The sequence below is a fragment of the Magnetospirillum sulfuroxidans genome, from assembly GCF_018224925.1.
GTDB classification, from domain to species: domain Bacteria; phylum Pseudomonadota; class Alphaproteobacteria; order Rhodospirillales; family Magnetospirillaceae; genus Magnetospirillum; species Magnetospirillum sulfuroxidans.
Genome location: NZ_JAGTUF010000011.1, coordinates 1 through 112,755 on the forward strand (window position 1 = coordinate 1; position 112,755 = coordinate 112,755).

Genomic DNA, 112,755 nt, shown 5'->3' on the forward strand with positions numbered 1-112,755 from the left:
GTAACCCTCGTCGACGCCGCTGAACGCTTCGGACCGACGGGGAAAGGGGGCGCGAACACGCCTTTTTCCGCACCCTGCTAAAGGCGGTAAACCTCTCGCTTGGACACGGCCAGATGTCTATCGGCCACCTTACGTTCGACCAGCTTCTTGACGATGCTGCTGTAGATTCCGACACCAAGGAAAAAGCCGTTTGGATCGATATAGACAATGCATTTTCCAGCCCCGTCACGCGCTCCGATGATGCGGCGGAGTATGCTCCAACGCAAATCCTGGCAGAGCTATTCAGAAATGCTGGCTATGATGCGATCATCTATCGAAGCCAGTTTGGTGAAACGGGCTATAATATCGCTCTTTTTACCATTGAGGATGCCGCTCCAATCAACTGCGCGCCGTATGAAGTTACTGCGGTCGAAGTGGCCTTCAAGGAGGCTGGTAATAGGTGGTTCTCTATGGAGCGCCAGAAGCATCGGAAAATCACGTAGACAAAACATCTCGTGCATGGCTTAACCGAGACAAGGTTCGGTCAGCACGTCGATAACGGCCATGACCGCCAGCAGGGCATCGGGAAATACATCCGTGTTGGCCTCGATCCAGCGGTCACGCCGCCCTTGCCGTTCCAGCAGCATGAGGTCGAATGGGCCTGGATCATCGTCGATCCAATAGAAATCGGCCTGCATGCTGATGGCGGCAGCCTTGGACGTGTCCCACCGCAAGGGCGTTATCCGCAGTAATAGCGGCTCCAGCGCGTCATCCCAATTGGAGCATTCGCGGAACGCCCTAACGATCCCGGCATGTGATCCCGAGCGGTCACGTGTGGTCAGCCAGAACGGTGTGTGGCGGTCAATGGCCCAGCGCAGGAACGTCTCCGCGTGCGGGGCGATTTCCCATCCCGCGTTCCACACCGCGCCGGGCACGGCACTGCGCAGCAACGGGCCGTCGATATCAAGGTAGAGGACGGCCATCAGCAGGCCAATTCCCAGCCATCGACGTAATATGCGCCCTGCTCGTCGATCAGCACCGGCGGTTCGCTGATGTAGCAGACATTCGCGTGGGCGATCAGCATGTGGGTCTCCGTCAGCAGATCAAGCAGCGGGGCAACGCCTTCGGTCTCGGCCATCAGTCCAATGCGGCGGCGCAAGAACGACAGCGCGATGGTTCCTGGCGTCGCTGCCCCCGGCACGGCGTCACCGATGCCCTGATAACGCGGCGAAGCAGCCATAACCTCGGCAGCCTTGCAGGGCGTGTGCAGTGTGACCGTTCCGGCCACGCTGCCCTTGATCCAGGATGGCTGATCGGGGAACGGCAGATCGTCGCACGCCAACGCATCCCACAGGGCTTGTTCCCGTGGCTTGGTCGCGGCCAACACACCGCGCTCCAAATCTCCGCATAGCATCGCCAATTCGCCCTTTCCCACGCGGGCGGCAGTGCGTGCCCGCTGCATTGGCCCATGGACAAGCTGGTCCGTCACGTTTGGCCCCACCGGGTCATCGGCCACCAGCGGGAAGACCGACCGTGCCCACGCCATGGTCAAGGGCGAAGCGCACCAGATGATGTGCCGGGGATGCGGCAGTCCCGCCTCACGGTATGCGTCCTTGACCAGTTGCTCGACGCGGGGACGGTCGGGCCGATCCGTGAGGCCCAGCATGGTGGTCCAGACGTGGAGAAAACGGCGTGCCGCCGCCGTGGGGTTGTCAGTGATGGTGTTCATGGGAGTGCCTCAATATCCGCAGTGTTAATGACCACGGTATTTAGCGGCGCGCCCATTCAGAGGATTTCCACCGCCGCCCGCATCATGGCGTCGTTGACCTCAATATAGCGTTGCGTGGTGCTGAGGTGCCGGTGCCCGGCCAGCGTCATGATCACCTTGGCCGAGACGCCGCTGTGGGCGAGCCGGGTGATGAACCAACGTCGCCCGCTGTGGCTGCTGGCCCCGTCGATGCCCGCCGCTCCATAGAGGTTGGTGAACAACTGGCACAGGGTATTGGGCGAGAATGCCGTTTGCTTTTGCGTCAGCAGGAACGGGGTGTCGCCGGGGCGCTGGGCCACCTTCAGCGCGACCACATAGCGTTCCAGTTCCTTGCGCAGCTTGTCGCCCACGAACACCGCCCGTGCCTCGCCGGTCTTGGTGATGGCTCCACGTAGCAGGATTTGATCCTTGACCTGGCCGTCGCCGGTCAGCACGTCCTTGACGGTCAGGGCGGCGATCTCGCCCACGCGCATCCCGGCATAGAAACTGAGCATGAGGGCAGCGCGGTTGCGGGCCGCGTGCTTCCTGCTGGCGATGATGGCCAGCACGCGCTTCAGCTCGCTCTCGCTCAAAACCTTGGCCTGCTTCATAGCTGAAACCTTGAGAAATCAACGCGGACGCACAAAACGTTATAAGCGCCGATTGCCCAAAGTCGCAACGGCGTTGATCCGTGCGTTATTTCAACGATGTAGCCAAAATATAAGAAAATGTGCGTTTGTAAATAAGACAAAGCCGGGAGATCAGCAATGAATTCCAAGGCGATACCGCATGAGTTCTTTCCAGAACGTCTCGCGCGCTTTTTCTGCGGGACAGCGCCTCGCGTTGGCTGCCGCGCCTCTGGGCCAGAAAAACCTAATGAAACGCACAGAAGTACATATTCGTGCCCGGTCAAGCCGGATGCGATGGGCCACAGAAGATCGAGATGCAGCAAGAACCACCCTTCGTCGTCGCCGTTGTGGATGATGATGCCGGTTTCCGGGACGCGATTGGCTGGCTGCTCAAGGCCAACGGCTATGGGGTGCGCAGCTATGGCGACGCCCCATCCTTCCTCGCCGGTCACGATCCGGTGGCTATTGGCTGTGTGCTGCTTGATCTGCGCCTGGACGATTCTTGCGGTATCGACACGCTGGTTGAAGCTCGGCAGCGCGGCCTTGATGCGCCCGTGTTGATGATCTCAGGGCACGGCGACATTCCCACGGCTGTAAAGGCCGTGAAGCTTGGCGCGGCGGGTTTCATCGAAAAGCCCGTGGACAACGACAAGCTGCTCGCCACTGTGGAAGCGGCCTGCACGGCGCACCAGCAGCAATGCCGCCAGCATGGCCGGGCGATCAATGCCCTGAAAGGCTATGGGCAGTTGACCAACCGGGAGCGGCAGGTGTTCTGGGCCATCACCGATGGCCTGACCAACAAGGAAATCGGCACGACATTGGGCATCAGCATTCGGACGGCTGAAACCCACAGGGCGCGCGTTTTCGAGAAAATGAGTGCGGGCAGCGTCGGGGACCTGAATAGGGCGGCCCATTTCCTGCCTCGGCCACCGCTCGTCAATCCGTAGTTAGCCACAATTACGACACCCCTGCTCAGAGGTACACAGTACCTCTGTCAGCGCACGCGTGCGCATCGCTGTAAGAGACCACTCACTATCAGGGGGACAGAATGAAGAAGATCATGATGATCTTGGCCGCCACTATGTTCTTGGGGGCCGCCCATGCCGCCGAAAGCCAGACCTCTCAGCCCGACCGGGTGCATGACTGGCAGGCGATCCAGGAATACATCCAAACGGCCCAGGCTGGCCCGAACACTCTCCAGTGTATCGATCGCTGCCAAGCTAGCTACAACGCTTGCCAGCGGCAGGCGTATAGCCCGGACAAGGCGCAGCAATGCTACCGGGAACTGGAATCTTGTAATCGCCGCTGTGGCTACTGATTGCCGAGGGCTCCATGCTGTCTCTACTCCTTCTTGTCTCTATCATCTTCGCATCCATGTTCGCATTAGCCTTTTTTCTGGCATCGATATTTATCAGGAACCCTGATCCTGACGTAGAAACCCCGTCGAAGTTCTTTTTGGTCATTGCAGCCCTGTTTGCACTTTTTGCATTCTCGGCTTTCATTTGGCGCGGCCACGATGAGCGACAGGAACAGGCGGAAATTGCCGCTAAAAAGGAATTTAGCGAACTCGTACAGTCCCGATGCGCTGCCGCCAACCGACAGTACGAAGACGCCCTGATGACCCGCGAGAACTATGGGGCGCTATCGGCGACGCAACAGGCCCGAATGGGACGGGAATGGGGTGCTGATGGGAATTGGGTTCAGGGCCAAGTCAGCAATTCGCGGCGTGCCGTGGATGACTGCGAGCGTGGGCTCAGGGCTGACAAGGCCGCGATATACCGATCGCACGGCCTGAGCCTTGAGAAATGAACAAGAAAGGGGCACTTCGTCTAGCAATCGCGGCAGGCCTCATCGCCGCCGCGATCTGCCCCTTCCGAAGCGCCCACGCGACCAACGGCGAATGCGAAGAAATCCGGATGGCACTTAATCCGATCTATCAGCAACTGATCGCGGCGCTCGACCGTTATCTTTATAGCCGCGACGTCAACATGAAGATCGATGCCGAGACGGACACCTGGGCGCAGTTCCAGTTCCGGGACATGGCCGATCGGCACGACAAGCAGATCGTCAATCTCATTCGCGAGTACAACGATGGCGACCCGGTCGCAATTCGCAAGTGCAATGAGGTCGTTTACCAGGCCGACTGCGAGGCGTTCCAGGTCTATAAGGCCGCTGTGATCAACCTCCCCGGCATGGCCTCTCGGCGCAGCGATATTCTGGCCGAAGAAGCTAAGAGGTGCGCCCAGGCGCACGGCGACTAAAGGGAGCCCTTGTCGATGGTGTGCCCGCGTGCGCCCTGCCAGAACCGGGCAATAAACTCGTGCTTGTTGAGACGTCCGTTCTCGTAGCGCATGCCGGGATAGGTCTGCGCGAAATGCGCCTTGGCCTTGGCGTGAACCGCCTTGCGGGTTTCCATGTCATATAATGTGGACGAGCCTTCGTAGGCGGCGAACTCGCGCAAGGCGATGTTGTGGCATTGGAACGCACCCAGCCCTTGCTGGACGAACTGATACGCGAAATCGTCGTCCTCGCCGATCTGCATGTCATTGAACCAAATCGGCTGCGATGGCTTGCGGAGAAACCAGAAGCTGCCCTTGAGGTCAACGAGACGCTCGAACACCAGGAAGTCGGCGAAGAAATCGGGCTTGGCCTTCCAGGGATATCCCCGAATGGCCCCGTTGATCGGGCTGAAAATGTAGATGTTGTCGGCGATTTGCGGCAGCGCGCCGAAGATCGTGTGGCCGTCCATTTCGTCGATCAGGACGGAATCGTTGTCGGCCATGACGGTCCAGGTTTCGTCGCTGGCGTAAAAGTCCTCCAGCAGCGGATTGCGTGCCGGGCCAGGACGCAGGAGCGGCCCCTTATACCGGGCATAGGTGATGCGTGGATCGGCGCGATACCAGTTGCTTTGGTAGCCCTGGTCGAACACCAGGACATCAAGCCCGCGTTCCAACAGCCAATCGAGTTGGCGGTTGTGCCACGCGAGGCGCTTTTGCTGAAGCGCCCCGGTGTCGCCCATGTAGGAGATGATGCGTGCCTTCATGGCACTTGCTGCGGGGGCAGTGGGTTGCGGAATGGGCGTGTTTTATCTTGGACCGCCTTCACGATCTTGGTCCACTGGCACGGATCGCTCCATTCTTCGCGGATAGCATCGCTGAATACGATCTGGTCCAGCGCGATGGGGCCACCCATTTCGGGATCGAAGGCGTCGGCACGCCAGCATTGCGCATAGCCCGTGTCGGTTTCGTGGACGATGACGCTATCCAAGGTCACGCCCTGCTCGCCATTCCCGAACTTGGTCACGGCCAGCACGGTATCGACCAGAACGAAGAACACACGGCTGAGCTGTTCCGCGCTGGGGTTCACCGGCATGGACACCCACCGCTCGCTGTGCCGCTGGATGAAGGCGATGTACTCCGGGTCATCACGATCCCAGAAGCAGGCGGCATGGTCCCAGGAATCGATCAGTTCCTTGATCGCGCCCTTGAGCAGGCCAAAATCCAGGATCATCCCGGCATTGTCCAGCCGTGCGGCGGTCAGCAGCAATTCCACCCGGTAGCTGTGGCCGTGCAGGCTGAGGGCGCAACGGCGGGTCGAGCAGTTGCGCACCACATGGGCGTTCTCGAACCGGAACAGCTTACGGATGATCATAGTTTGTCGTTGAAGGATTTGTTTTCGTCGCGGATACGCTCAAGAACTTGGGCGTCAGTCTCTCCCGGCAGGCGCAGACCATAACGGTCCACGCTTTCCCAAAAGACCGATGTCACAGTCCCGGTGAGATCATTTCCCACGCAGCAGCTCGGGATCGGCTCTCCGTTCTTGACGCACCATGCGTCCACGACCCGCAAAACGTCGTTGGTCTCGACCGTCTCGCCATAGGGGGCCACTATCTCACGAGAGAACTTTGAAGTCGGATCGGCGACCAACGCCCGCTGAATTTCCACGAATTCGCGCTTTGTTGGCTGTTTGCCTTTCGGCATCTTCAACATATTCAGCACCTCTATAAAGGGGGGGGGGGGAATGCCGCCCTAGCGGCTTCGCAAGAAGCGGGGGATTGGCGTTACGGCAGCTTGATCTTCGCCAGATCGCTATCCGGCGTTTCGCTTTTGAGCGCCGCCGCCAGCTTGTCCACCAGATCGGCCTTCGCCTCGACGATCTTGGCGGACTGGCCGTAGACCTTGCGCAGGAACATTTCCTGGCTGATGAAGGTGAACAGCGCATAGCCCTCGGGCTTGAGGGTGCCGTAGAGGTGATAGAGGTTGGGATCGACCTCCAAATCCTTCTCTTCGGCTTCCTTCAGCGCGTCCCTGATCTTGGTTTCGCTCAGCGTGACCAAGTTCGTATAGGCCTCGAAGGAAAGATGTTCGGCGAGGCAACAGGTTCCCATGGCCCGCATGAAGTCGAGCTGACGGTCAAAGGCGCAAACGACACATTCCTTGGCGTCCGGATCAAAATGTTCGTCGCAGTCCCGACCACAGGTGGGCTGGAACCAGCGGGCATTCAGCACCTTGCGTTGGGCGACGCCCTCGGGGCCATCGGCGTAATACATCTGCTTGGTGCCGACCATGAGCCCAGCACTGGAGGCATCGCAGCTCACCGTGAAGCCATCATCATCGAGCACCCGGCGCAATGCCCGTTGGATCAAGGTGAACGAGGCAACCCGTTTTTCCGCCGCGACGCCAAGGATGTGTATCCAGCGGTGATTGCCGTCCTTACCCAGCAATCCGTCCTGGAGCATCCGCGCGATCACCCGCAGGGCCGTGGCGGTGTTCTGAGCGGCGAAGCCGCCGAACGACCAACCGTCAAAGGCGTTGTCACCCCATTTGCTGCGGTCGCAATAGCCCTTGATCTCGTCATACCAGCGCAGCGCGCCCTCGTGGCCTTCGGCCCGAAGTCCCTGCACGACGTTGAGCATGCGCGCCGCCTTGGGGTTACGGTTTTGCACCTGCCAATCGAAGTTGTCCTTGGTCAGCGTCAGGCATTCATCGAAGCTGTCGATGCAGATGGCCTTGCGGTTGCCGATGCTGCCGGTGGGAACGTCCATGGCGATGGCGATATCGCTGATCGCCTCCTGCCAGGACGTGATCTTCTCGCGCATCTCGTAATATTGCTTCGGAGCCAATATCCCGGTGGCGACCTGGAAGCCGCCGCTATCGCTCATCAACACCGTATCGGGGCGGCGATTCCAGATAGAGGGATTGATGGCCTTGGACTTCTGGATATCCAGTTCGGCGCCGCCACCGCTGAACAGGGCCGCGTCATAACGGAACAGCCCGCCCTCGCTGAGGTAATTGATGGCATCGAACGAAGAGAACCCCGCCTCCCTCAGCCCGGCAATCACGTCAGGCCGTGCGGAATAATTAATGAAACTGCTGTGAATGGCCGGGAACACCGACACATGGTCCTTGCGCCAATGCCGGTAATCCAGGCTGGGATCGATCTCTACGGCCATGACAACACCGCTCCGTTTTCGCCGTCTTCGCTGATATCGATTTCCACCCCGCGCCCTGGGTAGCGTTCGGCGATCCGCGCATAGAGTTCCTCGGCCATCATCTCGCAGCTACGCCCGTCGAGGCCGAGGGTGTGGGCGTCGTACAGCGATTCCAGCCAGTCCTGGAAAAGGTGGAATTCGATGTCGCGGTCGTTGTGGCGCACCTCGATGGACACCTTGAACCAGAAGGTGTGGCGGTGGGTGTGGGCCAGATAATCGACCTCGGCGGGGGCACCGGCATAGCGGTGCAGGCCGCGCTTGCGGAAGGTCACATAGATCATGCGCCGCGCCATCATGCCCCCACCAGATGCTGGTAAAGGGGCGTGGCGGTGAGATAGCGCGCTTTCAGCGCCTGCTCCTGCCGGGCGATTTCCGCCTGCATCCGGGGCGTGGCGCAATCATCCATCAGCGTGCGGATATAGGAGACCAGGAAGTCCTTGTTGGCTCGATAGGCTTCCCAATTGGCCGTCCAGTCGCTGGGGTACAGGAACGGCGCGCTGTACTGCTCGTTATAGGCCAGCCGCCGAAGCGACAACGGCATGGCCCCGGCGATGGTGGCCTCGGCCTGGGCAATGCCCAACGTCTCTTGCAGCGCGGCGCTGAACGACATTTTCGCCTGCCCCAGCAGCGCATGGTATTGCGGCTTCGTCAGGCCTTGTTCCTGGCACACAACCCAGTCGTATTGCGGCAGGGTGGCTGCCAAGTCCTTGAAGATGTCGAGCTGCTTTTCCGGGGCCTGCCGATGGGGGAACAGGATCAGATTGGCGCGTTGCTCGGGCGGCAGGCGGTGCGGCGGCAATTCGTCCCACAGATATTCGTTGGGATAGCCGCTATAGGCTGCATGGTCGCCCATCTCGTCGTCGTCGATCTTGAGGACGCGGGAGAACAGTCCCCAATGGAACGAGGTGGTGAAGAAATTGCGGTCGATGGCCCAGAACAGCGCCCGCTCGGCGGCGTAGGACCACCTTTTGTCAGCGATACTACGCCCCAGGAAGTCCCACGGGTCATAGGAGCCCGCATGCCAGATCGCCGAAATGTCCCAACTTACATCAAGTAAGTTCCGCATATAGGCGAGTTGCAGGATGCCGGGGTGCCACGCATCCGTGACCAGAACCTTGTCGCCATCGCGAACCAAGCCCGCCTCGATCATGCCGATGAAGCGGTTGACCTGCTGGTTCTTCCACAGATTGGTGGTGGCGAAGTTGAGGAACGCCCCGGTGCTGGCCCGCTGTGTGCCGCCATCACCCGGCACGTTGACGATGTTGAGCCCACCGCTGTTGATGGCTTCCTGGCCGAAACCCGCCGGGTCCATGTGAACCCGCACCGCGATCCCCTGGGCCTCGGCATAAGCGGCGATCTGCCGGGGAACGCCCGCGAACCACTGCGCCGTATAGCGCGTCTCGATGGGTTCCAGCGACAATATCCAGATTGTGTGCATGGTGGCGTGCCGCCCTGGTGGCAATTGCTTCGGGCGGGCACGCTATGCCGGTCGGGATAGGCCGGATATTGGGGGAGTTCCCCAATGGACATGGCAGGGCTTGGCGCCCCCATTTCCATCACAATCGGTCGCTTCACATTATGTCCTTATGATGTAGCGACCAACCTCATCACTATCATAGTGAAATCCGGCGGATTCATCGTCAACAAACAATTCCCATGGCTTTTTGTTAGGCCTTGCGTCAAGGCCAAGGAGCCTAACAACATCAGCAATGTCAAATAAATCCACCTTATATACACCAACTGTTGGCGTTTTTATATTTGTTTCGCTCTTTGCCGATTTCGTAAATCCACTGGCTGTTGTTATAACAATTCCTTTGCACTCCCCTTCCCGAAACAATACGCCATTAAGCTCCCTTACGGCAGAAACCCCTTCTTTCTTGCTCAAATCAGCTCTTCTCTTCACCTGAACAAGATATTTTTCAGACGAAGATGTGACCAATATGATATCAACTCCACCGTCCCCCGACCCTCCAACATGCCGGACTTCACAAGGGGAATAGGCATCTCTAAGGCATGCAGCCATTAATTTCTCGAACTTAGTTGGATTAACCCATGCCAAATCTTTTGGGTTTGATCTTAGGTGTGACCTCAACTCATCGAGCGGTATGGAAATAGATGATGTGTCGTAGCGACGCAGCTCTCCTACGGTTCTGCTTATAAATAAGCCCATGCTATCACTACCTGTGCTTTCATCAACCCTCCACCAACCGCATGACAAGCATTCATCAACGGAATAATTCGTTGGGTATTGCTGACCTATTACTGATTTTTTAGGCTTGCTACGAAAGGCCGCATGCATTTTTCCACAGCAATATTTGCACAAACTTGCACCTGTTTCGCTATCTAGCGCCGCCAGACCTCTCTCTTCGCGAAAAGCGTCATCATAACTAAAGCGGTATTCGGTGGCATATTTATATGATAAAACTTCAGTCATCTTCCGCCCCCCCCCGAAGCAGCTTGACGTCAAACTACATAAGCAAAACATTCTCTACATACACTATTTATGCAGAGCCATCGATTTACAAATAATTTCTGCAACGCTATTTGCGCGCATTTTCTTCAGAACGGCACTGCGATGTACTTCCGCCGTCTTGAGGTTGATGCCGAGGTCGGCGGCGACTTCCTTGGTCGCCTTGCCATTGACCAACAGCCAGAACACCTCCCGCTCACGCGCGGTCAGCAGGTCGTAAAGCCGCATCGCCTCGACCGCCCTACCATAGCGGGCGCAGAAATCACGATGATGAGCGCAGGCGCTGGCGACATCAACCAACAGCTTGGCATTGTCGATGGGCTTCTCGATGAAGCCCATCGCCCCTTGCTGCACCGCCTTGACGGCGGTGGGAATGTCGCCGTGGCCGGAAATCATGATCACCGGCATGTCATGGCCGTGCGCGCGTGAGCGCCGGAAGACCTCGATGCCGCAATCCTCGCCCAAGCGCAGATCGACCAGGGCGCAGCCGATGGCGCGGATGTCGTGCTGGGCGATGAAATTGTCGGCATCACCATAAGGGCGGGCGTCATAGCCGTTGGTCCGCAGCAGCCAGACAATGGCCTCGCGGAAGCTGGCATCGTCATCGACGACAGCCACGACAAAGGGCGCTTCGGTCATGACGCCACCGGCAACCAGCAGGTGACGCAGGCGCCGCCATCGTCGTTGTTGGCGATCTCCAGATCGCCGCCATGGGCGGTCAGGATGGCGCGGGCAATGGGCAGGCCAAAGCCGCTGCCGCCCGGCTTGGCCGAGGCGAACAGGGCGTGGCCGCTGCGCAAGGTCTCTTCCGCGAAGCCGAGGCCGCTGTCCCGCACGCGCAACACCGCCTTGCCGTTCTCTTCATTCAGCCCGACCACCAAGGTTCGCGGTGACGTGGCTGCCATGGCTTCGCAGGCATTGCGGACCAGATTGACCGCCAATTGCTGAAGGGTGGCGCGATCGCCCAAGATTTTGGCCGTGCATCCGTCCAACTCGAATTGGGTCGAGACGCCGCTGTCGTCGCAAATCTGGCGCAGCAGCGGCACCACATCGCCCATCACCGCCGCCAGCGGCAGTACTTCACGCCTGCCGGTGGCTTGGTCGAACTGCGCCTGGTTGGTGGCGATGATCTCGCGCACCCGCTGTACCTCGCGCTCCAGCCGCCCGGTGATTTCCGGCAGTTCCGCCGGATCGACGTTGCCGCGTTCCGCCATGGTGTGCAGCGCCTGGGCATAGGTGGAGGCCGAGGCCAGGGGCTGCCTGATCTCGTGCGCCAGCTTGGATGCCGTTTCGTGCGTGGTAAAGTGGCGGTATGCCTTATCCAAGGCCGTTTCGTGCGTGGTAAAGTGGCGGTATGCCTTATCCAAGGCCGTTTCCTGCTTGCGCAGCTTGCGCAATGCCCCTTCGCGATCCTCCACCGCCCCGGCGATGATCAGGCTGAGATAGCCGATGGACAGCATGAAATAGGGCGCACCGGCCAGGATGGCTTGGTCGGGCCGCAACAGGCTGGCCGCAGTGATCGACACATTGGCGAGCAAGGTGGACAAGGCCGCACCCAACACGCCGAAGGCCACCGCATTCCACGCCACCGGCAGCATGACGAAATAGGAGAAGCGGCCCTGGTCATGGCCCAGCAGCAGTTCCGCCACTTCCAGATAGAGGATCAAGGCGGTCGCCAGCAGGCCGAGGAACAGGACACGCCCATCCTTTTGCCGGAAATGGGAGCGCCATGGACGGTTCAGCAGCAACAGGGTTGGCGCGAGGGTGACAATGCCCAGCGCGTCACCAATGAAGAAGCGAGCGGCCAGCGGCCCGTATTCCGACCACGGGATCGCGCCATCGACACAGAAGTTGAGGACATTGATAGCCGCGACAGTGGCGGGCGTTGCCAGTGATGCGGCGATGAAACGGTGGATATGGGCCTGACGGCTGAGGTCCAACGGCCCGCCAAGCCAGCGCCGCAGCAGCGCAACACCAACCACATAGCCGGTTGGCGGGATCAGCCAGGACAGCCAAGCGCCAGGCGTGGTGACGGCATAGGGGCCAAGCAGGACCACAGTGCCGATGCCCGCATAGGCCAGCGGCCAAAACTTTGGAAAGCGAAGGAGAAAGGCGAAGGTCAGTCCAGCGGGCGGATACCAAACGCTGACGCCGGGACCAACATTCATCGCCACCGCCGCCTTATGGGCCAGAACCCAGATAACGGGGTAAAGCGCAATAATAACTGCCTTGCGCAGCCCATCGCGGTTCGACGGCGGCACCATGAACGACCTCTATGACTTTCCCGCCAAACCCCTGTCTGTGAACTTACATGCTTCAAGTCTGTCTGTCATGGGGCGGGCACCTCGGCAAAGACAGCAGCCATATCCTCCGATTGATGACGGCATACTGGCCCGGTACTGTCGTCGCCAACCGAAAGAGGGAAATCGTGTCCACCGGCATCGTCACCTTCACCGAACAGCAAGCCAATGCGCTGATCCATGACGAATGGGACGGCACCGGTCCCGTACGCCTGGACCAGACGGTGCCGCTGGCCGAGCTTCTGGCGAGCAGCGTGGTGCCGAACGCCCGCATGCTGATGGCGGAATTGGAGGGAGCCGGGGCCAAGCTGACAGCCAAGGGCAATCTCAACCGCAAACTGGTCGTATCCCTGGTGGACCGTTTCCAGTGGGTCGATTACGACCCGGCGCGCATTTGGGGGATGAACAAGGTCGTCAATGAGCCGGATTTCACCCCGCTGCATTACCTGCATATCGTCCTCAAGCTGGGCGGATTGGCGCGCACCGAGAAGGGGTTCCTGAAGCTGACCAAGAAGGGCAAGGCGATGCTTGCCGACGATGCCGCCGGGACGCTTCAGGTGCATTTGTTCCGCACCACCTATACCCGGTTCAATCCCGCCTATCTGGACCGCAACGGCCTCGAAGAATTCTTCGGTTGGCAAATGTCCTTGATCCTCTATCTGATCGGTCAGTTCGCGGACGATTGGCGCCCCGCCGATGCCCTGATGCGTAGCGTCACCTTGCCCAGCGAGGAGGCGTTGAAGTCCGAAATGCCCGACAGGCCGGTCTGGGCGTTCGAGTCTCGGGTGCTGCGCTATTTGCGTTGGTTTGGCCTGATGGAGCGCAAGGAGGCCGCCGCCAATGACGACTGGCGGCAGCCCAAGCTCTATCGCAAGACACCGCTTTATGACCGGATGCTGACCTTCGTTCTGTGATATCCGGCCCTACGTCAGGAACTCGGTATGGCCTGCATAGCGATGCCCATCCGAGGTGAAGGAAGGGATGAACACTTCGGCGACGCGGCCATCCGCCTCGCACCGAACACGCATGAATTTGTCGATCAGGGTGATGGTGGGGGTGCCGCCGCCGACCAATCCGGTGACGGCCTTCTTGGCGGCCAACAAATCGCCCCGGCCTTCGGTGAACTCCAATGGGCCGCCGTCGAAGGCAATCGCCGGATCAAAGGGATGGGCGTCCATATCCTCGTGCCCGGCCATCAGCACCCATTCCTTGGCGCCGATCCGGAACTTGGTCAGCTTGCCTCCGGTTCCACCAAACACGGCCTTGACCAGTTTGGCGTTCGCATCCTTCTTGCTGATCGCCAATGTCCGTTCCAGCCATGCGGCGAAGTCGCCCGCGACAGGCACTTCCGCCTTCCATTCATCAACAGGCTTCGCCACCGCCAATTTCTCGGTGGCTGAGCGGAAGGCGATGGTAGTGGAGGAACCATCGGGGCTGGAGGTGCGGCAGCGCCCATCACCATCGGGAATGGCGTCAAACCAGTCCCACGACACCACGCCCGCCTTCTGGTTATAGGCTTTAACCGCATCCTCATGCCCAGTGACGGTCACCTTCACCACCGCGATCTTGCCGTCCATCGCCATGGGGCCGGTGATGGTGAACTTGGCCCCGTGCGCACCTAGCTTGGCAAGGTGCTGCATGGCCTTGATGGCCTTGGCCCCGAACCAATAGGTGCCCTCGTGCAGGTAGTCCTGGCGAGACAGCACGGCGTGGACCATGCAGGTTTGCGCGCTGCCGTGGGATGACCATAGCTCGCAGCGCTCATTGCCGTTGATGAGTTTCACGTTGGCGTCGTTGGCATGCGCCACCTTGCCGACCGCGAGCAGCTTCAGCAGCTTGTCCAAGCCGTGTTCCCCAACCGGCACCGTCGTTTGCTCCTTGCCGGTGCTCGTCTTCTTCTCGGGAGCGGCATCCAACAGGAACTTCTCAAGCAGCGCCTTGCTTCCGTCGGTGACGGGCGGAAAGCCGAGGAGATGGGCAACGCCAGCATCGTCGAAATACAGGGCGGCAAGTGCGGTGCCGCCTTTCCTGGCGACATCCTGCGGCAACGTCTTCGCCATCGTTGCCTTCAGCGCGGCAAGCCCGGCACCAAGGTTCTGCTGCTTGGTGCGCTCGGCCTCCTGGGCTTTGGCCTGGGCTTCGTCGGTCTTTTTCTGAAGGCCGTTCCATTCGGCTTTGGTGGCCTCGACCCCGCCGTGTTTGGCGATGAAGGCGACGACATCCTTGGACCCGTCCTCGGACGAGGCAGCGAATTCCAGCACCTTGCTGTAGGTGCTGACGGTCTTCTGCCGTCGCGCCTTGTCAGCCTTTCCGGCCTCATCGGCGGGATCGAAGCTGTCGAGATTGGCGTCGAAGAACGCCTTGATGGTGGGAATGTAAGGGCTGGCGTTCTTGCCGCGCGGCTTGGCGTTGACCTTCCGCTGTTCCAGCAATTTCCCGAATTCGGGGCTGCCGTGCCATGTCCGGTGAAACTGAAAGGCCCTGTCGAGGGCGGCATACAAAGCCGCGTTCTTGGCCTTCTGGGAATTCTCCTCGTCACCTGCCGCCGTATTGAAGGCGATGACAACGCCCTCGGCCTCCTTCAGCGCATCCTCGAAACCCACCGTGACCGCACCGCCGTCCATCGAAGCCCCCTTGCGAGATAAACCGATGGCCGATCTTTGCCCCGGAAATCGCGGTCAGGCAACGAGCTTACTTCGAGTAAGTCCGGTTTCAGGGCGTTGAAATATATCCTTTTTCTCTTAATGGGCAGAAGTTGAGATTGGCGACAAAAGGATGGCTCACTTTCAAGCCCCCTTACGCTTCAAAGCCTGACACACCATGTCCGTAGCAGCGTCGATATCATGCACGATCAAGTTACCAGGCACGCGGATAGGCTCGACATCGATTGCCCGGAGACGCTCGTTGATTGAGGTGTCCTTATTGAGTTTTTTAGAGCCTCGATGGTGCCGGATTGAATCGCAAAAAATTGCCACCCTCTGGTCCGGAAAATACAAATCGGCCTCCGTGATCGCCCCCGAAACATGGCGAAATTCAACATCCCGCCACATATGATGAAGCGAGGCATAAACAGCCCCGCCATCACAGAACCAAACCTGCGGTGTTGGGCGCAGGCCGCGTAAAATGAGCGACTGAAAAAGGAATAACTCTATCGGCGACTGACTCCCCCAAACCCTCCTGGCCTCTAATTTTTTGAACGGTTTGAAAAATGTTTTGCGATGATTCTTATTGTATCTTTTCTCCATGTCAGGGTCCGTAAAGCCAATCGACGGATTCAATATATCTTCACAGTCATACTCGGTTGCGAGGAAATATGCGGCCACCACGAGGCCAAGCTCATCAATGAACCTGCTTGGCAGGGCACCACCAAACGTCTTGGTAGAGGCGTAAAATCCCCATGTGCCCAAGAAGGGATCATACCCTCCATAAAAAGGGAGGGATTTTCCCAAAATCGCCTCAAGATCTATTTTTTCAACATAATCGATGGGTAAAGCCTCAACTTTTCCTCGCTTGGAAGCCGGAATAAGTGAAAGGGAATAGGGAATGGCGTGCGATGCCTCGCCTTCGACAGTAAAGCCCGCCAAACTCAGGACGACCTGTACCATCTGGAACTTCGTTCCGGCCCTGCGGAAAAGCTCGACCTCCCCAGGAGATGGGAGGTCGAACAATGGGCCTGCCGCCGCATCAGACATGGCCTTTGTAACGGGTTGAATGCCTCCCAGCGGCCCCAAACTGGCACGAACGAGTTCGGGCACAGTCTCGAGGCTTACTGCTAGCGGGAGAGGAGGGATATGGCTGTATTCCGGACGGGCCAACAGTCCCTTTGGTCGATCTTTGATCATTGGTCACTCGCCGCCTCAATATTCGTCGGCTAGTATGATCGTCAGCACTCGAATAGTCACTGCTGAATTGGCCGGATCATCCGAGGCGAAGTTCAGGTCGGTGTCGTAATAGTCGATCTTCCAGATGATGCGGTGGCCGCCAACATTCATTACCGCGCAATCGTGCTCGGCATAGGGATCGTTGTCGGGGGTAAAATCGGAAAACGCTGCGACGGCAGTGAGCACATCCAGGATGGCTTGATGGCCGAGGGCCTGGATGCCCCTGGTGATGACCACCTTGCCGTAACTGTGGTCACGGCGAAGCTGGTCGTTGAGTGCGGCGATACGTTCCGTCCGGTCCATGCGGCCCTCGCTGTTGCGCGGGCACGTTTCCGGGATTGGGCTTTGCGCCCGGTGCTGCTGCTATAGCGGCGGAACGCGCGGGGCGTCTACGAGCTGTGCGCTCGCCCTGCCAGTACCCTGGGTGCTGGACATACGGCGACGAGCAGCGTGCGAGCACGGCAGGGCTGCGCAAGCGTTGTTGGTCCGTGTTTTGGGGCAAAACGTACACAGTTTGGCCGACTGTGTATTGGTGGGGACGGCGGGACTTGAACCCGCAAGGCCGAGGCCGGGCGATTTTAAGTCGCCAGAGTTTACCAATTTCTCCACGTCCCCGCACCGGCAGAGGTCGGCATTCTTTCGGTTGCGCCTTCGCCTGTCAATATTGATGCCGACCCGCGTCTCGGTTTATCGGGCCGAGACGCGGATAACACCGGCGTGGTCACAGCCCGAGATCGAAGACCAGGATTTCCGCATCGGCGTCGCCATGGATGTTCAAGACCTCCTCATCCCTGGCGGCCAAGCCGTCGCCGGCTTCCAGACGCAGGCCGTTGACGGTCACCGCGCCCCGTGCCACCTGAACCCAGGCGCCCCGATCCGGGGCCAGAGCGAATGCGACCGCGCTGCCGACGGGAAGAATTCCGGCATGGATCACCGCGTTCTGATGGATGCTTACCGCGCCGTCGCGGCCATCGGGGGAAGCGATGACATGCAGGCGGCCCGGCTGCTCCGCCACCTTCACCGGCTTTTGTTCGTAACCCGGCTCCAGCCCTTTGCGATCCGGCAAAATCCAGATTTGCAGCAGATGCACCTGCTCGCGGTCCGAAGCATTGTATTCGCTATGCCGGATACCCGTGCCGGCGGTCATGCGCTGGACCTCGCCCGGACGGATCACCGAGCGGCTGCCCAGTGAATCCTGGTGCTCCAACGCGCCTTCCAACACGTAGGTGACGATTTCCATGTCGCGGTGGGGATGGGTGTCAAAGCCCGTGCCCGGCGCCACCCAATCCTCGTTGATGACCCGCAACGAGGCGAATCCCATATAAGCAGGGTCGAAATATTCGCCGAAGGAAAAGCTGTGCCGGCTGTCGAGCCAGCCGAAATTGGCCTTGCCTCGTTCCGCCGACGGTCGTGCGATCAACATATCCATATCTCCTGTGCAAGCTGATTGCCTTGTCCAAGAGTGTGGCATCTCGCGATTTTTCCGGCAATTCAGCGAAACCAGGACATATCGTTGTCATTTATGGAACGATGCATCTGCGGCGGCGGCGAACGACGCCAAGGACGGACACGCGCACCGCCTCACATGGCTGATGCCCTGCTGTAGTTGCCGCTCCTCTTTCCCCCTGCTATCGTCCGCGCTACAGATAATTAAAGCCCCTGGGCTTGAACGGAAAGGATTGGTCATGAGCGAGGTCAAAGTCGCGATTTTGGGGGCCAGCGGTTATACCGGGGCCGAATTGGTCCGCATGCTGGCGAACCATCCCAGCTTCCGCATGACCGCGCTGACCGCCGACCGCAAGGCCGGCCAGGAAATGGCCTCGGTGTTTCCGCAATGCGCCGCCCTTGATCTGCCGCGTCTGGTCAGCATCGATCAGGTGGACTTCGCCGGCATCGACGCGGTATTCTGCGCCCTGCCGCACGGCACCACCCAAGAGGTGATCGCCGCCCTGCCCGCCCATGTGAAGATCGTCGATTTGTCGGCCGATTTCCGGCTGTACGACCTGGACGCTTATAACACCTGGTATGGTCACCCGCACAAGGCGCCGGCGCTGCAAACCCAAGCGGTTTATGGCCTGACCGAGTTGAAGCGCGCCGCCATCGCCACGGCCCGGCTGGTCGCCAATCCCGGTTGTTACCCGACCAGCGTGCAAATCCCGCTGGTGCCGCTGCTCAAGGCCGGGCTGATCGAAGCCGACGATATCATCATCGACGCCAAGTCAGGCACCTCGGGCGCCGGACGCGCCGCCAAGGAAAACATCCTTTATTGCGAGGTCACCGAAGGCTTGCATGCCTATGGCATCGCCAGCCATCGCCACGCCCCGGAAATCGAACAGGAATTGTCCGAAGCCGCGCGCAAGGACGTTGTCGTCAGCTTCACCCCGCACCTGATCCCCATGAGCCGGGGCATGCTGTCGACCATCAATGTCCGGCTGGCCGCTGGCGCCAAGGCCGCCGACCTGCGCGCCGCCTGGACCCAGGTCTATGGGGACGAGCCGTTCGTCAAGGTGCTGGCCGCTGGGGTCGCGCCGCAAACCCGGCATGTGCGCGGGTCCAATTACTGTTTTATCAACGCCTTTGACGACCGTCTGCCGGGGCGCGCGATCATCTGCTCGGTCATTGATAATTTGGTCAAGGGCGCCTCGGGCCAGGCGGTTCAGAACATGAACCTGATGTTCGGCCTGGCCGAAACCACCGGCACCAACCAACAGCCGCTGTTCCCGTAAGGAGTTTTTCATGTCCGGTCTGATCCTGCCGTTCAAGGGCGCCGCCCCGACCATCGACGACGCCTGCTTCATCGCCCCCAACGCCACGGTGATCGGTGACGTGGTCATCGGCGCCGGGACCAGCGTCTGGTTCGGCTGCGTCATCCGCGGCGACGTTCATGAGATCCGCATCGGCGAACGCACCAACATCCAAGACGGCACCATCGTCCACGTCACCGGGGGCAAGCTGGGCACCTATATCGGTTCCGACATCACCATCGGCCACGGTGCGGTGCTGCACGCCTGCACCTTGGAAGATGGCTGCTTCGTCGGCATGGGCGCGGTGGTTCTGGACGGCGTCGTCGTCGAATCCGGGGCGATGGTGGCCGCCGGCGCGGTGGTGACGCCGGGCAAGCGGGTCAAGGCCGGCGAATTGTGGGCCGGCAATCCGGCCAAGCCGATGCGCCAACTGAAAGATGAAGAGATCGCCTTCTTCCCCAAGTCAGCGGCGAATTACAAGACCTTGGCCGATACCTATCGCCAAAGTCTAGGCTCGTAGAATGAAGGCCCGGCGTTTACCGAAAGGCAAGGCTTTCGGTAAACAGTGGCGGGATCGGCCAGAATCGGCCCTGACGCCCGAACACGGAGCCACCATATGAGCGAGAAACGGTCGAGAAGCGGCCTGTTGTCACGCATCGCCGCCCCCATCGCCAAGGCCGCGCGCCGCATGGCCCGGCGCGACGGCATTGACGAGATGTCGGAAAGCGACGCCGAGCGCGAGATGGAGCTGGCCCGCAAGGCCGCCCGCCGCGTCGATTCCGATTCCTTGACCTCGGAAGATTTCCGCTTGGCCATGGAGCAGGTCCTGCGCGAGGACCAGGGGCGTTTCGGCACCAAATTGCACGTGGTCTCGCTGGTGGAATTCCGCGAAGCGGTGGGGGAACGTTGGGCCCGCGTTTCCGACAAGGTGATGATGATCGCCGAAGGCGTTATCACCAAGCATCTGGGGAGTGGAAACCTGTTCGCCCGTCAGGGCACTGACTTTTTCACCCTGGTCTTTCGCACTTGCAGCGCCGATGAAGGCCGCATCCGCGCCCACACCATCGCCCAGGAATTGGGGACCCGGCTGGTTGGCGACCAATTCCAAGGCATCGACCGGCCCCTGGCCCTGTCGGCTGAAATGGATATCGCCGACGCATTGCAGATCGACGGCACCTTGAATCACCCGGCCATCCAACGGGCGGTGGGGGAAAAGCGAGCGTTATTGGCCGGCACCGTCAGCGACGCCAATTCGAAATCCTGGGTCCCGCCGCAAACCATCCCGCAGCCGGCCAAGGTGGGGCTCGGCCAGCACCATATCCTGACCGAGCCGGTCGCCCGGAAAAAAAGCAACGATGACCTGCCCAACGCCATCACCACCGGCGACAGCGTGCAGCCGGCCAAGGATCCCGGCTGGGTCGCCATGGAGGCGCCCAAGCGGCAAAAAGAGGCTGATGCCGCCTGGATCATTTTAGATACCGGGCCGCAGCAACCTCAGACCGCTCCCAGCGCCCCGGCCATCATTCCCTCGGCCCCGCCTTTGCTCGACACCTCGCGCCTGACATTGCTGTGGCGGCCGACCTGGATGGCCAACCCGCAAACCATCGGGGCGTATGTGGCGCGCATCCAACGCCAGGATAAAACCGACACCATCGCGCTGGACGGAACCCTGGCCTATCCGCGGGCGGACGAATCCTCGATTCTGACGCTGGACCGCTATTGCATCGCCAATGCCATGCGCGATTTCCGCGCCTCGGAAAGCGCCGGAAACGGCTCCACCGTGGTGGTTCCCATCCATTGGACCACCCTGGCCGCCGAAAACCGCATGGAATATCTGACCCCCTTCGCCGATATCACCCAAGATGCCCGCGCCGCCCGCGTGGTCATCGACCTGTTCGGCATTCCCGATCAGGCCAGCGCCCGCCAGATGGGCGAAATCATCGCCATCGCCAAGGGGCTGTGCCGCGAGGTCATGGTGCGAACGCGACTGACCGACAGCCGGGCCAAACTGGCCGCCGATTGCGGCGCCACCATGATCGGCATCGACCTGTCACAATTGCCGCCGGCCGAACGGACCGACGATGCGGCGCTGCTGCTCAGCCTGCGGCGCTTCCTCGAACAGGCCAGCACCTTCGGCTTGGGCGCCTATCTCTGGGGCGCACGCCGCCGTGCCGCCGTGGTCGGCGCGGTCCAAGGCGGCTTTGCCATGGTCAATGGCCCGGCGCTGATGAAGGACATCACCAAGCCGGCAAAGGTCCTGCCCGCCCCCAAGGCGCGTTTTACCGCCATGACCGGCTAGGTTTTTCGGCAGGCTTATCTGCCCGAACATCATCTGAATGGATCAAAGCACCACATGCGGGCCACCATCGCCACCATCGCCCTTCTGAGTGTGGTTGTCGGCGCCATCGCCCAGCCCTTGGGCGGCGGCGCCGCCGCCGGTTTTGTCGCGGCCTGCGGCCTGATCGTCTATGTGTTGCTGGAAGGCTGGAGCTGCCAAGGTAACGGCCGCATCATCTTGCTGATGGCGGCGACCGCCGCCATCGTCACCGTGATCGGTCATCCCGCACCTTGGGCCGTGCTGTCCAAGGCCGCCATGGCGGCGGCGGCGATCATCGGCTTGTTCACCGCCCTGGGGTTTTTGCGAGAAGCGGCGGAAAGTTCGGCCCTGGTGCAATCCTGTGGCGAATTGATGGTCCGCCAACCGCCGGGACGGCGTTATCTGGCCCTGACCCTGGGCAGCCATTTGATTTCCCTGGTGCTGAATTTCGGCGTCCTGCCGCTGCTGGGCACCATGGTGGTCAAGGGCAACACCCTCGAGGCGGCCGGAGGCGATCCCCGTATCGTCGCCATCCGTTCCCAACGCATGTTGTCGGCCATGCTGCGCGGCTTCGCCGTGATGACCGCATGGTCGCCGCTATCGGTTTCGTTCGCCGTCACCGTGACGGTCATCCCCGGCCTGCCGTGGCAATCCCTGTTGCTGGTCCAGGCGCTGCTGGCCGCTCTGTTGCTGATCCTGGGGCTGATCCTTGACCGCCGGGCCTTTCCACCATCGGGACAGGCCCTGCCCGGCATCGGCGGCGCCACCGACTGGAAGCCGGCATGGCGAATGGCGGCGCTGGTGGCGGCCGTGGTCATCGGGGCCATCGCCGTGGCCGAACTGCTGTCGCTGCGTCTGGTCCATGGCGCCATGATCGTGGTTCCGCCCGCCGCCTTGATCTGGCTGTGGGTACAGCAGCGCGATGTGCTGAACGTGTTCTATGGGCTGGGGCCGAAACTGCGCGTCAGCATGCCCGCTTTCCGCGACGAAGTGGCCATGCTGGGGGGCGCCATGTTCGTCGGCACCGTCGCCTCGGCCTTCCTGTCGGCGGAAAGCCTGGGCCAGATTATCGAAGGACTGGGGTTGCCACCGTTATTTCTGGTCATCCTGCTGGCCTGGGCGGTGATGATCCTGGCTCAATTGGGCATCTCGCAGATTCTCAGCGTCACCTTGCTGGGCGGGGCCTTGGTCCATGTGGCGCCGCCCTTGCTGCTGGCCAGCGCCCTGATGGGGGCCTGGGCCTTATCCGCCTGTTCCACCCCGGTGGGGGCCGCGGTGCTGACCGTCGCCCGCATCGGCAACGTCCCCGTCCGCCGGGTCGCCAGCGACTGGAATGGCCGCTTTGTTCTGGCTGGCGCCGTGGTCTTGGCGTTCTGGCTGGTCGGATTGGATGGGCTGCTCTTCGCGTTTGGCTGATGCGGGGGGACACGGCCTCGGCTACACTGCGCCGCATCAAGGCGGGTGAAATGGGCATGACGCGGCGGACAAGAATCATAGGTTTGGTGGCGGTGGCCCTGGTGGTCGCCGGATTGGGGGTTTTGCTGACCCGCGACTGGCGCAGCGCCATCATCGGTCTTAGCGCCCAAGCCGAACGAGCCTCAGGGCTGGGAATCGCCATCGACGGCAAGGCCCGGCTGGCCCTGTTGCCACTGGCCTTAACGGCCGAACAGGTGCGGCTGCACCGTGACGGCGCCCCCTTGGTTTCGGCCCAGCGGCTCTCGCTGCACCTGTCCTTGCCCGCCTTCCTGACCGGGCGTTTACAGGTCAGCGGCATCGCCCTGGACGAGGTCAAGCTGGGGCCGGTCGATCTTGACACCATCGAAGCGCGCTTCGCCGACCAGCGGTTGGATGGCTTCACCAAGGCTGGCGGCCATACCGTCACCTTCTCCGGCAATATCGACGCCGAGCAGAAAGCTTTCTTCCGGCTGACGGTGCCGACCGTGGGTTTGGCCCTGCATTTCGACGGCATGCTGGAAAGCGATCATGGAAACCCTGCGTTTTCCGGCCATCTCAGCCTGAACAGCGGCAATCTGGCGGCGCTTCTGCCGGCCTTGCCGTTGCCGTCGGGTCTGCTGGTCCGCGCCGAAGCGGACCTTGAGGCCGGCGATGGCCAGATCTCGCTGGTCAACCTGACCCTCGAAGGCAATGGCAGCCGCGCCGCGGGTTCCCTGGTCGCCCTCAGCGGCAGCCCGGCCTTGCTGGAAGCCGATCTTGGGATCGACGCCTTGGACCTGGACGCTTGGCATGCCAGCAAATCCACCGCCTTATCAGCCTTGCTGCCGCCGGCCCTGACACCGCCAAGCGAACACAAAGCGGCGGCTGAGCGCACGGCGCCGCAACCAGCCCCCGCCCCCCCGGCCCTCAGCTTGCCGACAGACCTGTTCGCCAGCGTGCGTTTGAATATCGACGCGGTGTCCTGGCACGGCCAAACCGTGCGCGATGTGCAAATTCAAGCCGGATTAGAGCAAGGCGAGGTGATCTTGCGCCATGCCCAGGCCAATATCCGCCCCAATCTGCGCCTGAATGCCGATGGCGCCTTGGCCGGCGCCCACTTCAAGGGCCGGCTCCGCCTGAATGGCCCAGGACTTTCCGGCCGCGCCGACCTGACCGCCGCCTGGCCCCAACTGGAATTGGCGGATATCCGCCTCAATCATGACGGCATGTTCGCCACCGGCCGGCTGGCGGCGGAATGGCAGGACGCCCTCCTCGCCGATTGGAGCGGCAGCATCGGCACCTGGCGCGACACCGCCCTCAAGCTTCGTCTGCGTCCCGGCAACGCCGGCTTCGAGGCCAGCGATATCAGTCTGCGCATTGATTCCCTGGCGCTCCACGGCCAGGGCAGCGCCGACTTTTCCGCCCCCCGCCCCCGCATCACCGCGGCGTTGCGCGGCGATGACCTTGATTTGTCGACCCTGCCCGGATCGCCCATCCCACCAGCGGTGACGCCGCGCAAGACCCTTGGCAAAACCTCGGCCCGCCCCCAACGCGCCCCTCCGCCGCAAAAGTCGGCTCCGACCAAATCCTCGCCGTTTTCAACCGCGCCCTTGGACTGGTCGGGACTGGAAATCGCCGATGGCGCCCTTACCGTGGAAGCCCATTCCCTGCGCGGCGGCTTCGGCCGATTGGAACAGCCGGCTTTGACCGTCAGCCTCAATAACGGGACCGCCAAACTGGAAAGCCTGCGGGCCGGATGGTTGGGAGGAACTCTCAGCGCCAGCGGCGGCGTCAGCGGCGGCGCGGTTCCCAGTCTGCGACTTGACGCCACGCTGACCGGCCTGGATCTGGCCCAGGCCAAACCGGATTTGGCCGGGTTATCCCTGGAAAAAGGCCGCCTGAACGCGCAGCTGCGCCTGCACAGCTTTGGCAAAAGCAGCCGCGACATGGCCGCCAACGCCCAAGGAGAGGGCCAAGTGGACGGCGGCGCCGGCATCATCGGCGGTTTGGATTTGCCCGCTATCAACGGGCAATTGGCCCGGATCGAAAATATCGGCAATGTTCTGGCCTTGGTCCAAACCGGATTGGGCGGCGGACAGACCCCCTATACGCGATTGTCCGGCCGGGTGACGGTCAAGGACGGCATCGCCCGCAGCCCCGATTTCACCCTGACCGCCACCGGCGGGACGCTCGCCGCCGACAGCGCCGTCAATTTGACCGAATGGAGCACTCAAACCTCCGTGTCGCTGGCCTTGGCCGCCTTGCCGTCAACCCCGATCGTCGTGCACCTGTCCGGCCCCATGGGAAGCCCGCGCAAGGTCGTCGATGTCAACGCCCTGCAAAAGGCCCTGGTGCAAAGCGGCCTCGGCCGCGCCCTGGGCAAGGTCGAGGGCGGAAGTGAGGAAAAAGCCAACGGCGGCAAAATCCTAAAAGACCTGTTCCGTGCCTTTGGCGGCAAGAATTAGCCGCTTCCAATCATCGGGCTCTGATCGGAAACGGCGGCGCTGAACACTCCTATCCTCGCACCGTCGTCAGGAAGTGCCGCACCTCGCCCCGCAAACGGTCGGTCTGATCATTCAAGCTCTTGGATGAATCCGACACCTGGGCCGCGTGGGCTCCCACCTCTTCGGTAACGGTGACCAAGCGGGTGATGAATTGCGACACGTCCTGCGCCCCCGTCGCCGCCTGATTGACATTGCGGCTGATTTCCTTGGTCGCCGCCGATTGCTCTTCCACCGCCGCGGCGATGGCCGAGGCCACTTCCGACATGGAGCCGATGGTCTGGCCGATGGCGCGGATGGCATCGACGGCGTCATGGGTGGCCGATTGCACCGCTAAAATCTGATCGGTGATCTCGCTGGTCGCCTTGGCCGTCTGCGTCGCCAAGCTCTTGACCTCGCCCGCCACCACGGCGAAGCCCTTGCCGGCATCGCCGGCGCGGGCCGCCTCGATGGTAGCGTTCAGCGCCAGCAGATTGGTCTGGTTGGCGATGGTGGAAATCAGCTTGACCACTTCGCCGATCCGCGACGCCGCCTCGGACAGACCGGCAATGCATTCATTGGTCTGGCTGGCCTTTTCCACCGCGTCGTCGGCGATGCGGGTGGAATGCTGCACTTGGCCGCTGATTTCATGAATGGAGGCCGACAATTCCTCGGTGGCGGCGGCCACGGTCTGAATATTGGCATTCACCTGTTCCGCCGCCCCGGCAACGCTGGTGGCGTCACACCGCGCATTTTCGGCGATATCAGCCATGCCGCGCGCCGCGCCGTCATTGACGCCGACGGCACCGCCCATGCCCTCGACCACGCCTTGGATCGAGGCTTCGAAGCTATCGGCGAGGTCCAGCATGGCTTGTCGCCGCTGCGCTTCGGTTTGCGCTTTCATCTGTTCTTGTTCGGCCCGCAGACGGGCGGCGGCGCCGGCCTCGTCGCGCAGCACGGCGATGGCCGTGGCCAACACCCCGATTTCATCGGCGCGGGTGATCGCCGGCACCTCGACCTGATAATCGCCCGCACTGATCTGGCCGGTCACCGTTGCCAATTGGCGCATGGGCTTGGCGATGGAACGGGCAATGGTCCAGGCGATCAACAGCACCACGGCTAAAATAGCCAGACTGATCAGGGCCAGGTCGCGCAAGGTTGCGCGGAAGGCGGCGTCCACATCGTCAAGATAGATGCCGGTGCCGACGAACCATTGCCACGGCTCGAAACCAACCACCGACGACACCTTACGCTCGGGAACATCCGAGCCCGCCTTGGGGAACCAGTAAAAAACATGCCCCCCCTTGCCCTTGGCCAGCTCGATCATCTTGGGCATATAAGCGAAGCCGTTGGCGTCTTGAGCATCAATGAAGTTCTTGCCTTCACGTTCCGGGCGCGGCCCCAACGCCACCGTATTGCCAAGGAAATCGTAAACGAAGAAGTAATCGCTGCCCGCATAGCGCATGCCGCGAATGGCCGCGGCGGCCAGCTTCTTCGCGGTCGCCTCGTCAAACTCGCCCTTTTTGCTGCGGGCATGGAATTCGCCGGCAATATCGCGCGCGGCCTCGGCCAGATTGCGGGTCTTGCCGATCGCCGCCTCCAGCTTTTCCTGTTTGACGAAATTGGCAGCGATGATGGTCAAGACCAACAGCCCCACCGCAGCCAAACCGGCCAAGGCGATCAGCGGCACCAGCACGGTCTTGGATTGAAACACAGATTTCTTCTGCATATCGTCCCCCAAGTCAGTTCACGCATGAGAGGAAGTATCTTTTGCAAAAATCAATGAATATAGAATTAGATCACATCTAATGTATTCAACAGACCTTTGCTCACAACCGTCTCTCCCGTCATATCGACGAAAAACATTACAGACAAAAGAACCAAGTCCAGAGTCTAAAATGTCCTTTTAGTCCGTTTGAACAGCACCGATCCTCTGTTTCGCGACAAAAGGAGGAGCGCCTCAAGCAAGAACGACAAAAGCCGAGAGACCCGCCCCCGGCTTTCGTCATTACCGTCTTTCCAACACTTCAGGCGGCCCGAACCGTAGCCAGGAAATTTTCCACCTCGCCCCGCAAGCGGCCGGTCTGGTCGTTCAGGCTATCGGACGAATGCGACACCTGGCTGGCGTGATGGCCGACCTCTTCGGTGACGGTGACCAAGCGGGTGATGAATTCCGACACTTCCTGCGCCCCCATCGCCGCCTGATTGACATTGCGGCTGATTTCCTTGGTCGCCGCCGATTGCTCTTCCACCGCCGCGGCGATGGTCGAGGCCACTTCCGACATGGAACCGATGGTCTGGCCGATGGCGCGGATGGCATCGACGGCGTCATGGGTGGCCGATTGCACCGCCAAAATCTGATCGGTGATTTCACTGGTCGCCTTGGCCGTCTGCGTCGCCAAACCCTTGACCTCGCCCGCCACCACGGCGAAACCCTTGCCGGCCTCGCCGGCGCGGGCGGCTTCGATGGTGGCGTTCAGCGCCAGCAGATTGGTCTGGTTGGCGATGGTGGAAATCAGCTTGACCACTTCACCGATCCGCGACGCCGCCTCGGACAGACCGGCAATGCATTCGTTGGTCTGGCTGGCCTTTTCCACCGCTTCGTCGGCGATGCGAGTGGAATGCTGCACTTGGCCGCTGATTTCATGGATGGAGGCCGACAATTCCTCGGTGGCGGCGGCCACGGTCTGAATATTGGCATTCACCTGTTCCGCCGCCCCGGCAACGCTGGTGGCGTCACACCGCGCATTTTCGGCGATATCGGCCATGCCGCGCGCCGCGCCGTCATTGACGCCGACGGCACTGCCCATGCCCTCGACCACGCCCCTGACGCTGCCTTCGAAGTTGTCGGCCAATTCCAGCATGGCGTGCCGGCGCTCTGTCTCGGCCCGCACCTTCATCTGTTCTTGTTCGGCCCGCAGACGGGCGGCGGCGCCGGCCTCGTCGCGCAGCACGGCGATGGCCGTGGCCAACACACCGATTTCATCGGCGCGGGTGATCGCCGGCACCTCGACCTGATAATCGCCCGCACTGATCTGGCCGGTCACCTTGGCCAATTGGCGCATGGGATTGGCGATGGAACGGGCGATGGCCCAGGCGATCAACAGCACCACGGCTAAAATAGCCAGACTGATCAGGGCCAGGTCGCGCAAAGTGTCACGGAAAGCGGCATCGACGTCGTCAAGATAGATGCCGGTGCCGACAACCCATTGCCACGGCTGATAGCCGACCACCGACGACACCTTGCGTTCCGGCACGGTAGCCCCAGCCTTGGGGAAAAAATAGAAGATGTGACCGCCCTTGAGCTTGGCCATTTCGATCATCTTGGGGATATAGACAAAGCCGTTGGCATCCTTGGACTCGATAAACGGCTTGCCTTCGCGTTCGGGCTTGGAACCATGGACGACATTGACGCCGGCATAATCATAGACGAAGAAATACTCGTCGCCGTCATAATGCATGCCGCGAATGGCGTTCTTGGCCAGCTTTTGCGCTGTCGCTTGATCGAATTCGCCCTTTTGCGCACGGGCATCGAATTCGGCGGCGATATCACGCGCCGCCTCCACCAGATTGCGGGTCTTGCCGATCGCCGCATCCAGCTTTTCCTGCTTGACGAAATCGGCGGCGACGACGGTCAACCCCAACAGGCCAACCGCGCTTAGGGCTACCAGCCCCAGCAGCCGCACCATGATGGATTTAATCTGAAACGATGATTTCGCCGCCATGGCCGCTACTCCCCCGTCACCTTCCCCCCCAACCGCCGCATCGTCGCGGGCCGGCATCGGATGGAAACACCTGTGGTCCAGAGATGGTACATCCGGCTTCGCCAGGACAGCCATCGTGCTTAGGACGCAAAACAGGTGATGATTCAGCAGGATACAGACGGAAAAGTCAATACTTTCGTATCAGGCCACAGGCCATAAGGCCTAATCGTGTTCGGCCTCTGGGCCGGCATCCACATCAATGGGCACGCCCGGCTGATGCTTGGAATTACGGATGGCCAGCGAGCTTTTGACGTGGCTGATATTGGGGGCGGCGGTCAGCCGGGTGGTGAGGAAGCGCTGATAATCGTCCCAGTCATGGGCGACGATTTTCAGCAGGAAATCAGTTTCCCCGGCCAGCATGTGGCATTCCCGCACCTCGGCCCAGCCCAGGACCAGTTCCTCGAAAGCGCGCAAATCGGCCTCGGCCTGGCTGTTCAGTCCGACATGGGCGAACACGGTCACATTGAAGCCTAACGCATGAGGCTCGATCTCGGCATGATAGCCGCGGATATAGCCCGCCTCCTCCAGCGCCCGAACACGGCGCAGGCAGGGAGGGGCGGAAATGCCGGCACGGCGCGCCAGTTCGACATTCGTCATCCGACCATCGGCTTGCAAATCCGCCAGAATTCGACGGTCGATGCGGTCCAACTTGACCCGCTGCATTAGGGAACTCCAAAAGCGAGGCGATTTACGAAATTATATTACCTCGGCAATTCTCATCCGCCAAGGCCCACGTTGCGGCGCCACAAGACTTTGCGTATTTTCCTTGCGCAAAAGCCCGGATAGACGCAACCCCTGGTGCGAATAACTCTCTTTTCAGGTCGCACCCCGCTCGACCTTGTTAAAATCATTCCACCTTGCACCCCCACCCCCAGCGGTTTAAATTGCCACACGTTTCACATTCCCTATCTTTCGAGGAGCCCGTTAGGATGTCCGACGCCGTCAATCCCATGAGCCTGGTGACCACCGCCGCCCCGGATTTCACCGCCCCGGCGGTGATGCCCGACAATTCCATCGACGAAGGCTTCAACCTGAAGTCCTATCTGGCTGGCTCCTACGGTCTGGTGTTCTTCTATCCGCTCGACTTCACTTTCGTCTGCCCCTCGGAAATCTTGGCCCATGACCATCGCGTCAAGGCCTTGGCGGAAAAGAATTGCAAGGTCGTCGCCGTCTCGGTGGATTCCCATTTCACCCATCTGGCCTGGAAGAATACCTCGGTGGACAAGGGCGGCCTCGGCAACGTCCAGTTCCCCATGGTCGCGGATCTGACCAAGTCCATCGCCAAATCCTATGGCGTTTTGATCAACGACGCCGTCGCCCTGCGCGGTTCGTTCCTGATCGACAAGAACGGCAACGTCCAGGTCGCCCACGTCAACAATCTGCCGCTGGGCCGCAACGTCGACGAGATGCTGCGTCTGGTCGACGCGTTGCAGTTCCACGAGGAACACGGCGAAGTCTGTCCGGCCGGTTGGCAGAAGGGCAAGGCCGGCATGACCGCCAGCCCCGATGGCGTCGCCCAGTATCTGGCCGCGCACGCCAGCGAGCTGTAATTCACCCTAACGGTGGATCGGCGGGGGCGCGGGGAAATCTCGCGCCCTTTTTCCGTTTCCGATCATCACCTTGCACCAAGCCGTGCCACGCCTTATCTTCTGTCGAGTTTCGGAGCCCAAGGAATCCCCATGGCCACCCATCGCACCAAAGTCCTGATCCTGGGATCGGGCCCGGCCGGCTGCACCGCCGCCATCTATGCCGCTCGCGCCAATCTCGAGCCGATTCTCGTCGCCGGATTACAGCCGGGCGGTCAATTGACCATCACCACCGACGTCGAGAATTATCCCGGCTTCGCCGCCCCCATCCAGGGGCCGTGGCTGATGGAGCAGATGCAGGCCCAAGCCGAGCATGTGGGGGCGCAATTCCTGTACGACACCATCGTCGATGTCGATTTGTCCAAGCGGCCATTCGTGGCCAAGGGCGATTCCGGCGACGAATATGTCGGCGACACCCTGATTATCTGTACCGGCGCCACCGCGCGCTGGCTCGGCCTTGACTCCGAACAGAAATATCAAGGCGCCGGCGTTTCCGCCTGCGCCACCTGCGATGGTTTTTTCTTCCGCAACAAGGAAGTCGTGGTGGTCGGCGGCGGCAATTCCGCCGTCGAAGAAGCGATCTATCTGGCCGGCATCGCCAGCAAGGTCACCCTGGTTCACCGCCGCGACAGCCTGCGCGCCGAAAAGATCGCCCAAGACCGCCTGTTCGCCAATCCCAAGGTGCATGTGGTCTGGGATAGCGCCATCGACGAAATCCTGGGCGAAGGCACGCCGCCCGGCGTCACCGCCGTGCGCCTCAAGAACGTCAAGACCGGCCAAACCAGCGAACTGGCCTGTGACGGCGTGTTCATCGCCATCGGCCACACGCCCAATACCGACCTGTTCAAGGGGGCGGTGACCATCGACGCCGAAGGCTATATCGTCACCGCCGCCGGCGCCACCAGCACCAACATCTCCGGTGTTTACGCCGCCGGCGATGTCCAAGACAAGATCTACCGCCAAGCGGTCACCGCCGCCGGCACCGGCTGCATGGCGGCATTGGAAGCGGAACGTTTCCTCGCCATCCATGGACACGACGCCTAACTTACGGCAACATTACAGTTGAACTGGTAACGTGGCCATCGGGGGCCACGTTTTCCGGTTCCCCGGAAAGGAGCCGGCGTTAGAACATGGATTGGGACAAACTCAGGGTCTTCCATGCGGTGGCGGAAGCGGGCAGCTTCACCCATGCGGGCGAGGTCCTGAACCTCAGCCAGTCGGCCGTCAGCCGCCAGATCAGCGCCCTCGAGGAAAGCTTGAATCTGCCGCTGTTCCATCGTCACGCCCGCGGCCTGATCCTAACCGAGCAAGGCGAGTTGCTGTACAAGACAGCACGGGAAATATTTTCCAAACTGGCCATGACCGAGGCGCTGCTGACCGAAAGTCGCGAGCGCCCGCAAGGCCCGTTGAAGATCACCACGACCGTGGCCTTTGGCTCGCTGTGGCTGACGCCCCGGATCAAGGAATTCCTTGACCTTTATCCCGATATCGCCGTCACCATGGTGCTTTATGACGGTGAATTGGATTTGGCCATGCGCGAAGCCGATGTCGCCATCCGCATGATGCCGCCGCGTCAGCCCGACCTGATTCAGCGCCACCTGCTGACCATGCATTACAATGTCTACGCCGCGCCGGAATACCTGAAAAAATACGGCATGCCGAAGACGGCCGAGGATTTGGACAACCACCACATCGTCATCTATGGCGACGACGCCCGGGTGTCGCCGCCAGTGGCCAACGTCAATTGGCTGCTGGAAACCGGGGCGACACCGTCTAGCCCGCGACGGCCGGTGCTGGAAGTCAACAACATCTACGGCATCTATCGGGCGGTGAAATCAGGCCTGGGTATCGCCGCCCTGCCCGATTACATGACCACCGAGGCCGATAATCTGGTCCATGTGCTGCCCGAGTTGAAGGGGCCGAAGCTGGACACCTATTTCGTCTATCCGGAAGAATTGCGCCACTCCAAGCGCATCACCGTCTTCCGCGACTTCCTGCTGCACAAGATTCAGGAATCCCTGTAGGCACGCATCGCCATGCCGCGCGTTGACGCCCGTCAACCGCGTCAAGGCGCATGCCCTGTCAACATGCCTCAATTCCAAGCAGGATAAGGCCTTGGCCTTTGGTATGCACACTTTGCATGCCCCCACTGCCATTTTTCCCATGGTTCCGCACCGCAACATCTCGTACAAGTGGCCATCGGCTGTTGCAACGCAACACCGACAGAGTTTCGGCAAGCCATGCTTGCCGTTTCCCGAGGTCTCCTCGGGATATCCAGGGTCCTAGTTGGATCCTACGTCTCCTAGACGTGAAGCCTCCCTGTTTGACTTAGGCCCCGGTGCATAACCGGGGCCTCTCTTTTTGTGCGGGTTCCAACGGGTCTGGGCTTGTGGCAACGAAGCCCAGGACGCCGCCCATGTGGCGGGGGAGGGATTACCCGCCCGCCGATCGCCATCCCGTATCCATGCAGGTTGACGTGATCCCCCCTGATCGTTCTTAACCCCGAACCGAGGCCAGGGCCGATCAACATACATCTATTAACTTCATAAATTGCATTCCATACCACCAAGGGCTAAGGTTGATCCTATTGCACGTCGCTTTTCCCATAGGATCGGATGATGACATCTGTCCAAAAGCCACGTATCGACATTTCATCCACCGTCATTCCCGCCGATGGAATGCCCTGTTTGCGGGTCTGTGTCTCGGGAAGCGCGACCATCGAAGTGATCGGATCTTGTAAGGATGCCTTCCTCGGCCTTCTGGGGCGCGGCGATGACGTATCCGTCGAAATCCGAACAGAAACCATCGACTTTTCATTTCTGCAACTGATCGCGGCCGCGCGAAAATCCCTCAAATTGCAGGGGCGACAGGTGCATTTGCATGGAACGGCCATCTTTGCCGCAGCCTTGGAAAGTGCAGGATTTCGCATGAACTGCCTGCCGCTTGAAGACGCCGTCGAAGCTAAGAACGGCGACGGGGCGAAGAACGGCGACGGGGCGGACGGACATCATGACGATGACGCCCTCGCCCCCCTAAGCCACGAGAGCTTACAAAGTCGTCTCGCCGCACTTCCCGAGGCTATGGTCTCGGCCCTCGCCACCGCCGCAGCGACGCTCAATCCCCAGAAAGTATCAGAAATCATCGATGCCATTGCTCGGCACGACGCCCTCCTGGCCCAAGAATTGACCTCTCAGGCGGAGAAGTTCCATTACTATGCGATTCTCGACGCCATCGAGATCAAGACATGACGGAAACTTCCGGGTTTTCGGCTTCGGGACTTGAAGGCGCGCCCTTCGTCGCGGCCGATATCTTGGTGGTTGATGATAGCCCATCGAACCTGTCGTATCTGTCGGGTATCATTTCCGAGCAAGGACATATGCCCAGGCTGGCCATTTCCGGAAAGCTTGCCCTGACGGCGGCGAAAGCGGAGATTCCCGACCTCATCTTGCTTGACGTTATGATGCCGGAAATTGATGGCTTCGAGGTCTGCCGGCGCCTGAAAAGCGATCCGCGGACTCGCGATATTCCGGTGATTTTCGTCAGTTCCATGTCGGACCCTCAAGAGAAGGTGAGGGCCTTCACCGCCGGGGGCGTCGATTACGTGACCAAGCCCTTCGCAACCGAAGAGATCGTCGCCAGAATTCGCACCCATCTTGAAATATCCCGGATGCGGACGCGACTCTTGGAGCAAAACGCGGAACTCGAAGAAGCCCGCCGCTCATTGGAAACGCGCCTTGATGAGCAGACCCACTCGACGCAACTGGCGCTTCTCAATCTGATCGACAAGGAAAAGACCCTCGATACGGTCGAGAGCGATCTTCAGCATACGGTCGAAGCCTTGTCCCGCTCCCATGCGGAGCTTGATCGCTTTGCCGCCATCGCCGCACATGACCTCCAGGAACCGTCTCGGGCCGTTATTCTTTTCGCCCAATTGCTGCAAAGGCGGCTGGGCGAGGCGATGGATACGACGACGATCGAATACCTGGAATACATCGTGGGGGCGGCGCGGCAGATGATGACGTTGGTCCAGGACCTCCTGGCCTATACGGAGCGCTTTCACCAAAATTACGCCCTCGAACGCGTGGATTGCGACAAGGTCCTCAAGATCGTTCTGAAAAAAATGGAGCCGGCTCTCGTCACGTCCGCGGCAAAGATCACCTCGCGGCCACTGCCGACGGTTGTCGCGAATGAGGCGGAATGCATCGAACTCTTCGAGCAACTCATCGGCAACAGCATCAAATTTTCCCGTCACGGCGCCCCCCCGGAAATCGAGATTGCCGCCACCGTCGATGGTGAAGAGTGCGAATTCACCATCACGGACAATGGCATCGGGATCGAGGAAATCTATCTGGAAAGGATTTTTGGTCTTTTTATGCGCCTTCACACCCGACAGAGATATCCAGGCAACGGCGTTGGCCTTGCCCTTTGTAAAACGATCGTCGAATCCCTTGGCGGCTCGATCAAAGCGACATCAGAGGCAGACAAGGGAACGACGATACATTTCTCCTTACCGGTTACAGACGAACAGGTCTAAATATTTATTCATAGTTTTGAATTGGCGACTTAAGTAGCAGCATGATGGATATTATGTCTCGTGATGATACAAACTGGCGTCCGTGGCTTGATCAAGCGATCTTGGTCATGAAAACATTGCGCAGTCTTCACGAGCCGTCAGAGACGGCTTTCCTCGACATCGGCGAGCGCTTGCGCGAGGCCCATGGGGCATCGCGCAATCTTGCCGCCATGGCCAGCGCCCTTTCCCTCAGCATGTCGGAAGAGGGAGTTCTTAAAACCCTCAATGATTTGGACCGCGACATTGTCCTGGTTAACGCCCTTTTAAACGGTCGCGGCGAGCGCCAGTCGGGACTGAAGGGGATCTGCGATTCGGCGGAACGTATTGATGTCTTGCTGCGCTCTCTCCTCAAGACCATGGGATACGTCCGTATTTTGGCGACGAATGCCAAAATTGAGGCGACCCAGGTCTCGAATCTCGACGTCGATTTTCAGGTCTTCACCCGCGAGATCGAACGTCTTGCGTTGAATGGCGACAAGACTGTCCTCGGCATCCGAAACGAGCTCACCGCGTTGGAAAAGACGTCGCGGGATGCCTTCGAGGCCCTGACCCGCTTTGACATCGGCCACCGCCAAGAACTGGAGGATGTATCGCGACGGCTGCGCGATTCCGTGGCCGCCCTCAAGAACAAGCAACTGCGTGCCGCAGAAGTCCTGCAGGCAATTCCCGATGAGTTGGAAGGGGCCGCACGCAGCATCGGCGAGGTCGTATCCGCGCTTCAGATCAGCGATATGACCCGGCAGCGGATCGAGCATGTCGAGCATGCCTTGGACACCTTGGCCTCGGCGTTGTCGGCCGGGACCGATCACAATGATGTGCAAGGCCTTGGGCAAGAACAGCTTCTCGTCTTCATCAGCGGCATCTGTAGCCTTCAGGCGCATCAGGTGCAAAGCATCCGCGACGCCTTCGCTGAAAAGGTCGCCATGATCAGATCCAGTCTCAAATCATTGACGACGCGGATCGACGCCATTGGCCAAAAGGCCGAAGACGTGCATTCCGGCGGACAAGAAAATGGGTCGTCATTCCTGCTTGAAGTCGAAAAAGATTTGGAAACGACAGCTAAAATTCTGGCGGTTTTTTCCACGGCGATGCAGGAAATGGAACACAGCCTCGGGCTTGTCACGGATAAGGCCAAAGGCATCGGCAGTGCTTTGGCGGCAGTTCGCGACGTCGATGCCGACATGCACCTCATGGGACTTAATGCTTCGATTAAATGCGGCAAGTTGGGAACCAAAGGGAGGGCGCTGAACGTCATCGCCGGAGAAATCCAGGCAAGCGCCCGAGAAACGCAAAAACAGGTGGATCAGACCGCGTCGGGCTTGAATGCGATCAACGCCAGCGTCCGCTCCTTGATGGAAGGCGAGAGCGAAGGACAGCAGGCAATTTCCGTCGCCCCCCTTCAGACATCGCTTATCCAGGCGGTCGGGGCTTTGCGGCAAGTCGGCGGGAAATCGGCGAAAGTTCTTGCGGAGATCCGCAAGCAGGGCGGTGAGGTGATTGCGGCCATCGACAATTCTTTGGCCGTATTCACCATCGCAGAGACGATGCAAGATATTTTTAACCAAGCCGCCAACCAGTTGCACGCCGTCGCTAAAGACAGCGATCCCGGCTTGACCGGAGAAGAGATGGAGCGTGCCAAGCAAAAGGTGGTGGAATTCATGCACGCCCATTACACCATGGTCAGCGAACGCGACGTTCACCAAGCCCTGTTCTCCACCACGTCAGAAGAGCACGAAACAGATATTGTGGACGGCGATCTATTGGACGTCCTGTTTTAACTTTCCCCTCCTCTCTACCGATGATCGGCTGAGGCGGGGTGGTCCAACTCGTTCTTGATCTTCCGCAGCCAGACATCCCCGGTGGACGTCAGCATCTTGATCATGACGCCCGACGACCCCAGAACCCGTTTACTGGAAATTTGAATTTTTTGCCGCTTCAGCTCTTCAAGCGCCACGTTAACGTTTCGCCGGCCAACTTGAATGCCGCAATCCAGCGAGGTCAGCGTTCCGCCTCCGCCGAAAACCTTGGCGCGAAGATTGAATGGAACCACCCCCAAACGCATCATCTCGTCGAGCAGGGTTTCGATCGCGAAGGGGCCGTGGCGCAGTGTCGCCGTTTTGGTGTCTGGATTATCAGGAAAGATATAGTGGTTCATGCCGCCGATCGCCTGGATCGGATCGAAAAGACAGACCGACACGCAGGAACCAAGAATGGTGGTCACCACATGAGGTTCCCGAGAACAAAACATCTCACCAGGTTTCAGAAAGACCGTCGGCAATGTGCTTTCGATGGAAAGGTTTCGGGTCATTATTCGTGAAAAGACCTCGTTCCAAGGGGGGCAGATTGGCATCCATCAGGCGGTGCTGGACGATCCGAAGTTAACTCCAGCGGCAATGCGCATGATTTCTTGAGCAAGGCGATGCAGCGGAACGGATTTCATGGCGGCGCCAAGCTTCAGGGCTTCCTTGGGCATGCCGAAGACGATGCATGTGCTTTCATCCTCGGCCACCGTATAAGCGCCGGCCTCACGCATTTCCAACAGGCCGCGCGCGCCGTCGTCCCCCATGCCGGTCATGATGATCCCGGCGGCATTGGCCCCGGCATATTGCGCCGCCGAGCGAAAAAGAACATCCACAGAGGGTCTGTGCCGCGACACCAAAGGCCCATCCCTCACCTCGACATAGTAACGCGCCCCGCTGCGCTTCAAGAGCATGTGGCGATTCCCCGGGGCAATCAGCACCTGTCCGCGGATCATGGTGTCGTTGTTTTCGGCTTCCTTGACCGACATGGCGCAAAAGGAATCCAGACGCTTTGCAAAAGCCGCCGTGAACTTTTCCGGCATGTGTTGAACGATGGCGATGGCGGGGGCATCGGCAGGCAGGGCGGTCAGCAGCTCGCGCAGTGATTCCGTGCCACCGGTGGATGCGCCGATACAGATCACTTTCTCCGTGGTCTTGGCCATCGCCGCCGATGGCCGATAGGGGCTGATCACGGCGTCCGCCGTTAATTTCTCGGTCACGAGGGGACGCTTGTCTCGCGCCTCGACCATCTGGCGGACGGTCTGGACGCGAACCTTTGCCGCCGCCTTGACCGCATCACAGATGCGAATTTTTGATTCGAGCAGAAATTGCTTTGTCCCGGCCCGGGGCTTGAGAATCACATCGACCGCGCCGGCTTCCAGGGCTTGCATCAGGGTTTCCGATCCCTCCTCGGTGAGGGACGAACACATCACCACGGGAATGGGGCGTTGGTGCATCAGCTTGCGCAGGAAGGTGATGCCATCCATGCGCGGCATCTCGATATCCAAGGTAATGACGTCGGGAACCATTTCCTGGATCATCCTTGCCGCGACAAAAGGATCCGACGCCGCCCCCATGACCTTGATATCGGGATCGTCTTCCAATATCTCGGACAGCGTTTGCCGAACGGACGCCGAATCGTCAATGATCAGAACGTTGATTTTTTTATCCGCCATTCCTGACAAACACTCCATGTCCTTGGGTCATATGCGGCGATAAACCGTCGGTTCGCACAGTTCCAGGGGCAGATCCAGACCATTCAGGGCCTCGGAATGGCCCATGATAAGATATCCACCCGAAACCAGATGATCGCAGAGAAAACCGATCACTCTTTGCTGAACAGCACGGTCGAAATAAATGATGATATTTCGGCAGAAAATAACGTCCATCGCAAATTTGAACGGATATTTTCTCTCCAGCAGGTTCATCTTCGTAAACGTCACCGCGCGGCGAATTTCGGGAGCCATCCGCACCAATCCGGCACCTTTATCCCGTGACTTCAACAGATAACGCTTTCGCGTCAGCATGGGGACCGGGGCAATGAAATCCTCGGTATAGACGGCACGGACAGCCTCTTGCAGGGCATCGGTACAAATATCGGACGCGAAAATCTGAAATTTGAACCCTGAATTTTCCAAGGCGACATCGCTCAGAACCATGGCAAGCGTGTATGGCTCGGGGCCGGTTGAACAGGCGGAACTCCAAACCCGACACGGACGCGAAGCGCCGATGCCTTGTGATTTGACCAGTTCCGGGACGATCCGTTTGGCCAGAATTTCGAAATGCCCAGGTTCGCGAAAGAAGTCGGTTTTATTGGTCGTGATGGCGTCGATCAGGATCGATAGTTCCTGTTCCAACCCTCCTTCATCGAACAAAAAGGTGGAATAATCGTCGAACTTTCTTAAGCCCAGGTCTCGGACGCGGCTGCGCAGGCGTCCTTCGACCATTGTCTGCTTCTTCTCCCCGACCTTGATGCCGCAATAGGCTTCGATGAGATCCGCCAGCCGTCTGTACTGGCGAGGACTGAAATGATCGCCAATAGGAGGGCCAGGCTGAAACCGGCGATTATGTGTTGCATCAGGCATGGGCAACGAACGCCAACTCCCCCGCCATGAAGACACGGTTGAAATCAATGACGATGACAAAGCGCTCGCGGCGTCGCCCGATACCCTTGATGAATTCCGAATCCCAACGAACCCCGACATTGGGAGGCGGATCAACATTGCTGGAATCAAGCCCGGTCACCTCGTAGACCCGATCCGTGAGAGCCCCGATCATAATCGGCTTACCATCGGCTTGAACCTCAAGCACCATGATGCGCGAATGACGGCTCGTCGCCACGGGCGGCAAGCCGAACTTGGAGCGCAAATCAAGGACCGGAACACTGTGCCCCCGGACATCGATCATTCCCAGGACAAAGGACGGGACGTTGGGAACCCTCGATATCTGGCAAAGGTCAAGAACCTCACGCACCTGGAAGACATTGATGGCGTAAATCTCGTCTCCGACGCAAAAGGTCAGGTACTTGGCTTCGGCATCCAAGGTCACCCGGACTTGCTCGGCACGGCTTTCCAGCGGGGGGCTCGCTCCCGCTTCATGTCCCGTCGTCATGAGCGCCTCCCCGTTTAGACGTTTTGATATTGGCCATGCCGCCTCCGATCGGGAGCGCCCCCGCGTCTTGCAGTACGATCTGCCTTGAGGCGAAGATCCGATCGATATCGACGATGATGATGAAGCCGCCTTCGGTCTTTCCAATGCCCTTGATGAATTCGGGCCGCCAGCGCATGCCGTATTGCGGCACCTCTTCCATCGACGCGGCGGCCACCTCGGTGACCTCATAGACCCGGTCCGCCAAGGTTCCGACCACGGTGACCTCGCCGTCCACCATGACCTCCAACACGATAATACGGCTGTCAGCCGTCAAGATGCCGGCACTCATCCCGAACTTGCGCCGCAGATCGGCCAAAGGCACGACCCGCCCTCGGACATTGATCAGCCCCGGTAAAAATTCGGAACTGTTCGGCACACGCGTGATGGGCACCAGATCAAGAACCTCGTGAACAATGTCGGTCTCCACCGCGAAGATCTCGTTTCCAAGGCCGAGGGTCAGAACCTGCAAGGCGGTGCCAGCGGCAAAAACCGTATCGTCACCATCCGCTGCGTCGGCACTGATTATCGCGGCGTCAATAGCGCTCGAACGAGTCATCTCCCGCACCTCCCTGACCGTCGTCGCCAAGGTCAAGGCTGAACCCTTTGCCGGTTTTCGCTTTTGCTCCCGGCTCTTTTTTCACAATCTTAGGGGAAACGGGTTTTGCCATGGGCTTTTTTGACAAGTGGGCAACCTTGGCATGGGACTGACCAAGGGCCGGTCCTTGGCGGTGATGCGCGGCATTCATGGTCGTTGAATCGACCCTGAAGAAGGAAATCGAGGCTTGAAGCTGCTCAGCCTGAGCCGCAAGCTCTTCAGAGGTTGAAGACATTTCCTCGGAAGCGGCGGCATTTTGCTGGGTCACTTGGTCCAGTTGCTGGATGGCCGTGTTGATTTGCTCCGCCCCGATATTTTGTTCCCGCGAAGACGCGCTGATCTCTTCCACCAGTTCCGCCGTCCGCTTGATATCGGGAACCAATTTCGTCAGCATTTGCCCTGCCTGTTCCGAAACGCCGACGGTCTTGTCGGACAATTCGCTGATTTCGGTTGCCGCCGCCTGGCTGCGTTCGGCCAGCTTGCGGACTTCCGACGCCACGACGGCAAAGCCCTTGCCGTGCTCGCCGGCCCGCGCCGCCTCGATGGCGGCATTAAGAGCCAAGAGATCGGTTTGCCGGGCAATTTCCTGAATGATATTGATCTTCTCAGCGATGGTTTTCATGGCATTGACCGCTTCGCTGACCGCCTTGCCGCTTTCCTCGGCATCCGAGGCGGATTTGCGCGAAATCTTTTCGGTCTGTGCGGCATTGTCGGCGTTTTGCTTGATGGTCGCGGCCATTTCCTCCATGGACGAAGATGCCTCTTCGGCCGCCGAGGCCTGTTCGGTCGCCCCCTGGGACAATTCCTCGGCGCTGGAACTCAACTCCTCGCTGCCGGCTGCGACGTTGTCGGCGGCCGATGTGACCTCGCTGACCACGCCGCGCAGCTTGCCAACCATTTCGTTAAGGTTGGTAATAAGGTCGCCGATCTCGTTGCTGGCGCCGTAATTCAAGGTTTGCGTAAGGTCTCCGCCGGCCACGGCGTGCGCCAGGCTGCCGGCCTGATTAAGACCGGAGGAGATGTTGAGCGAAACCCAGACCCCAATGGCAATGCCGATGATGGCCGAAACGCAAAGGACGGCGATCAGGGTGTTTCTTGCGGTCGCATAATCCAGGTCGCTTTGAGTTTTGTCACTGATCATGCTGGCTTCGTTCAAGGCGACGATCTGGCTGAGCGCGTCCCCGGCACGATTGGCCAAGTCCCGCCCCTTACCCTGGGAAAGGGCCGTGGCACGGCTATTACCGTTTACCATGGTGATCTTTATGACTTTTTGGTGCAATTTCAGCCAGTCGTCGAAGCGCCGGTCGAAAGTGTCCAGCAAGTCGCGATTCTCGCCCTGGGCCAAGTCGCGCAATTCGCGGCGAACGGTGGTCAGTTCCGCCAAGATGCCTTCGACGGCTTTTTCCTGGGCCGTCATTTCGTCTTCACTCTCGGAGAGAACGGCGTTCTTTTCCGCCCTTTGAATCTCCACCATTCCACGGAACAAACGAGCCGTCATCAGCGCGCCCTTGGTGTCTTGGAGCGATGCGCTGGCGGTTGCCCGGCTTTCCATGTTGCGAAGCATTCTTTGCAAAGGCTCTGTCGTCGCATCGAATGCTTTGCGGGCGTCGCCGGCCGACAGATTTCTCGCCTCGACATTGGAATTGAGCATCGCCAATTGGGTGATTTCATCTACGATCTTAATATAAGATCCGTATGATTCATTAAACGCATCCAGTTTTTGCTTTCCATCCGCCGATGCAAGTTCGCGGAGTTTCCTGTCGTTCTTCTCGATGTCCTCTTTTAGCTTTTTCACTCTGTCGGCGAAGCGGCCCATCTCGGCCGGGTCGGACGCCAGAATGATGTTCTTTTCCGCCCGTCCGATCGCGACCAAATCGCGTTCCATGCTACGCGACAGGTTCACCTTGGCGGCGGAGGAATCGACCAAATTATTGATCATGTTGTTGAGGTTCGACAGGGATGCGGTCCCCATGAACGATGCGATGGCCGATAGCAGGAGGACGATTCCGAAGCCTAGGGCCAGTTTTGCCTTAATCGTGAATCGCATTTTTTTGCCCTTCCGTACGAGCGTATCGTTAAGCCTGGGGGTGCATGTGCCGTTACGACGATTTCAACGCAGATTCCCTGTCTTGCGCGAATTGCATCAAATGAGGGATGTCTAGAATCAACGCCACCGTCCCATCACCCAAGATGGTGGCGCCCGAGAAGCCCTCGACATCCCGGTGAAGCTTGCTGAGAGACTTGATAACGGTTTGATATTGGCCAATCACTTGATCGACGACGAAACCAACACGGTGTTCGCCGAAGGAAACGATGACCACCTTCTGCGTGTCTTGGCTCGGCGCGGCGGCGCCAAAAAGCTCCCATAGCCGGATATACGGCACGATCTCGTCGCGAATATTGAGGAACTGCCGTCCTTCCGACGTGTGGTCCTGGGCTTGGGTCAGTTCCACGCATTCTTCGACCGAGGTCAGGGGAACGACGAAGTGGCCGCTGGCAACCCGAACCAGCAGCCCGTCGATAATGGCCAAGGTCAATGGCAATTTCAGGGTCACCGCCGTACCGCGCCCGGGCTCGCTGCCGACGTCGATGGAAGCACGCAGCTTGTCCATGGTCTTCTTGACCACATCCATGCCGACCCCCCGACCCGACACCGCGCTAAGTTGCCTTGCCGTCGAAAAGCCAGGGTGAAAGACGAAGCCAAAAAGATCGCTATCGGTGACGTCCTGGTTGGGCTGCAACAGGCCGCGTTCCACGGCCTTGGCACGAATGGCATCGCGGTCCATGCCTTGTCCGTCGTCGCGGACGCTGATATGCACCTGAGCGCCGGAATGAAGGGCCGAGAGGTGCAGGCGCCCCATTTCGCGTTTGCCATGCCGTTTGCGGGTGTCTGCGTCCTCAATCCCGTGGTCGATGGAATTGCGGATCAGATGGACCAGCGGATCGTTCAGACTCTCGATGACGGTCTTATCGAGTTCGGTTTCCTCCCCCGCCATCGTCAGCTCGATTGTCTTGCCAAGCTCTTGCGACAAGGTGCGGACCACCCGACGGAATTTCCCGAAAAGAGTGCTGATTGGAACCATGCGCATATTCATGGTCGTGTCGCGAAGTTCCGAGGAAAGCCTGTCGATTTCCTCGGCTATCGACTTCAGGGCGCTGTCGGCCGAATGAGACGCCAATTGCGTCAGACGCGCCTGAGCGATCACCAATTGGCCCACCAGATCCATCAGACCGTCCAGCCGTTCGGCCGGAACCCGGACATTGGTCGCCGCCTCGCTCGCGGCTTTTGTCTGAGCGCTCGACTGAACCGCTCTTTGCTCGGAAAGGGCGGATTCGACTTTGTCGGGCGAGACCTTGCCATGCTTGACCAGTAACGAACCAAGACGTTCTTGTTGTCGCAAGATGCCGACAAGATCATCCGGCGTGATGTCGCCCCGCTCGATCAGGATCTCGCCAAGGCGCTTGCCGCCTTCCTCGTCGATACCTTCCAGCGGCTGAATCGAGAGCTCCATGTCATCGATGACGAAGATGAAGACGTCCTCGATCGCCGATGGCGGCTTGTCCGTGGTCAACAGCACGTCCCACACGGTGTAGCATTTCTCGGGGTCCATTTCCTCCAGCGGAGGAATGTGATCGGTGATGGCAATGATCCGGCTTGTCCCCAACCCTGCCAATTCATCCAGCAAAAGCAAGGGGTTGGTTCCAAAGGACATGACGTTCTCAGCCAGCTTGAAGCGGACACGATACGTCGTCGGGCCATCGGGTTTTACCGCAGCAATGTTCTCTTCGGTCTCCGGGGGCGTGTCGCTGACGCCGTCCTTGGTCGCGTGCCGGGTGATGTCCTGAAACGAGGCAAGCAACGCCTTGCTGCGGATCGTGTCCTCGCTGTCGGGAACCTCGATCATACTGCGCATGTGGTCAAGGGAGGCCAGCGTCAGGTTAACCAGCTCCCGGCTGATCGCCAGCCTTCCGGTGCGGACCATGTCGAAGGCCGTCTCGACGTGATGGGTGAAGCCGGCGACCGCTTCGAACCCGAACATCGCCCCCGACCCTTTGATTGTGTGGAGGGCTCGAAAGGCGGAATTGACCAGCTCCATGTCATCGGGGCGGCTTTCGAGGTCAAGCAACGCGCTCTCGAGCTGAACCAGAAGGTCCTCGGCCTCCTGACGAAATGTGGCGGCAGGATCGGGAGCTATTGCCATCGCGACTCGTCCTTCACCTCAAGCGTTCATCCAAGAACCTTCTTCACCACGGCCAGCAGCTTGTCCTGCTCGAAGGGTTTGACGATCCACCCCGTCGCGCCGGCCGCCCGACCTTCCTGCTTCCGTTGCTCTTGCGATTCGGTTGTGAGCAGGATCATGGGCGTAAATTTGTAACCGGGAAGCGCCCGTAAACTCTTGATCAGCGTGATGCCATCCATGTTCGGCATGTTCAGATCAGTAATGACCATATCGACTTGTTCAGTCTTGAGCCGATTGAAAGCCTCTTGACCATCAATCGCCGTAATCACCTGGTAGCCATTACTTTCCAAGGTGAACGACACCATTTGCCTGACGCTGGCCGAATCATCGACGCTTATGACCTTTTTTGCCATGTCGGCTAAACCTCCTCCTGCCACGACCAGAGCGGATTGCGAACCGCCGGCCCAACCTTTGGAGACCCGGCTTCGATAAAGCCGCCGACGGCAAGTGCACGCACCACCGTTTCAGACGGTTTTCCAAAGATGCGGAAAATCTTCCCCATCTTCGTCGCAGTTTTCTGTGCCGCCAAAAGCAACTGAATCAGGGACAGGTCGGCATCTTCAACTTTCGCAAGATCAACGACACTCTCGGTCGAGGAACGGATTGCCTCGATCAAATCGGCTTTGACATCGTTGATCGTGCCGATCGTGTGCGAACCCGAAAGAACGATTGTCGCCGCACCGCCTCCGCAGCCTCCCGTTATCCCCTCTGCCTCAGATGAAATAACCGCAGCCAGCACGGAAGGGCCTCCATTCAGATCATCCCCTACGGCTTATTATGGACAAATGCCGGCAAAATATTCCAGTAACAATTGATCTTGTGCGCAAATATTTATCCGATAGGCGACAAAGCGGACCTCATTCCATCGTCACATTGATAATCGCATCTTACGCGCCACCAAAGCTGAGTTCGCGATCAATCCGCCTCCAATCATTCGATTGGATGTCCGCCTCCCCTCAGTCCCATCCTTTGTTTGACCGGGGAGGGCGGGGCCGGCTGACAACCGCAAGGCTATTTTTGTCCGGGTAAATTCAAGCTGCTGATGCTGTCGAACAAAAAGTTCTTGAAGCTTTCCGCCGCCGGCGACAGCGATCGTCCATTGCGGGTATAAAGATAAAAACGCCGGGTCACCACCGGATCGATCAACGGCCGCATTTCCAGGCCATAGAGGCGGACCAACGACGCCGCATAGGGGATGCATACGGTCATCCCCAGACCGGCGGCGACCATGCTCAACGCCGTCGACATGAAGGACACCGTCGTGTTCGGGTCCAAACCCGCCTGTTGGACCGAGCCGCGCAAATCCAGCGACAGCCGTTCGATGAACTGCCCCTGCAAGGTAATCAGCCGATGTTCGGCCATGTCGTCCCAGGTCACGGAATCGCGGGCGGAAAAGGCATGGTCTTTATGAAACACCGCCATGAACGGCAATTCGAACAACAGGTCGGCGGTGATATCCGAACTGGAGGTGCGTTCCGGCCCGATGCCGAAATCGACTTCCCCCGAAAACACCCTGGCCACGACGCTTTCCACCACGCAATCAATCAGCCGGATGGTGACATGGGGGTGCGATTCCGAGTAAGCGCCGATGACCTCGGGCAGCAACGTGCACGACATCAGCTGCGGCGCGGCGATGCGGACCAAGCCCTTTTTCAGTTCCTTCAAATTGGTCAGCTCGTCCAGCACGTCGTCGAGATCGTGCAGGATCTTTTCGATCATCGGAAAAATGCTGCGGCCGACATCGGACAATTTAATGCGGCGCGTGCTGCGATCGAAAAGGCGGACCCCCAGGGATTGCTCTAATTCCTTGATCAGGCCGCTGAGTGCCGATTGTGTGACAAACAGGCTTTCCGCCGCCAAGGTGAAGCTGCCGGTCTGAGCGACGGCAATGAAGGCGCGAAGCTGTCGCAAGGTGACATTCATCCGATTATCCCAACACTGAAGATCTCGACCATGACGCGCGTGGCTTCGCCCCCACCAAACCCCCGCATCAATTCATAAGATATCCTGATAAATTGATATGTAAAAGCTGTTGGACTTGTTATGCGGTTTTCCCGTTCAATCCAGGCAAGGCTTCTTCCGTGCACGCTTTTCCAAAGGCGCGTCACGGGGACAAACAAACATCGCGCCGAGGAAACGGGAATGGATCTGATCAAGAAAGTGCACCACGTCGCCTATCGCTGCCGCGACGCCAAGGAAACCGTGGAATGGTACGGCAAGCATCTCGGCATGGATTTCGTCTTGGCCATTGCCGAGAACGAAGTGCCATCGACCAAGGCCGCCGATCCCTACATGCATATTTTTCTGGACGCCGGTCACGGCAACATCCTGGCGTTTTTCGAGCTGCCGACCAAGCCGGAGATGGGGCGCGATGAAAACACCCCGGACTGGGTCCAGCATCTGGCCTTGGAAGTCGATAGCGTCGATACCTTGCTCAAGACCAAGGCGCGGTTGGAAGCGGAAGGCATTTCCGTGGTCGGCCCCACCAACCACACCTTGTTCCAATCCATCTATTTCTTCGATCCCAACGGTCATCGGCTGGAATTGGCCGCCAACACCCACACCGCCAAGATGATGGACAGCTTGGATCGGGTGAAGTGGGAGATGCTGGAGGAATGGTCGCGAACCAAAAGCGCCCCGCAACATGCGCGCTGGATGCATGACGGCAGTTGGTCCGAACAAGGAAACGCGTCGTGAAGCTGGCATCGTTGAAGGGCGGCCGCGACGGCCGTCTGGTGGTGGTCAGCCGCGACATGACGCGCTGCCATCCGGTTCCGGCCATTGCCGCCACCTTGCAGGCGGCGCTGGATGATTGGCAAACCTGCGAACCGCAATTGCGCCAAACCTACGACGCCTTGAACCGCGGGGCCTTGGGGCCTTGCGATCCCTTCGATCCCGCCTTGTGCAGCTCGCCCTTGCCGCGGGCCTATCAATGGGCCGACGGTTCGGCCTATCTCAATCATGTGGAACTGGTGCGCAAGGCACGCGGCGCCGAGTTGCCGGAATCGTTTCAATCCGACCCGTTGATGTATCAGGGGGGCTCGGACGGATTCATCGGCCCGCGCGATCCGGTACGAGCCAATGAATCCTGGGGCATCGATTTCGAAGCCGAAGTCACCGTCGTGGTCGGCGACCTGCCCATGGGCGCGTCGCCCCAACAATGCGTCGATGCCATTCGCTTGGTCATGCTGGTCAATGATGTCTCGCTTCGTAATCTGATCCCGGCGGAATTGGCCAAAGGGTTCGGCTTCTTCCAATCCAAGCCGGCCTCGGCCTTCAGTCCGGTGGCGGTGACCCCCGACGAATTAGGCGATGCTTGGCGCGACGCCAAAGTGCATCTGCCGCTGATGGTGCAGTTGAACGGCGCCGCCTTCGGCCGGCCCAACGCCGGAATGGACATGACCTTCGATTTCGGCCGCCTTACCGCCCATGCGGCTAAGACCCGGGCTTTGGCCGCCGGCACCATCATCGGCGCCGGCACCGTCTCCAACAAGCAAGGCGATTTGTGGGGCTCGAGCATCGCCAATGGCGGTGTCGGCTATTGTTGTCTGGCCGAACTGCGCATGTACGAAACCATCGAGCAAGGCAAACCGGTTACCCCGTTCATGAAGAACGGCGACGTGGTCCGCATCGAAATGTTCGACGAAGCCGGCAACAGCATTTTCGGCGCCGTGGAAAACAAGATCGAGGCATTGGCGGACTGAACCGCCAAGCCGCACATCCAAGAAAGCTTTCAGGAGGAAACGTCATATGAGCAAGCGTTCAATCGGCATGATCGCCGCCACGGCTTTGACCGTGCTGGCCCCGTTGCACATGGCCCAGGCCGAGGAAATCGTCCTTAAGGTCGCCCATTTCTGGCCGCCCACCGCCCTGTCCCAAAAGACGGTCCTGGAACCCTGGTGCGCCAAGATCGCCGAGCAGTCCCAGAACCGCATGAAGTGCCAGATTTATCCGGCCATGCAATTGGGCGGCACGCCCCCGCAATTGATGCAGCAGGCGGCTGACGGCATCGCCGACATCGTCTGGACGCTGCCCGGCTACACCGCCGGCCGTTATCCCACCGCGGAAGTGCTGGAACTGCCGTTCATGACCACCTCGGCCGAAAGCGGCAGCCGCGCGGCCTGGAATTTGTATGAACGCTTCGGCCAAAAGGATTTCGAGGCGGTCAAGCCGCTGGCCTTCAACGTTCATGACGCCGGCCATGTTCACAACAACGTCCGTCCGATCAAGACCTTGGCCGATTTCAAGGGCTTGAAGTTGCGCGCTCCCACCCGCCTGACCAATAAGATGCTGGCCATGCTGGGCGCCACCCCGGTGGCCATCCCCATGCCGTCCTTGCCGGACGCGGTGTCCAAGGGCGTGGCCGACGGCTACGTGCTGCCGTGGGAAGTCATCCCGACCATGAAGCTGCACGAAATGACCAAGTACGACACCGAAACCGATCCGGCGCAGCCGTCGCTGTACACGGCGGTGTTCAGCATCGTCATGAACAAGGCCAAGTACGCCTCGCTTCCCGACGATTTGAAGAAGGTGATCGACGCCAATTCCGGCGCCGATTTCTCGGCCTCCATCGGCAAGGCCTGGGACGAATCCGGCACCATGGCCCGTAAGATCGCCGCCGAAGGCCATCAGGTCGACGTGATCCCCGCCGCGGACATGGGCCCCTGGCGCAAGGTCGGTGACCAATTGGCGGTGGACTGGGCCAAGGAAATGACCGCCAAGGGCTATGACGGCCAAGCCATGGTCGATGCGGCGCGGGAACTGACCGCCAAATACGCCACCAAGTAATCCCCTTGCACCGATCGGAAGGCCATCTTGACCTTCCGATCCTCATGCCGGAGAACGTTGATGGCCGAGGCCGTTCCTCAACTTGACGACCACAGCGACGCCGGTCCGCAAGACCGTATCGGCGCCTTTTTGTTCGCCTGGGCCCGCCTGTCCGCCATCGGCGGCGGCGCCGTCCTGCTGGGCATTTGCGGCGTGTCCGTCTACAGCGTGGTCGGCAGATGGCTGTTCGACCAACCGATTTTGGGCGATGTGGAACTGGTGCAAATGGCCTGTGCGGTGGCGATTTCAGCCTTTTTGCCCTATTGCCAGATGAAAAACGCCCACGTGATCGTCGATTTCTTTACCCAATCGGCAAGCCCCCGCCTGCGCCGTTTTCTCGACCAGGCCGCTGCCTGGCTGTTGGCGCTCGCCTCGGCCGTGATCGCCACGTTCAGCTTCGTCGGTGCCTGGGAGGCCTATCGCTTCGGTGAAACCGCCATGATCCTGGGATGGCCGTTGTGGTGGTCGTACGTCAATATCGGTCCCGGCTTCGCCCTGCTGTCCGCCGCCGCCGTCTATACGGCCCTGACCGGCCGAGGAGCAGCCCAATGAGCAGCGTCGTCATCGGTTTCCTGGCCAGCGGTCTGACCCTGGTCTTGCTGGCGTTACGCGTGCATATCGGCGTCGCCATGCTGGTCGGCGGCTCGGTCGGCTATGCCGCCGTTTCCGGCGTCATGCCGTTGATGGCCTATTTCAAGAATTTGGCCTATGGCCGCTTTTCGGTTTACGACTTGTCGGTGGTGCCGCTGTTCCTGCTGATGGGCAACATCGCCTCGAAAGGCGGTTTGTCCCGTCGCCTGTTCATGGCCGCCAACGCCTTTCTGGGCCATTTCCGCGGCGGCGTCGCCATGAGCGCCATCGGCGCCTGCGCCGCCTTCGGGGCCATTTGCGGCTCGTCATTGGCGACGGCGGCGACCATGGGCCAGGTGGCGCTGCCGGAACTGCGCCGGTGCAAGTATTCGCCCGCCTTATCGACCGGGGCTTTGGCCGCCGGCGGTACTTTGGGCATCTTGGTGCCGCCATCGGTGATCTTGGTCATCTATGCCATTTTGGCCGAGCAGAACGTGGCGCACTTGTTCATGGCCGCCATGATTCCGGCGTTGATCGCCATGGCCGGCTATATGGCCGCCATTGCGGTGAGCGTTCGCATCGACCCCACCGCCGGCCCCGCCGCCGAAGTGGTGTCGTGGGCCGAACGCGGCCGCACCTTGTTGCGGGTCTGGCCCATCGTCATGGTGTTCGTGGTGATCATTGGCGGCATTTACGGCGGCGTGTTCACGCCGACCGAGGCCGCGGCCATCGGTGTCTTCGCCACCACCATCTTGTCCATTCTCTCGGGTGAATTCACCCTGGACGGCTATCTGCAATCCGTGCTGTCGGCGGCGGAAGCCACGGCGATGATCTTCCTGATCCTGTTGGGCGCCGACGTCCTGAACGCCTTTTTGGCCCTGTCGCAGATGCCCGCCGCCATCGCTCAATGGGTCTTGACCGGCGGCTTTCCGCCGCTGGCGGTCTTGTTCGCCATGATCCTGGTCTACGTGGTCCTGGGCTGCGTCATGGACAGCTTGTCGATGATCTTGCTGACCGTGCCGATTTTCCTGCCCATCATCCTGGGTCTGGATTTCTGGGGCCTGGACCATGGGGACAAGGCGATTTGGTTCGGCATCCTGGCTCTGATGGTGGTCGAAATCGGGCTGATCACCCCGCCGGTTGGCATGAACGTCTTCATCATCAACAGCTTGGCCCGCGACGTCCCCATGCGCGAAACCTTTCGCGGCGTCGTTCCCTTCCTGATTTCCGACGCTCTGCGGGTGGTTTTGCTGGTTTTCGTCCCGGGTCTGTCCTTGTGGCTGGTGCGCGCCCTGGGCTGACGCCCGGCCGCCGCGCCGCCGATCTTCGAGCGAAAGAACAACGCCAATGAAGCTCTATACTTATTTCCGCAGTTCGGCCGCCTATCGCGTGCGAATCGCCTTGAACCTCAAGGGGCTGAGCTGGGACGCCATGCCGGTGCATTTGGTCAGGGACGGCGGCCAGCAAAACCATGCCGATTACAAACGTCTCAATCCGGCCGGCTTGGTGCCATGCTTGGAAACCGATGACGGCCATATCCTGACCCAATCGCTGGCCATCATCGAATATCTCGACGAAACCTGCCGCGCGGTGCCGTTGCTTCCAGCGGATGCGCTACAGCGCGCCCAGGTCCGCGCCTTGGCTTATGCCGTGGCCTGCGACATTCACCCCATCAACAATCTGCGGGTTCTGCGCTATCTCGGCGATGTGCTGGACATCGACGCCGCCCCCAAAGCCGCCTGGTATCGCCATTGGGTGGAACTGGGCTTGGGCACGATCGAAAAAATGCTGAACGCCCATCCCGACAAAGGCCGGTTCTGCCACGGCGACACCCCTGGCATGGCGGATTGTTGCCTGATCCCGCAAGTCTACAATGCCCGACGTTTCAACGTGAATTTGGACGCCATGCCGATCATCCGCGGCATTGCCGAGACTTGCGAAAGCATGCCGGCGTTTCGCGCCGCCGCGCCGGAAAACTGCCCGGATGCCGAATAGCGCGGCGGCTCCTCCCCCTCCCTGTGTGGGAAGATCCAATTGAATCATGGCCTAAAGCGGCGCGCCTTTAATCGAAGGCCCGACGCTCCTGCGCCGCTTGCGGGCGCGGCCAAGCATGCGCAGGCATGCGCCCGTGAGGGAAAATGATGAAGGTTCGAGCCTGAAAACAACAAAAGGCCCGATCTTGCGACCGGGCCTTTCGAGAGTGGCTTGGGCTATCCACCAAATCTTGGTGGGCGCTGTAGGATTCGAACCTACGGCCCGCTGATTAAGAGTCAGCTGCTCTACCAACTGAGCTAAGCGCCCGCACTTTGCTGGGGTGTTTCCCCTGCGGAGGTCGGCTTTATAATCGGACCAGGACCTGCTGGCAAGGGGAATTTTTTGGTATTTTGCCGTTGCTTTGCCCGCCCCCACCCTTGGCCTTTGATGAATGGCGGATTACAAAGGCCGCAGGTGATTTTCACGAAACAGCACAACAGGGGGAAACGTCCGCCATGACCGATTCCGTCAAATTCTTTCTGCCGGAAGAAAAAATGCCCAAGGCTTGGTACAACCTGGCCGCCGATCTGCCGGTGCCGTTGCCGCCACCGCTGCATCCGGGCACCGGTCAGCCGTTGGGACCCGACGATCTGGCCCCCATCTTCCCCCAGGCGGTGATCGCCCAGGAAATGACCACCGAACGCTGGATCGATATCCCCGAGCCGGTGCAGGACGTTTATCGGTTATGGCGTCCGGCGCCGCTGATCCGCGCCCGCCGACTGGAAAAGGCGTTGGGCACCCCGGCCAAGATCTATTTCAAGTATGAAGGCGTGTCGCCGGCCGGCTCGCACAAGCCCAACACCGCCGTGCCCCAGGCCTTTTATAATCAGCAAGAGGGCATCAAGCGGCTGTCGACCGAAACCGGCGCCGGTCAGTGGGGCAGCTCGCTGGCCTTTGCCGGCTCGTTGTTCGGCATCGAGGTCGAAGTCTTCATGGTCAAGATTTCGTACAACCAAAAGCCCTATCGCCGCGCCCTGATGGAGACCTATGGCGCCCGCTGTATCGCCAGCCCGTCGACGCTGACCGCGTGCGGCCGCGCCGTGCTGGACAAGGATCCCCATTCCAACGGCTCCCTCGGCATCGCCATTTCCGAGGCGGTCGAGGTCGCCGCCAGCCGTGACGACACCAAATACGCCCTGGGCAGCGTCCTTAATCACGTCTGCCTGCACCAGACGGTGATCGGCGAAGAGGCCATGCTGCAAATGGAGATGGCCGGCGACAGCCCCGACGTGATCGTCGCCTGCACCGGCGGCGGCTCGAATTTCGCCGGCCTCGCCTTCCCCTATATCCGCGAGAACCTGAAGGGGGCCAAGACCCGCATCGTCGCCGTCGAACCGGCCTCGTGCCCGACCCTGACCAAGGGCAAGTACGCTTATGATTTCGGCGATACCGGTCACCTGACGCCGCTGGTGAAGATGCACACCTTGGGATCGACCTTCATGCCGCCGGGCTCGCATTCCGGTGGCCTGCGCTATCACGGCATGGCCCCCATGGTCAGCCACGTCAAGGAACTGGGCCTGTGCGAGGCCACGTCCTATGCCCAGACCGAATGCTTCGCCGCCGCCGTCGCCTTTGCCCGGGCCGAAGGCATCGTGCCGGCGCCGGAATCGTCACACGCGGTCAAGGGGGCGATCGTCGAAGCCCTGCGCTGCAAGGCCGAGGGCAAGGCCGAAACCATCTTGTTCAACCTGTCGGGCCACGGCCATTTCGACATGCAGGCCTATACCGATTACTTCTCGGGCACTCTGAAGGATCTGCCCTATGACGAGCGGGAGCTGGAAGCGGCGCTGTCCAGCCTGCCGCAGGTCGGCTGACGCCACATCCCCGTGCGTGACGCTCATGGGGATATGGTCCGCGTGGATTGGTTGGGCTGATCGTGGTCAGCCCAACCAACGGCCCAACAATCCTTGACGCTTTTGCGGCAAGGGGGCGCATTGGCTTACCACTTGACGCAGCAAGGCGGCGATGTGTTCGTCGGTGATGGTGATGCCGTCGCTGGGATCGGGGGCAATGCTGCCGGATCGGGTATCAAGCAGGTCCAGCAGGCGCCGATCAAGCCGGCCCGAACGCGGCGGCCAGAGCGGGGCGTTTTCCCAGACGGCAACCATGACCCGCCCGGCCCCGGTCAGGGCGCGGTCAAGGTCGCCATGGGCCTTTTGCGCGCATAGCGCCAGCCACGGCAATTTACGCATACACAAGATGGTGAAGGCGCGCATGCTGCCCGCCGCGACGAAATCCAGAACCTCATCGTCGGACAAATTCAGCATGCGCAGCTCCGATCACGCCTTTAGATCGACCAATCCTTGGGACATCATTTGGGTCAGGTAATCCTTGGCCTTGCTGGTGTCGGTCCCCTGGCTGGCTTCCTTCAGCGATTCCAGCAGCAATTCCAGCGCGGTCTTCTCGCTGTCATCTTCCTCATCGGTTTCCTCGGCCTTGCCGGCGCCTCCCGCTGGCGGCGGGCCACCGGGGGGCGGACCTCCGGCGGGCGGGCCGCCGGCAGGGCGGTTGGCGGCCATCTGTGATTCAAACTCATCCAGGGCGGCACGGACCTGATCGGCCTCATCCGCACTCAGCGTGCCGGATTCGACATCCTGGCTCAGCTGGTTTTCCAAGGCGGCGCGGATCGAAGACGGGTCGGTCTTGCCGGTTCCGGCGCTCATGCTCGACTGAGCGACACTTTCCAGTTCCGAGCCGATGGTCGCCGCCTTATCGGCGGTCAACCCTTTGTTTTGCAGCGAAGAAGACAGGCTTTCTTGCAGCGATGCAGGGCGGCTGCCCTGACTGATCGATGAAATCGACATAGAGGTTCCCCTTGTTCTCAAGACGGGTTGGTGATTCTCCACCGCCTGATTACACGGGCGAACCGGGCCTTCCCTGCGCGACAGAGATGATTTTCCGCCGCGCCGGGATGCCCCACCTCACGCACTCAACGACAAGGCGGCCACCGCATTGCTCGAAGACTGCGTCGCGCTGCTTTGCTGCGACTTGGTATAGGCGTCAATTGCAGAGATCAACTGCTGCAAGGCCGAACTGGAGGAAGAGCCGTCGCTGCTGGACGAGGTGCCCTGCTCCAGCGCCGCCATCAGCTTTTCCACCAAATCCTGATCGTCCGACGACATTCCGGCCATCTCGGAAGATGGCGGCGGCGGCGGTCCTTGCATGCCGGCGGCGAATTGCTCGGCGGTGATTGAATCGGCATTTTCGCCGGCCAGACTTTCAAACAAGGACGCGGCCTGTTCCTCGCTGACATCGTCGGGACGACCGGCCAGGAATTCCTGGCGCGAAACCACGCCATCCTTGTTGGTGTCAAGCGCATCAAAGGTTTCGTCGGAATCACCGCCGCCACCACCGCCACCGCCACCGCCACCGGGGGGAGGCGGCGGCTGCATGCCGGCGACGAAGGTTTCCTGATCGACGCTTTCGGCGTCCTCACCCGCTATTTTGTCGAAGAAGGCGCTGGCCTGCTCCTCGCTGACATCATCGGGACGGCCGGCGACAAACTCTTCCCGCGACACCGCGCCATCGCCGTCGCTGTCAAGCTTGGCGAACAGGTCCTCGGCGTCGGGGGGGTCATTTTGATTTGAATTCGCCGCCTGAACCTGGATCATGCTGGCCTGCATGGACGCGGCCATCTGCTGAAAAGCCGATGCCAAATCGCTTTGACTGAGCGCCCCGGTGCTTTCGCTGTCGAGCTTGTCGAACAGCGAAGCCGCCTTTTCGGCGCTGACATCATCAGGGGCGCCGGCGACGAATTCATCTTTCGACACCTTGCCATCGGCATTGGTGTCGATCTTGGTGAACATCTTTTGAAACTGGGCAGAGCTGAATGAGCCGAGCCCGCCAAGAGCGCTCGTCATGGTGTTTCTCCATCGCTTGGGCAAGCCGACAAATCGGCTCACAAACACTTCCACGGACAAGAAAAGAAAAGCATGCGCATTTTTTGAAAAAAAAATTTTGCTGCGTGTAATGGCAAACAGAAAAAGCGGATCACCCATAATATATGGCGTCCGTTGTTTTAATACTTGCACATCTGTACTTTGATGGTGCACCATCCCCTATAGCACGCCATCCAATGCAAGAGCGGGGCCAACCCCAAGTTTCGAGCAAACCCGGATCGTGGCGGGCAGATCAGAAGACAGCGATCCCCAGAAGCGGGAAAAGACTGCCGGTCTTGGCCGGCAATTATTGCCGGCAGGGCGGTAAGGTTTGCCGTTTTTGGGGTGGAGTGCTTCATGTTGTGTGCGCTGGCATGACTCATTGCCACAGCGACGATGATCTGCTGGAACAGGTGGCCAAGGGCGACAGACTCGCCTTTCAGCTGCTGATGGAGCGCCACGCCCGCGTCATGCTGGCCTTGGCCCAGCGCATCAGCGGCAACCCCGACGACGCCGAGGAACTGGTTCAAGACGCCTTTTTGAAAGTCTGGACCCTGGCGCCGAAATGGCGCCGCGACGGCAAGGCGCAATTTTCCACCTGGTTGCACCGGGTGGTGTTGAACGGCTGCTTGGATCGCCGCCGCCGCCCGGCCTGGACCGGATTGGACGACATGGAGGAACTGGCGGATTCCGCCCTCGGCGCCGCCCAGAATCTGGCCCTGCAACGCAGTAAACTGATGGTTCAAGAAGCCATGGCGACCATCCCGGATCGCCAGCGCGCCGCCTTGTTCTTGCACTATTTTTCCGAAATCAGCGCCCCCCAGGCCGCCCAAGTGCTTGAGATCAGCGTGGCGGCGATGGAAGCCCTCTTGATACGGGGCAAGCGAGCGCTTAAGAAAGAACTGATGCGCCGCGGCATCACCGACCTTGGAGACATGCTGTGACCCCGGATAGGCTGGACGCCCTGATTCGGAGAAATTTCCCCGCCACCGAGATTTCGGCCACGCAGGTGAACCGGGTCGTCGATGGCGTGTTGGCGCGCCTGGAACAAAACCACCCTGTCAGTCGCTGGCAGTCATGGCTCCGTCTCCTCAGCGAAATCACCCCATCCATTCCCAGCCTGATGCGTCAAAGCGCCATCCCGGTGGGGGTGGCTTTGGCCCTGGGTCTTTATGTCGGGCAATTCTTGCAGCCCATGCCCCAGGACACCGCCGCCTTGGCCAGCTTGATGCCGGCCTCTTCCGTTCTGTTGACGGGGTATTGATGACCAGACATCCGATCTTGCGTTTTCTGCTGCCGGCTTCGCTGGCCTTAAACGCCTTTTTAGCCGGAGTGGCCTTGGTTCAGTGGAACGGGCCACATGTTCCACCCCCCCGACCGGAAAGAATGATCGAGGATATGGCCGCCACCTTGCCGGCCGCCGATGGTCAGATTCTGCGCCAAAGCTTTGCCGCCCACGCCCCGAATGTTGGTGGCCGCCCGCGCAATCGCGAAGACATGTTCGAACGCATTCGCACCGTTCTTCGGGCCGAGCCTTTCGACCCGGCGGCGATGAGCCTGATTTTTAGCGAAGGCCGGAAGGTGCGTGACCAGATCGACGATTCCATCGAAGCGGCACTGGTCGAAGCCGCGGGAAAAATGTCAGCGGAGGGCCGGCACAAATTGGCGGAATGGCGGCCGCCCTTCCCGCCGCCCCGGCGATAGCCCGTTCGCCCCCCCCGATGCGCCGGAGGTTTCAGCCGGCGCTGTCGTCGCGGGCCGGAGTCTCCCCCAGCGTGGCATTCCATTTCTCCGCCGCCTGCTCCAGTTGCTGCAACACCTCGGCTTCATGCTTAAGAAGCTTACGCGAGGATTTCAGCGCCTTGTAATACAGCTCCGCCGCCACTTCATCGCGGATTTCCTGCCCAATTTCGACGGCGGAGGGGCACGCCTCTAAATATTCCACCAGATAATGAGCGAACAACTTCAAATAGTGATCGCGCTTATCGGGGAAAATATAGGCGCATTGCAGGCAGAAATAGACCCGCGCCGCCGGCGTCGCGATGTCATCGTTCGTCAGGATTTCCTTTTGCCGCAAGATATTGGATTCATTATGAATCCTCAATTTTGTATTGGCCCCGGCATTCTCGATGACGGCACCGTTGATGATGACTTTTTCGCCGGGCTTGAGATCGATCAGCAGGGGCAAGGGAACTCTCCTAAGGGGCGTGTGGCTGCGCCCTCAGGATTATACCCTTGAGCGTTTCGGTGCAATGGTCGGGTCAGCTTACCAGCCGCCGGTTTCAAGCCAGCGCCGCACCATGGGCAGGCGATCCCAACCCCAAAAGGCTTCACCATCGACGACAAAAAACGGTGACCCGAACACGCCGGCGGCAATGGCCGCCTCGGTTTCGTCGCGGCACTTGGTCTTCCACAGCCCATCATCCATGGCCGCCAGCGCCGCCGCCGGGTCATGCCCGCATTCGCCGGCCACCGCCGCCACCACCGCCTTGTCACCGATATTGCGGCCTTGCCCGAAATAGGCGGCGAAGACAGCACGGGCGAAGTCCTTGGCGACCGTTCCATCGTCGGCGTCCAGCCACCAAAACACCCGCGCGGCGGCGATTGTCGCCACCGGGAACGGATCGGGGAAGCCATAGGCAAGGCCCGACATCCGCGCCACCCGATCCCAGTCGTGGCGGCTATACGCCCCTTTTAACGGCTGTTCGATCAGCAGCTGGTTGCCCGACGCCTTGAAGGCCGCCCCCAAGAGAATGGGGATCCACCGGCAGCTCCGCCCGGCCTCGGCCGCCATGCGGTCGATGGAATCGGCGGCGAAATAGCCATAGGGCGAGGAAAAGTCGAAATAGAAGTCGATGGGATTGCTCATACTTTCTCCTACCAAGCCACTTCCGAGCCGTCAAAATGGAAAAACTTACCGCTGTCGGTAAGCTGAACCTTGTCCAGCACCGCCCGCATCCCGGCCACCGCCTGCGACGATTCCAGCGGCGCGCTGGTTCCGCCCATATCGGTGCGCACCCAGCCCGGCGACAGCGCCACCACGGCGATGGTGCGGTCGCGCAAATCCAGCGCCAAGCTTTTAACAACCATGTTCAGGGCCGCCTTGGAAGCGCGGTAGGCGTAAATTCCGCCCGAGGTGTTTTCCGCCACCGACCCCATTTTCGACGACATCGCGGCGATGATCCCGCCCGCGACCACCTGATCGACGAAGATTTCCGCCATCTGCAACGGCGCCAAGGCGTTAACCCGCATCACCCGCAAAAAGCCATCGGCATCGACGGCGCCGAAATCCTGATTTTGCCCATAGATCCCGGCGTTATTGAGGACGATGTCCAGACTGACCCCTTTCAGCGTCTCCTTGAGCCGGCGCAAGGAGGTGATGTCGGCGACATCGGCGACATAGACCTCGCCGCCGGCTTCCGAGGCCGCCCGCCCGGATAGCGGATCGCGCACGGTGGCCAGCACCCGCCAACCGGCGGCGGCGTATTGACGGGTAAATTCCAGACCCAGGCCGCGATTGGCTCCGGTAATCAGAATGGTCGGCATGGCGTGCTCGTCCTTTTGGTATCGTTCCACCGCCATGGTAGCCTTGTGCATACGCGATGACAAACCCCCGACAAACAGATATTGTCATTACGGAATGCGCCCGACTAAAGTGGGGGATCTATAGGGCATGCTTCTTGATTCTGGCCAGGACGCCGCAACGTTCAGCGCCTATCGCGCCGGCTTCCCCGAAAGTCTGGCCGCGCGTCTGCGCGCTATCGGTTTTGGCACGGGCAAGCAGCGGGTCTTGGATCTGTGCTGCGGCTTTGGCGATCTGGCCCGGATGTTTGCCGTCGGGGAGTGCCAGGTCGTCGCCTTGGATGCCTCGTCCTCTGCCTTGGAACAAGCGCGACACACTTGCGGCGGCCTGAACGTCGAATTCGTCGAAGCCCAGGCGGAATGCACCGGCCTGCCCGATCAATCCTTCGACGCCGTCATCGCCGGCCAATGCTGGCACTGGCTGGAACGCCGCCGCGCGGCGGCGGAAATGGCCCGCTTGGTCAAACCCGGTGGACTGCTGGTGATTTGCCATTTCGATTGGCTGCCGCTGCCCGGCAATGTCGTCGCCGCCACCGAGGAAATGATCCGCAAATGGAACCCGGTCTGGCCCATGGGCGGCGGCACCGGCATCTACCCGCAATGGCTGGGGGACATGGCCGTGGCCGGGTTCGACGATCTGGAGACCTTTTCCTATGACGTCGCCCACCCCCATACCCGGAGCGAATGGCGGGCACGACTGCGCGACACGGTGGGGATCGCCGGGCGGTTGTCGCCACAACTGATCCATGATTTCGATCAAGATCTCAGCCGCATGCTCGACACACGCTTTCCCGGCGAGCCCTTACTGGTGCCCCACCGCGTCTGGGCCGCCTGCGGCCGCCGCAAGATCAAGCCGGTTCACGCTCCCTCTCTCCCATGACAAAACGGCCGGCGGAATCGCTTCCGCCGGCCGCTTGACTGTCGTGGAATTAACCGCGGGCGCCGGACAACAAGCCGCGGGCGATCACCTGGGCCTGAATTTCCGCGGCCCCCTCGAAAATATTAAGGATGCGGGCGTCACACAGGACGCGGCTGATCTGGTATTCCTCGGCGTAGCCGTTGCCGCCGTGGACCTGAAGCGCGTTGTCGGCGTTGGACCAGGCGACGCGGGCGGCCAACAGCTTGGCCATGCCGGCTTCGATGTCGCAGCGATGACCGCCGTCTTTCTCGCGGGCCGAGAAATAGGTGAGCTGGCGGGCGATCATGGTTTCCACCGCCATCCAGGCGATCTTGCAAGCGACGCGGGGGAAGTTATAGATGGCCTTGCCGAATTGGACCCGGTCCTTGGCGTATTGCTGACCGATTTCCATGGCGTTTTGAGCCACGCCGACGGCCCGCGCCGCGGTCTGGATGCGCGCCGATTCGAAGGTTTCCATCAATTGCTTGAAACCCTGGCCTTCGACCCCGCCCAACAAATTGGCGGCCGGCACCTTGAAGCCGTCGAAGCCCAGCTCGTATTCCTTCATGCCGCGATAGCCCAGCACCTTGATCTCGCCGCCGGTCATGCCCTCGCTTGGGAACAGGTCATCCTCGGTGCCGCGCTGCTTGGGCGCCAGGAACATGGACAGGCCCTTCCAATCCTTGGTGTCGGGATTGGTGCGGACCAACAGCGTCATCACGTCGGTACGGCTGGCATGGGTGATCCAGGTCTTGTTGCCGGTGACGACGTAATCGTCGCCGTCCTTGACCGCGCGGGTGCGCAACGAGCCCAGATCGGAACCGGTATTGGGTTCGGTGAACACGGCTGTCGGCAAAATCTCGCCCGAGGCGATCTTCGGCAGCCATTCTTCTTTCTGTTCCTGGGTGCCGCCCAGGCGGATCAGCTCACCGGCGATTTCGGCGCGGGTGCCCAAACTACCGACGCCGATATAGCCGCGCGACAATTCTTCGGTGACCACGCACATGGCGGTCTTGCCCATGCCCAGACCGCCGAATTCTTCCGGCAAGGTCAGGCCGAACACGCCCATTTCGGCGACGCCGTTCAAAACGTCGAGCGGGATCAGTTCGTCTTTCAGGTGCCATTCGTGGCAATAGGGGGCGACGTTGTCATCGACGAAGCGGCGGAATTGGTCGCGAATCATGCCCAGGGTCTCATCGCCCAGCGCCAGCTCGCCGTAATGATGGCCATCTTCGATCAATTGGGCGATGCGCACGCGCACGGCGGCGGCGTTGCCGGTCTTGCGCAACAAGCTGACCGCCTCGGAATGATGCTGGTGGCACGTCGCCGAATCCAGGCCCAGATCAATGGGGCGAATAATCTCGCCCTGGCTCATGGGGATGCCGCCATACATCTGGGCGCAATACTCGCCATAGGCCGATTGCAGCATCAACTGCTCCAGCTCGCCGAATTTGCCATCGGCGTCGATGCGCTTGGCCCAATCCAGCATCTGTTCCAGCGCCGCCACATAGGTGGACAGCCAGGCATAGCCGTGGGCGGCCTGCTGATTGGCTTCGAACCGAGCGGAATCGATCTTGCCGTCGGTGGACACCATGGCGGTGACCGAATCCTTGGCGGCGGCGTGCAAACCGCGAACGGTTTCAAGCGCGGTTTCACAGGTCGGGATCAGGTCGGCGATCAGCAGCGAGGCGGTCATGGGTGCATGTCCTCAAAAGGTCGTGAAACAAGAAAAAGCCCCCGCCGCCGGGCAGCGGCGGGGGCTATATTGGAGGCCTTATTCGCCTTCGATGCAATCCTCGACGGTATAGCGGCCGGGCTTCTTGGCCTGAACCAGAACCGCCATGTTGCCGGGCTTGTGCTGATTTTTCAGCATCTTCATGTGCGCGGTCGGGATTTCATCCCACGAATAGCATTCCGACATGCACGGATCGATGCGGCGCTCGATCACCAGCTGGTTGGCCTGGCTGGCCTGGAGCAGGTTGGCGAAGTGGCTGCCCTGGATACGCTTTTGCCGCATCCACACGAAGCGGGCGTCAAAGGTCAGGTTGAAGCCGGTGGTGCCGGCGCAAAACACCACCATGCCGCCGCGCTTGACCACGTTGCACGACACCGGGAAGGTGGCCTCGCCGGGATGTTCAAAGACGAAATCGACGTCGTTGCCCTTGCCGGTGACATCCCAGATGGCCTTGCCGAACTCGCGCACCTTCTTCATGTAGGCGGCGAACACGGCTTGGTCGCCGTCAACGTCGGGCAACTGCCCCCAGCAATCGAAATCCTTGCGATTGATGACGCCCTTGGCCCCCAGGCCAAGAACGAAGTCGCGCTTGTCTTCTTCCGAGATGACGCCGATGGCGTTGGCGCCCGACACGGCGATCAGCTGGATGGCCATGGAGCCCAAGCCGCCGGCGGCGCCCCAGACCAGGACGTTATGACCGGGCCGCAGCACATGCGGACGATGACCGAACAGCATGCGATAGGCCGTCGCCAGGGTCAGGGTGTAACAGGCCGATTCTTCCCAGGTCAGATGCTTGGGCCGATGCATGACCTGCTGGGACTGAACGCGGGTGAACTGCGCGAACGAGCCGTCGGCGGTTTCATAGCCCCAGATGCGCTGGGTCGGCGAATTCATCGGATCGCCGCCATTGCATTCCTCGTCGTCGCCATCGGTCTGGTTGCAGTGGACGACCACCTCGTCGCCGACCTTCCAGCGCTTGACCTTGGCGCCCACCGCCCACACCACGCCGGCGGCATCCGAGCCGGCGATGTGGTATTGCTCTTTATGATAGTCGAAGGGGGAAATGGGCTTGCCCAGAGCCGCCCACACGCCGTTGTAGTTGACGCCGGCCGCCATCACCATGATCAGCACTTCATGCGGATCGATGTCGGGGGTATCGACCACTTCCACCAACATGGCGGTGTCCGGGTTGCCGTGCCGTTCCTTGCGGATGGCCCAGGCATACATCTGCTTCGGCACATGACCCAGCGGCGGGATCTCACCGATTTCGTAAAGGTCCTTCTTCACTTGGGCCTGAACTTCGCTCATCCCACTCACTCCCTGCATGGCAAGCTGGTAATCTGTCGATGCCGCTGGCCCAATGGGCGCGGCAGTGCTTCGTTTTAGCGTTTTGCGGCTTTCTTCGCAATGCACAAAATGATAGTTTGTTTCGCGAAGGGCCAATATCGAGAAATTTTAGGTCTCTCCGCCTAAACTCTCGTGAGGCTTTATATCGTTGATAACGCGCCAATGCAGGAAGGTAGCGACCCATGACGGACAAGACCCCCGCCCGCGAGAAGCCCTGGCTGTTCCGCACCTATTCAGGCCACAGCTCGGCGGCGGAATCCAATAAGCTGTTCCGGGCCAATCTGGGCAAGGGCCAGACCGGTCTGTCGGTGGCCTTCGACCTTCCGACCCAGACCGGCTATGATTCCGATCACGTCCTGGCCCGTGGCGAAGTCGGCAAGGTCGGCGTGCCCATCTGCCATATTGGCGACATGATGACGCTTTTCCAGGATATCCCGCTGGAGAAGATGAACACGTCGATGACCATCAACGCCCCGGCGGCGTGGCTGCTGTCCTTGTACATCGCCACCGCCGAGCGGCAGGGCACGGCACGGTCGGCCCTGAACGGCACCACCCAGAACGACATCATCAAGGAATACCTGTCGCGCGGCACCTATATCTTCGGCCCGCAGCATTCCTTGCGCCTGACCAGCGACGTCATCGCCTTTACCTATCGCGAAGTTCCCAAGTGGAACCCGATGAACGTGTGCAGCTATCACCTGCAAGAAGCCGGCGCCACCCCGGAGCAGGAACTGGCCTTCGCCTTGGCGACCGCCATCGCCGTGCTCGACACCGTGCGCCCGGTGGTCCCGCCCGAAGATTTCTCGGTCGTCGTCAGCCGCATTTCGTTCTTCGTCAATGCCGGCATCCGCTTCGTCACCGAATTGTGCAAGATGCGGTCCTTCACCTATCTGTGGGACGAAATCTGCCGCACCCGCTATGGCATCACCGACGAAAAGGCCCGCCGCTTCCGTTATGGCGTCCAGGTCAATTCCTTGGGCCTGACCGAACAGCAGCCGGAAAACAACGTCTATCGCATCTTGCTGGAAATGCTGGCCGTCGTGCTGTCCAAGGATGCCCGCGCCCGCGCCGTCCAGCTGCCGGCCTGGAACGAAGCCTTGGGCCTGCCGCGTGAATGGGATCAGCAATGGTCGTTGCGCCTGCAACAGATCGTCGCCTATGAAACCGATTTGTTGGAATTCGGCGACATCTTCAACGGCTCGACCGAAATCCAGCGCAAGGTGGATGAATTGATGGCCGGGGCGCGCGACGAGCTTAAGCGCATCGACGACATGGGCGGGGCCGTTGCGGCGGTGGAATCCAGCTACATGAAGCAGAAATTGGTGGAAGCCAACGCCCGGCGCATCGGCGCCATCGAAGTTGGCGACCAGGTCGTCGTCGGCGTCAACAAGTGGACCCAAACCGAGCCCAGCCCGCTGACCGGCGGTGACGGCTCGATCCTGACCGTCGATCCCAAGGTGGAAGCCGAGCAGATCGAACGTCTCAGGGCCTTTAAGGCCGGGCGCGAGCAAAAATCCGTGGATCAGGCCATCGCCGCCCTGCATGCCGCCGCCGCCGAAGGCCGCAATATCATGGAGCCTTCCATCGCCGCCGCCCATGCCGGCGTCACCACCGGCGAGTGGGCGCAGACCTTGCGCGACGTGTTCGGCGAATACCGGGCGCCGACGGGCGTTTCCCGCGCCGCCGCCGGCACCCGTGGCGACAAGATCGTCGAAGTCCGCGCCCGCGTCGAGGCGGTGTCGGCCCAGTTGGGCCGCCGCGTCAAGATGCTGGTCGGCAAGCCCGGCCTGGACGGCCATTCCAACGGGGCCGAACAGATTGCCGTGCGCGCCCGCGATGCCGGCATGGAAGTGGTCTATGAAGGTATCCGCCTGACGCCCTCGCAGATCGTCAACGCCGCGCTGGAAGAAGGCGTCCACGTGGTCGGTCTTTCCATCTTGTCGGGCAGCCACATTCCCTTGGTCACCGAAGTGCTGGAACGCATGCGCGCCGCCGGCATTGGCGACATCCCGGTGGTGGCCGGCGGCATCATCCCGCCGGAGGACGAAAAGACCTTGTTGGCGGCGGGTTGCGCCCGCATCTACACGCCCAAGGATTACGACATCACCACCATCATGGGCGACATCGTCGAACTGGTCGGCAGCCGCGCCCAAGCGGCCTGAGAACGACGCACGGATAGCCAAGGGGGAAACCTTGGCTATCCGCTTTCTCGGCGACCGGTAACCTTTCGCCGGGCACGGGCGAACAGCAAGGCAGATCCGTCTTTGCCCGCGTGCAGGTGCCCATGAGGAAACGTGTTGCCGTCGTCATTCTTGTCTTGCTGCAATCCGCCCTGACATATGGCGGGAACGCCGAGACTTTGCCCCAGGAATATTGGCGCCACCCCTTGGCGCCCCAAGGCGAGGCGCCAAAGGATTGGAGCGCGGAAGAAAAATCATTGCGACCGCAAGAATGCGGCCTGTGCCATGCGGACAAGCTGGCGGAATGGCGCACATCCCTGCATGCCAAGGCGTTTTCCCCCGGTTTGGTCGGCCAATTGTTGACCTTCGATTCCGAGGACGTGCACTCTTGCCTGAATTGTCACGCCCCGCTGGCCGAACAAAAACAAGCCTTTGATGCGGCGCGCGCCGCCGGCAAGGGCCATCTGCCCACGGCACAAGGATTGGCGGCCCAGGGTAATTCCTGTGGCGGCTGTCATCTGCGCAATCACCGCCGCTTTGGCCCGCCGCAGCGCGATGGCGGCGCGGTGGGCGTTTCGCCCGCCGATGGCTCCCATGGCGGCGTCACCCGCAGCCGCGATTTCGAACGATCGGATTTTTGCGCCGCCTGTCATCAGTTTCCCCAAGACATGGCCATCAACGGCAAACCGCTGGAAAACACCATGGTCGAGTGGCAGGCCAGCCCCGCCGGCCGCAATGGCCAGTCTTGCCAATCGTGCCACATGCCCGACCGCCGCCATCTGTGGCGCGGCATCCATGATCCCGCCATGGTCGCCGCCGGGGTGACGGCGCAATTCAGCGCCGAAACCGGCTTTGCCCGCTTCCGCCTGACCAACACCGCCACCGGCCACGCTTTTCCCACCTATGTGACGCCCAAGGTCATGCTGAAGGCGGTTGGCCTTGACGAGAACGGCGCCGTCATCCCCGGCAGCGCGCGCGAGCACGTCATTCAGCGCCGGGTCGCCTTCATTGATGGCGACTGGATCGAACGCTTCGACAGCCGTCTGCCGCCCGGTCAATCGGCGGGGCTCGACATGCCCTGGCCGGCCAGCGGCCGGGTGCGGTTCTGGCTGGAAGTGCACCCCGATGATTTTTATGACCACGATGTCTATGACGGCCTGTTGCGCGACCTGCCCAAGTCCAGCGCCGCCGCCCGCCTGATCGCCGAGGCCGACGCCCAGGCGCGACGCAACCGCTTTACTTTGTTCGAACGCGAGGTTACCCGCCCATGACCCAACCCTCGGCCCAAGCGTTGCGCCGTGCCGCGGCAGAGATCATCGAATGCCAACGCGTCCTCGCCAAAAGCGGCTTGAATCTGGTCGGGGAGGTTTTGCGCGGTTTCGGCGACTTCACCGAGTTCGAGCATTATCCGCCGGACGACGTCTATGATCCCGAAACCCACGGCCAATACTATTTTCACGCCCACCCCCCGGGCGGGCGAGACTGGTCCGATTATGGCCATTTCCACATTTTCATGCGGCCCAAGGGCATGCCGACGGGGATTCGTCCCATGGTCGTCGCGGACCCACTCTCCCAGGGTGGCGACAATGACGCGCTGTGTCATCTGATCGGCGTTTCCATGACCCAAGACGGCCAGCCGGAACGGCTGTTCACCACCAATCGCTGGGTCACGGCGGAAACCTGGTATGCGGGGAACGACGTCATCGCCATGCTGGAGCGCTGCGCCTTCGATGTCGCCTGGCCATCCTGGCCGCTCAACCGCTGGCTTTCCGCCCTGCTGGTGCTCTATCGCCGCGAGATCGAGGCTTTGATCCTGGCCCGTGACGCCGTTATCTCCGACTGGTCATCGCGCCATTCCGACCGAAACGTTTTCGAGGATCGCGGGCTGGAGATCACCTCGGCGATGATGATCTCGCTGCCGGAAAAGCTGGCGCAATCGGCCGCGCCCTAACGCGGCAACGGCGGCGGAAACAGGCGCTGTCCCATTAGGCCAAAGACGGCCGACAGCATGACGACACCGCCGAAATGCCAGACCAAAACGATGATCGCGGCTTCGGCATGGTGGAACAGATCCAGCGTCGCCGAGGCGAGGGCGGAAGCGGCCAGGGCCGCCAGCACCGCCGTGCGGCCCGGATTCAAGGCCGCGCCTCGCCGCAAAAGCACCATCAGAACGGAAATGGGCACGATGCTGATGATGGCGATTTCCGGCAGGCATTGGGGGTGAATGGCCGGCACCAGGGAATCCGTCCCCCGCACCACCCAGTCCCGCAGACATCCCATGCCGACGCTGCCCAGCCAAACCAACGCCGGCAGCACCGGCAGGGCCAGCCGCCATGCGCTGATTCCGGGCACGGTCGAGGCCAGCGCCGCCCAGGCGGCGCAAAGGCCGGTGGCGATTGCCGCCACATGGGCGATGGCAAAGCCCGGATCGGTCAGGCGCTCGGCCAAGTCGGCCCTTGGCCCCATGACGACAACGATGAGCGCGAGAAGGGGAACCATCACCGCCAGCCCCCGCATCAGCCGATGCAGCGGCGGAGCCAAGCGTTTGACCGGTACAACCTGACGGCCCAATTGTGCGATCAGATCCTCTGTATTCATGGTCCCAATATCCCTTTGAGCGCTTTGATGGCACGATGAACCGCGACCTTCAGGGCGCCTTCGGACATTCCCGAAGCCGTGGATGCCTCGCTCAGCGACATCTCGCGCAATTTCACCAATTCAAGCGCCTTTCGTTGTCCTTCCGGCAAGGTCGCCATGGCGCGGTGCAAGGCCGCGCTATCCATTGCCAACATGTTCGTTTCGACGGCGCCAATGGTTTCAGGCAAATCGTCGATATTGGACGTTTGTCTGACGCGGTGGGTGTCACGCCGGCCGGCATCGGCGCAGCGATGGGCGACGATGGCGGCCAGCCACGGCAGAAACGGCCGGGCCGGATCATAGGTATGGCGGACCACATGCAGGGTCAGCAGAACCTCTTGCACCACGTCTTCCTGATCGCGCAAGCCCTGCCGTCGCTTGGCCACCATGCGGCGGACGATCGGCAGCGCCACGGACAACAGGCGGACAAAGGCCTGTTGGTCGCCGGCCTGGGCGGCGGCCATCCAGTCGGACCATTGCGGGTCACCGACATCTTGTCCGGTCATTGCTGCGTCCTTGAATCCGCCGCCGAGGCACAATCGAAAAAATTTCGCGCCGACAGTAACCTGTCCGAGCCAAGGGACGAAACCTCCAATACAGCCGGCCAAGACGGTCGGTGCGTTTCCTGCACGCGGTAAGGCTCCGCGTGAGCTCAATCAAGGAGGTTTTGCATGTCCAAGTCCATCCGCACCCTGATGTTCGCCGCCACCGTCGGCAGCCTTGTCGCCGTCGGCGGCGCCGGCGCCTATGCGCAAGCGGCCAATCCTTGCGCCGCCAAGGCGGCCAACCCGTGCGCGGCCAAGGCCGCCAATCCCTGCGCCGCCAAGGCGGCCAATCCCTGCGCCGCCAAAGCGGCCAATCCTTGTGCGGCCAAGGCGGCCAACCCCTGTGCCGCCAAGGCCGCCAATCCCTGCGCCGCCAAGAAATAGCCTTTCCGTTTTGGCCGGCCGTGGCGATGCGGCCGGCCAGATCACATCAAAACCGGGAAAGGGGGAAACCGTGGCCGCGAAAAGAAACCTGTCGAAAACCATGTTCGCCACCGTGTTCGGCCTGGCTTCGGTGATTGCTTTTTGCGCCGGCAGCATCGGCGCCAGCACCGCGCGTCGGGTCACGCTGACCGGCGAGGTTATCGATTCCTGGTGTCAGAGTACCGGGATCATGTACGCGCTGGGCACCGCCCATCACCAATGCGCCATCTGGTGCGCCGTCGGCGGCATTCCCGTCGGATTGCGAACCGCCGACGGCACGCTTTACACCATCTTGCGGGCGGACGCGGACAAACGGAACGTCGCCTCCCCCCGTCTGCTCAAGATTCAGACTCATGAGATTTCGGTGGAAGCCGATCTTTATGAACGCGATGGCGGCCGCTATCTGCTGATCGATCAGGTGCTCGACGATCACGGCATCGTCAACCAGACCCATGCCGATAACGGCATCCAACCTTTCGGGGAATGACGGCCATGCGTCTATCCATTGCGATCCTGGCTGCCGTCTTGGCGTCCCATCCGCTGATGGCCGCCGAATCCTGGGGCTTGCCCAACGAAGAAGCGGCGACCTTTTCCGCCAAGGTGGTCGATATGCAATGCGCCCTGACCGGGGATTGTCCCAAGGATTGCGGAGATGGGCGGCGCCAGCTGGGCTTTCTGACCGGCGACGGCAAACTGATTTTAGCCATGAAGAACGCCGACCCATTCGCCGGCGCGTCGCGTGATCTGCTGCCTTTTTGTGGCCAAACGGTAACGGCGGATGGATTGTTCGCCACCAACGAGGGGGTTCGGGTCTTCGCCTTGCAGCGGATCAAGCCGGCCAAGGGGCAATGGATCGCCGCCAACGGCTTCGTCCGCGCCTGGGCCAAGACCAACAAGGTCGCCGCGGACGGCGAACAAGCGGCAGAATGGTTTCGTCACGATCCCACGGTTGCCGCGTTGATCGCCATCGGTGGTAAGCTGGGACTGGGACCCGACGCGCCGCCAAAGGAATGAAACGATGACTCCGCCGCCATCATTATCGCGTTTGTCGCTGCGGTCCTTGCTGGCCGGGTCGCTGACGGCGCTCTGCGTTTTTCTGGCGGCGGCGACCGGTTATATTTTGTACGAACTGAACCTGCGCAAGCACGATTATCAGATTTTGAATCTGGCCGGTCAGATGCGTGTGCTGGCCTCGTCGCTGCCACACCAAGCCGGCGAGTTTCTGCGTGACGATCTGTTGCCGTCCACGTCCGGCGATCAGACCGCACGGCTGTTCGAGCGCAGTGTTTCCGAAGACATGGAACTGTATCAACGGATCATCGAGGGCTTTGTCGAACGTGAACTTCCCGCCGATCTGATTGGCCAAGCCGAGGCGTTGCGATGCAATTGGGATCAGCGCTCGACCAATCAGCTTGATCGTTCCGCCGCTCAGTGGCGCAGCTATCGCCAGGGGCTGGATCTCGCCCGTGGGGCCGACGCCACCCGGCCACAGATCTTCGCCATGGCCGCCTATATGGTGGCGAACGGATCCGTCTTGGTGCATTCCACCGAAGAATTGGCCCATGCCTTTCAGGCGATGATGGAAGGGAAGTTGCGGGTCATCCGGTTGCTGATCGTCGGCATGCTGACCGGGGCGCTGGCCGTCGCCGCACTCATCTTGGGGGTCATGCATCGCAGCATCTTGCGGCCGCTGGCACGAACCATTACCGGCTTTGACCGCGTGGCTTCGGGCGATCTTGGCTTCCAGGTCGAAAACGCCGGAACGCGGGAATTGGCCAGCATGACCGCCGCCTTCAATAATTTGTCGTCGCGGCTGCGGTCGGTGTTCGATTTGATCGAACATATTGGCCGCGGTTCCAACATGGCGGAAACCATGACCTTTGTCGGCACCGAGTTTCGTCGTTTCGTCCCGGTGGATGGATTGGCCTTGCTGGTCACCACCCCCGACGGGCTGTCTTTCGTCGCCGAAAGCAGCAATGGAATCGCCGGCGGCTGGCCCGAGATGGCTGATCCCATCCTCAGCCGAGCCACCCGCGAGCGGATGCCGTTAAGCGTGGATAGCGCCAGCGCCGAAACCGGCGTCTTGGCCGATTTTCTTCGTCGAAACGGCATCGCCAGTCTGTTGGTGTTGCCGTTGCTGAGCGTGCGTGAAGGCGGCGCCGCTCTTGTCGTGGCCTCGGCGCGACCAAGCGCCTATTCGCAGGAACACCAGCGCTTTCTCGGCGGCATCGCCACCCAATTGGACGCCATCTTGGCCCGCACCATGGTCATGGACGGCTTGGTGGTTGCCGCCGTGCAGGGCTTGGCCAAGCTGGCGGAAAGTCGTGACCCGGAAACCGGCGACCATCTGATCCGCATGAGCCTGTATTGCACCTTCATCGCCGATGAATTGCGCGGCGTCAAAAGTTATGGGGGGACGATCGACCGGGATTATATCCGCGCTCTGCACCGTTTCGCCCCCATGCATGATATCGGCAAGGTGGGAATCGCCGACCGGGTTCTGCTGAAGCCGGGGCGGCTGGATGATGAGGAACGCCACGAGATGAACCGGCACCCCGGCATCGGCGCCGACGTGTTGAAACTGTGCGAGCAGCGGATGAATGAGCTGGGGCACAGCATCTTTCGCATCGGCATCGAGATCGCGCAAAGCCATCACGAAAAATGGGATGGCAGCGGGTATCCCGACGGATTACGCGGCGCGGAAATCCCTCTATCCGCGCGCATTGTCGCCGTTGCCGACGTCTTCGACGCCCTGACCTCGAAACGCCCCTATAAGGAAGCCTGGAGCACCGACAAGGCGCTTGAGATCATCCGCGCCGATGCCGGCCGCCATTTCGACCCCGATGTGGTCGAGGCCTTGGACCGCTGCCTGCCCCAGGTGCTTGAGGTCTATGACCGCATGAAGCACGTCTAAAACCGGTCCCGCCAGGATTGTCAGGCGTGGCGCATGGCCCCCAGGAAATTCTCGACCCTGGTCTTGACCGAATCGGCCTGACGGGCCAGCCCGTGGGCATCGTCCAAAACCTCTTGCGCCGCCAGCCCGGTCACTTCCGAAGCGGAACGGACCTCGTCCATACGATCGGAAACCTCTCGGGTCAGCCGGGCGGCATGATCGACGCTTTGGGCGATTTCATTGGTTGCCGATCCTTGCTCGGCCACCGCCTGGGCGATGGAAGTGGAGGAATCGTTGATCGCGGTAATGGTCTCGCCGATTTCGACAATGGATCGGACCGCATCGCGAGTGGCGGCCTGGATCGCGCTCACCTGTGCGGTAATGTCGCGTGTCGCCCGCGCGGTCTGATTGGCCAAATGCTTGACCTCGTTGGCGACCACGGCGAAACCCTTGCCGGCATCGCCGGCGCGCGCCGCCTCGACGGTGGCGTTCAACGCCAGCAGATTGGTCTGCTCGGCGATCTCGGTGATCAGGTTGACCACTTCACCGATCCGGTTGGCCGCATCGGCCAGGCCGTCGATGCGGGTGGTGGTCTGACGGGCCTGCCGGGTCGCCGCCTCGGCCATGCGCGAGGATTCGGAAACCTGGCGGGAAATCTCGGCGATGGAGGCGCTCAATTCCTCTGCCGCCGCCGCCACCTTGGTGACATTGTCCGATGATTCCAGCGATGCCGCCGACACGGCGTTGGACAATCCGTCGGTGCTTTTAGCCTGCGACAACATCTGCTGGGCATTGTTCAGCACCGTGCTGGCGGCATCGGCCACCCGCACCAGCACCTGCCCCATGGCCGCGTCAAAGTCGTGCGACAACTCGGCCTGACGCGCCGCCCGCGCGGCAATGGCTTGCTGGGTGTCGCGCTGGCGCTGTTCGGCCTCGTGGCGGGCCACCGCATTAACTTGAAAGACCTGCATGGCCTTGGCCATTTGCCCCAATTCGTCGGCGCGGCCGGTTGCCGGCAGGGTGAGGTTCAGTTCCCCCTCGGCCAGCCGGGTCATGGCCTGGGTCATGTGGTGGATCGGGGCGACGATGGAGCGCGCCATCAGGGCGACGACGACAAAGGCAAGGGCCAGACTGATGGCCAAAAGCGTCCATTCCACCACCGCCAACGAGGTGATGGCCGAGGCGATGGAGGCCGCTTCCGTCTTCAGCTCGGCGTGATGAAGATCGACCAACCCACCGGCACGGGTGCCGTCCGCGCCCTTGGCCCCGGCCAGAAAGCTCTGCAAGCGTTCGGCGCGGGGGACGATCTCGCTGCGTTGAAGATATTGCGCCATGTTCCATTGTTCCGAGGCGCGAATCTCGAACATGGTGCGCGACAACCCGTCGAAAGTCTCGGCCGCGGCCAGCAAATCCCGCAAATTGGATTTCTGCGCGGCGGTCAGGGCCGACGACTGCGCCTCCAAGGCTCTCATCTGCTCGCGCACCCACGGCCAGACCGCCTGGAACTGCCCGGAAAACTGATCATCGCCAGCCAGCAGATAGGCCCGCACATTGGCCATGCTCACCGCCATGCCGGCACGAATATCCCCCATGACGGCAAACAATCGCTTGCGCTCGGCCGTGGCCGGCTGCTCCAGTTCATCACTCAAGATGGCGGTGATCTGCTCCAGCATGGTTGTCGCGATCGGTCCGCCCTTTTCCACCAGCAATTTGGTCGCGGGCTGTTCCTCGGCCGAACGGGCGATGGCCTGAACATTGTCTTGGGCGGCGCCAAATTCCGCCAAGGTGGCCTTGAAATCGTCCCAATCCTGTCGCTGTTCGGCCGAATCCCAATCGAGCGACAACACATCCATCTGGGCGCGGGCATTGTCGATGTCGCGCCAGATGGCGGCGCGTTCCTGCTTGGCGCTGACCGCCCCGGTCAGCATCCAACCACTGAGCGCCGCCAGCGAAGCATTGATGTCGTTGGCCAAGCGCGCGCTGATTGCCGCCGTCGGCACCCGCTTGCCGGCAATGCTGCCGGTTAATGCGCCAATATTGCCGACCAATGTCAGGGTGATGCCGACCATCACGACGATGATGGCGACCATGACGGCGAAACCGGCGATCAGCCGACCACGGATGCGCAGATGGCGAAAGGGCAAGGGTATTGCGAAATCCATGGTCACCATTTCCTGGCGCAGCGAGGGACGATCTCTTGCTGTTCGCCCCCTGCCGGGAAAAGGTTACGCCACCGCGGATTAAAGGATCGCCAGCACGCTTTCCGGCGGCCGTCCCAGCGCCGCCTTGTCGCCCTTGATGACGATGGGCCGTTCGATGGCGGCGGGATGGGCAGCCAAGGCGGCGATCAGGGCGGCCTCGGACAAGGCCTTGACGTCGATCCCGGCTTCGTCCGCTTCTTTTTTCCGCACGATATCAGGGGCGCTCTTGCCCAATTTGGCCAAGATGGCGGTCAGTTCGGCAACGCTGGGCGGCGTCTTCAAATATTCGATCACGACCGGGGCGACGCCATTGTCTTGCAGCAATTTCAGCGTTTCACGCGACTTCGAGCAGCGGGGATTGTGATAAATCGTCACGTCGTTCATGCGTTTTGAATCCTTGAAAATCATTAAGGCCGCCGCCATTGTGAGGCCGGCACCCCCTGCCGGCAAGATGGGACAAACAATGATCACGATGCCGAAGCTGCCGCTTTTCGCGGTTCTGCTCGCCTTTTTCCTCGGACTTTCCGCCTCCCTTCCGGCCCCATCCTTGGCGCAGACGACCGCCGCCCCGGATGTGGAAAAGCTGGTGGCGACACTGGAGGACGATACCGCCCGAGCCAAGCTGGTCGGTCAGTTGAAGCTGCTGTTGCAGGCGCAAAAGGGCAAGCCGGGGGCGCCCGCAGCCGCCGAGTCCAATGCCGGCAACCTGCTGAACGCCATTCCCGACCGGATTGAAAAATCCATGTGGTCGTTGCTGTGGTATTGGGGCGGCGGGGCGGCGAAATGGCTGTCGCAAGGCATTGGCCCCCGCGTGATCGGCGGGATCATTTCCATCTTGTCGGCGCTGACCTTGGCCTATGTGCTGTGGCGGGTGGTCGCCGGGGCGATTCATCGCTATCTGGAACACACCGACAAGGAAGGAAAGGCCATCGAACGGTCACGCCGGGTGCGCACATTGCTGCCGCTGCTGCGTCTGGTGGTGCGGGTGGTGCTGACGGTGATGGTGTCGCTGATCATCTTGTCGGAACTGGGCGTCAACATCGCGCCGTTGCTGGCCGGCGCCGGCGTTGTCGGCATCGCCGTCGGCTTTGGCGCGCAAAAGCTGGTGCAAGACATTATCACGGGTATTTTCATCCTGGTCGAAGACACCATTTCCATCGGCGACGTGATCCGCATCGATCCCCATTCCGGCGTGGTCGAAGCCATGTCGATCCGGGCGCTTCAATTGCGCGATGCCAACGGCAATTTGCATTCCATCCCGTTTTCCTCGGTCGATTCCGTCGTCAATATGAGCAAGAAATTCGCCTATGCCGTGTTCGATGTCGGTATCGCCTATAGCGAGGATGTCGACAGGGTCATTGATGTCTTGAAGGATTTGGGCGCGGAAATGCAGGCTGATCCCCTGTGGGGCGACAAGCTGTTGGAGCCGTTGGAAGTGCTGGGGCTGGAACGTTTCGACGCCTCGGCGGTGGTCGTGCGCGCCCGCTTCCGCAGCAAGCCGTTGCAGCAATGGGCGGTGATGCGGGAATTCAATCGCCGGATGAAGCGCCGCTTCGATGCCGATGGCATCGAATTTCCGTTCCCGCAGACCACCTTGTGGTTCGGCGAGAATGCCGATGGCAGCGCCCCGCCGGCCAAGGTGCGGACGGTTCAGTCCATATCGGACTGATCCGCCCTCCCCTGCGTTTCACTCAGCGGAATTTGGTCTCAGTCCAAAATTTCGTCCAAGACCTCGGAACTGTCGGCGTCAATCACCTGACGCACCGTGTCGAAATCAAAGCCGGCGCGGGCCAGAATGGCCATATCCTTGGCGCGGAAGGCGGCGCGGGCTTCGGCCAGCCGGAATGGCCCCAGCCGGCGTTTTTTAGCCAGCCGGATGGCGGCGGCGAGATCGGGGTGGAGGTGTTCGTCCGCCAAGGCATCGACAGCCTGATCGGTCAGTTCGCTGTCCACCCCCTTGGCCGCCAGGGTGGCGCGGATCACCCGCGTCGCCTTGCCCTGGCGGTGTAAGGCGCGGGTCTTCATCTCGGCATAGGCGGCATCGTTCAGATAGCCCAACCCGGTCAGCTTGGCGATGACGGCGTCGACAGCGGCCATGTGCTCGCCCCGCTCGCCCCCCCAATGGGCGAGGCTGCGATCGATCTTGCGCGCCAGCACACGACGCAGGCCGGCGCTGGAGGCGGCGAAACGCTCGAGATAATGCAGCGCGGCATTTTCCAGATAAGACGGGGTGATCTTGGGCGGGATGCGGTCAACGGCCATGGGCGGAGCTTAGCGCGACACGGGATGACTGTCTAAGGGCAGCGCGGAGAAAGCGTCGGACGATCTTCCAGACTAAGGCGACGGGTCCCGATGACGATATCGGGAACAAGAGGCGGCGCCAGGGTGAAATCCCCTTTTAGCAAGGCTTGGCGTTGATCGGCGCAAGCAAGACCGAAATTGCCGGCGTGTCGCCATTGACCATCGGTCTCGCCGGTAAAGAACAGCAAGGGCGCGGCGGCGTTATGTTCCGTCATCACCGCCATGGCGCGACCGCCGCCATCGTGACCCAGCAAGACGACGTCGCATTTCTTGCCGGCCATGCGGTGGCAATCCAAATGTGACAAGCCCGGCTTGGCCAATCCGGGGGGCAAGGCCTGACCGGCGGGGTGGATGATCATATTGGCGGCCACGGCGTCGGCGCTGGGCAGACCTGCCTGGCTTTTCGCCTGCCAGCGGTTGGCGGCCTGCAAGGCGGAATTGGCCTTGTCGACGATGGCCGGGTCGACGCTTTGGCTTAAGCTCCGCAAGGCTTCCTGGCCATAACGTTCGCCGTCGAAGCGCAGCGAGACGAAATCGAAGGCATCGACGCTGACCCGTCCGCTCGTCAGCCGGTTTAGCTGGCTGGAAACGGCGATGCGGGCGGGATCGGCCAAAGGCGACAGCACCGCCAGCATGATCCCCACCACGACGAAGGAAACGGCGATATTCGTCGCCTCCCACCATCGCCGTGGGGCGTCATTCCACCACCCGGAACCGGCATAGCCGATGGCGTACAGGCTGGCGACCAGAACCACGGCGGCGAGGATGACGCGATCATTGGTCCACCCGTACTGGTCGACTCGGAGAAAGGTGGCATAGCCGGCCAAGCCGACCAGAACCAACAGCAGCGGGCCGATGGCCGAACCAGACCAAGCCAGAATCCTGGCCGGCAGGTGGCCGTCCTCGCCGTCACGCGGCGGGCCTTGCTGATAGGCGGCGTTGGCCAGCACGATCAGACAGGCGGCGGCGCTGAGCAGGGTCACGGCGCCGCGCTTGGTTTGCCACAAAAGATCCAGCGACGTCGCCGCCAAGGCGGCCAGAAAGCCGGCGGTGATCAGCACCATCACCGGCAAAAGCCACGACAGCAACACCAGGGCCAGCTTGCGAATGCCGGCGATGATGCCGGGGGCGACGTCGGTCAGATGGATGGCGGCGCCCAGGGCCAGAAAGGTCGCCGGCCAGGCGAACCAAGGCTCGCCGATGGTGCGGGAAAAGAAATCCAGGTGCAGCATGTCGAACAGGGCGGCGCCCAGAAACAGCACCAGCCACAGCGCCCCGGTGAAATTGGCGGCAAAGGCCAGTTGCACGCCTTGTTTCCAGGCGACATCGAAATAACGGCCATAACGGGCGATGGGCCTTGCTTCTTCTTGCGCCGCGCTCATCAGCGCGTGGGCGACAAACACCATGATGGCGGTGGCGGCGATCAGGGTGAAGGACGGCGCCACCCCCTGCCACATTCCGTTATCCAACGGATGAGCGCCGATGCGGCGCTGGATGTCGTGGACGGTCAACCCGATCAGGACGGCGGCGACGGCCGCGCTCCAGGCGATCAACCGCCGCATCGGCATCCGGCCCAAATCAAGCATGGCCACCAGCGGCACGGACAGACAGGCGACGAACAAAGGCGGCAAGACAAAAGCGCGCATGGATCCCTGCGCGGCGTTCTCCATCCCTCGGATCAGCAGATAAAGGCCGACGCCTTGGGCGCAGCCGATCAACAGCCGGCCAAGACCGATGGGGGAAAGCCGTTCCATCAACATCATGGCGTGCCTTTCGCGCATTCCAGGCCGAACAGTACCACCCGCCCGCCGATGGGGGCAATCCAGGGCTGGACGCCGCTTGCGGTTCACGGTAATGCAAGACCAGTCAATGGAGCCGCCCCGCATGAATGACGAATTGGTCCTGCCACCCGTGCCGCGTACCTACGGATTGGTCAACTGGCTGGGATTTCGTACCCTGCTGACCAAGGAAGTCAGGCGTTTCCTGAAAGTCTATTTCCAGACCATCTTGGCGCCGGTGGTGACCACATTGTTGTTCCTGGCGGTGTTCGCCCTGGCCTTGGGCCGGGTGGCGGCCGGAATCCACGGCGTGCCCTTCGTCGAATTCCTGGTGCCGGGCCTGATCATGATGGCCATGGTCCAGAACGCTTTCGCCAATACCTCGTCGTCGCTGATCATCGCCAAGGTTCAGGGCAACATCGTCGATATGCTGATGCCGCCGTTATCGGCGGCGGAACAGACCATCGCCATTGCCTTGGGCGGGGTCATCCGCGGCGTCGTCGTCGGCCTTGCGGTGGGGCTGACCATGACCATCTTCGTCACCGTCCATATCCACGCGCTGTTCTTCATCGTCTTTCACGCGGTGATGGGATCGCTGATGCTGTCGCTGTTGGGCATGATCGGCGGCATCTGGGCCGATAAGTTCGATCACATGGCGGCGGTGACCAATTTCATCGTCACGCCGTTGTCGTTCCTGTCGGGAACCTTTTACACCATCGACCGCCTGCCCGAAGGCTTTCACGCCTTTGCCCTGGCCAACCCCTTCTTTTACATGATCGACGGTTTCCGCTATGGCTTCATCGGCCATGCTGACGGCTCGTTGGCTGTCGGGCTGGCCGTGGTCGGGCTGGTCGATGCGTTCTTGCTGTGGCTGACCTGGCGCATGCTGGCCACCGGCTATAAGCTGAAAGCGTAAAACTAAAGGTCAAGGGGGGGGGGATAAATGCTTTCCGATGATGATGTGATCCGCTGCCCGGTGGCGTTGCGCAATCCTTTCCAGGTGGAAAGCTTGCCATTCCTTAGCCGTGTGCATCGCGCCGCCTTTCGCAAGCGTCGGCGTTTGTCCAAGCGCTTTGTCGGCAAGCCGGCCAAGCGCCTTTTCACCTTCTTGACCCGTCGTGGCGTGTCGGGCGAGGGAACATTTTCCATTGAGGTCGATGGGCGGCAACGCCAGATGCGGTTCAACGCCAGCAACACCCAATTCGGCGCCTTGTATCTGCCGCAAAGCCTGCCGGTCTACGAGCCGGAAACCTCGGCTCTGCTTGACCTCTTGGTCGGAGATAACGACGTTTTTTTCGATGTCGGCGCCAATTGGGGATGGTACAGCCTGTTGCTGGCCAGTCGCCCCGGCTTCACTGGTTCCGTTCACGCCTTTGAACCTTTTCCCACCACCTTCCTGGATTTGTCCTCGGTGGTGGAGCAGGCGGGACTGAGCCAACGCATTCACTGCCATGACGTTGCCTTGGCCGATAAAGCCGGCGAAATCAGCATGGGCTTTTCCGATGGCATCCAAAGCGGCCTCGCCCGGCTCGGTGAAAGCGGCGGCACCATCGTGCGCATGGTCCGGCTCGATGACATGTCGCTGCCATCCCCCGCCGTCATCAAGATTGATGCCGAGGATCACGAACTAGAAGTGCTGCAAGGCGCCGAAGCAACCATCGCCGCCGCTCGGCCGCTGATCGTGTTCGAGAATTGGCTCCACCGCGACAATCCCGATCTCACCTTGGCGCCCATCCGCTTTCTTGCCGAACGCGGCTATCGCTTTTTTTATCCCGGCTGGATTGCCGGCGATCGCGATTGCGTGGTGCAGGATCTGGCCCTGCCGCCGATACTGACCCTGGTGCCCATGCTGACGGCGCAGCGCTTCCAGTTGCCCAGCCAGCTCAATATCGTCGCCGTGCCGCACTGCCGGATCGACGCCTTTCGGGGGCGGTTCGCCTAACCCTCGACCGCTTCCAACAAGGCCCGCAGGCCCGCCAGGATATCCATGGGGGTCGGCGGGCAGCCGGGGATGGTCATGTCCACCGGCACCGCCGCCGCCGCCCCCCCGGCCACGGCATAAGAGCCGGCGAAGCAGCCGCCATTGATGGCGCATTCGCCCATGGCGATGACCCAACGGGGTTCCGGCGTCGCCTCGACCGTGCGGCGCAGCGCTTCCGCCATGTTCCAACTGACCGGGCCGGTGACCAGCAGCACGTCGGCGTGGCGCGGGCTGGCGACGAATTTGATGCCGAAGCGTTCCAGGTCGTAGACCGGATTATTGACGGCGTGGATTTCCAGCTCGCAACCATTGCATGAACCGGCATCGATTTCGCGAATGGCCAACGAGCGGCCCAGCTTGGCCTGGGCGGTCAGGCCCAGGCTTTCGGCCAGTTCGCGCAAGCCGCCTTCGTCGGCGGCCGGCGCCCCCTTGATGGTGTGAGGGCCTTGCAACAGGTGGCGAGCCAACATTTTGGCGATGGGCGAAATCATAGGTCGTGGCCCGAATAAGAGCAGTTGAACGATTTGTTGCACAACGGGAAGTCGGCGACGATGTTGCCTTCGATGGCCGCCTCTAAAAGCGGCCACTGGAACCAGGATGGATCGTGCGGATGCACCCGCACCACCTTGCCGGTTTCCGATACCCGCACCCACACCGCCACTTCGCCCCGGAACGATTCGACCAGCGCCACCCCTTCGCCGCTCCGCAACGGCAAGGCGGCCTGAATCGGACCATCGGGCAGGCGCAGCAAGATCTGTTCGATCAGCGACAGCGACGACCGCACCTCTTCCATGCGGATTTCGATGCGGGCGTGAACGTCGCCTTCGGCCAGAACCGGAATGATGAAATCCAAATCGTCATAGGGCGGATAGCCTGGCATGCGGCGGGCATCGACGCTGCGCGACGAGGCGCGGCCGACAACGCCCGAGACGCCGAAGCGATGAGCCAAGGTGCCGTGAACGACGCCGGTGCCGGTGGTGCGGTCCAGCAATGACGGGGTGTGATCGTACAGCGCCACCGCGCGCTTGAAGCCCCGCCGCAGGACCGGCAACAATTGGATCAGCGTCTGGCGGCCGGCTTCGTTCAGATCGACGGCGACACCGCCGGGAATGACCCGATCCATCAGCAGGCGATGACCGAAAATGGCGTGATTGGCAGCCAGCAGCTTTTCCCGCAACACCCCCATATGCGACAGCATGATGGCAAAGGCGGCATCGTTGCAGATGGCGCCGATATCGAACAGATGATTGGCGATGCGTTCCAATTCGGCGAACAGACCGCGCAGCCAATGGGCGCGGGCGGAAATTTCCAGCCCCAGCGCCGCCTCGACGGCGCGGGCGAAGGCAAGCGAATAGGCGACGGTGGCATCGCCCGACACCCGGCCGATGATGCGGGCGGCATCGTGAATGGGCTTGCCCGCCGCCAAACCTTCGATGCCCTTGTGGACATAGCCCAGGCGTTCCTCCAGCCGCACCACCGTCTCGCCCTGGCAGTGAAAGCGGAAATGTCCGGGCTCGATCACCCCGGCATGGACCGGGCCGACCGGGATCTGGTGCAAGCCGTCGCCCTCGGCGGTCAGGAATTTATAGGGGCGGCGGCCGCCGTCATATTGACGCGGCCGGCCCAACGGATGGCTGATCCCCCAACGGCCATGATCCAGCCACGGGCGTTGATCCTCAAGGCCTTCCGGCACCAGCCCCCACAGATCGCGGATGGCCCGTTCCATGCGGATCGCCACCGGCCGCACCTGCCCCAGCGCGAAAAAGGCGCCGTCGGGACAAGGATGCGACGCGACGGCGATGGCCCCCGAATCCTCGCCGCGCAACAGCACGTGAACCTCGGCCGGCTCGGCCCATTCGGCCAGGATCTCCCAATTGGACACCGTCATCTGTTCGGCCAACCGACGCCAGCTTCGGCCATCCAGTTGATAGCGCGGCCAGGGCCGATGGCCGGCGACCTCGCGGCCCATGGACAGGAATTCCAACAAGGTGACGTTTCCCATCATGACCGCATCATCCCAACAATTTCGCCACGGTCTCGAACCAACGCACCAATGGCTCGGGCAGCCACAGGCCGGCGATCACCACCAAAATCACATGCAGCCACAACGGCCCATAGGCCAGCACCGTCCCCAGCGCCGTGACATTGCCGTGGGCTTGGCGTGGACTTGGCGGCGGCGCCCCGAAAAGCATCGCCTGCAACCGGGTGATCAAGGCGGCAAAAGCCACCAACAGGGCCAGGATCAGCGGAATGGCCAACAGCGGCTGGCGGGCGAAGGTGGAACTGACCACCAGGAACTCGCTCATGAACACCCCCATGGGCGGCAGGCCGGCAATGGCCAGCACGGCGATGGCGAAGCCCCAGCCCAGGATCGGGTGGCTGACGGTCAGGCCGCGAATATCGGCCAAACGCTTGGTGCCGGCATTTTGGGTGATGGCGCCGACGGCGAAAAAGATTCCCGACTTGGTCAGCGAGTGCATGGTCATGTGCAGCAGACCGGCGAAATTGGCCAGCGGCCCGCCCATCCCGAATGCAAAAGTGATCAGCCCCATATGCTCGATCGAGGAATAGGCGAACAGGCGCTTGATGTCGCCGCGCCGGTACAGCATGAAGCCGGACAGGAACAGGCTGGACAGACCCATCATGATCATCAAGGGGCCGGGGGCCAGGGTCTCGGGATTGGCGGCGATCAGCATCTTGAAACGCAGCAGGGCATAAAGGGCGACGTTAAGCAGCAATCCCGACAGTACGGCGGAAATCGGCGTCGGGCCTTCGGCGTGGGCGTCGGGCAGCCAGGCATGCAACGGCGCCAGACCGACCTTGGTGCCATAGCCGACCAGCAGAAAGACGAACGCCAAATTCAACAAATCGGGATGGAACTCGGCCGCCCGCGTGATCAGCAAGGTCCAGGCCATGGCGTCGGCGCCGTCGCCCATCACCGGCTGCGCCGCCAGATAGACCAAGGTGGTGCCGAACAAGGCCAAACCGATGCCGACCGAGCACAAGATGAAGTATTTCCATGCCGCCTCGATGGCTTCACGGGTGCGATACAGGCTGACCATCAGCACCGTGGTCAGGGTCGCCGCCTCGACCGCCACCCACATGACGCCGGTATTGTTGGCGGTCAACGCCAGCAACATGGTGAACAAGAAAGCCTGATACATGGAGTGATAAAAGCGCAGATGCAGGTCGGACAACCGGGCCGAAGCCGATTCGCGCGAAATATAGCCGGCCGAGAAGATGGCGGTGGTGAAGCCGACAAAGGTGGTCAGCGCCACCAGATAAATATTGAAATCGTCGATGAACAGCAGCCGCGAATCCGGAGGCCGATGCACGAACAACGACAGGCTGGTGACGAAGGTGGCCCCCGACACCGCGATGTTCAGCCATGACGCCAGCCGCCAGCTGGGCAACACCGCCAAGAAGCCGGCGGCGGCCAGCGGAATGGCCAAGATCCACAGCAGCGGGTTGCCTTGGCCGGCGGCGATGACGGCATTCAGGGTCATGACCGGTCCCCGCGATAGCTTTCCAGATAAGCGACGTCGAGCGAATCGAAGCGTTCGCGGATGCGGAAGAAAAAGATGCCGAACAGGGTCATCGCCACCAGCACGGAAAAGGCGATGGAGATTTCCACCACCAACGGCATGCCCTTGGCCGAGACGGCGGCCAGGATCAGCCCGTTTTCCAAAGCCATGAAGCCAACCACCTGGGTCACCGCATTGCGCCGGGTGATCATCATCAACATGCCCAGCAACACCACGCTCATGGCCAGGGCCAGCGATTCACGGGTCAGGGCGGAAGCCGCGGCTGTCACCGGCAGCACCAGCATGATCGACAACGCCACCAGGGCGACCCCGACGATCATGGTCCAACCGATGGACAAGGCGGTTTCCACCGTGCGGTGAATGCCCAGGCGCTCAACCAGCCAATGCAAGGCGAAGGGAACCGCCAACGCCTTGAACAACAAGGCGATGGCGGCAGTGAAATAAAGATGGGGGGCGTCTTGAATATGAGCCTGCCACGCCGCCGCCGCCGCCAGGGCCAAGGCCTGGAAGGCGAAGGTGTTGAGCACGGCGAAGACCCGGCGCTGGTACAGCAGGCCAAAACCGGCCATCAGCACGGTGGCGCCGATCAGGTGGGCGATGTCGTAATTGAATTGCTGACTCATCACACCGCCTCGGAGACGTACAAGAAGATGGTCGCCAGCAGGCCCAGCAGCAAGGCGCCGCCCAGGAAGTCGGCGTAACGGAACACCCGCATCTTGGCGATCGAGGTTTCGAACAGGGCCAGCGTCGTGGCCAGCGAGAAGGTCTTGAGCAGGAAAGCGACCATGCCGATGACCACCCCCGCCGCCCCGGCTCCGGGTTGGGCGATGCCCCACGGGGCGAACAACGTGGCGATCAGGGCGATATAAAGGGTCAGCCGGATCATGGCCGCCGCCTCGATCATCGCCAGATGGCGGCCGGAATATTCAAGCACCATGGCTTCGTGCACCATGGTCAGTTCCAGATGAGTCGCGGGATTGTCGATGGGAATACGGCCGTTCTCGGCCAGGGCGACCATCACCAGGGCGGCCAGGGCCAACCCCAGACTGACCTCGACCCCGACATTGCCGGCAAGGATAAAGGCGACGATCTGCGCCGGCGCGGTGGTGCCCGACAGCAGGGACAGCGAAAAGGTCACCATCAGCATGGCCGGCTCGGCCAAAGAGGCGATCAGCATCTCGCGGCTAGCGCCCAAGCCGCCGAAACTGGTGCCCACATCCATGCCGGCCAGCGCCGTCCAGAACCGCCCCACCGCCAGCAAGGCGACCAGGGCAATCAGGTCGGCGGCCGGGGCCAGCACCATGTTGGTAGTGAAGGTCGGCACGATGCACGCCGCCAGCCAGACGCTGGCGAAGGTGACGTAAGGAGCGGCGCGAAAGATCCAACTGGCCGAATGGGCGACGATGGCTTCTTTTTGCAGCAGCCGGTACAGATCACGATAGGGCTGAATCGGCGCCGGACCACGACGGCCGTTCAACCGCGCCTTGGCCCAGCGGACGTAACCGGTGACCAGTGGCGCCAGCGCCACCACCAAGACGATCTGCACCAATTGCCACAGCATCGCGTTCATAGCTGTTGCCTCACCGCCACCACCAACAGCATGAACACCAAGGTCAGGAACATCATCAGCAGATAGCCGCGCACTGTCAGATATTGCAGTCGGTTGACGTGATCGGCGATCCAGTCGATCCCCCGGACCAGCGGCAGGTACAGCCCGGACCAGACCGGGTCGATCATGCTGACCTTATGGGTGGCCGGCGCCATGTCGCCCGGTTCCGGCATCACCACTTTTTCCCGTGCCTGGAAGATGGTGTGACCAAAAGCGCGCCGCAGCGGCTGGGCAAAGGACTGACTGGTGTACTGGGTCTGGGGGATGTCTTCCGGGTGGCCGCAATCCCACGGATCGGCGCGGCGCAAGGCCTGGGTGCCCAGGCGATGGACGACGAAGATGGCGATAGCGAACAAGGACAGTCCGAACATCATCAAGATGGTGCCGGAATAAGCGCCGCGCGTGGCGGAGACCGGCGACAGCCAGGGCCAGCCCAGATCGGCGGAAACGGCGAACCCCACCCCGGTCAGCGGCCGCACCACATGGGACAATGCATCGGTGACGGTGACCGGGATCACTCCCAGAACCACGCACAACACGGCCAGCCCGGCCATCGACCAGCGCATGCCGAAACTGACATCCTCGGCCTCGGCCGCATCGGCCGAGCGCGGACGGCCCAAAAAGGTGATGCCATAGGCGCGAACGAAGCAGGTGGCGGCCAGGGCGGCGGCCAGGGCCAAAAAGGCGGCGACCACCGGCACGCCGAACTTCATCGCCCAATGGGGCATGCCCGGCCCCTTGAACAGCGATTGCAGGATCAGCCATTCGGAAACAAAACCGTTCAAGGGCGGCAAGGCTGAAATCGCCGCCGCGCCAACCAGGAACGCCGTCCCGGTCCATGGCATGCGTTTGAGCAAGCCGCCCAAAACGGTGAGCGAGCGATGGCCGGTGGCCGAAATCACCGCGCCGGCCCCCAGAAACAGCAAGGTCTTGAACACCGAATGGTTGACCATGTGATACAGGCTGGCGACCAGGGCCAGGGCGGCCAGTTCGACTTGGCCGTCGCCTTTGAAAGCGATGGCCAGGCCCAGGCCGATGACGGCGATGCCGATATTTTCCACGGTGGAATAGGCCAACAGCTTTTTCAAATCGTCTTGCAGCACGGCGTACAGCACCCCCATGACGGCGGTAATGCCCCCCACCATCATCAACCCGGCCCCCCAATGCCAAGACAACTGGCCATGCAAATCCAGCAAGACGCGGATCATGCCGTACAGCGCGACCTTGGTCATGACGCCGCTCATCAGGGCCGAGACATGACTGGGCGCGGCCGGATGGGCCAGCGGCAGCCAGGCATGCAGCGGCACCAGACCGGCCTTGGAGCCGGCGCCGAGGATGGTCAACAAGGCAACCATGAAGCCGCCCATCAGGCCCAAATCCTTGATCCGCATGGCGGCGAAGGTGAAATCGCCGCCCGGACCGGCCATCAGGCCAAAGGCCGGCAGCAGGCAAAAGGTGCCAAAGGCCGCCATGATCAGATAGACGTTGCCGGCCTTGCGGTTTTCCTCGTCGGTGTGGTCCGACACCACCATCAACCACGACGACAGCGACATGAATTCCCACGACACCAGGAACACAAAGGCGTCATCGGCCATCAGCACCAAATTCATCGCCAACAAGAACAATGGAAAAAACGGGGTGACCCGGCGGCGTTGCGGCAGGTGTTGGCTGTAGCCGATGGCGAAAACCGACGCCGCGGCAGCGCCGAGATTGATCATCAGCAGGAACAGCGCCGACAGATTGTCGATGCTGAAATGGGCCTTAAGCCAGGGCAGGCCCAGCGGCAAGATCCAGGATGGCGAAGCGGAATGCCCCCCCAGATATGTCAGCCCCCCGCCAAACAAAGCCACCGAGGCGACAAAACAGCCGGCGTAAACAATGGAATGGGTGACCTCGCGCCGGCCCGCGAGCACGGCGAACAGGGCCAGCAGCGGCAGCGACAGCAAGGCGCTGGCGATCAGCATGACAAAAGGCTTCCCGGCCGCACGCGGCCCAGGCGGATCGATGCACGCAAGAAAACCTCCAACCCCGAACGGGGTGCTCCCAGACGCCGAGCTATTGCGGCTTTTGATTTATTGTTGTTAGCGGAGGAATCTTAACCAGCGGAACCGCAAAGAACAAGGGGGCGAAAGGCTTATTTCAACGCCAAAATCCACGCCACCAATTTGCGGATATTTTCTTCCGGCACCCGCTTGTTGGGCGACATCGGCACCGTGCCCCAAGCGCCGGAGCCACCTTCCCGCACCTTGAGCACCAGACGTTCCAGCGCCCCGGCATCATTGCGATAACGCTTGGCGACGTCGGCCCAGGCCGGACCGGTGACTTTCTCGTGGACGTCGTGGCAGGCGGTGCAGCGGCTTTTGTCGGCCAATTCCAGCATGGCGGCATCGTCCTCGGCCAGGGCCAGGGTCGGTATCGCGGTCGTGGCGACCAACAGCAGGGCGCAGACCAGCCGCCGCATCAGCTCACCGAGAAGGTTTTTTCCGCCTGGCGGATCTGGCCGATGCCCTGGATCATCTCTGAGGCCATGAAGTCGGCGCGCTTGACCGGGCCGCCGGAATTGGGCCGCGGGAAGGTGCGGGCGAACGAGTTCATCTTGACCGTCAGGCCGCACAGAACCGCGCCGATGGTGATGTGATAGCGCTCGATCAGGGTTTTGACCTGACGGAATTCCTCTTGATTCAAATTGCCCCACATTTCGCGGGTGCGCTTTTCGAACACTTCCAGCCGGCCGGTGATGGAAGCCGACATGTTGTTGATGGTGTCCTCGATGCTGTCGCAGGTCTTCATCAGCCCCTGATCCTGGCGGAGCTGGAAATGGCTGCGGATCGGCTTCATCGCATCGACGCAGGCCGAGAAATAAGGCTCGAGCCGATCGAGGCAATGGCGGAAATAGGACAGCGACAAGAAGGTGTCGCCGTAATCCTCCAAGAAGCGCGGCACGTCCCAGATATCAATGTTCAGGCTGTTGGCCATCTGCTCCAGCCGCTGCCGGGCCTTTTTCACGTCGGGATCACGGAACAGATGCAGCAGATCATCATAGGATTCAACGTTCACCGCCTCTTCCGCATAGATCAGCTTCATCAGCGGCCGGGTGAACATGATCATGTACTTGGTCAGTTCGTTGGCCTTGTCCGGCGACAGCTTCAAGGCCGAATAATCGTTGACCGGAATGCCATGTTCCCGCAGGGAAATGCGCAACGAATAGACATCGTAGCTGGGCAACAACGCCAGCCGGCGCAAAATGGCGTGGTCGGGGTGCAATTCGTCCGGCGACCAGTTGAACATGCGCGGCAGACTTTCGATGTCCACCTGGCCCGAACCGGTTTGTTCATCGGAAAAAATCTCGATGACGCTTTGCAGGCGCACGTTCTTGATCAGCTTGGCGCTTTGCAAGGCCGGCGTTTCCAGGGGGATGATCGACAACGGCAGCACGAACATGGAATCCATGTCGCTGTCGGCAATGGCTTTAAGTTCTTCTTCCATGGGTCCCCAAAGCGCCCCGATGATAGGAATGCTATATTGACGCGAAACGCGTCGCCGCGAAACCGCGAAAAACAAAGCACTGGCATGAAGTGGCGTTAACGATGCCGATATTATATGAGGAAAAATTGAACTATGCGTTTATACTCCCCCCCAACCAGGATGGCACCTTGAAGTGCCGCCGAAGCAAAAATATATCCGGGAGGATGTTCTCGTGCAGACGATGCAGCTAATGCGCCGCCTCGCCCGTGCGGCGGTCTTGGCCGTGGCGGTGGGCACCCTGGGTCAGGGGACGGCCGGGGCCCAGGAATTGCGGTTCTTTCAATTGGGCACCGGCCCGACCGGTGAAACCCGTTTTCCCGTCGGCGGCCTGATCGCCAACGCCATTTCCAACCCGCCGGGATCGCGGGAATGCGAAAAGGGGGGCTCGTGCGGGGTGCCTGGGCTGGTGGCGGTGGCCAAATCCACCAATGGCTCCATCGCCAATGTCGAAGCCATCGGACAAAAGCGCCTGGACGCGGCCTTGGTTCATGCCGACATCGCCTATTGGGCCTATCACGGCACCGGCATCTACAAGGGCAAGGGCGCGGTTTCCAATCTGCGCGGCATCGCCATGCTGTACCCGGAAACCCTGCATCTGGTGGTGCGCAAGGATGCGCGCATCGCCTCGGTCAAGGATCTCAAGGGTAAGCGGGTGTCGTTTGGCGACAAGGATTCCAGTTCGGCCATCCATGGCCGCTTGCTGCTCGAAGCCTTTCGCCTGAACGAAAAACAGATCAAGCAATCCTTTCTCAAGCCCGGCCCCTCGGCCGATGCCCTGGCCGACGGCAAGCTCGATGCCTTTTTGATGCTTGACGCCTTTCCGGTCCCGGTCATCGCCGATCTGGCCCGCAAGACCGAGATCGCGGTCGTGCCGCTGGACGGCGGCGAAATTGAAAAGATGTTGCAGCAATATCCGTTCCTGCTGCGCTCTGAGATCACCGCCGGAACCTATCAGGGGGTGCCCGAGGCGGTGAAGACGCTGGGCGTCGGCGTCGCCCTGGTCACCGGGGCGGAACAAGATGAAAAGCTGATCTATGGGGTGACGCGGGCGCTGTGGCATCCATCGACGCAAAAGCTGTTTACCCAAAACAGCCCCAGCGGCGCTCAGATTCACCTGGATGCCGAAGCCATCGAAAAGATGGGCATTCAGGTGCATGGCGGCGCCTCGGCCTTTTACTTCGACGCCGGCTTGGTCCGCTAAGGAAGTCGGGCTTGGGGTTTTTTGTGTGTCGATATATGGTTGCGCCATGAGCGACACCAGCCAGCCCACGCCCTATCGCGTTCTTGCCCGCAAGTACCGTCCGACCGATTTCGCCACCCTGATCGGTCAGGAAGCCATGGTGCGGACGCTGACCAACGCCATCGCCTCCGGCCGGCTGGCCCATGCCTTCGTCCTGACCGGCGTGCGCGGGGTGGGCAAGACCACCACCGCGCGCATCATTGCCCGGGCGCTGAACTGCATTGGCCCCGATGGCCAGGGCGGCCCGACCATTGATCCGTGCGGAATCTGCGAACATTGCCGCGCCATCGCCGAGGATCGTCACGTCGACATCCTGGAAATGGACGCCGCCAGCCGCACCGGTGTCGGCGATATCCGCGAGATCATCGAAAGCGTGCGCTATCGACCAACCTCGGCCCGCTTCAAAGTCTATATCATCGACGAAGTGCACATGTTGTCGACGGCGGCATTCAACGCCTTGCTCAAGACGCTGGAAGAGCCGCCGGAGCATGTGAAATTCATCTTCGCCACCACCGAAATCCGCAAGATTCCGGTGACCGTTCTGTCGCGCTGCCAACGCTTTGACCTGCGTCGCGTCGAAATGGATGTTCTGGCCACGCATTTTTCCGGCATCGCCGCCAAGGAAGGGGCCGAGATCGAAGAGGCGGCCCTGCGCCTGATCGCGCGCGCCGCCGATGGCTCGGTCCGGGACGGCCTGTCGCTGCTGGACCAAGCGATTTCCCATGGCGCCGGTCTGGTCAGCGAAGCCCAGGTGCGGGACATGCTGGGGCTGGCGGACCGTGCCCGCGTGTTCGATCTGTTCGAATTGGTGATGAAGGGGCAGATGGCGCCGTCGCTGGATCTGCTGGCCGAACAATATGCCTTGGGCGCTGATCCGGCGGTGGTCATTCAAGATATGCTGGAGCTGTCGCACTGGCTGACCCGCCTGAAAATCACCCCCGACGCCGCCGATTCCTCGGCGGCGTCGGAAACCGAAAAGGTTAAGGGCACGCAGATGGCCAAGGATCTGTCCATGGCCCAGCTGACCCGAACCTGGCAAATGCTGCTCAAAGGGCTGGCGGAGGTCCGCTCGGCCCCCAATCCCTTGCAAGCGGCGGAAATGTCCTTGGTCCGCTTGGCCTATGCCGCCGATCTGCCCAGCCCAGCCGAATTGATCGAGCAGTTGCGCAACAATCCGCCATCGCCCCATGGCCCCAATGGCGGCCCCAATGGCGGCGGTGGCAGTGGCGGCATGACGGCGGGCGGCGGCGTTAGCGCCATAGCCTCCCAGGCTGTCGGCCCCGGCTCTTCCGGCGGCCCCAGCGCCGCCTTGAAGATGGATCTGGCCGTGGCGGTCCAGCCGGTGCATTTGCCGGCGATGCCGGTCAGCTTCGCCGAAGTGGCGGCGTTGTTTTCGGAAAAACGCGAAGGGGTGCTGGCGGTGCAATTGCGCACCCAGGTCTGCCCGGTCAAATTCGAGGCGGGACGCATCGAACTGCGCCCCCACAAGAATGCCCCCAGCGATTTGGCCCCCAAGGTGGCCCGGTTCTTGTCGGAATGGACCGGCCGGCGCTGGACCGTCACCATCAATCTGACCGATCCGGCCGAACCGACGCTTTCGGAACAAGAGGCCATCGCCGAACACAAGCGACGCGAGGATGCCGCCAACCATCCGCTGGTGCGCGCCGTGCTTGAAGCCTTTCCCAATTCCGCCATTGAGGTGGTCCGCGATCTGGCTGAACCCGAGCCGGAAGACAGCGATCTGGCTTTCGACCCCGAATTGACCGCAGGAGACGAGGAATTATGAAAAATCTTGGCAACCTGATGAAGCAGGCCCAGCAGATGCAGACCAAGATGGCCGAGATGCAGGCCAAAATGGCGGAAATGGAAGTGTCGGGCGCCGCTGGCGGCGGCATGCTCCAGGTGGTTTTGAACGGCAAGTTCGAACTGAAGAAGATCAAGATCGACAAGTCGTTGGTCGATCCCGAGGACGTGGAAGTGCTGGAAGACCTGATCATCGCCGCCTTCAACGACGCCAAGGTCAAGGCCGAGGTGGCCATGCAGGACGAAATGGCCAAGGTCACCGGCGGCCTGAATTTGCCCGCCGGCATGAAGCTGCCGTTCTGATCGCGGAACGATCTTGATGGTCGGCCCCGAGATCGAGCGCTTGATGCAACTGCTGTCGCGGTTGCCCGGCTTGGGGCCGCGTTCCGCCCGCCGGGTCGCTCTCCATCTGGTGGAAAAGCGCGAGACCTTGCTGTTGCCTTTGGCCACCGCTTTGGCTGCTGTCGGCGAGACGGTCAAGACCTGCGCGGTTTGCGGCAATTTCGACAGCATCGACCCTTGTTCCATTTGTGCCGATTCCCGTCGCGATCCCAGCATCCTGTGTGTGGTCGAAGGGGTCGGCAGCTTATGGGCGATGGAACGGACCGGGGTGTTTTCCGGGCGCTATCATGTCCTGGGCGGCTTGCTGTCAGCCTTGGACGGCATCGGCCCCGATGATTTGGGGCTGCCGCGGCTGAAGGCAAGATTGGCCGATGGCGCCGTGCGCGAGGTGGTTTTGGCCACTCCGGCGACAGTGGAAGGCCAGACCACCGCCCATTACATCGCCGAATTCCTGGCCACTTCCGGCATCATCGTTTCCGCTCTCGCCCATGGCGTGCCGGTGGGCGGCGAACTGGATTACCTGGATGACGGCACCATCAGCGCAGCCTTGCGGGCGCGGCGCAGTTACTGAACCAAGACGGGGGAAGGATCCATGTGGAAGCGTCGTGTCGCGGCAGCCCTGGCCATTGCCGTGCTGCTGGTGGCCGTGGATTTGGGCTTGGGCCAAGTGGGCAAGGCTTTCGTCCCCGATTGGGAAGTGCGGGCCCATAAGCTGAAATTCCGCACCGAGGATCCGGTGTTCCACCACGGCTTTGCCCCCCTGGTCAGTCAATATGATCGCTGGGGGGCGGAAAAATATCCGCTTTTCACCAATTCCCTGGGATTCCGGGACGCTTCCCCCCGCCAGCTCGAACTGAAAGGAACCGGCAAGCGGGTTGCATTGATCGGCGATTCCTTTACCGAAGGCGTCGGCTATCCCTGGGAACAGACCTTTGCCGGAATCTTGTCAAAATCGCTGGCGACGGAAGGAACGGAGGTCCTGAATCTGGGGGTATCCTCGTATTCGCCGCTTCTGTATTTCAAGAAAGTCGAGAATCTGGTGGAAACGCGCGGCCTGCGCATCGACGAATTGATCGTCTTTATCGACGTCGGCGATGTTTACAACGAGGCCGCTTGGTACAGCCTGAATGCCGCCGGCGAGGTCATCTCGAACCTGACCGGCGGCATCAACATCGCCGAACGGCGAGGCCGCTTGGGCGATTGGCTGTCGGTCAATTCCATGACCGGGAAATTAGTCTATACAATGGCCGACCTGTGGAAGTTCCAGCGTGGCAAAAAGCAGGCGGAACGGGAATCGCAATCGGTCGATGCCGGTGTGTGGAGCGATTTCGGCGCGATCATTGACGCCCGCGATTCCCGCTGGACCTGGGATCAGGATGCCTGGGCGCAATGGGGCGAAAAGGGTGTCGCCAATTCCCTTGAGCATATGGATATGTTGCTGGCCGTAACCCGGCGCAACAACATTCGTCTGACCGTGGCGGTCTATCCCTGGCCGGCGCAGATTTGGCATCATGTGGGAGGCAATCCCCCCACCACCCGGATTTTTGGCCAGTGGAGCCACGATCACGGCGTTGATTTTCTTGATCTCAATCCGTTGTTTTTCAAGCAAGACCGCGAAACCACGCTGCGGGATTTCTATATCCCCAACGATGTGCATTGGAATTCGCACGGGCATGCAGTGGTGGCCGAGGCCGTGCAGGGCTGGTATCGACAGCGGCACCCCTGACGCTGACATCAATCCGCCGTGATTGAGGGCCAGGATGATGGCTCTCTTTCTGGATCACCGCCATGCGACGCCTGCCCCTGTTGTTCACTGTGCTGCTGCTGGTCTCGGCCTGCGCCGCCCCGTCGCCGGTCATCCAGGTGGAAAGCCTGCGCTTTCACCGCCCGGACGCCACCAGCATTTTTGCTTTTGTCATCTTGCCCCAGGCGGATCAAAGCGACGAAATCTATGGCGACTATGCCGAACTGATCGCTCACTCGTTGCAATCTTTGGGCTGGCGTCGGCAGCAACAGGCCGATGGCGCCGCCGTCATCCTGCGCTTTCGCTGGGGTGTCGATGCCCCGGTGACGGAAACCGTGCTGTCGCCCAGCGTCGTGCCGCCCATGGGGCCGTGGAGCCAGCGCCGGCCAGGATTGTGGAATGATCCATTTCCCTCGTGGCAAGCCCAGCGGGTCGTTTCTTATGCAAAATGGCTGACGGTCACCATGGCCGACGCCAGCGACGCCAGCGCGCCGCCGCTGTTCGAAGGGCGGGTGGTCACGCGGCGCGGCGGGGCCGAGATTGGCCCGGTCATGCCGTATCTGGTGCGGGGGATGTTCGATGGCTTCCCCGGCGCCAATGGCGCGACCGAGGCAAAAGCCCTGCCGGTTCAGCCGTGAGAGGTTTCGTCGCCGGCCGTGGCGGCGGCGGTGACGATCATGTCACCGAATTCGCGCAAATAGACCGATCCCTTGACAGTGCGCTGCACCAGCACCGAGCGGCGATCGGTATCATCGGTCTTGCGCTTGATCAGGCCAAGTTCGGACAAGCGGTCCAGCGCCCGGGTGATGGCCGGCTTGGAGACGTTCATGGTCACCGCCAGACCGCGGACGGTATGGGGCGGCGGCGTCAGATAGACCGTCAACAACAAAGCCATCTGGCGCGCCGACAGGTCGGGACCATCGCGCCGCACGCTCTCGACGATCGCCCCTCTCCAGAGGTCGAGCGCCTGCACAGCCTTCAGTTGGAAGCCCATGTCCCTGCCTATTCGTTCCGCCGACGAAATCTTTTACCCGAGGACGCTTCCCCAGGCAACACCCGTGTGTGTAATTGTATCGCTTGCGAAAGGTTAAGGATTGGTTCCGAAACGTTGCATAATCACGGCATAGAGCGCCCGTAGGGCCATTGCCTCGCCGCCATCGGGACGGCCGGGGCGGCTGGCGGTGTTCCAGGCCATGATGTCGAAATGAGCCCAAGGGATGCCGGGACCGACGAATTCGGCCAGAAACAGGGCGGCGGTGATGGCGCCGGCATAGGGACCATCGGAAACGTTGTTGAGATCGGCGACCTTGCTGTCGAGCAAACGGCGATAGGGACGATGCAGCGGCAGACGCCAAACCGGATCGGCCCAAGCCTCTCCGGCGCGGGCGATATCGCCGGCCAAACCATCATCGTTGCAAAACAAGGCGGCGATCTCGGTTCCCAGCGCGGTGCGGGCGGCGCCGGTCAGCGTGGCCATGTCGATCAGCAAATCGGGCTTTTCCCGCGCCGCCTCGGCCAGGGCATCCGCCAGGATCAAGCGTCCCTCGGCATCGGTATTGCCGATCTCGACGCTCAGCCCCTTGCGCGTCGGCAAGACGTCGCCCGGCCGCATGGCGTCGGCCGAAACCACGTTTTCCACCGCCGGGATCAAGACCCGCAACCGCAGCGGCAGCTTGGCCGCCATGATCATCAAGGCCAGTCCAAGAACGTGGGCGGCCCCGCCCATGTCTTTTTTCATCAGCTTCATGTTGCCCGAGGATTTCAAATCCAGGCCACCGCTGTCGAAGCAAACCCCCTTGCCCACCAATGTCAGCTTGGGGGCATCAGCCTTGCCCCAGACCAAATCGACCAGACGCGGTTGGCGTTGGGCGGCGGCGGCGCGACCGACGGCATGGATGGCCGGATAATTTTCGGCGATCAAGCCGTCCCCGACGATCACCTTGACCGTAGCGCCATATTCGGCCGCCAGTATTTCGGCCGCCGTGGCCAGTTCCGCCGGCCCCAGATCGGCGGCGGGGGTGTTGATCAGGTCGCGCACCAAGGTGGTGGCCCGCCACGTATTGAGCACCCAATCGCGTGGCGCATGTTCGGGCCAGACCAGACGCGGCCAGTCGCGTTCAGGCCGGCTTTTGTAGCGGCCAAAGCTGTAGGTCGCCAAGGCCCAGGACAGCGCCGCCCAACCGGCCTGGCGTGGGGCCAAGGCGCCCGCCACGGCATAGGTGCCCGGCGCCAGCTTGGCCGGCAGGGCGGAAAAAGCCCACGGATCATCATCTTCGGCCATGCCGACGACGATGGCGGCAATCTCGCCGTTGAGCCCTGGCATGGTTACGCTCTGGCCAGGCTCGGCGGTGAAGTTGTTGGCGGCAATCCAGGCGCGTCCAGCTTGCGGCTGGCTGGCCAGCCATGTTTCCAGCCCCGATTTCTTCACCGGAATCAAACCGATGGTTCCCGCTTCCCATTCGACCAGATGTTCCAACACCGCCATGCTCCCGTATCGTCCAGCGTTAACAATGGCGAAAGCCGGCGGGCTTGGAAAGAGCCGCTTGCGGCCCGATGGCGGCATCGCCATGATCAGCGCCACGATTATTGGAGGTTTGCATGAACGACGCCGTCACCCTGATCATCGGCACCAAACGCTTTTCCTCGTGGTCGCTGCGGCCGTGGCTGGCGGCGCGCATGGCGGGATTGACGGTGAACGAAATCGAAATCCCGCTGCGTCAGCCCGACACCAAGGCGACGATCGCCCGCCATTCGCCCTCGGGCAAGGTGCCCTGTCTGATCCATGATGGACTGACGGTGTGGGATTCCCTGGCCATCTGCGAATATCTGGCCGAAACCTTCCCCCAAGCGGCGTTGTGGCCGCAAGATCGCGCCGCCCGCGCCGTTGCCCGCGCGGTTTCGGCGGAAATGCATTCCGGTTTCGTCACCTTGCGCAATGCCTGTTCCATGGATATGTGCGCGGCGACGCCAATGCGAGAAATCTCTGATGACCTCGCGGCCGAGATCAAACGCATCAACGCCGTATGGGATGAGTGCCGCTCGCGCTTTGCGGCGGACGGGCCGTTCCTGTTCGGCCGGTTCTCGGTCGCTGACGCCATGTATGCGCCGGTGGTCAGCCGCTTCACCACCTATGATCTGCCGATCAGCGACAGCGGCCGGGCGTATTGCGCCGCCATCTGGGACTTGCCGGCGATGCAGCAATGGCGGGATGCCTCGGTTTAGGCGCGGGCCGAAAAGGCAATGGTCAGCGAATGGGCTGCAAGACGTCCATCTTCAGCTTCAACGTGCCTTCCGGGTGCAGCTTGCCGCCCTCGCGCACGACCAGCAAGGCGTGGCGCGGATCGTCCGACCGCTGCATGCTGGTGGCCAGCAGGATTTCCGCCACCTTGGCCGCCTGGGTGGCGCGGGCCTGTGGGGTCAACACCACTTCATTGCCGTGTTCATTCAAGGCGGGGGCGGCGATTTGCTGCAATTCCCCGCCCACATCCAGCACCATGGGCCGGTCGATTCCGGTGAAGCTGCCGCTCATGCTGGGATTGACCGAGGTGATGGCCACCCGCTCCACCGAAGCGTCGATCGTCTTGCCTTTCTGCACGGTCACCGACAGCCCTTCCAGATACAAGGCGGCCGTCGAGCCCGATTGTTCGGCTTGCAGAATCGCGGTGGAAATCGGCGGGGTAACGCCGACATTGTCGCTGACCGCCCGATGGGCCACCACTTCGGCCACACGGCTGACATCGAACGTGCCGACGCCAAGGGCGTCGATCAGCCAGGAAATGTCATTCATGGCGGTGGTGAAGGATCGCGACAGCGAGCGTTGACCCGCCTTGTCTTCATCTTCGCTCTTGCCGGTATTGATTTCGGCGAACAGATTGCGCTTAGTCCGCAGGCTGTCGGGGTCGGTCAGGTCGGGGGTCTTGATCTTTTGCTGCAACCACGCTTCGGCGATGGTTTTGCTTTCGCGCAATTGCGCGACCATGTCGCGGGCGCTGATCGACAGATCGACCGCATCCGAGAGCACCGCGGCACTATTCGCCGATTGCACCGGCTGCACCAGAAACGAACTGTGCTGTGTCGAGGCGGCAATGGCCGCCTGAGCCCGTTTGGCGATTTCAAGATCATCGACCATGGACATGACCTTTTCTTGTCAGACTGCCATAAGTATGGCCCACACCCTTCTGGCGCAGAAGCCTATTGTGGTGATTTCGCGTAAAAAAGACAAGAAAAAGGTATCTATGGGCAGGCGCAGCACAGCGCCGTCAAATCGTCGCGCAAGGGGCGCTGAATCTGCGCCAGAAACGGCGCTAACACTGCATCCGTATCTTTTCCGAGATTCCGGGCCGAGGCTTCCAGCAAGCTCTCCACCCCTGCCGCTCCCAGGCGGTTTCCGTCCAGGGCCATGCTGTCGGCCAGACCGTCCGAGGCCATGAACAACAAAGCCCCGGGGCAAAGGGGGATATTACGTTCCGCATAGACGGCATGGGCGGAGACGCCAAGCGGCAAGCCCGCGCCATCACCCCGAACAACCTGACCATCGGGCCGGCGGAGCAGCGGCGGCGGCATGGCGGCGGCGGCATAGCGAAAGCTCCCCGCCACCAGATCAACCACCCCGTACAGCATGGTGGCGTACTGCCCCAGCGGCAGCAATCCGACCAGCCGACGGTTAACCTCGGCTAAAAAGGCCGCCGGCATGTCGGCCACCGGGGTGCAATTGGCCACCAGGCTGTGCAGGCGGAAAGTGTTGAGCGCCGCCGTCAGCCCGTGACCGGAAAAATCGGCCAACCATAAACCAAGGCGGCCATCATCGATGGGCTGCAAGCCCCACAAATCGCCCCCCAGGGTCGACGAGGTTTCGAAATGGGCGGACAACCGCACTCCCAAGCGTCGTTCGATCTCGGCCAGGCTTTGTGCGCTGGGCAACAACTCCATTTGCATGGTCCGGGCCAGCTGTATCTCTTCGCTGACTGTTTCCGGCGGGGCTTCACTGATGACGGCGGCTTCGGTGCAGGTAACGCTTGGCGGCGTTTCGGCCTGGGCGTCATTGCCGCCCGAGGCAACCCAGCAGGTGACCTCATTGCCGGCATCGTTGAACTCCACCGAGGTAAAGGCCAATCGTCGCGCCAAGGCGATGCCCCGGCCATGGGGGGCAAAGGCGCGTTCGGGGGAAATCCGGTCAAAAGCCCGCCAATTGAAGCCGTCGCCTTGGTCGCGGATGACGAAGCGAACACCATCGGCCTGGCGATCCACCTGCACATCCACCCAACGGCCACGTCCCCGGGGAGTGTCCAGCCGTGCTTCGATTTCCTGACGCCAGCGCTTGGCGGCGACCAGTTCGGCCTTTTCGTCGAAATCAATGCCCAGATTGCCGTGCTCGACGGCGTTGGTGAACAATTCCGACAAGCCGGCGACCAGATGGCGGGCCTGGGGGCAAGCACGGGCCAAGGCAACCGCCAGGGTGTGCCCTTCGTCCAAGGTGCGGAACCGAAAGCGGCCACGGTCCAGCAAGCGCATGGCGGTGGTGCGTTTGTCCAGATCGTCTTGCAGCCGCAGCCGGCGCTGATGGTCGGCGATGGCGGCTTCGGTGACCGACAGCAACAACCGGCGATCCAAGGGCTTGGCCAGATAATAATAGGCCCCGGCGGTGATGCCTTCGCTGATGTCCTCGGTTTCGGCGTAAGCCGTTTGCATGATCACCGGAATATGGTTCAGCCGCTCATCGGCCTTAAGCCGGGTCAGCAATTCCATGCCATTCATGCGCGGCATGCGCCGGTCCAGCAAGATCACGTCGAACGAGTTTGGATGGGCGTTGAGAATGCCCCACGCCTGGACGCCGTCCTCGGCGGTCACCGTCTCGAATCCGGCCGCGCGCAGATTGGCGACGATCACCTCGCGGTTCATGCGTTCGTCATCGACCACCAGCGCCCGGGCTGGCGCCGCGCTCATGTCAGCCCCGTTCGATGGTGAACAATGAACCGAAACAGGCCAGATCCAGCAACTCGGCCACATCCTTGCTTGGCCGCAGCAAGCTGACGCCGATGCCGGCATGTTCCGCCCGGTCACGCAACGTCAGCAGCATGCCGAGGCCGGCGGAATCCATGTAGGTCAACCCGGCCATGTCCACGGCGACAAAGGGTTGCTTGCGGGCCAACAGCTTGTCGATGGCGGTATCGAAAATGTCACGGTGATCGAACAGCAACTGATCCGAAAGAACCAGGGTCGGGCCGGCATCGCTGTCGATGATGCGGTACTTCATGGCGCGTCTTTCCCGTGGTCAGGCCCCAACCGTCTTCTGACGGCCGGCGATAAAATCTTCGAGTTGGGCGCTTTGTTGTTCGTCCAGATCGAAGCGGACATGGGTGTTTTGGTCGGTCACGGCCACCAGCGATCCATTCCACATTCCCAGCGGCGGCGGCAATTCGCACTGGAACTCGGTCCCGCGCGGGGCGGCGAACGGCCGATCCAGGATGCCGGTGCCGATCAAGGCGACATCTTGCAACAGACATGGCCGGCGTTCGTCGTTCAAGACGATGGTGGCGGCGATGTTGATGGTGTGGCGCTGATTGGTGGTTCGGTTGTCGTCGGTCCCGGCCTGAACGATGTGGTCGATGGCCGCTTTCATCGCCCCCAACCGTTCGCGCATGGCCGTCGCCGACAGCCGCACCTCTTGTGAGCGGGCGCCGGTTTCTTCGGTGGCGGTGGCGACTTCGCCGATATTGCTGGCCGCTTGCTGGGTCCCCTCGGCGGCATTATGGGCCGAACGGGCGATTTCCTGGGTGGCCGAATTCTGCTGATCCACCGCCGTGGCGATCGAGCTGGAAATGCCGGAAATTTCGCCGATGGTGGCGACGATGGCGCGCAACACCTGAACCGCGTCATTGGTGGCCCGCTGGATGGCGGTAACCTGACTGCCGATCTGTTCCGTCGCCCGGCTGGTCTGGTTGGCCAGCGACTTGACCTCGTTGGCGACCACGGCGAAGCCCTTGCCGGCATCGCCGGCCCGCGCCGCCTCGATGGTGGCATTGAGCGCCAACAAATTGGTCTGGCTGGCGATGTCATTGATCAGGCTGACCACCTCGCCGATGCCGGCAGCCTCCCGCGTTAGGCCGACGACAATGGTGCTGACGCGGTCGGCTTCTTGTTCGGCTTCGCCGGCGATACGGGTGGACTGGCTGACCTGGCGGCTGATTTCAGCCACCGAGGTGGACAATTCCTCGGCCGCGGCGGCAACCGCATCGACATTGCCGGTGGCGGTTTCGGCGGCGCCGGCGGCGGCATGGCTTTGATCGCGAACCTGGATGACGGTGCTGTCCATGGCGGCCGAAGCCTCGATCATGCCATCGGCCTCGGTCATCACCACGCCGATGGCGCCCGAGACTTCTTCGTCGATGGCGTTGGTCAGGGCCAGGATCTCACTTTGCAGCTTGCGCCGATTGCGGCGATGCTCGGCATCTTGTAGCGCGGCACTTTGTCGGACCTTCAAGGCATTGCCACGGAAAATCTCGACGGCATGGGCCAACTTGCCGATCTCATCGCCGCGATTGGTGCCGGGAACGCTAACCGACAAATCGCCATCGGCCATCCGGGCGGTGGTCTCGGTCATCCGTGCCACCGGCGCGATCATCTGGCGGTCGATCAGCACCAGCACGACGATGACCAGAACCAGCGACAGCGAAGCCGAGGCCCCTTGGATCAGCGCTTGTCGACGCACCGCGTCTTCCAGGTCGGTGCGGTCGATGACCAAGGTTGTCGCCGATTGAGCGATGCCGACCTGCGACAACTCGACCAACGATTCGGTCAGCGCCCGCAACCCCAGCGCGGCGTCGTCGAAATCAGCTTTCAGCGGCCGACCGGCGGCTTCCCCCTGCTGCGCATAGGCCGTCGCCATGGCCCGCCCCGATTCGATGAACGGTTCAAAGGCCAAGGCAATGCCGTCCAGGGTGCGGACGGCATCCTCCATGCCCAGGGAATTGGTTATTTCCAGGCTTGATGAGTGATGATAGCGAAAATTCGCGATCGCCTCGTCGGCAATCGCCAAGCCTTCTTGCAGACGATCGGCATCGCGGGTGGCGGCGATGTCCGTCAGTGTCCCCTGAATGCGCAAGAGATCGATTTCAATATCCTTGATCAGCTCGATCAGCGGCAAATATTGCTCGGTGACCGAACTGGTGGTCGCCTCCATCTGATGGTTCAGGCGGAATAACTTCAACGCCATCCAACCATTGATCGCCATACCGGCCAAGCTGGCGATCAAGATGACGGCGAAGGCCAGGAAGAATTTACGCCGCATGGACATAAGGGGGACCCAATCGAAAAATACGAACCGGGTGATGGTGCGGCAATGCGCGCCGCGACGCAACCTTTGGGGCTGAAAAGCTTTTGGAAGGAATCTAAAGTTTGTGCATATTAGCGTTATTGCTAATGTAGTGTTTGCTTTTTTAACGCGGTTTCCGTTAGCTGTTTCCGGGCCGCACCAGAAGCATCCCGTCGTGAGGATGCCCCGGCCCAAAAACAGGGAGAGGAAAATGACGTTCATGCACAAGCATGGCTGGGCGCGCCGTGACCTGCTGGTTGCCGCCGGCGCCGGCGCGGTGGCTTTGGCCCTGCCCGGCGCGGTCCAGGCGACGCCGCAAGAAGCCGATGCGTTTACCCGCAAAATGATTGGCGCCGCCAATCCCAAGACCGGCAAGATCCAATTGGTCGTCAAGGATGTGGCGGAAAGCGGCGCCAACGAACCGGTCCGCGTGGTCGTCGATAGCCCGATGACCGCCGCCGATCACGTCAAGGCCATCCATGTGATCGCCGACGGCAACCCCTTCCCCGGCGTGTCATCGTGGTTTTTGACGCCGAAATCAGGCAAGGCCGAGGTGGCGTTCCGTATGCGTCTGGCCAAAACCCAGATGGTGCGGGCCTATGCGGTGATGAGTGATGGCTCGGTGTGGCAGACCTCGCAAGAGGTCAAGGTCACCATCGGCGGCTGCGGCGGCTGAAGCGGGGGAAAACGATCATGACCACACCGACCATCAAGACCCGGATTCCGGCCAAGGCGAAAAAAGGCGAGATCATCGAGATCAAGGCCCAGATCACCCACGACATGGAAACCGGTCAGCGCAAGGATGCCAACGGCATGGCCTTGTCGCGGCGCATCATCAATAAGTTCGTCTGCACCTGGAATGGCCAAGCGGTGATCAGCGCCGACTGGCACACGGCCATGTCGGCCAATCCCTTCGTTTCCTTTTTCGCCGTGGCGGAAGCGTCGGGGCCGCTCAAGCTGGCCTTTCACGACGATAATGGCGAAATCTACGAAAGCGTCACCGAAGTGGTGGTGGAATAGCCAAAACCGCGTGGCCCCCAAGGGGGATGGGGACCACGCAGCCTTATGCATATCCCGGTGAGTTCCTCTCACCGGGATATGGTCTTAATGGGTCGCCGATACGTAATTGCGCAAGTTGTCCACCTCCATGTCCATTTCGTCCAGGCGGCTTTTGACCACGTCGCCGATGGTCACCATGCCGGTCAGCCGGCCGGCGGAATCAACCACCGGCAGGTGACGGATGCGTTTCGACGTCATGATCTTCATCAGATTTTCGGTACTGTCATTCTCGTGACAGGTCTGAACGGCGGCGGTCATCAGATCGGCGACCCGGGCCGTGGTACAGATATTATCGGATTGGGCCAGGCCACGAACGATGTCGCGTTCGGACAAGATGCCGCGAATGGCGCCGTCGTCATCGGCGGCGATCACCGCACCGATGCGGTGAGTGGCCAGCAGATGCGCCGCTTCGGCGATACTGGCCTGGGGGGATATGGTCACCACGCCCGCCCCTCGAGCCTTGGTCTTCAGGATGGTTTTGACAATCATCGACAACCTCCCCGTTCTTTTCTCAGCGCACACGGAACGCTGTCTTTCATAAGGGGGCGTCAACGGCTTGGTTCAAGGGGGCCATACCGATGGAAAGGGGCCGCCCGGAAGAGCGACCCCGTTTTAACTACGACCGGATCATCGGCTTGTATTTCAGACGATGCGGCTGGTCGGCATCGACGCCCAGCCGGCGCTTACGGTCGGCTTCGTAATCCTGATAATTGCCCTCGAACCAGACCACTTGGGACTCGCCCTCGAAGGCCAAGATATGGGTGGCGATACGGTCAAGGAAGAAGCGATCATGGCTGATGACCACGGCGCAGCCGGGGAATTCGGCCAAGGCATCTTCCAGCGCCGACAGGGTTTCCACGTCCAGATCGTTGGTCGGCTCATCCAGCAAGATGACATTGGCGGGACGGCTCAGCATCTTGGCGAGGTGGACGCGGTTGCGTTCACCGCCCGACAGCACGCCGACCTTTTTTTGCTGGTCGGCGCCCTTGAAGTTGAACAGGCCGGCATAGGCGCGGGAATTGATCTTGCGGCGGCCCAGATCGATTTCTTCCTGGCCGTCGCTGATTTCCTGAAACACCGTCTTGTCGGCGTCCAGGGCGTCGCGGCTTTGATCCACATAGCCCAACACCACGGTATCGCCGACCGAGAAGGTGCCGCTGCTCGGCTGTTCCTGGCCGGTGATCATGCGGAAAAGCGTGGTCTTGCCGGCGCCGTTGGGGCCGATGATGCCGACGATGCCGCCCGGCGGCAGCCGGAAGGACAGATTTTCATACAACAGGTTGTCGCCAAAGGCCTTGGCCACGTTGTCGGCCTCGATCACCTTGCCGCCCAGGCGCGGGCCGGGCGGAATGGAGATGACGGCGGGGCCGGTGGCCTTTTCCTGCGATTTGGCCACCAGATCCTCGAAGGCGTTGATACGGGCCTTGGATTTGGTCTGGCGCGCCTTGGGGCTGGCGCGCACCCATTCCAATTCGTCGCGGATGGCGCGCTGGCGGGCGGTTTCCTCGCGCTCTTCTTGTTGCAGGCGCTTTTCTTTTTGTTCCAGCCAGTTGGTGTAATTGCCCTCGTAGGGGATTCCGTGGCCGCGCTCCAATTCCAAGATCCAGCCGGTGACGTTGTCGAGGAAGTAGCGATCGTGGGTGATCATCACCACGGTGCCGTTGTAATCGCGCAGGAAGCGTTCCAGCCAGGCCACCGATTCGGCGTCCAAGTGGTTGGTCGGTTCGTCCAGCAGCAGCATGTCGGGATGCGACAGCAGCAAGCGGCACAGGGCGACGCGGCGCTTTTCACCGCCCGACAGCTTGTCGACCGACCAATCGGCCGGCGGGCACCGCAGGGCGTCCATGGCGATTTCCACCTTGCGCTCCACATCCCAGGCGTCCAGATGGTCGATCTTTTCCTGCAAATCGGCCTGCTCGGCGATCAGGTCGTTCATCTCGTCATCGGACATTTCCTCGGCGAACTTGGCCGACACTTCGTTGAAGCGGTCCAGCAAGGCCTTGGTTTCGCCCACACCTTCCATGACGTTGCCGAGCACGTCCTTGGCTGGGTTCAGGTGCGGTTCCTGAGCCAGATAACCGATTTTCACGCCTTCGGCCGCCCAAGCCTCGCCGCCATATTCCTTGTCGATCCCGGCCATGATCTTGAGCAGGGTCGACTTACCGGCGCCGTTGACGCCAAGCACGCCAATCTTGGCGCCGGGCAGGAAGGAAAGGGTCAACCCTTTCATGATTTCCTTGCCGCCGGGATAGGCCTTGGTCAGGTTCTTCATCACAAAGACGTATTGATAGCTGGCCATGAAACCTCCGGCGCGCGCGAATTAAAGCTTTGGATGGGGTTTAGACGGGGGCGTGCGGGTTCGTCAACGGTTTCGACCTATTTTGCCGTCCGTGCCGCGTTGACAGCGCAAGTAAGGGCGTAAAGTGAGCCGCCCCCAAGGCGCTGACCACCGCCGGCGCGCTCTGAATATCGGCAGGCTGGCCACCGCCATTCTAAACCCGGATGGGGCCGATTGATCCGGCCGCTTTGGCTTTCGCCGGCAAAGATGCTATCGACAACCCAGGATTTCGACGCGGCGGCGGCCAAACTGACGCACTTCATTTGATCCCCCCAGCCTCAGGCCAACCTCAGGAATGATCATGACAGACAGATGGATGCGGTTTGGAATCGTGGCCGTGCTGATCCTGGGGCTTTCGCCTTTGGCCCAGGCCGGCGAAAGCCGGGTCACCTTTTTGCACTTCAATGACATCTATGAATTCATGCCCAGCGCCGATAGTGGCGGACTGGCCGCCCTCAAGACCGTCATCGACCACGAACGGGCCACCCATGCCGGCGCCATCCTGACCTTTGGCGGCGACCTGCTGTCGCCCTCGGTGGCATCGCATCTGAGCAAGGGCGCCCACATGATCGACCTGCTCAATCGGCTGTCGCCTGCCGCCGCGGTGCTCGGCAACCACGAATTTGATTTCGGCACGGAAATATTACGCACCCGCATGAGCGAAAGCCGGTTCCCGTGGGTCGTCGCCAATGTGACCGAAGCCGATGGCCGCCCGTTTGGCCCCTCTGTGCCGACCCTGATGGTTGACGGCAACGGCGTGAAAATCGGCATTTTCGGGGTTTTGACGCCTGAAACCGCCACGCTGTCGGTCGGGGTGCAAGCGCTCTTCAGCGCGGAAACGATAGCGGCCAAGGCGGCCGTCGCCGACTTGCGCGCGCAAGGAGCCGATCTGGTGGTCGCCCTGACCCATCTTGACCTGCAACAAGATCAGGCCCTGGCTTTGCAGGTCAAGGGCATCGACCTGATTTTGGGCGGGCACGATCACCAAGCCATGAGCATGGAGGTGGGATCGACCTTACTGGTCAAGGCCGGCCATGACGGCGCCTATCTGGCGGCGGTGGATATGACGGTGGAACACGGTGACGGCAATCCCACCAAGGTCACCGCCAGCGGATGGAGATTTATTTCCACCCGTGGCGTCGCCGCCGCCGCCGATATGGCCGAAATCACCCAGCGCTATGACCGCGAGGTCAATTCCGCCTTGGAAGAATCGCTCGCTCAGATAGCCGCCCCGTTGGACAGCCGCCAAGAGGTGGTCCGCAACGCCGAATCGACCTTGGGCAATTTCGTCGCCGATTCACTGCGCGACGCCCTGCACGCCGATATCGCCCTGATCAATGGCGGCGGTCTGCGCGGCAACCGCGTTTATGCCGCCGGCACCATGCTGACCCGCCTCGATATCTTGCGCGAACTGCCTTTTGGCAATAAGGCGGTGCTGCTTGAACTGAGTGGCGCCGATATCCTGGCCGCGCTGGAACACGGCGTATCCAAGGCCCCGGCCCTGGCGGGCCGCTTTCCCCAGGTCTCCGGCTTGTCCTTCCGCTACGACCCGCAGGCCGAGTCAGGCCAGCGCCTGCGCGCCGCCGCCATCGCCGGGACGGCCATCGACCCGGCCCGACGCTATCGGGTGGCCACCAACGATTATCTGGCTGGCGGCGGTGATGGCTATGCCGTCCTTGGTCGCGGCACGGTCTTGATCGACGGCAATGCCGCGCCTTTGTTGTCCACGGTGGTGATGGATCAAGCCCTCCGCCAAGGCGTGGTGCACGCGGTCCTGAACGATCGCATTCAAACCACCCATGCCGCCGGTCCAAGCCGGCCCTGAACGGTTCCGCCGCCCCGGATCAACAGCGGTTGAACAAGGCGCGGACGCCGTTGCGCCAGCAGGGCCGAAGCCGGATTGTTAGCGGCATGAGCACAGCATCATGACCACCATCTACCTGATCTCTCCCAGGGCCGAGCCGTTGGCCTATTTTGGCGCCGAAATCTACGCTCATTCCGGTTTTGCCGGGGCGCAGATGGTGGCCGATCTGACCATGCCGACGGTGGCCGCCCTGATCCCCGCCGATTTTCATATTCGCCTGTGCGACGAACATTTGACCCCGGTCGATCTGGACGCGCCGGCCGACATCGTCGCCCTGACCGGCAAGACATCGCAAGCCGGCCGCATGCTGGAGCTGGCCGACGCATTCCGCCGCCGGGGACGCATCGTCGTCATCGGCGGCCCCTATGCCTCGCTGTCGCCCGACAAGGTGCGTCCGCATTGCGACGTTTTGGTGCGCGGCGAGATCGAGGGAATTGCCGCCGCCTTGTTCGACGATCTCCGCGCCGGAACCTGGAAGGCCGAATATGTGGGCGAAGCGGCCGATCTGGCGTCCACGCCGATCCCGCGCTGGGATCTCTATCCCAATGACCGCGCCCTGATCGGCGCCGTGCAAACCTCTCGCGGGTGCCCGTTCGATTGCGAATTTTGCGACGTGCCGGCTTATGCCGGACGACGGCAGCGCCACAAGGACCCCAGCCAGGTGGTGGCGGAATTGGACGTGCTGTATGGCCTGGGCTATCGCAGCGTCTTTCTTGCCGACGACAATTTCACCGCCTCGCGCCGACGGGCCAAGGGCCTGTTGACCGCCATCGCCGCCTGGAACCGCACCCGCCCCGATGGCTCGATGACATTCGCCACCCAGATGTCCGTCGATGTGGCCAAGGATGATGAAATCCTGGGTTTGTGCGCCCAAGCGGGGCTGGCCGTGGCCTTCGTCGGACTGGAAACCCCCAGCGAAGAGAGCTTGCGCGAAACCGGCAAGCGCCAGAATTTGGACGGCGATCCGATCGAACGGATCAATCGTCTGCTGGAACACGGCATCATGGTGATCAGCGGCTTGATTGTCGGCTTCGATGCCGACGGGCCGGACATTTTCGACCGTCAGCGCCGCTTTGTCGACAGCGCGCCAATCCCCATTTTCAGCCTGGGCGCCTTGGTGGCCTCCAGCGGCAGCCCGCTCTATGACCGCATGGTCCAGAGCGGCCGGCTCTTGGCCGAACACCCCTATGGCACCGCCCAGCCATGGAGCTCGAACATCATTCCCCAGCAGATGAGCGGCGAAGCCCTGCTGGCGGGCTTGCGCCATTTGGGCAACCATATCTATTCCCCGCAAGCCTTTGGCGATCGGATGGTGGCCATGCTGGATCGGCTGGGGACAGCCTGTGTCGGCCCAGCCCCCGTGCCCAATGGCGAAAGCCTTGTGGCCAGCCGCAAGGCGCTGATGCGCCAGACCGCGGAGCTCATCAAGCACCTGGCCTTGTCAGGACCTGCGGAAAAGGCCATGGTCACCCGGATCGGCCGCCATGCCCTGCGCCACCGCCCGCAATTCCTACCCTTGGTGCAAACCTGCCTGCGTTTTTATGCGCAGATCCGTCACGTTTACCGACTGACCGGCTTCGAACCGACATGAGCGTTCTAACCATCGCCCCGGTCACCGCCGCCGACGACCGCCTGAAGACGCTGACCTATCCCCGCTTCGCCGAATACCTGACCCCGGCGGCGCTGGCGGCGCCGTGGTTCCACGTCATCGCCGCCACGACGGCAACCCAGCCGGTCGGCATGGCCATGCTGATCCAGGACGCGGAAAGCAGTTGGCGGCTGATGTCGGTGGCGGTGTCAGCCCAAAGCCGGCGCAACGGCATCGGTTTGGCATTGATGCAGGCGGCGGCGCAGTGGGCCGCCACCCGCTCCCTCCCGACGCTGTACAGTGTCCATGGCGGCGAGATGCGCGGTGTGGACGCCTGGCAAGGGCTGCTGGACCGCGCCGGCTGGTCGCCGCCGGTTCTGTGCCTGCTGTCGCTGACCGGTCACGCCACCTGGGCCACCGAAGCACGCCGGGAATGGGATGATCTGTTCGTCCGTCTTGCCGCTTCGGGCTTTACCGTCACCCCATGGTGTCAGCGTTCGGTCGAGGACGAGGCGATATTGGCGCACTTGGCCGTGGGCACCGGGCGCATGGCGCCGCAAGGGGTGACGGATGTCTTGCCCGGCGCCAGTCTGGTTATCCGCGAACACGGCCTACCGGTGGGGTGGGTCTTGGCGACCACCGGAACCCAGCCCGGCGACATCTATTACCCGGCGGGCTATGTGACCCGGCGGCTGCAACGCATGGGCTGGCTGGTCGCCGCCCTGGTCGAAGCCTGTCTCAGCCAGCAGCGAACCTATGGCGCGGACGGCACATGCAGCTTCCAGACGGCCGGCGACAACCGCGCCATGCAGGATTTCATGCTGCGCCGACTGGACAAATGGACCATCCGCCGCAACACGCATTACCAAAGCAGCAAGACGATTTCACCGTGAAAAGCACAAGCCCCGAACCGCAACGGTTCGGGGCTTGGCAATCATCTTGGCCAGGGCTTTGGCCGCCCGCGCGACCTCAGCCGCCCAGGTGCAACTTCGAAACTTTGGGCTGCGGCGTCATCATCACGCCGGCGGCAACCAGTTCCAGATCATCGTCGGACAATTCATCGTCATTGGCGGCGGCAAACACGGCCGGCAAAACCAGGACGCAGCGCGTATCGGTTTCCTCGATCACGTCCAGGGTGATGCCTTCGGGCCAATCCTGGCCCAAGACCTCTTTCACCGCGCGGGCCGGATCGGTTTTCAGCAATTCCCGGAACGCCGGATTTTCCTGCGCCTTCAAAACCAAAGAGCGATAGGCCGCTTCACGCTGCTCCAGACGCTGCTCGAAACTCGACATAATGTGTCCCCTTCCATAAATGTTCACAGCGACAAGACTAAACCGCCCCCCGCCCCAGCACCATCAACGGTCATTGATATTTCTAAAATTATATAAACATTTCAGTGTTTTGCCTGAATTCTAAGGTCTATACCCGACCGCAACATCAACGGCCATTGAGAAAGCCCGCGGTCGCGTTGACGTCTTGCCCGAACTGTGGCCCCTGTGACCCATCGCGGACATGGGGAAATGAAACGATGGCGACGGCCGCAGAAAAACTGTTCCGCAAGGCGGCGCTGGACCGCATTTCCTCGCCGGAGCAATTGGACCGCGCGGTGACCGTGGCCGACGCCCGATCATGGATCGCCGCAACCGGGTTGGGGCTGGGGCTGGTATTCTTGCTGGTATGGGGCATCTTCGGCAGCATTCCCACCAACGTGCCGGCCAAGGGCATCTTGATTCCGCAGGACGGACGGGTGGTGTCGGCCATGAGCCCGGCCGGCGGTGTGGTTGACCGCATCTTGGTATCGGTCGGCGACACCGTCGTCAAAGGGCAGGTGGTCGCCCGCATCCGCCAAGATGAATCGCGTCAACGCTTGGGCCATGCCCGCCAGGTGATGTCGGAAAAATCGGACGACCAGCGGTCTCGCCGCACCGTATTGCAGCAGGAATTGCAGGCGACGCTGACCACCATCGGCCAACGCCAGACCGCCTTGGAACAATCGGCGGCGGCGGCCCGCGACCGCATCCGTTATCTGGAACAGCAGGTGCGCAACCGCCAGGAAATGTTGGCCATGGGCTTTGCCACGGCGGAAACCATCCAAACGGCGCAAAACGAGTTAAGCCGCGCCCGGCGCGAATTGGCCGATTCCCATGCCCAAATCAGCGCCGCCAAGGCCGAGGCCATGCAAGCCCGCCTGAACACCGACCGCGAGATGCGCCAATTGGCGGAAAATGTCGCCAATGCCGGCCGCCGGGCCGAGGAATTGTCCACCGAAATCAGCCTGTCATCGGAGGTGCTGGCCCCCAGCGCCGGCCGCGTCAATGAAATCAGGCTGACCGAAGGCGTCGTCGTCGCCACCGGTCAGCCGGTACTGGGGATCGAAAGCGCCGGCAGCCGCTTGCAAGCCGTGGTCTACATTCCCACCGAGCACGGCAAAAAGGTGCATGCGGGCATGCTTGCCCGCGTCGCGCCCTCGACGGTGAAAAAGGAAGAATCGGGAACCCTGACCGGCGCGGTCGCCCAGGTCTCTCCGTTCCCCGCCACCCGCCAGGGCATCACCGCCGTGGTGCAAAACGAAACCCTGATCGAGGATTTCGTCAAAAAGGGCGCCCCCTACGAAGCCCGCATTGATCTGGTTCCCGCCGATACCCCCAGCGGCTATGGCTGGAGTTCCGGGCATGGCCCCGACATCGACCTGAGCAGCGGCACCACCGTCGACGTCTCCATCGCCGTGCGCGAGCAACGGCCCATTTCGCTGATCCTGCCTTTCCTGCGCCGGGCCGTTGGGGTCGATCGGTGAAC

The 112,755-nt window shown here is 61.3% G+C and carries 111 protein-coding genes, 2 tRNA genes and 2 pseudogenes (1 of these 115 only partly in view); 52 read left to right on the plus strand and 63 right to left on the minus strand.

Features of this window, described 5'->3' with window-relative positions; genetic code table 11:
• Positions 1-113 precede the first annotated feature (113 nt).
• The gene (locus KEC16_RS11965; RefSeq protein ID WP_211549183.1) at positions 114-482 is read left to right on the plus strand and encodes an RES family NAD+ phosphorylase; all 369 of its coding nucleotides are present in this window, start codon (positions 114-116) and stop codon (positions 480-482) included.
• A gap of 21 nt (positions 483-503) precedes the next feature.
• On the opposite strand, the gene KEC16_RS11970 is transcribed toward KEC16_RS11965, so the two are convergent.
• The 3 genes from KEC16_RS11970 to KEC16_RS11980 are packed head-to-tail and all read right to left on the minus strand — an operon-like array spanning position 504 to position 2,337.
• The gene (locus tag KEC16_RS11970; protein ID WP_211549185.1) at positions 504-962 is read right to left on the minus strand and encodes a hypothetical protein; all 459 of its coding nucleotides are present in this window, start codon (positions 960-962) and stop codon (positions 504-506) included.
• Positions 962-1,708: a hypothetical protein gene (locus tag KEC16_RS11975; RefSeq protein ID WP_211549187.1), complete on the minus strand. Its 747-nt coding sequence runs from the start codon at positions 1,706-1,708 to the stop codon at positions 962-964. The genes KEC16_RS11970 and KEC16_RS11975 overlap by 1 nt, the downstream gene beginning before the upstream one ends.
• Before the next feature lie 56 nt (positions 1,709-1,764).
• Positions 1,765-2,337 (minus strand): tyrosine-type recombinase/integrase, encoded by a 573-nt coding sequence (locus KEC16_RS11980; protein ID WP_211549189.1) that lies wholly within the window; start codon positions 2,335-2,337, stop codon positions 1,765-1,767.
• Positions 2,338-2,669: 332 nt separating this feature from the next.
• Here KEC16_RS11980 and KEC16_RS11985 point away from each other — a divergent pair, with 332 nt between their 5' ends.
• The 4 genes from KEC16_RS11985 to KEC16_RS12000 all read left to right on the plus strand — a co-directional run bounded on the left by KEC16_RS11985 (position 2,670) and on the right by KEC16_RS12000 (position 4,616).
• Positions 2,670-3,302 carry a response regulator transcription factor gene (locus tag KEC16_RS11985; protein ID WP_211549191.1) on the plus strand — a complete coding sequence of 211 codons (633 nt, stop codon included), beginning with the start codon at positions 2,670-2,672 and terminating at the stop codon, positions 3,300-3,302.
• A gap of 101 nt (positions 3,303-3,403) precedes the next feature.
• Positions 3,404-3,673: a hypothetical protein gene (locus tag KEC16_RS11990; RefSeq protein WP_211549193.1), complete on the plus strand. Its 270-nt coding sequence runs from the start codon at positions 3,404-3,406 to the stop codon at positions 3,671-3,673.
• A gap of 14 nt (positions 3,674-3,687) precedes the next feature.
• Positions 3,688-4,164 carry a hypothetical protein gene (locus tag KEC16_RS11995; protein WP_211549195.1) on the plus strand — a complete coding sequence of 159 codons (477 nt, stop codon included), beginning with the start codon at positions 3,688-3,690 and terminating at the stop codon, positions 4,162-4,164.
• Positions 4,161-4,616, plus strand: coding sequence for a hypothetical protein (locus KEC16_RS12000; protein WP_211549197.1), 456 nt, complete (start codon positions 4,161-4,163; stop codon positions 4,614-4,616). The genes KEC16_RS11995 and KEC16_RS12000 overlap by 4 nt, the downstream gene beginning before the upstream one ends.
• On the opposite strand, the gene KEC16_RS12005 is transcribed toward KEC16_RS12000, so the two are convergent.
• The 9 genes from KEC16_RS12005 to KEC16_RS12045 all read right to left on the minus strand — a co-directional run bounded on the left by KEC16_RS12005 (position 4,613) and on the right by KEC16_RS12045 (position 12,580).
• On the minus strand, positions 4,613-5,374 hold the full coding sequence (locus KEC16_RS12005) for a hypothetical protein (RefSeq protein WP_211549199.1): 762 nt from the start codon (positions 5,372-5,374) through the stop codon (positions 4,613-4,615). The two genes, KEC16_RS12000 and KEC16_RS12005, sit on opposite strands and share 4 nt — an antisense overlap.
• Positions 5,375-5,394: 20 nt before the next feature.
• Complete coding sequence (locus KEC16_RS12010; RefSeq protein ID WP_211549200.1) at positions 5,395-6,006, minus strand: 6-pyruvoyl trahydropterin synthase family protein; 612 nt, start codon at positions 6,004-6,006, stop codon at positions 5,395-5,397.
• Positions 6,003-6,344, minus strand: a complete 342-nt coding sequence (locus KEC16_RS12015) for a hypothetical protein (RefSeq protein WP_211549202.1) — start codon at positions 6,342-6,344, stop codon at positions 6,003-6,005. The genes KEC16_RS12010 and KEC16_RS12015 overlap by 4 nt, the downstream gene beginning before the upstream one ends.
• A gap of 71 nt (positions 6,345-6,415) precedes the next feature.
• The gene (locus KEC16_RS12020) at positions 6,416-7,807 is read right to left on the minus strand and encodes a hypothetical protein (RefSeq protein ID WP_211549204.1); all 1,392 of its coding nucleotides are present in this window, start codon (positions 7,805-7,807) and stop codon (positions 6,416-6,418) included.
• Entirely contained in the window at positions 7,798-8,127 is a 330-nt protein-coding gene (locus tag KEC16_RS12025; protein WP_211549206.1) for a hypothetical protein, read from the minus strand. The genes KEC16_RS12020 and KEC16_RS12025 overlap by 10 nt, the downstream gene beginning before the upstream one ends.
• Positions 8,128-8,138: 11 nt before the next feature.
• Entirely contained in the window at positions 8,139-9,284 is a 1,146-nt protein-coding gene (locus tag KEC16_RS12030) for a hypothetical protein (protein ID WP_211549208.1), read from the minus strand.
• 138 nt (positions 9,285-9,422) lie between these two features.
• On the minus strand, positions 9,423-10,280 hold the full coding sequence (locus tag KEC16_RS12035; protein WP_211549211.1) for a restriction endonuclease: 858 nt from the start codon (positions 10,278-10,280) through the stop codon (positions 9,423-9,425).
• 63 nt (positions 10,281-10,343) lie between these two features.
• The gene (locus KEC16_RS12040; protein ID WP_211549213.1) at positions 10,344-10,955 is read right to left on the minus strand and encodes a response regulator transcription factor; all 612 of its coding nucleotides are present in this window, start codon (positions 10,953-10,955) and stop codon (positions 10,344-10,346) included.
• Positions 10,952-12,580: an MASE1 domain-containing protein gene (locus tag KEC16_RS12045; protein ID WP_211549215.1), complete on the minus strand. Its 1,629-nt coding sequence runs from the start codon at positions 12,578-12,580 to the stop codon at positions 10,952-10,954. Before KEC16_RS12045 ends, KEC16_RS12040 begins: the two co-directional genes overlap by 4 nt.
• 164 nt (positions 12,581-12,744) lie before the next feature.
• Here KEC16_RS12045 and KEC16_RS12050 point away from each other — a divergent pair, with 164 nt between their 5' ends.
• On the plus strand, positions 12,745-13,530 hold the full coding sequence (locus tag KEC16_RS12050) for a hypothetical protein (RefSeq protein ID WP_211549217.1): 786 nt from the start codon (positions 12,745-12,747) through the stop codon (positions 13,528-13,530).
• A 9-nt stretch (positions 13,531-13,539) separates the two neighbouring features.
• Here the strand turns inward: KEC16_RS12050 and KEC16_RS12055 are convergent, their stop codons facing one another.
• The 5 genes from KEC16_RS12055 to KEC16_RS12075 form a co-directional block, all read right to left on the minus strand.
• Positions 13,540-15,240: a hypothetical protein gene (locus KEC16_RS12055; protein WP_211549219.1), complete on the minus strand. Its 1,701-nt coding sequence runs from the start codon at positions 15,238-15,240 to the stop codon at positions 13,540-13,542.
• 162 nt (positions 15,241-15,402) lie between these two features.
• The gene (locus KEC16_RS12060) at positions 15,403-16,458 is read right to left on the minus strand and encodes a hypothetical protein (protein WP_211549221.1); all 1,056 of its coding nucleotides are present in this window, start codon (positions 16,456-16,458) and stop codon (positions 15,403-15,405) included.
• A gap of 15 nt (positions 16,459-16,473) precedes the next feature.
• Positions 16,474-16,800: a DUF3768 domain-containing protein gene (locus tag KEC16_RS12065; protein ID WP_211549223.1), complete on the minus strand. Its 327-nt coding sequence runs from the start codon at positions 16,798-16,800 to the stop codon at positions 16,474-16,476.
• 227 nt (positions 16,801-17,027) lie between these two features.
• A tRNA-Leu gene (locus KEC16_RS12070) sits at positions 17,028-17,112 on the minus strand.
• A gap of 106 nt (positions 17,113-17,218) precedes the next feature.
• On the minus strand, positions 17,219-17,920 hold the full coding sequence (locus tag KEC16_RS12075) for a pirin family protein (protein ID WP_211549225.1): 702 nt from the start codon (positions 17,918-17,920) through the stop codon (positions 17,219-17,221).
• Positions 17,921-18,182: 262 nt separating this feature from the next.
• Between KEC16_RS12075 and argC the strand changes: the two genes are divergently transcribed.
• The 5 genes from argC to KEC16_RS12100 all read left to right on the plus strand — a co-directional run bounded on the left by argC (position 18,183) and on the right by KEC16_RS12100 (position 25,457).
• On the plus strand, positions 18,183-19,223 hold the full coding sequence (gene argC / locus KEC16_RS12080; RefSeq protein ID WP_211549227.1) for an N-acetyl-gamma-glutamyl-phosphate reductase: 1,041 nt from the start codon (positions 18,183-18,185) through the stop codon (positions 19,221-19,223).
• A gap of 10 nt (positions 19,224-19,233) precedes the next feature.
• Positions 19,234-19,761, plus strand: coding sequence for a gamma carbonic anhydrase family protein (locus KEC16_RS12085; RefSeq protein ID WP_211549229.1), 528 nt, complete (start codon positions 19,234-19,236; stop codon positions 19,759-19,761).
• A 96-nt stretch (positions 19,762-19,857) separates the two neighbouring features.
• Complete coding sequence (locus KEC16_RS12090; protein ID WP_211549231.1) at positions 19,858-21,540, plus strand: hypothetical protein; 1,683 nt, start codon at positions 19,858-19,860, stop codon at positions 21,538-21,540.
• 54 nt (positions 21,541-21,594) lie between these two features.
• Positions 21,595-22,974 carry a hypothetical protein gene (locus tag KEC16_RS12095; protein WP_211549233.1) on the plus strand — a complete coding sequence of 460 codons (1,380 nt, stop codon included), beginning with the start codon at positions 21,595-21,597 and terminating at the stop codon, positions 22,972-22,974.
• Complete coding sequence (locus tag KEC16_RS12100; protein WP_211549235.1) at positions 22,974-25,457, plus strand: AsmA family protein; 2,484 nt, start codon at positions 22,974-22,976, stop codon at positions 25,455-25,457. Before KEC16_RS12095 ends, KEC16_RS12100 begins: the two co-directional genes overlap by 1 nt.
• A gap of 49 nt (positions 25,458-25,506) precedes the next feature.
• Here the strand turns inward: KEC16_RS12100 and KEC16_RS12105 are convergent, their stop codons facing one another.
• The 3 genes from KEC16_RS12105 to KEC16_RS12115 all read right to left on the minus strand — a co-directional run bounded on the left by KEC16_RS12105 (position 25,507) and on the right by KEC16_RS12115 (position 29,899).
• The gene (locus KEC16_RS12105) at positions 25,507-27,201 is read right to left on the minus strand and encodes a methyl-accepting chemotaxis protein (RefSeq protein WP_211549237.1); all 1,695 of its coding nucleotides are present in this window, start codon (positions 27,199-27,201) and stop codon (positions 25,507-25,509) included.
• A gap of 298 nt (positions 27,202-27,499) precedes the next feature.
• Positions 27,500-29,197 (minus strand): methyl-accepting chemotaxis protein, encoded by a 1,698-nt coding sequence (locus tag KEC16_RS12110; protein ID WP_211549239.1) that lies wholly within the window; start codon positions 29,195-29,197, stop codon positions 27,500-27,502.
• Positions 29,198-29,398: 201 nt separating this feature from the next.
• On the minus strand, positions 29,399-29,899 hold the full coding sequence (locus KEC16_RS12115) for an Lrp/AsnC family transcriptional regulator (RefSeq protein WP_211549241.1): 501 nt from the start codon (positions 29,897-29,899) through the stop codon (positions 29,399-29,401).
• Between the two features lie 266 nt (positions 29,900-30,165).
• Here KEC16_RS12115 and KEC16_RS12120 point away from each other — a divergent pair, with 266 nt between their 5' ends.
• The 6 genes from KEC16_RS12120 to KEC16_RS12145 all read left to right on the plus strand — a co-directional run bounded on the left by KEC16_RS12120 (position 30,166) and on the right by KEC16_RS12145 (position 37,173).
• Entirely contained in the window at positions 30,166-30,786 is a 621-nt protein-coding gene (locus tag KEC16_RS12120) for a peroxiredoxin (protein ID WP_211549243.1), read from the plus strand.
• Between the two features lie 129 nt (positions 30,787-30,915).
• Positions 30,916-31,866, plus strand: a complete 951-nt coding sequence (gene trxB, locus KEC16_RS12125) for a thioredoxin-disulfide reductase (RefSeq protein WP_211549245.1) — start codon at positions 30,916-30,918, stop codon at positions 31,864-31,866.
• 86 nt (positions 31,867-31,952) lie between these two features.
• Positions 31,953-32,846, plus strand: a complete 894-nt coding sequence (locus tag KEC16_RS12130) for a LysR family transcriptional regulator (protein WP_211549247.1) — start codon at positions 31,953-31,955, stop codon at positions 32,844-32,846.
• A gap of 591 nt (positions 32,847-33,437) precedes the next feature.
• Complete coding sequence (locus tag KEC16_RS12135) at positions 33,438-34,070, plus strand: STAS domain-containing protein (RefSeq protein ID WP_211549249.1); 633 nt, start codon at positions 33,438-33,440, stop codon at positions 34,068-34,070.
• Positions 34,067-35,356, plus strand: coding sequence for a sensor histidine kinase (locus KEC16_RS12140; RefSeq protein ID WP_211549251.1), 1,290 nt, complete (start codon positions 34,067-34,069; stop codon positions 35,354-35,356). Before KEC16_RS12135 ends, KEC16_RS12140 begins: the two co-directional genes overlap by 4 nt.
• A 107-nt stretch (positions 35,357-35,463) precedes the next feature.
• Positions 35,464-37,173 carry a methyl-accepting chemotaxis protein gene (locus tag KEC16_RS12145; protein ID WP_211549253.1) on the plus strand — a complete coding sequence of 570 codons (1,710 nt, stop codon included), beginning with the start codon at positions 35,464-35,466 and terminating at the stop codon, positions 37,171-37,173.
• 14 nt (positions 37,174-37,187) lie between these two features.
• On the opposite strand, the gene KEC16_RS19855 is transcribed toward KEC16_RS12145, so the two are convergent.
• The 11 genes and pseudogenes from KEC16_RS19855 to KEC16_RS12195 all read right to left on the minus strand — a co-directional run bounded on the left by KEC16_RS19855 (position 37,188) and on the right by KEC16_RS12195 (position 47,103).
• Complete coding sequence (locus KEC16_RS19855) at positions 37,188-37,616, minus strand: chemotaxis protein CheD (RefSeq protein WP_211549254.1); 429 nt, start codon at positions 37,614-37,616, stop codon at positions 37,188-37,190.
• A 132-nt stretch (positions 37,617-37,748) separates the two neighbouring features.
• Entirely contained in the window at positions 37,749-38,870 is a 1,122-nt protein-coding gene (locus KEC16_RS12155; protein ID WP_211549256.1) for a protein-glutamate methylesterase/protein-glutamine glutaminase, read from the minus strand.
• 27 nt (positions 38,871-38,897) lie between these two features.
• A complete protein-coding gene (locus tag KEC16_RS12160) occupies positions 38,898-39,779 on the minus strand; it encodes a CheR family methyltransferase (protein ID WP_211549258.1) in 882 nt (293 codons plus the stop codon).
• Positions 39,772-40,305 (minus strand): chemotaxis protein CheW, encoded by a 534-nt coding sequence (locus KEC16_RS12165; RefSeq protein ID WP_211549260.1) that lies wholly within the window; start codon positions 40,303-40,305, stop codon positions 39,772-39,774. The genes KEC16_RS12160 and KEC16_RS12165 overlap by 8 nt, the downstream gene beginning before the upstream one ends.
• Positions 40,289-40,900: a chemotaxis protein CheW gene (locus tag KEC16_RS12170; protein ID WP_211549262.1), complete on the minus strand. Its 612-nt coding sequence runs from the start codon at positions 40,898-40,900 to the stop codon at positions 40,289-40,291. The genes KEC16_RS12165 and KEC16_RS12170 overlap by 17 nt, the downstream gene beginning before the upstream one ends.
• A gap of 301 nt (positions 40,901-41,201) precedes the next feature.
• Positions 41,202-42,023 (minus strand): annotated as a pseudogene (locus KEC16_RS20200) (methyl-accepting chemotaxis protein); the annotation flags it as partial.
• Between the two features lie 462 nt (positions 42,024-42,485).
• Positions 42,486-42,986 (minus strand): annotated as a pseudogene (locus KEC16_RS20205) (MCP four helix bundle domain-containing protein); the annotation flags it as partial.
• Positions 42,987-43,038: 52 nt separating this feature from the next.
• Complete coding sequence (locus KEC16_RS12180; protein WP_211549266.1) at positions 43,039-45,141, minus strand: chemotaxis protein CheA; 2,103 nt, start codon at positions 45,139-45,141, stop codon at positions 43,039-43,041.
• 26 nt (positions 45,142-45,167) lie between these two features.
• A complete protein-coding gene (locus KEC16_RS12185) occupies positions 45,168-45,533 on the minus strand; it encodes a response regulator (RefSeq protein WP_211549268.1) in 366 nt (121 codons plus the stop codon).
• Between the two features lie 5 nt (positions 45,534-45,538).
• A complete protein-coding gene (locus KEC16_RS12190; protein WP_211549270.1) occupies positions 45,539-45,919 on the minus strand; it encodes an STAS domain-containing protein in 381 nt (126 codons plus the stop codon).
• Between the two features lie 272 nt (positions 45,920-46,191).
• Positions 46,192-47,103, minus strand: coding sequence for a LysR family transcriptional regulator (locus KEC16_RS12195; RefSeq protein ID WP_211549272.1), 912 nt, complete (start codon positions 47,101-47,103; stop codon positions 46,192-46,194).
• Positions 47,104-47,322: 219 nt separating this feature from the next.
• Between KEC16_RS12195 and KEC16_RS12200 the strand changes: the two genes are divergently transcribed.
• Genes KEC16_RS12200 through maiA form a run of 6 tightly spaced genes read left to right on the plus strand, consistent with a single transcriptional unit; the run spans position 47,323 to position 52,572 of the window.
• A complete protein-coding gene (locus KEC16_RS12200; protein ID WP_211549274.1) occupies positions 47,323-47,877 on the plus strand; it encodes a VOC family protein in 555 nt (184 codons plus the stop codon).
• Positions 47,874-48,884 (plus strand): fumarylacetoacetate hydrolase family protein, encoded by a 1,011-nt coding sequence (locus KEC16_RS12205; RefSeq protein ID WP_211549276.1) that lies wholly within the window; start codon positions 47,874-47,876, stop codon positions 48,882-48,884. The genes KEC16_RS12200 and KEC16_RS12205 overlap by 4 nt, the downstream gene beginning before the upstream one ends.
• Positions 48,885-48,930: 46 nt before the next feature.
• Positions 48,931-49,968, plus strand: coding sequence for a TRAP transporter substrate-binding protein (locus KEC16_RS12210; RefSeq protein ID WP_211549278.1), 1,038 nt, complete (start codon positions 48,931-48,933; stop codon positions 49,966-49,968).
• A gap of 60 nt (positions 49,969-50,028) precedes the next feature.
• Positions 50,029-50,559, plus strand: a complete 531-nt coding sequence (locus tag KEC16_RS12215; protein ID WP_211549279.1) for a TRAP transporter small permease — start codon at positions 50,029-50,031, stop codon at positions 50,557-50,559.
• Positions 50,556-51,878 (plus strand): TRAP transporter large permease, encoded by a 1,323-nt coding sequence (locus KEC16_RS12220; RefSeq protein WP_211549281.1) that lies wholly within the window; start codon positions 50,556-50,558, stop codon positions 51,876-51,878. The genes KEC16_RS12215 and KEC16_RS12220 overlap by 4 nt, the downstream gene beginning before the upstream one ends.
• 46 nt (positions 51,879-51,924) lie before the next feature.
• Positions 51,925-52,572, plus strand: a complete 648-nt coding sequence (maiA, locus tag KEC16_RS12225; protein ID WP_211549283.1) for a maleylacetoacetate isomerase — start codon at positions 51,925-51,927, stop codon at positions 52,570-52,572.
• A gap of 230 nt (positions 52,573-52,802) precedes the next feature.
• Here maiA and KEC16_RS12230 read toward each other — a convergent pair.
• Positions 52,803-52,878, minus strand: a tRNA-Lys gene (locus KEC16_RS12230).
• Positions 52,879-53,066: 188 nt separating this feature from the next.
• Between KEC16_RS12230 and KEC16_RS12235 the strand changes: the two genes are divergently transcribed.
• Entirely contained in the window at positions 53,067-54,425 is a 1,359-nt protein-coding gene (locus tag KEC16_RS12235; protein ID WP_211549286.1) for a TrpB-like pyridoxal phosphate-dependent enzyme, read from the plus strand.
• A gap of 66 nt (positions 54,426-54,491) precedes the next feature.
• On the opposite strand, the gene KEC16_RS12240 is transcribed toward KEC16_RS12235, so the two are convergent.
• From KEC16_RS12240 to KEC16_RS12250, 3 genes are all read right to left on the minus strand, one after another.
• Positions 54,492-54,878, minus strand: a complete 387-nt coding sequence (locus KEC16_RS12240) for a hypothetical protein (RefSeq protein WP_211549288.1) — start codon at positions 54,876-54,878, stop codon at positions 54,492-54,494.
• Positions 54,879-54,890: 12 nt separating this feature from the next.
• The gene (locus tag KEC16_RS12245) at positions 54,891-55,415 is read right to left on the minus strand and encodes a hypothetical protein (protein ID WP_211549290.1); all 525 of its coding nucleotides are present in this window, start codon (positions 55,413-55,415) and stop codon (positions 54,891-54,893) included.
• Between the two features lie 117 nt (positions 55,416-55,532).
• The gene (locus tag KEC16_RS12250; RefSeq protein WP_211549292.1) at positions 55,533-56,471 is read right to left on the minus strand and encodes an EF-hand domain-containing protein; all 939 of its coding nucleotides are present in this window, start codon (positions 56,469-56,471) and stop codon (positions 55,533-55,535) included.
• 392 nt (positions 56,472-56,863) lie between these two features.
• Here KEC16_RS12250 and KEC16_RS12255 point away from each other — a divergent pair, with 392 nt between their 5' ends.
• From KEC16_RS12255 to KEC16_RS12265, 3 genes are read left to right on the plus strand one after another with little or no spacing between them, the layout of a single operon-like run.
• Positions 56,864-57,433, plus strand: a complete 570-nt coding sequence (locus tag KEC16_RS12255) for a sigma-70 family RNA polymerase sigma factor (protein WP_211549294.1) — start codon at positions 56,864-56,866, stop codon at positions 57,431-57,433.
• Positions 57,430-57,753, plus strand: coding sequence for a hypothetical protein (locus tag KEC16_RS12260; RefSeq protein ID WP_211549295.1), 324 nt, complete (start codon positions 57,430-57,432; stop codon positions 57,751-57,753). The genes KEC16_RS12255 and KEC16_RS12260 overlap by 4 nt, the downstream gene beginning before the upstream one ends.
• Positions 57,753-58,193, plus strand: a complete 441-nt coding sequence (locus KEC16_RS12265; protein ID WP_211549297.1) for a periplasmic heavy metal sensor — start codon at positions 57,753-57,755, stop codon at positions 58,191-58,193. Before KEC16_RS12260 ends, KEC16_RS12265 begins: the two co-directional genes overlap by 1 nt.
• Before the next feature lie 31 nt (positions 58,194-58,224).
• Here KEC16_RS12265 and KEC16_RS12270 read toward each other — a convergent pair whose 3' ends face one another.
• The 3 genes from KEC16_RS12270 to KEC16_RS12280 form a co-directional block, all read right to left on the minus strand.
• Positions 58,225-58,677, minus strand: coding sequence for a flagellar biosynthesis repressor FlbT (locus tag KEC16_RS12270; RefSeq protein ID WP_211549298.1), 453 nt, complete (start codon positions 58,675-58,677; stop codon positions 58,225-58,227).
• Between the two features lie 78 nt (positions 58,678-58,755).
• On the minus strand, positions 58,756-59,358 hold the full coding sequence (locus KEC16_RS12275; protein WP_211549299.1) for a 2-hydroxychromene-2-carboxylate isomerase: 603 nt from the start codon (positions 59,356-59,358) through the stop codon (positions 58,756-58,758).
• 8 nt (positions 59,359-59,366) lie between these two features.
• Positions 59,367-60,035, minus strand: a complete 669-nt coding sequence (locus tag KEC16_RS12280) for an SDR family oxidoreductase (protein ID WP_211549300.1) — start codon at positions 60,033-60,035, stop codon at positions 59,367-59,369.
• Positions 60,036-60,162: 127 nt separating this feature from the next.
• Between KEC16_RS12280 and KEC16_RS12285 the strand changes: the two genes are divergently transcribed.
• Positions 60,163-60,951, plus strand: coding sequence for a class I SAM-dependent methyltransferase (locus KEC16_RS12285; protein WP_211549301.1), 789 nt, complete (start codon positions 60,163-60,165; stop codon positions 60,949-60,951).
• A gap of 49 nt (positions 60,952-61,000) precedes the next feature.
• Here the strand turns inward: KEC16_RS12285 and KEC16_RS12290 are convergent, their stop codons facing one another.
• Positions 61,001-62,665, minus strand: a complete 1,665-nt coding sequence (locus KEC16_RS12290; RefSeq protein ID WP_211549302.1) for an acyl-CoA dehydrogenase family protein — start codon at positions 62,663-62,665, stop codon at positions 61,001-61,003.
• A gap of 78 nt (positions 62,666-62,743) precedes the next feature.
• Positions 62,744-64,012 carry a crotonyl-CoA carboxylase/reductase gene (gene ccrA, locus KEC16_RS12295; protein WP_211549303.1) on the minus strand — a complete coding sequence of 423 codons (1,269 nt, stop codon included), beginning with the start codon at positions 64,010-64,012 and terminating at the stop codon, positions 62,744-62,746.
• A 221-nt stretch (positions 64,013-64,233) separates the two neighbouring features.
• On the opposite strand from ccrA, the gene KEC16_RS12300 reads away from it, so the two are divergent.
• The 3 genes from KEC16_RS12300 (at position 64,234) to KEC16_RS12310 (ending at position 68,182) form a co-directional block, all read left to right on the plus strand.
• Positions 64,234-66,213, plus strand: a complete 1,980-nt coding sequence (locus tag KEC16_RS12300; protein WP_211549304.1) for a protein meaA — start codon at positions 64,234-64,236, stop codon at positions 66,211-66,213.
• Between the two features lie 122 nt (positions 66,214-66,335).
• The gene (locus KEC16_RS12305) at positions 66,336-67,502 is read left to right on the plus strand and encodes a multiheme c-type cytochrome (RefSeq protein ID WP_211549306.1); all 1,167 of its coding nucleotides are present in this window, start codon (positions 66,336-66,338) and stop codon (positions 67,500-67,502) included.
• A complete protein-coding gene (locus tag KEC16_RS12310; RefSeq protein ID WP_211549308.1) occupies positions 67,499-68,182 on the plus strand; it encodes a DUF6969 family protein in 684 nt (227 codons plus the stop codon). Before KEC16_RS12305 ends, KEC16_RS12310 begins: the two co-directional genes overlap by 4 nt.
• On the opposite strand, the gene KEC16_RS12315 is transcribed toward KEC16_RS12310, so the two are convergent.
• Together KEC16_RS12315 and KEC16_RS12320 are read right to left on the minus strand one after the other, a co-directional pair.
• The gene (locus KEC16_RS12315; protein WP_211549310.1) at positions 68,179-68,829 is read right to left on the minus strand and encodes an NrsF family protein; all 651 of its coding nucleotides are present in this window, start codon (positions 68,827-68,829) and stop codon (positions 68,179-68,181) included. The genes KEC16_RS12310 and KEC16_RS12315 overlap by 4 nt on opposite strands.
• Positions 68,826-69,374, minus strand: a complete 549-nt coding sequence (locus KEC16_RS12320; RefSeq protein WP_211549312.1) for a sigma-70 family RNA polymerase sigma factor — start codon at positions 69,372-69,374, stop codon at positions 68,826-68,828. The genes KEC16_RS12315 and KEC16_RS12320 overlap by 4 nt, the downstream gene beginning before the upstream one ends.
• Before the next feature lie 165 nt (positions 69,375-69,539).
• Here KEC16_RS12320 and KEC16_RS12325 point away from each other — a divergent pair, with 165 nt between their 5' ends.
• The 4 genes from KEC16_RS12325 to KEC16_RS12340 all read left to right on the plus strand — a co-directional run bounded on the left by KEC16_RS12325 (position 69,540) and on the right by KEC16_RS12340 (position 72,750).
• Positions 69,540-69,797, plus strand: a complete 258-nt coding sequence (locus KEC16_RS12325; RefSeq protein WP_211549314.1) for a hypothetical protein — start codon at positions 69,540-69,542, stop codon at positions 69,795-69,797.
• Between the two features lie 70 nt (positions 69,798-69,867).
• Positions 69,868-70,323, plus strand: a complete 456-nt coding sequence (locus KEC16_RS12330; protein WP_211549316.1) for a hypothetical protein — start codon at positions 69,868-69,870, stop codon at positions 70,321-70,323.
• A gap of 5 nt (positions 70,324-70,328) precedes the next feature.
• A complete protein-coding gene (locus KEC16_RS12335) occupies positions 70,329-70,850 on the plus strand; it encodes a hypothetical protein (protein ID WP_211549317.1) in 522 nt (173 codons plus the stop codon).
• Positions 70,851-70,854: 4 nt separating this feature from the next.
• Positions 70,855-72,750 (plus strand): HD domain-containing phosphohydrolase, encoded by a 1,896-nt coding sequence (locus KEC16_RS12340; protein WP_211549319.1) that lies wholly within the window; start codon positions 70,855-70,857, stop codon positions 72,748-72,750.
• A gap of 20 nt (positions 72,751-72,770) precedes the next feature.
• Here KEC16_RS12340 and KEC16_RS12345 read toward each other — a convergent pair whose 3' ends face one another.
• Entirely contained in the window at positions 72,771-74,891 is a 2,121-nt protein-coding gene (locus KEC16_RS12345; protein WP_211549321.1) for a HAMP domain-containing methyl-accepting chemotaxis protein, read from the minus strand.
• 78 nt (positions 74,892-74,969) lie between these two features.
• Entirely contained in the window at positions 74,970-75,314 is a 345-nt protein-coding gene (gene arsC / locus KEC16_RS12350; RefSeq protein ID WP_211549323.1) for an arsenate reductase (glutaredoxin), read from the minus strand.
• A 79-nt stretch (positions 75,315-75,393) separates the two neighbouring features.
• On the opposite strand from arsC, the gene KEC16_RS12355 reads away from it, so the two are divergent.
• A complete protein-coding gene (locus KEC16_RS12355; RefSeq protein ID WP_211549325.1) occupies positions 75,394-76,599 on the plus strand; it encodes a mechanosensitive ion channel family protein in 1,206 nt (401 codons plus the stop codon).
• A gap of 38 nt (positions 76,600-76,637) precedes the next feature.
• Here the strand turns inward: KEC16_RS12355 and KEC16_RS12360 are convergent, their stop codons facing one another.
• Both KEC16_RS12360 and KEC16_RS12365 read right to left on the minus strand, forming a co-directional pair.
• Positions 76,638-77,192, minus strand: coding sequence for a regulatory protein RecX (locus KEC16_RS12360; protein ID WP_211549326.1), 555 nt, complete (start codon positions 77,190-77,192; stop codon positions 76,638-76,640).
• A gap of 32 nt (positions 77,193-77,224) precedes the next feature.
• Positions 77,225-79,012: a DUF4153 domain-containing protein gene (locus KEC16_RS12365; RefSeq protein ID WP_211549328.1), complete on the minus strand. Its 1,788-nt coding sequence runs from the start codon at positions 79,010-79,012 to the stop codon at positions 77,225-77,227.
• Between the two features lie 103 nt (positions 79,013-79,115).
• On the opposite strand from KEC16_RS12365, the gene KEC16_RS12370 reads away from it, so the two are divergent.
• Both KEC16_RS12370 and KEC16_RS12375 read left to right on the plus strand, forming a co-directional pair.
• Positions 79,116-79,925 (plus strand): ABC transporter permease, encoded by an 810-nt coding sequence (locus KEC16_RS12370; protein ID WP_211549330.1) that lies wholly within the window; start codon positions 79,116-79,118, stop codon positions 79,923-79,925.
• A 27-nt stretch (positions 79,926-79,952) separates the two neighbouring features.
• Positions 79,953-80,951 carry an FkbM family methyltransferase gene (locus KEC16_RS12375; RefSeq protein ID WP_211549332.1) on the plus strand — a complete coding sequence of 333 codons (999 nt, stop codon included), beginning with the start codon at positions 79,953-79,955 and terminating at the stop codon, positions 80,949-80,951.
• Here KEC16_RS12375 and KEC16_RS12380 read toward each other — a convergent pair.
• The 8 genes from KEC16_RS12380 to KEC16_RS12415 form a co-directional block, all read right to left on the minus strand.
• A complete protein-coding gene (locus tag KEC16_RS12380; RefSeq protein WP_211549334.1) occupies positions 80,948-81,481 on the minus strand; it encodes an NADH-quinone oxidoreductase subunit B family protein in 534 nt (177 codons plus the stop codon). The genes KEC16_RS12375 and KEC16_RS12380 overlap by 4 nt on opposite strands.
• Positions 81,478-82,995: a hydrogenase large subunit gene (locus tag KEC16_RS12385; protein WP_249209152.1), complete on the minus strand. Its 1,518-nt coding sequence runs from the start codon at positions 82,993-82,995 to the stop codon at positions 81,478-81,480. Before KEC16_RS12385 ends, KEC16_RS12380 begins: the two co-directional genes overlap by 4 nt.
• Before the next feature lie 7 nt (positions 82,996-83,002).
• Positions 83,003-84,496, minus strand: a complete 1,494-nt coding sequence (locus KEC16_RS12390) for a hydrogenase 4 subunit F (RefSeq protein ID WP_211549336.1) — start codon at positions 84,494-84,496, stop codon at positions 83,003-83,005.
• Positions 84,493-85,158, minus strand: a complete 666-nt coding sequence (locus tag KEC16_RS12395; protein ID WP_211549338.1) for a hydrogenase-4 component E — start codon at positions 85,156-85,158, stop codon at positions 84,493-84,495. Before KEC16_RS12395 ends, KEC16_RS12390 begins: the two co-directional genes overlap by 4 nt.
• Entirely contained in the window at positions 85,158-86,105 is a 948-nt protein-coding gene (locus KEC16_RS12400; RefSeq protein ID WP_211549340.1) for a respiratory chain complex I subunit 1 family protein, read from the minus strand. Before KEC16_RS12400 ends, KEC16_RS12395 begins: the two co-directional genes overlap by 1 nt.
• A complete protein-coding gene (gene hyfB, locus KEC16_RS12405; RefSeq protein WP_211549342.1) occupies positions 86,102-88,108 on the minus strand; it encodes a hydrogenase 4 subunit B in 2,007 nt (668 codons plus the stop codon). Before hyfB ends, KEC16_RS12400 begins: the two co-directional genes overlap by 4 nt.
• A 170-nt stretch (positions 88,109-88,278) precedes the next feature.
• Complete coding sequence (locus KEC16_RS12410) at positions 88,279-88,605, minus strand: c-type cytochrome (RefSeq protein WP_211549344.1); 327 nt, start codon at positions 88,603-88,605, stop codon at positions 88,279-88,281.
• Positions 88,605-89,630: a hypothetical protein gene (locus tag KEC16_RS12415; protein ID WP_211549346.1), complete on the minus strand. Its 1,026-nt coding sequence runs from the start codon at positions 89,628-89,630 to the stop codon at positions 88,605-88,607. Before KEC16_RS12415 ends, KEC16_RS12410 begins: the two co-directional genes overlap by 1 nt.
• Before the next feature lie 220 nt (positions 89,631-89,850).
• Between KEC16_RS12415 and KEC16_RS12420 the strand changes: the two genes are divergently transcribed.
• The 6 genes from KEC16_RS12420 to KEC16_RS12445 all read left to right on the plus strand — a co-directional run bounded on the left by KEC16_RS12420 (position 89,851) and on the right by KEC16_RS12445 (position 95,436).
• Positions 89,851-90,870, plus strand: coding sequence for a TAXI family TRAP transporter solute-binding subunit (locus tag KEC16_RS12420; protein ID WP_211549405.1), 1,020 nt, complete (start codon positions 89,851-89,853; stop codon positions 90,868-90,870).
• 46 nt (positions 90,871-90,916) lie between these two features.
• On the plus strand, positions 90,917-92,695 hold the full coding sequence (locus KEC16_RS12425; RefSeq protein WP_211549348.1) for a DNA polymerase III subunit gamma/tau: 1,779 nt from the start codon (positions 90,917-90,919) through the stop codon (positions 92,693-92,695).
• Entirely contained in the window at positions 92,692-93,015 is a 324-nt protein-coding gene (locus KEC16_RS12430) for a YbaB/EbfC family nucleoid-associated protein (RefSeq protein WP_211549350.1), read from the plus strand. Before KEC16_RS12425 ends, KEC16_RS12430 begins: the two co-directional genes overlap by 4 nt.
• A 16-nt stretch (positions 93,016-93,031) precedes the next feature.
• The gene (gene recR / locus KEC16_RS12435; RefSeq protein ID WP_211549352.1) at positions 93,032-93,625 is read left to right on the plus strand and encodes a recombination mediator RecR; all 594 of its coding nucleotides are present in this window, start codon (positions 93,032-93,034) and stop codon (positions 93,623-93,625) included.
• A 21-nt stretch (positions 93,626-93,646) separates the two neighbouring features.
• On the plus strand, positions 93,647-94,780 hold the full coding sequence (locus KEC16_RS12440) for an SGNH/GDSL hydrolase family protein (RefSeq protein ID WP_211549354.1): 1,134 nt from the start codon (positions 93,647-93,649) through the stop codon (positions 94,778-94,780).
• A 62-nt stretch (positions 94,781-94,842) separates the two neighbouring features.
• Positions 94,843-95,436 (plus strand): DUF4136 domain-containing protein, encoded by a 594-nt coding sequence (locus tag KEC16_RS12445; protein ID WP_211549356.1) that lies wholly within the window; start codon positions 94,843-94,845, stop codon positions 95,434-95,436.
• Here the strand turns inward: KEC16_RS12445 and KEC16_RS12450 are convergent.
• Both KEC16_RS12450 and KEC16_RS12455 read right to left on the minus strand, forming a co-directional pair.
• Complete coding sequence (locus KEC16_RS12450; protein ID WP_211549358.1) at positions 95,427-95,792, minus strand: MarR family transcriptional regulator; 366 nt, start codon at positions 95,790-95,792, stop codon at positions 95,427-95,429. The genes KEC16_RS12445 and KEC16_RS12450 overlap by 10 nt on opposite strands.
• A gap of 93 nt (positions 95,793-95,885) precedes the next feature.
• Positions 95,886-97,283 carry a leucyl aminopeptidase family protein gene (locus KEC16_RS12455; RefSeq protein WP_211549360.1) on the minus strand — a complete coding sequence of 466 codons (1,398 nt, stop codon included), beginning with the start codon at positions 97,281-97,283 and terminating at the stop codon, positions 95,886-95,888.
• Positions 97,284-97,396: 113 nt separating this feature from the next.
• Here KEC16_RS12455 and KEC16_RS12460 point away from each other — a divergent pair, with 113 nt between their 5' ends.
• Positions 97,397-98,020 carry a glutathione S-transferase family protein gene (locus tag KEC16_RS12460; protein WP_211549362.1) on the plus strand — a complete coding sequence of 208 codons (624 nt, stop codon included), beginning with the start codon at positions 97,397-97,399 and terminating at the stop codon, positions 98,018-98,020.
• A 22-nt stretch (positions 98,021-98,042) separates the two neighbouring features.
• On the opposite strand, the gene KEC16_RS12465 is transcribed toward KEC16_RS12460, so the two are convergent.
• The 4 genes from KEC16_RS12465 to KEC16_RS12480 all read right to left on the minus strand — a co-directional run bounded on the left by KEC16_RS12465 (position 98,043) and on the right by KEC16_RS12480 (position 103,091).
• Positions 98,043-98,933, minus strand: coding sequence for a hypothetical protein (locus KEC16_RS12465; protein ID WP_211549365.1), 891 nt, complete (start codon positions 98,931-98,933; stop codon positions 98,043-98,045).
• A gap of 98 nt (positions 98,934-99,031) precedes the next feature.
• Positions 99,032-100,741 (minus strand): SpoIIE family protein phosphatase, encoded by a 1,710-nt coding sequence (locus KEC16_RS12470; RefSeq protein WP_211549367.1) that lies wholly within the window; start codon positions 100,739-100,741, stop codon positions 99,032-99,034.
• 1 nt (position 100,742) lies between these two features.
• Complete coding sequence (locus KEC16_RS12475) at positions 100,743-101,051, minus strand: STAS domain-containing protein (protein ID WP_211549369.1); 309 nt, start codon at positions 101,049-101,051, stop codon at positions 100,743-100,745.
• A gap of 18 nt (positions 101,052-101,069) precedes the next feature.
• The gene (locus tag KEC16_RS12480; protein ID WP_211549371.1) at positions 101,070-103,091 is read right to left on the minus strand and encodes a methyl-accepting chemotaxis protein; all 2,022 of its coding nucleotides are present in this window, start codon (positions 103,089-103,091) and stop codon (positions 101,070-101,072) included.
• A 229-nt stretch (positions 103,092-103,320) separates the two neighbouring features.
• On the opposite strand from KEC16_RS12480, the gene KEC16_RS12485 reads away from it, so the two are divergent.
• The gene (locus tag KEC16_RS12485) at positions 103,321-103,785 is read left to right on the plus strand and encodes a thiosulfate oxidation carrier protein SoxY (protein WP_249209153.1); all 465 of its coding nucleotides are present in this window, start codon (positions 103,321-103,323) and stop codon (positions 103,783-103,785) included.
• Between the two features lie 17 nt (positions 103,786-103,802).
• Complete coding sequence (gene soxZ / locus KEC16_RS12490; RefSeq protein ID WP_211549373.1) at positions 103,803-104,129, plus strand: thiosulfate oxidation carrier complex protein SoxZ; 327 nt, start codon at positions 103,803-103,805, stop codon at positions 104,127-104,129.
• 84 nt (positions 104,130-104,213) lie between these two features.
• Here soxZ and KEC16_RS12495 read toward each other — a convergent pair whose 3' ends face one another.
• A complete protein-coding gene (locus KEC16_RS12495) occupies positions 104,214-104,657 on the minus strand; it encodes a CBS domain-containing protein (protein ID WP_211549375.1) in 444 nt (147 codons plus the stop codon).
• 127 nt (positions 104,658-104,784) lie between these two features.
• Positions 104,785-106,467 carry an energy-dependent translational throttle protein EttA gene (gene ettA / locus KEC16_RS12500; protein WP_211549377.1) on the minus strand — a complete coding sequence of 561 codons (1,683 nt, stop codon included), beginning with the start codon at positions 106,465-106,467 and terminating at the stop codon, positions 104,785-104,787.
• A gap of 355 nt (positions 106,468-106,822) precedes the next feature.
• On the opposite strand from ettA, the gene KEC16_RS12505 reads away from it, so the two are divergent.
• The 3 genes from KEC16_RS12505 to KEC16_RS12515 all read left to right on the plus strand — a co-directional run bounded on the left by KEC16_RS12505 (position 106,823) and on the right by KEC16_RS12515 (position 110,851).
• Positions 106,823-108,331 (plus strand): bifunctional metallophosphatase/5'-nucleotidase, encoded by a 1,509-nt coding sequence (locus KEC16_RS12505; protein WP_211549379.1) that lies wholly within the window; start codon positions 106,823-106,825, stop codon positions 108,329-108,331.
• Between the two features lie 100 nt (positions 108,332-108,431).
• Positions 108,432-109,961 (plus strand): B12-binding domain-containing radical SAM protein, encoded by a 1,530-nt coding sequence (locus KEC16_RS12510; protein ID WP_211549381.1) that lies wholly within the window; start codon positions 108,432-108,434, stop codon positions 109,959-109,961.
• Positions 109,958-110,851 carry a GNAT family N-acetyltransferase gene (locus KEC16_RS12515; RefSeq protein ID WP_211549383.1) on the plus strand — a complete coding sequence of 298 codons (894 nt, stop codon included), beginning with the start codon at positions 109,958-109,960 and terminating at the stop codon, positions 110,849-110,851. Before KEC16_RS12510 ends, KEC16_RS12515 begins: the two co-directional genes overlap by 4 nt.
• A 76-nt stretch (positions 110,852-110,927) precedes the next feature.
• Here KEC16_RS12515 and KEC16_RS12520 read toward each other — a convergent pair whose 3' ends face one another.
• On the minus strand, positions 110,928-111,251 hold the full coding sequence (locus KEC16_RS12520) for an NHLP leader peptide family RiPP precursor (RefSeq protein ID WP_211549385.1): 324 nt from the start codon (positions 111,249-111,251) through the stop codon (positions 110,928-110,930).
• Positions 111,252-111,487: 236 nt separating this feature from the next.
• Here KEC16_RS12520 and KEC16_RS12525 point away from each other — a divergent pair, with 236 nt between their 5' ends.
• Complete coding sequence (locus KEC16_RS12525; protein WP_211549387.1) at positions 111,488-112,753, plus strand: NHLP bacteriocin system secretion protein; 1,266 nt, start codon at positions 111,488-111,490, stop codon at positions 112,751-112,753.
• Positions 112,750-112,755, plus strand: partial view of an NHLP family bacteriocin export ABC transporter peptidase/permease/ATPase subunit gene (locus tag KEC16_RS12530; RefSeq protein WP_346344076.1) — the start only. 2,151 nt of this gene lie beyond the right edge of the window; the window shows 6 of its 2,157 coding nt (coding positions 1-6); its start codon is at positions 112,750-112,752; its stop codon lies beyond the right edge, outside the window. Before KEC16_RS12525 ends, KEC16_RS12530 begins: the two co-directional genes overlap by 4 nt.

Coding starts and splice junctions, on each gene's coding strand:
- KEC16_RS12305 (WP_211549306.1), top strand. CDS start 66,336: ATGAGGAAACGTGTTGCCGTCGTCATTCTTGTCTTGCTGCAATCCGCC.
- KEC16_RS12115 (WP_211549241.1), bottom strand. CDS start 29,899: ATGCAGCGGGTCAAGTTGGACCGCATCGACCGTCGAATTCTGGCGGAT.
- KEC16_RS12390 (WP_211549336.1), bottom strand. CDS start 84,496: ATGACCCTGAATGCCGTCATCGCCGCCGGCCAAGGCAACCCGCTGCTG.
- KEC16_RS12035 (WP_211549211.1), bottom strand. CDS start 10,280: ATGACTGAAGTTTTATCATATAAATATGCCACCGAATACCGCTTTAGT.
- KEC16_RS12120 (WP_211549243.1), top strand. CDS start 30,166: ATGTCCGACGCCGTCAATCCCATGAGCCTGGTGACCACCGCCGCCCCG.
- KEC16_RS12085 (WP_211549229.1), top strand. CDS start 19,234: ATGTCCGGTCTGATCCTGCCGTTCAAGGGCGCCGCCCCGACCATCGAC.
- KEC16_RS12020 (WP_211549204.1), bottom strand. CDS start 7,807: ATGGCCGTAGAGATCGATCCCAGCCTGGATTACCGGCATTGGCGCAAG.
- KEC16_RS12025 (WP_211549206.1), bottom strand. CDS start 8,127: ATGATCTATGTGACCTTCCGCAAGCGCGGCCTGCACCGCTATGCCGGT.
- KEC16_RS12415 (WP_211549346.1), bottom strand. CDS start 89,630: ATGGAAGAAGAACTTAAAGCCATTGCCGACAGCGACATGGATTCCATG.
- KEC16_RS12255 (WP_211549294.1), top strand. CDS start 56,864: ATGACTCATTGCCACAGCGACGATGATCTGCTGGAACAGGTGGCCAAG.
- KEC16_RS12065 (WP_211549223.1), bottom strand. CDS start 16,800: ATGGACCGGACGGAACGTATCGCCGCACTCAACGACCAGCTTCGCCGT.
- KEC16_RS11965 (WP_211549183.1), top strand. CDS start 114: ATGTCTATCGGCCACCTTACGTTCGACCAGCTTCTTGACGATGCTGCT.
- KEC16_RS12470 (WP_211549367.1), bottom strand. CDS start 100,741: ATGAGCGCGGCGCCAGCCCGGGCGCTGGTGGTCGATGACGAACGCATG.
- KEC16_RS12285 (WP_211549301.1), top strand. CDS start 60,163: ATGCTTCTTGATTCTGGCCAGGACGCCGCAACGTTCAGCGCCTATCGC.
- KEC16_RS12320 (WP_211549312.1), bottom strand. CDS start 69,374: ATGACCGGACAAGATGTCGGTGACCCGCAATGGTCCGACTGGATGGCC.
- KEC16_RS12075 (WP_211549225.1), bottom strand. CDS start 17,920: ATGTTGATCGCACGACCGTCGGCGGAACGAGGCAAGGCCAATTTCGGC.
- KEC16_RS12095 (WP_211549233.1), top strand. CDS start 21,595: ATGCGGGCCACCATCGCCACCATCGCCCTTCTGAGTGTGGTTGTCGGC.
- KEC16_RS12430 (WP_211549350.1), top strand. CDS start 92,692: ATGAAAAATCTTGGCAACCTGATGAAGCAGGCCCAGCAGATGCAGACC.
- KEC16_RS12365 (WP_211549328.1), bottom strand. CDS start 79,012: ATGCGCGAAAGGCACGCCATGATGTTGATGGAACGGCTTTCCCCCATC.
- KEC16_RS12360 (WP_211549326.1), bottom strand. CDS start 77,192: ATGGCCGTTGACCGCATCCCGCCCAAGATCACCCCGTCTTATCTGGAA.
- KEC16_RS12310 (WP_211549308.1), top strand. CDS start 67,499: ATGACCCAACCCTCGGCCCAAGCGTTGCGCCGTGCCGCGGCAGAGATC.
- KEC16_RS12145 (WP_211549253.1), top strand. CDS start 35,464: ATGAAAACATTGCGCAGTCTTCACGAGCCGTCAGAGACGGCTTTCCTC.
- KEC16_RS12480 (WP_211549371.1), bottom strand. CDS start 103,091: ATGTCCATGCGGCGTAAATTCTTCCTGGCCTTCGCCGTCATCTTGATC.
- trxB (WP_211549245.1), top strand. CDS start 30,916: ATGGCCACCCATCGCACCAAAGTCCTGATCCTGGGATCGGGCCCGGCC.
- KEC16_RS12455 (WP_211549360.1), bottom strand. CDS start 97,283: ATGGCGGTGTTGGAACATCTGGTCGAATGGGAAGCGGGAACCATCGGT.
- KEC16_RS11980 (WP_211549189.1), bottom strand. CDS start 2,337: ATGAAGCAGGCCAAGGTTTTGAGCGAGAGCGAGCTGAAGCGCGTGCTG.
- KEC16_RS12525 (WP_211549387.1), top strand. CDS start 111,488: ATGGCGACGGCCGCAGAAAAACTGTTCCGCAAGGCGGCGCTGGACCGC.
- KEC16_RS12010 (WP_211549200.1), bottom strand. CDS start 6,006: ATGATCATCCGTAAGCTGTTCCGGTTCGAGAACGCCCATGTGGTGCGC.
- KEC16_RS12515 (WP_211549383.1), top strand. CDS start 109,958: ATGAGCGTTCTAACCATCGCCCCGGTCACCGCCGCCGACGACCGCCTG.
- KEC16_RS12335 (WP_211549317.1), top strand. CDS start 70,329: ATGCGTCTATCCATTGCGATCCTGGCTGCCGTCTTGGCGTCCCATCCG.
- KEC16_RS12155 (WP_211549256.1), bottom strand. CDS start 38,870: ATGGCGGATAAAAAAATCAACGTTCTGATCATTGACGATTCGGCGTCC.
- arsC (WP_211549323.1), bottom strand. CDS start 75,314: ATGAACGACGTGACGATTTATCACAATCCCCGCTGCTCGAAGTCGCGT.
- KEC16_RS12220 (WP_211549281.1), top strand. CDS start 50,556: ATGAGCAGCGTCGTCATCGGTTTCCTGGCCAGCGGTCTGACCCTGGTC.
- KEC16_RS12340 (WP_211549319.1), top strand. CDS start 70,855: ATGACTCCGCCGCCATCATTATCGCGTTTGTCGCTGCGGTCCTTGCTG.
- KEC16_RS12510 (WP_211549381.1), top strand. CDS start 108,432: ATGACCACCATCTACCTGATCTCTCCCAGGGCCGAGCCGTTGGCCTAT.
- KEC16_RS12240 (WP_211549288.1), bottom strand. CDS start 54,878: ATGCTGAATTTGTCCGACGATGAGGTTCTGGATTTCGTCGCGGCGGGC.
- KEC16_RS12505 (WP_211549379.1), top strand. CDS start 106,823: ATGCGGTTTGGAATCGTGGCCGTGCTGATCCTGGGGCTTTCGCCTTTG.
- KEC16_RS11985 (WP_211549191.1), top strand. CDS start 2,670: ATGCAGCAAGAACCACCCTTCGTCGTCGCCGTTGTGGATGATGATGCC.
- hyfB (WP_211549342.1), bottom strand. CDS start 88,108: ATGCTGATCGCCAGCGCCTTGCTGTCGCTGCCGCTGCTGGCCCTGTTC.
- KEC16_RS12215 (WP_211549279.1), top strand. CDS start 50,029: ATGGCCGAGGCCGTTCCTCAACTTGACGACCACAGCGACGCCGGTCCG.
- KEC16_RS12210 (WP_211549278.1), top strand. CDS start 48,931: ATGAGCAAGCGTTCAATCGGCATGATCGCCGCCACGGCTTTGACCGTG.
- KEC16_RS11975 (WP_211549187.1), bottom strand. CDS start 1,708: ATGAACACCATCACTGACAACCCCACGGCGGCGGCACGCCGTTTTCTC.
- KEC16_RS12140 (WP_211549251.1), top strand. CDS start 34,067: ATGACGGAAACTTCCGGGTTTTCGGCTTCGGGACTTGAAGGCGCGCCC.
- KEC16_RS12110 (WP_211549239.1), bottom strand. CDS start 29,197: ATGGCGGCGAAATCATCGTTTCAGATTAAATCCATCATGGTGCGGCTG.
- KEC16_RS12355 (WP_211549325.1), top strand. CDS start 75,394: ATGATCACGATGCCGAAGCTGCCGCTTTTCGCGGTTCTGCTCGCCTTT.
- recR (WP_211549352.1), top strand. CDS start 93,032: ATGGTCGGCCCCGAGATCGAGCGCTTGATGCAACTGCTGTCGCGGTTG.
- argC (WP_211549227.1), top strand. CDS start 18,183: ATGAGCGAGGTCAAAGTCGCGATTTTGGGGGCCAGCGGTTATACCGGG.
- KEC16_RS12245 (WP_211549290.1), bottom strand. CDS start 55,415: ATGTCGATTTCATCGATCAGTCAGGGCAGCCGCCCTGCATCGCTGCAA.
- KEC16_RS12370 (WP_211549330.1), top strand. CDS start 79,116: ATGAATGACGAATTGGTCCTGCCACCCGTGCCGCGTACCTACGGATTG.
- KEC16_RS12015 (WP_211549202.1), bottom strand. CDS start 6,344: ATGTTGAAGATGCCGAAAGGCAAACAGCCAACAAAGCGCGAATTCGTG.
- KEC16_RS12090 (WP_211549231.1), top strand. CDS start 19,858: ATGAGCGAGAAACGGTCGAGAAGCGGCCTGTTGTCACGCATCGCCGCC.
- KEC16_RS11970 (WP_211549185.1), bottom strand. CDS start 962: ATGGCCGTCCTCTACCTTGATATCGACGGCCCGTTGCTGCGCAGTGCC.
- KEC16_RS12380 (WP_211549334.1), bottom strand. CDS start 81,481: ATGATTTCGCCCATCGCCAAAATGTTGGCTCGCCACCTGTTGCAAGGC.
- KEC16_RS12410 (WP_211549344.1), bottom strand. CDS start 88,605: ATGCGGCGGCTGGTCTGCGCCCTGCTGTTGGTCGCCACGACCGCGATA.
- ccrA (WP_211549303.1), bottom strand. CDS start 64,012: ATGAGCGAAGTTCAGGCCCAAGTGAAGAAGGACCTTTACGAAATCGGT.
- KEC16_RS12465 (WP_211549365.1), bottom strand. CDS start 98,933: ATGTCCATGGTCGATGATCTTGAAATCGCCAAACGGGCTCAGGCGGCC.
- KEC16_RS12315 (WP_211549310.1), bottom strand. CDS start 68,829: ATGAATACAGAGGATCTGATCGCACAATTGGGCCGTCAGGTTGTACCG.
- KEC16_RS12385 (WP_249209152.1), bottom strand. CDS start 82,995: ATGATGGGAAACGTCACCTTGTTGGAATTCCTGTCCATGGGCCGCGAG.
- KEC16_RS12100 (WP_211549235.1), top strand. CDS start 22,974: ATGCGGGGGGACACGGCCTCGGCTACACTGCGCCGCATCAAGGCGGGT.
- KEC16_RS12395 (WP_211549338.1), bottom strand. CDS start 85,158: ATGAGTCAGCAATTCAATTACGACATCGCCCACCTGATCGGCGCCACC.
- KEC16_RS12005 (WP_211549199.1), bottom strand. CDS start 5,374: ATGGGCGACACCGGGGCGCTTCAGCAAAAGCGCCTCGCGTGGCACAAC.
- KEC16_RS12195 (WP_211549272.1), bottom strand. CDS start 47,103: ATGAATGTCACCTTGCGACAGCTTCGCGCCTTCATTGCCGTCGCTCAG.
- KEC16_RS11995 (WP_211549195.1), top strand. CDS start 3,688: ATGCTGTCTCTACTCCTTCTTGTCTCTATCATCTTCGCATCCATGTTC.
- KEC16_RS12055 (WP_211549219.1), bottom strand. CDS start 15,240: ATGGACGGCGGTGCGGTCACGGTGGGTTTCGAGGATGCGCTGAAGGAG.
- KEC16_RS12160 (WP_211549258.1), bottom strand. CDS start 39,779: ATGCCTGATGCAACACATAATCGCCGGTTTCAGCCTGGCCCTCCTATT.
- KEC16_RS12520 (WP_211549385.1), bottom strand. CDS start 111,251: ATGTCGAGTTTCGAGCAGCGTCTGGAGCAGCGTGAAGCGGCCTATCGC.
- KEC16_RS12165 (WP_211549260.1), bottom strand. CDS start 40,305: ATGACGACGGGACATGAAGCGGGAGCGAGCCCCCCGCTGGAAAGCCGT.
- KEC16_RS12235 (WP_211549286.1), top strand. CDS start 53,067: ATGACCGATTCCGTCAAATTCTTTCTGCCGGAAGAAAAAATGCCCAAG.
- KEC16_RS12250 (WP_211549292.1), bottom strand. CDS start 56,471: ATGACGAGCGCTCTTGGCGGGCTCGGCTCATTCAGCTCTGCCCAGTTT.
- KEC16_RS12180 (WP_211549266.1), bottom strand. CDS start 45,141: ATGGCAATAGCTCCCGATCCTGCCGCCACATTTCGTCAGGAGGCCGAG.
- KEC16_RS12495 (WP_211549375.1), bottom strand. CDS start 104,657: ATGATTGTCAAAACCATCCTGAAGACCAAGGCTCGAGGGGCGGGCGTG.
- KEC16_RS12345 (WP_211549321.1), bottom strand. CDS start 74,891: ATGGATTTCGCAATACCCTTGCCCTTTCGCCATCTGCGCATCCGTGGT.
- KEC16_RS12290 (WP_211549302.1), bottom strand. CDS start 62,665: ATGACCGCCTCGCTGCTGATCGCCGACCTGATCCCGACCTGTGAAACC.
- KEC16_RS12445 (WP_211549356.1), top strand. CDS start 94,843: ATGCGACGCCTGCCCCTGTTGTTCACTGTGCTGCTGCTGGTCTCGGCC.
- ettA (WP_211549377.1), bottom strand. CDS start 106,467: ATGGCCAGCTATCAATACGTCTTTGTGATGAAGAACCTGACCAAGGCC.
- KEC16_RS12475 (WP_211549369.1), bottom strand. CDS start 101,051: ATGAAGTACCGCATCATCGACAGCGATGCCGGCCCGACCCTGGTTCTT.
- KEC16_RS12200 (WP_211549274.1), top strand. CDS start 47,323: ATGGATCTGATCAAGAAAGTGCACCACGTCGCCTATCGCTGCCGCGAC.
- KEC16_RS12130 (WP_211549247.1), top strand. CDS start 31,953: ATGGATTGGGACAAACTCAGGGTCTTCCATGCGGTGGCGGAAGCGGGC.
- KEC16_RS12030 (WP_211549208.1), bottom strand. CDS start 9,284: ATGCACACAATCTGGATATTGTCGCTGGAACCCATCGAGACGCGCTAT.
- KEC16_RS12275 (WP_211549299.1), bottom strand. CDS start 59,358: ATGAGCAATCCCATCGACTTCTATTTCGACTTTTCCTCGCCCTATGGC.
- KEC16_RS12280 (WP_211549300.1), bottom strand. CDS start 60,035: ATGCCGACCATTCTGATTACCGGAGCCAATCGCGGCCTGGGTCTGGAA.
- KEC16_RS12185 (WP_211549268.1), bottom strand. CDS start 45,533: ATGGCAAAAAAGGTCATAAGCGTCGATGATTCGGCCAGCGTCAGGCAA.
- KEC16_RS12325 (WP_211549314.1), top strand. CDS start 69,540: ATGTCCAAGTCCATCCGCACCCTGATGTTCGCCGCCACCGTCGGCAGC.
- soxZ (WP_211549373.1), top strand. CDS start 103,803: ATGACCACACCGACCATCAAGACCCGGATTCCGGCCAAGGCGAAAAAA.
- KEC16_RS12485 (WP_249209153.1), top strand. CDS start 103,321: ATGACGTTCATGCACAAGCATGGCTGGGCGCGCCGTGACCTGCTGGTT.
- KEC16_RS12425 (WP_211549348.1), top strand. CDS start 90,917: ATGAGCGACACCAGCCAGCCCACGCCCTATCGCGTTCTTGCCCGCAAG.
- KEC16_RS12300 (WP_211549304.1), top strand. CDS start 64,234: ATGACGGACAAGACCCCCGCCCGCGAGAAGCCCTGGCTGTTCCGCACC.
- KEC16_RS12045 (WP_211549215.1), bottom strand. CDS start 12,580: ATGGTGCCGCCGTCGAACCGCGATGGGCTGCGCAAGGCAGTTATTATT.
- KEC16_RS12450 (WP_211549358.1), bottom strand. CDS start 95,792: ATGGGCTTCCAACTGAAGGCTGTGCAGGCGCTCGACCTCTGGAGAGGG.
- KEC16_RS12460 (WP_211549362.1), top strand. CDS start 97,397: ATGAACGACGCCGTCACCCTGATCATCGGCACCAAACGCTTTTCCTCG.
- KEC16_RS12000 (WP_211549197.1), top strand. CDS start 4,161: ATGAACAAGAAAGGGGCACTTCGTCTAGCAATCGCGGCAGGCCTCATC.
- KEC16_RS12400 (WP_211549340.1), bottom strand. CDS start 86,105: ATGAACGCGATGCTGTGGCAATTGGTGCAGATCGTCTTGGTGGTGGCG.
- KEC16_RS12440 (WP_211549354.1), top strand. CDS start 93,647: ATGTGGAAGCGTCGTGTCGCGGCAGCCCTGGCCATTGCCGTGCTGCTG.
- KEC16_RS12265 (WP_211549297.1), top strand. CDS start 57,753: ATGACCAGACATCCGATCTTGCGTTTTCTGCTGCCGGCTTCGCTGGCC.
- KEC16_RS12060 (WP_211549221.1), bottom strand. CDS start 16,458: ATGATCAAAGATCGACCAAAGGGACTGTTGGCCCGTCCGGAATACAGC.
- KEC16_RS12135 (WP_211549249.1), top strand. CDS start 33,438: ATGATGACATCTGTCCAAAAGCCACGTATCGACATTTCATCCACCGTC.
- KEC16_RS12375 (WP_211549332.1), top strand. CDS start 79,953: ATGCTTTCCGATGATGATGTGATCCGCTGCCCGGTGGCGTTGCGCAAT.
- KEC16_RS12170 (WP_211549262.1), bottom strand. CDS start 40,900: ATGACTCGTTCGAGCGCTATTGACGCCGCGATAATCAGTGCCGACGCA.
- maiA (WP_211549283.1), top strand. CDS start 51,925: ATGAAGCTCTATACTTATTTCCGCAGTTCGGCCGCCTATCGCGTGCGA.
- KEC16_RS12105 (WP_211549237.1), bottom strand. CDS start 27,201: ATGCAGAAGAAATCTGTGTTTCAATCCAAGACCGTGCTGGTGCCGCTG.
- KEC16_RS12040 (WP_211549213.1), bottom strand. CDS start 10,955: ATGACCGAAGCGCCCTTTGTCGTGGCTGTCGTCGATGACGATGCCAGC.
- KEC16_RS11990 (WP_211549193.1), top strand. CDS start 3,404: ATGAAGAAGATCATGATGATCTTGGCCGCCACTATGTTCTTGGGGGCC.
- KEC16_RS12420 (WP_211549405.1), top strand. CDS start 89,851: ATGCAGCTAATGCGCCGCCTCGCCCGTGCGGCGGTCTTGGCCGTGGCG.